Origin of the sequence: Telluria sp. B2 (assembly GCF_051789535.1) — a bacterium.
GTDB lineage: Bacteria > Pseudomonadota > Gammaproteobacteria > Burkholderiales > Burkholderiaceae_D > Telluria.
Genome location: NZ_CP196525.1, coordinates 3,967,450 through 4,081,799 on the forward strand (window position 1 = coordinate 3,967,450; position 114,350 = coordinate 4,081,799).

A 114,350-nucleotide genomic window follows, 5' to 3' on the forward strand; every position below is an offset into this window, starting at 1 on the left:
GCGCTGACGCCGCACTGGCGGCGTTCATGCGGCCTGGCCGCGTCGTCGGGTGGGGCTTTTGAGGCCGGGGGCCTCGAAAGCGAACGTGCCCACGCGTGAACCTTGCGCATTGTTGGCGTGCTTCTGGTGCGCTATCGCCATGCATGCGTTACTACGGTTTCAGGGTCAGTGTATGCCGCGGCGCCCCCGGCAGCAGCGGCGTCGGCGTCCCCTTCACCCACTGTTCGTGCCCGCGCAGGAAGAAGGGCGACAGCGGATGGCCGCTCTGCCCGCCCGGCATGTTGTACAGGCCCTCTTCCTCGCGCCCGGGCGATACCGTCAGGCGCTCGGACTGGCCGAACTTCGGCCCGGCCACGCGCGGCATGTGGGCGTCGCCCGGCAGGCGGTCGGCGGGTACGCCCAGCCAGGGGCCCAGCGCCGGCACGGCCAGCGCGATCGGGTGCGCGATCGCCGCCGTGTTGCGCTGGCCCCAGGTGGCTTTCGCCAGCGGCACGCCCTCGCGGTCCAGGTCAGCGATCACGCGGTCGATCGCCGCCAGCTGCAGGTCCCGGTAGTCCTTCACGCCCGCCGGCAGCCAGCCGGGAGGCTGGGCGTCGAGCAGGCGCGCCAGCACGGCCGGCCAGCGCGGATTGGCGCTGGCGATCGATGCCTTGGGATCGAGCCTGGCCAGTTCCTCCTCGGCGCCGGCGAACACCAGGTCGTGCAGCGCCCACATGAAGTTGCGCGCCAGGCGGTAGCCGACCGAATCGACGTCGGCGCGGCCGTTCCAGCTCGTTTCCAGCAGGCGCCTGAACTCGGCGCGGCGCGGCTGGCCGCCGGTTGCCGCCGGATCGAGCACCCCCAGCGCACGCTCGCGCCACAGCGCGATGAAGCGCGCACGGTCGTCGAGCGCCGCCTGGAACGCGGCCGGCACGTCGGTGCGCGGCCCGAGCCGGTGCAGGCGGTCGGCCAACTGGCGATTGCGCGCGCCGAGATCGAAGCCGCCGTCGCCCAGCAGGCTGGCGTCGGGCCCCAGCAGCTGGCGGCTGTTGGCGGTCGATAGCTGGCCATCCTGCGGATTGAGCACGCGCGGATACGCCTGCGGTGCCAGCAGTCCCTGCCAGGTCGGCACGCCGGCCTCGAGCGCCAACGGGAAGGTGGTCTCGACACCGGTTTGCGCGCGGCGCGGCAGCATGCCGGCGATGGTCCAGCCGATGTTGCCGGCGCGGTCGCCGCCGACGAAGTTCTGGGCCGGGATGCCGTCGGTGTTGGCGATGGCGAGGGCCTGCTCGAGCGTGTCCGCGTCTTCCAGCTTCAGGTGGTTCAGGTTGACCGCCTGCGCATCGTGGGCGACCCAGTGCACTGCGAATTGCCTGCCGCCCACCGCGCGCAGCGGGCCGAGCGAGGTCTCGCGCACCGTCAGGCGCTCAGCGGGAGCGCCCTTCACCGCGATCGGTTCCTGGTGTTCGGTCACGCGCTCCCAGCCGGCCGCAGTGCGCACTTCGCCCGGGCGCGCCGGGTCGAGGCCGACTTCCACCAGGTCGAGGTAGTCGCCGTAGCTGTTGGTGAAGCCCCAGGCCACGCGGCCGTTGCTGCCCGCGATGATGAGCGGGGGCGCGCCCGGCAGCGTGACGCCGACCAGGCGCCGCCGGCCGCCCTGCGGGTCTGGATAGGTCAGCGCCAGACGGTACCAGATGTTGGGCAGCTGCAGGCCCAGGTGCATGTCGTCGGCGACGATCGCCGCGCCGCTCGTGCTGCGGCTGCCGGCGATCGCATAGTTGTTGCTGCCGACCGAGTCGACGAAGTCGGCCGAGGCCAGTTTCACGGGCGCCTTCGGCGCGTTGCCCCACCATGCCGGCGCGGCGGCGGGAATCGGGGCCTCGGGCGGCGCGGCGTGGGCGCCGGCGTCGAGCGTCGCATCCCAGCGCGTCGCCTGCGGCAGCAGGAAGGCCAGCTGGGCCGCGTCGCTGTGCTCGCGCAGCCAGCCGCGCGCCAGTTCGCGCCCCTCCAGGTTGCCCTGCAAATCGAGGTACATCGACCACACGGCCAGCAGCGAGTCTTCGGCGCGCCAGGGCCGCGGCGCCGCGCCCGCCAGCAGGTACTCGAAAGGACGCGCCTTGAGGGCGTTCAGGCCATCGTTGACGCCGGCGACGTAACGGTCGACGAAGGCGCGCTCCGCAGGCGAGAAACCTGCCAGGGTGCGCTGGGCGCGGGCGCGGAAGCGGTGCAGGCGGCGCGCCCGGTCCATCGGCAAGGCGCGCGGCCCGAACAGTTCGGCCAGCTCGCCGGCGGCGGCGCGGCGCAGCAGGTCCATCTGGAAATAGCGCTCCTGGGCATGCACGAAGCCGGTCGCGTAGGCCAGGTCGAGCCGGTTCTCGCCGCGCAGCATCGGCACGCCCATCTCGTCGCGTTCGATCGCCACCGGCGCGCGCAGACCGGGCACGCTGCGCTCGCCGTCGAGCTGGGCCAGGCTGGCGCGCAGGAACAGCCAGATACCGAAGGCGGCCAGCAGCGCCAGCAAGAACACGCTCCCCGCGATACGTGAAGTCCAGCCCTTCCAGCTTCGCTTGCGCATGTCCTTCCCTTGCTCATTACTATTGAATCTCAGCATCTTGCCAGAAAAGCCATTCTTGAGAAAGCGCCGCCTGCTCCCATCTGTATTCCAGGCGGGCTCTGGGGGCGCGCGCGATTGGGACGGATCGAGCGACGAGCCGTCGATTGCGCTAAGCTGAAACCGGGTCCGGATTCAGGACAACCGCAAGAATGGAGTGAATCATGCGTACTCTTATCGTACTGTCGGCGGCGCTCTTGCTGGGCGCCTGCGCCACCCCGCAGGAGCGGGCCGCACGCAAGCAGGCCGAGATGCAGGAGCTGATGGTGGTCTACGGCCCCGCCTGCGACCGGCTCGGCTATGCGCAGCAGACCGACCAATGGCGCAACTGCATTCTCAGCCTGAGCACCCGTGATGAAGTCCAGCGCGCCGGCAACTACGGACCGTATTACGGCGGCGCCTGGGGTCCGGGCTGGCGCGGCGGGTGGTGGGGCCGCGGCTGGTAAATCCGCGCACAGGTCTCCTTCGTCACCGCCCGGCGCGTGAGCAGCAGCCGTTCGACGAGTTCCTGGGCGTGCTCCAGCAGGCGCGGATGGCGCACGTCCGGCGGATGCAGGCTCAGGCGCACCAGCGGCGAGCGCGCCTGCCAGCGCGCGACCAGGTCCGCAGCAACCGGCGACAAGGCGCGCCCGGTGCGGTTGCGCGCCGCGTACACCAGCGAGGGCGCGAACATGGCATGGCCGGCGCCCTGCTCCAGCAGATGGAAACGGGTGAAGGTCGTGGTGTAGGCGAAGGGGAAATCCTGCAATGCCGTCCAGGCGCCCTGCCCCAGCAGCCAGGCCGGGGCCACGAAGCCGGCCGCGGGCCAGCCGCGTTCGCGGAACCAGCCCAGCCCGAGTTCGATGCGGCGCCGCGCCTCGCCTGCGCCCAGGGCCGCGAACTCGCCTTCGCGCTGCGTGTACACCCCGCGCAGGAAGCGCTGGCGCAGGCCATGGCCGCGCGCCGCGGTATCGAGGTGGGTATAGCCATGCAGGACCAGTTCGTCGCCGCGCGCGAGGGCCGCATCCAGGCCCGCGCGCAGCGCCGTGTCGTCGTCGGCCCGCTCGTGGTAGCGCGGCACTACCAGCCAGCTCAGGGGCAGGTCGGCAACCTCGCGCAGCGCCGCCGCCAGCCGGGCGCAGTCGGCCCAGGTGCTGGGTGCGACGTCGTGGATCGAGACGCACAGCAGCGGCGGCGCGGGTGCGGCCTGCGGCGGGAGCGCCCGCGGGGCTGCCTGCACGGCCGGCTCAGTCGGTGACACAGATGCGCTCCGCTCCCGGCTCGTCGCGTTCGCGCGCGCCGAGCACCGCCTGGTAGCGCCGCATCACCTGCGGCAGGATCTCGTTCCAGTCGTAGTATTCGGCGGCCTTGCGGCGCGCGTTGGCGCCGAGCTCGGAAAAATTGCGTTCGTAGATTGCTTCGATCGCGCCGGCCAGGCTGTCGACGCTGTTCGGCGCCGCTAGGATCCCCGTCTTGTCGTCGACCAGTTCGGCCACGCCGCCGCCCGTGGTGGCCACCACCGGCAGCCCGCAGGCCATGGCTTCGAGCACGATCAGGCCGAAGGTTTCGCAGTCGCCCGGATGGACCAGCACGTCGCAGCTGGCCAGCAGGCGCGCCAGCTGGCGCTGGTTGCGCTTGAACGGGATGTAGGTGATCTGCGGATAGCGCGGCAACTCGGCGCCGCCACCGATCAGCACCAGGTGGTAGGGCCGGCCCAGCTTGCGTACGGCGTCGATCAGCAGGGGCAGCTTCTTCTCGGGCGTGAAGCGCCCGGCATAGACCAGCAGGCGCGCGTTCGCCGGCAGGCGCAGGTGGGCGCGCAGGGTCTCGACCCGGCGCCCGGGATGGAACACGCTGCTGTCGATGCCCAGCGGCTGGTGGCGCGCGTCGCTCACGCCGATGGCGTGCAACTGCTCGACCATCGCACGGCTGGGGGCGAGCACGAGGTCGAACTGGCGGTAGAGGTGGGCCAGGTACTTGCAGGTGGCCTGCTCGGCGGTCTGGCCGAAGCGCGGGCGCACCAGGCGCGGCAGGTCGGAGTGGTAGAAGGCGATCGCCGGCACGCCGAGCCGGCGCCGCAGGCGCAGCGCAGCCCAGGCGCTGTGGCCGGCGTCGCCGACCTCGATCAGGTCGGGGCGGGCCTGGTGCAGCAGGCGCATCGGCGCGCGCACCGAGGTTGGCATGCGAAAGCCGTTGATGCCGGGCAGCGCCACGGCGGGCACGCGCACCAGCGCCGGCGCCTCGCCGCCGCTGTCGACGTTCGGACTGAGGATGGTGTGCTTGACGCGGCTGTGCCGCGCCAGCCAGCGCGCCTTGGCGTTCAGGTAGGTGCTCACGCCGTTGCCTTCGGCGGCGTAGAACATCGTGATGTCGACGAGATGCATGCTCGGGGTCCGCTGAAAGTGTGCCCACGATAGCAGCGGACCGAAGGTCTCGGTTGCGCGCACTCAAACGTGCAAGCGCCGCTCCCGGGGCACAGGATTAGAGCCGCGGACAACACCTCCATGTTCCGAAGGTGTTCTCAGGCGCTCCTGGCCCCATTATGCGGTGCGGCGGTCCAGCATGGCGCGCGCTATCGTGCCGGCATCGACGTACTCGAGCTCGCCTCCGACCGGCACCCCGCGCGCCAGCCGGCTGACCTTCAGCCCGCGCGCCTTGAGCATCTCGCTGATGTAGTGTGCGGTGGCCTCGCCCTCGTTGGTGAAATTGGTGGCAAGCACCACTTCCTCGACCACGCCGTCGGCCGCGCGGCCGACCAGCTTTTCCAGGTGCAAATCCTTGGGGCCGATGCCGTCGAGCGGCGACAGGCGGCCCATCAGCACGAAATACAGGCCCTTGTAGGTCAGGGTCTGCTCGATCATCATCTGGTCGGCCGGCGTCTCGACCACGCACAGCAGCGCGCGGTCGCGCGCCTCGTCGGCGCACATCTCGCACACTTCCGTGTCGGCAAAGGTATTGCACATCGCGCAGTGGTGGACCGTGTCGACGGCCTGGTAGAGCGCGCGCGAGAGCATGGCCGCACCCTCGCGGTCATGCTGCAGCAGATGGAAGGCCATGCGCTGGGCCGATTTCGGCCCGACGCCGGGCAGGCGGCGCAGCGCCTCGGTCAAAAAGTCGAGCGACCTGGACATGGGGGCGCGGCGCTCCTGGCTCAGAACGGCATCTTGAAGCCGGGCGGCAGCGGCATGCCGGCGGTCAGGCCGCTCATCTTCTCGGCGGCGGTCGCCTCGGCCTTGCGCACGGCGTCGTTGAAGGCGGCGGCGACCAGGTCTTCCAGCATGTCCTTGTCGTCGGCCAGCAGCGACGGGTCGATCTGGACGCGCTTGACGTCGTTCTTGCAGGTCATCGTGACCTTTACCAGGCCGGCGCCGGACTGGCCTTCGACTTCGATGAGGGCCAGCTGCTCTTGCGCCTTCTTCATGTTGTCCTGCATGGCTTGCGCCTGTTTCATCAAGCCTGCGAGCTGGTTTTTCATCATGATGTGGTTCTCCAAAAAGTCGGATGGTGAGAAAGGATATTCAGGTCAGGCGACCGGCGGCTTGACCGAGCCGGGCACCACGAAGGCGTTGAAGGTGCGCTCCATGTCCTGCACGAAGGCATCGGCCGCGACGGTCGCCTCGGCCTGGCGCTGGCGCTCCTCGCGCGCCGCTTTCGCTTCGGCGCTGGCGGTGTACCAGGTCGGACCGAGTTCGGTCTCCAGATTGACGCGCACGGCGGGAAAACGTTCCTGCAGGGCGGCCTGCAGCTTTTCGCTGTTGCCGCTGGCGCGCAGCGTGTCGACCGGCACGCGCAGGCGGAAGTTCGCCGAGCCGGCGTCGGCGTGGCAGGACACCAGTTCGGTCTGCAGCGCCAGCTGCTGGGACACGCCGCGCAGCGGCAGCGAAGCGGCCAGGGCCGGCCAGTTGCCGTCCCAGCCGATCGCCGGCACCGGCGTGATGACGTAGGCGTGCGGCGGTGCGGCGGGTGCGCGCACTGCCGGGGCCGGCGCCACCACGGCGGGCGCCTCGGCGGCCACTGCCGTGTCGTCGGAAAATTCGGTGACCCAGGACGGCGGTTCGTCGCCCGGCGCATCCTCGTACTGGGCGCGCGCCTGCGGCTGCGCACGGACCTCAGCCTGGGCCTGGGGGCGGTCCCAAGGCGGCGGCGTGGCGCCCGGACGCGCCTGCGGCGCCATGCCGGCCGTCGGCGCCGATGGGGCGGACGGCGCGGCGGGCGGCGCCATGCGCGCAGCCGGACCTGGCGCCGGGTTTGCCGCGGGGTTTGCCGATCCGCCAGCGGACGGGCCGACGTTGATCGGGCGTGCCGGCGCGGCGGCAGGCGCCGCCGGAACCGGTGCCGGAGCGGCGCCCGGCGCATCGGCACCCGGACGCTTCGGCGCGGTGCGCTGGCCGGAAGCGGCGCGCGCCGCTTCGAGCGCCGCGTTGATCGCCGCGCGTGCCGAATTCATGGCCGGCGCCGGATTCGCGGCGGCGGGTGCGGGCGCTTGCGCCGCTGCGGACGCGGCCGGGCGTGGCGCTGCGGCCGGTGCCGGCGCTGCAGCGGCGGCTGCCGCACTTGCCCTGCCCGCCGGCGCCGCGGCGCGCGGTGCCGCGACGGCTGCCGGCGCGGCGATGCGCTCGGCACCGCCCTGCCCCGGACGGAAAGCCAGCATGCGCAGCAGCGTCATCGTGAAGCCGGCGTACTCGTCCGGCGCCAGGCCGATCTCGTTACGTCCGTGCACGGCGATCTGGTAGTAGAGCTGGACTTCCTGCGGGTCGAAGAGCTCGGCCAGGCGCAGGATGTCGCTTAGCTCCGGCAGGTCCTGGGGCACGGCGGCCGGGACCGACTGCGCCAATGCGATACGGTGCAGCAACGTGCCGAGGTCCTGCAGCGCGCCGTTGTAGGACAGGCTGCGGCTGGCCATCTCGTCGGCCACGGCCAGCAGGTCGGCGCCGTTCTCGGCGGCCAGGGCGTCGAGCAGGCGCACGAGATACGATTGGTCGAGCGCGCCGAGCATGCCCTGCACGGCGTCGAGCGTGACCGCGCCGGCCGCGTAGGCGATGGCCTGGTCGGTCAGCGACAGCGCATCGCGCATCGAGCCGTGGGCGCCCTGGGCCAGCAGGCGCAGCGCGGGCTGCTCGAAGCTGACGCCTTCCTGTCCCAGGATGTTCTCGAGGTGGCCGACGATGTGGCCGGGTGGCATCTGCTTCAGATTGAACTGCAGGCAGCGCGACAGCACCGTCACGGGAATCTTCTGCGGATCGGTGGTCGCGAGGATGAACTTCACGTGCTCGGGCGGTTCCTCGAGCGTTTTCAGCATCGCGTTGAAGGCGTGGTTGGTCAGCATGTGCACTTCGTCGATCATGTAGACCTTGAAGCGGGCATTGCTGGGCGCATACACGGCCTGCTCGAGCAGCTGGGCCATTTCGTCGACGCCGCGGTTCGAGGCGGCGTCCATCTCTATATAGTCGACGAAGCGGCCGGCGTCGATCGCGCGGCAGGCCTCACACTGGCCGCACGGCTCGGCCGTGATCCCGCCCTGCCCATCCGGGCCGGTGCAGTTGAGCGACTTGGCAAGAATACGCGACAGCGTGGTCTTGCCGACGCCGCGGGTGCCCGTGAACAGGTAGGCGTGGTGCAGGCGGCCCGTGTGCAGCGCATGGGACAGCGCGCGCACGACGTGCTCCTGGCCGACCAGCGTTTCGAAGTTCTTGGGACGGTATTTGCGGGCGAGGACTTGATAGGACATGCCGCGATTTTACCGCAGTTGGCGCTTGCCGCGAACATTAGCGGCTGAGGCACTTCCGGATGGGCTGAGCGACATGACAACAAATGTCTTAACCGCCGAACAATTGTTCAATGCAAAGAGCGAACCGGGGATAAACAGCGGAGAGAGACAACGAGGAAACAGCAGGAAGGAAAACGAAGGAGGCGAGCCTGATCTGCGGCACTTGCGGTGAACGGCTTTGGCTGCTTCGTTCCCGACCTGACCAGGTAAACCATGCCACAATGCGCAGGGGCCCGCCAGCCGCCATTATACCCGACCCCACCGTTTTTGGGGGGGCTGCTTGCACGCCCCTTCAGGCACGGTTTTTCAGCAAGGCAAGCAAGGCCTGCGCCCCCGGCTCGGACGAGGCCGGATTCTGTCCCGTCACCAGCAAGCCGTCGGTCACGACATAGGGCGCCCAGTCCCCGGCCTTGCTGTACTGCCCGCCGTTCTTGACCAGCATGTCCTCGACCAGGAAGGGCACCACGTCCGTCAGCCCGACCGCGGCCTCCTCGGTATTGGTGAAGCCTGTCACGCGCTTGCCCTGGACCAGCGGCGCGCCATCGGGACCTTTCACCTGCCCCAGCACGCCCGGCGCATGGCAGACCGCGGCGACCGGCTTGCCGCTGGCGATCATGGTCTCGATCAGGCGGATCGAGTCGGGGTTCTGCGCCAGATCCCAGAGCGGGCCGTGGCCGCCGGGGTAGAACACGGCGTCGAACGCCTGCGCGTTCACGCTCGAGAGCTTGACCGTGTTGGCCAGGGCCTGCCGGGCTGCCGGGTCGTCCTGGAAGCGGCGGGTGGCCTCGGTCTGGGCATCCGGCTCGTCGCTCTTCGGATCGAGCGGCGGCTGTCCACCCTGGGGCGAGGCCAGCGTGAGGGTCGCGCCGGCATCCTTGAACACATAGTAGGGAGCGGCAAACTCTTCCAGCCAGAAGCCGGTTTTCTTGCCGGTGTTGCCGAGTTGGTCGTGCGAAGTCAGCACCATCAGGATGTTCATCGAGCCTCCATCTGCGTCGTGTTCAAAACCCGAGTCTAGCCCGACCCGGGACGGCACGACGCACGGAAGCAGGCCTGATCAAATGCCCAGCTGCTGCCAGATCGCGTCGACCCGGGTCTTCACCTCCGGTGTCATCGCGATCGGGGTGCCCCATTCGCGGTTGGTCTCGCCCGGCCACTTGTTGGTGGCGTCGATCCCCATCTTGCTGCCGAGTCCGCTAATGGGAGAAGCGAAGTCGAGGTAGTCGATCGGCGTGTGATCGACCAGCACCGTGTCGCGCGTCGGGTCGACGCGGGTCGTGATCGCCCAGATCACCTCCTTCCAGTCGCGCACGTCGACATCCTCGTCGACCACCACGATGAACTTGGTATACATGAACTGGCGCAGGAAACTCCAGACCCCGAACATCACGCGCTTGGCGTGGCCGGCGTACTGCTTCTTCATCTGCACCACGGCCATGCGGTAGCTGCAGCCTTCGGGCGGCAGGTAGAAGTCGGTGATCTCGCTGAACTGCTTCTGCAGCAGCGGAATGAAGACCTCGTTCAGCGCCACGCCCAGCACGGCCGGCTCGTCCGGCGGTTTGCCGGTATAGGTCGAGTGGTAGATCGGATCGCGGCGCATGGTGATGCGGTCGATCGTGAACACCGGGAAGCTGTCCTGCTCATTGTAGTAACCGGTGTGGTCGCCGTAGGGACCTTCGACCGCATGTTCGAAGCCCGAGGGGTGGTTCGCGTCCGGATAGATATGCCCTTCCAGCACGATCTCGGCGGAGGCAGGCACGCGCAGCTCGCTGCCGATGGCTTTCGTCAGCGCCGTACGCTGGCCGCGCAAGAGGCCGGCGAACTGGTATTCCGAGAGGCTGTCCGGCACCGGCGTCACCGCCCCCAGGATGGTGGCCGGGTCGGCGCCCAGGGCGACCGCCACCGGATAGGGCTTGCCCGGATTGGCGATGGCGTGCTCGCGGAAGTCCAGCGCGCCGCCGCGGTGCGCCAGCCAGCGCATGATGACCTTGTTGCGGCCCAGGACCTGCTGGCGGTAGATGCCCAGGTTCTGCCGCTTCTTGTTCGGGCCCTTGGTGATCACCAGGCCCCAGGTGATCAGGGGCGCGACGTCGCCCGGCCAGCAATGCTGGATCGGCAGGCGGCCGAGGTCGACGTCGTCGCCTTCCCACACGATTTCCTGGCAGGGGGCGCCCTTCACTTCTTTCGGGGCCATGTCCCAGACGGCCTTCACGAGCGAACCCAGGCCCATGATGTCCTTGAAGCCGCGCGGCGGCTCCGGTTCCTTCAGGCGCGCCAGCACATGGCCGATGCGGCGCAGTTCACCCACGTCGTCGGCGCCCATGCCCAGCGCCACCCGCTGCGGCGTGCCAAACAGGTTGGCCAGCACCGGCATGCGATGCGCGGCGCCCTTGGCATCGGTCGGATTCTGGAACAGCAGGGCCGGCCCCGCAGCGCGCAGGGTGCGGTCGGCCACCTCGGTCATCTCGAGGTGCGTCGACACTGGCAGGGCAACCTGCTTTAATTCGCCAGTTTGTTGTAGTTGGGAAATAAAATCCCTGAGATCCGAATATTTCATCAAGTTTTGCTTGTTTTTTCGATTGCTTGAGGTTAATCAAATACCGCCGCCAAGTGATTGATTTGCCACGGTATTGCTGAGCTCGCTCGGCAAAATTAAGATTTAAAAGTTATAAAGGTGAGTCGTGCTAGTATTGACTTGGTATATGCGACCTCCTACAATCTGCCCTACTTGATGAGGCGGCCACGTTTTTTAGCTGATTGTAGCCGCTCTCATAACTTCACGGGGTCGGGGCCCCACATGACATTTTGAGGAGTGTTTTCACAAGGCGTCTGCCTTACCCCCCCCCGAGACAGTTGTTGAGCCACTGGTACGTCACCCGCCCTGGGTTCCTCGTCCAGCTGTAGCAAAGCAATGACGGCGTTTTGGCCAGCCCGCGCATGGGTGGCCTGACGATTTTTCTGATGCACGGCATTGGTAACCCCACGTAGCGCTTCAAGCGCCGCGACGGGATGGTTTTTGCCGCGACAAAGGGGACTTCGATGATCAATCGTTTGTTCGGTACGAGCGCAAGGCTCGTCCAAACCATGGCCAGCCAGCCAGTCACGTGGACTTCCGTGAGCAAATCGGCGCGTGGTCTGTTGACCACCATGCAGCACACCCTGACCGTTTTCGGTCTCTCGGCAGTGGCGGTACTGGCCCTGCTCTACACGAATCCTGACGCGGCAAAGAAAGTGTCGCAACTGCTGCACCCGGCAACCGCAGCGCCTGCACCTGTCGCCACCGTGGCCGCGGCGCCGGCACAACCCGCGGCCCAGGCCGTGGCCGTCAACCACGTCGAGGAAGTCCGGGACGCCAAGTTGCTGGGCACCACGAAGCAGCAGCAGAACGTGACCTCCTGGCTCGCCAAGCGCTACCGCGTGGCCGGCGACGCCGCCAACATGCTGGTCTCGACCGCCTACATGACGGCGCACGAGATCAAGCTCGATCCGCTCCTGATCCTGGCGGTGATGGCGATCGAATCGGGCCTGAATCCCTTCGCCGAAAGCCCGATGGGCGCCAAGGGCCTGATGCAGGTGATGGCCAAGGTCCACCACGACAAGTTCGAGGAAGTCGGCGGCGCCGAAGCCGCGCTGAACCCCGTCGCCAACATCCGCGTCGGCGCCCAGATCCTGAAGGACTACGTCAAGCGCACCGGCTCGGTCGAAGGCGGCCTGAAGACCTATGTCGGCGCAGCCGACTTCGAGTCCGATTCCGGCTACGGCGCCAAGGTGCTGGCCGAGTACAACCGCCTGAAGCAGGTGGCACGCGGCAAGAAGGTGCCGACCAACACACCTGCGGCCCCGGCCCAGATGGTCGTCAAGCAGGCAGCGCCCGCCACCCCGACCCCAAAGGCCGAGGAACCGGCCGTGGGCGATACCCACACCGAAGCGCTGGCGAACCTGTAAGCGCAACGCACTCCTCATGGGCCACCCTCGCGGTGGCTTTTTTTGTTGGGCAGGTGCGAAGCCATTTGCGGCCTGCGGCCTTCGCATTGGGTGCAGGGTGGGCTCTCGAGCCCACGCGGTCGTACCGTGGCACACCAGCGTTGCTACCGAAAAGCCCATCACGCGCAAACACACCGGATTCCTGGCGAAGCTCGCCACTTGCACACGCCGCACAGCGTGGACACAGGTGTCCACCCTACCAACCCAGGCAAAATGTCGACCAACAAAAAAGCCACCGCGCCGCGAGGCAACGGTGGCTTTCAAGCCAGCTCAACTAATATATATTAGCGGCGCGCGTCAGCCGCCACTTCTTCCGGGCGCAGCTTGCCGGCCAGCTTGTCGAGCACGCCGTTGACGTACTTGTGGCCGTCGATGCCGCCGAAGGACTTGGTCAGCTCGACCGCTTCGTTGATGACGACGCGGTAAGGGATCTCCGGGTGGTTCTTCAGCTCGTAGGCGCCCAGCAGCAGCACGCCGTGCTCGATCGGCGACAGCTCGCCGATGCCGCGGTCGATCAGCGGGGCGATCGTCTCGCGCAGCTCGAGCGAGGTGCTGATGGTGCCGTTGATCAGCGCCGAGAAGAACTCGCCGTCGGCCTTGTCGAAGCCGTGGGCGTTGCGGATGTTGTTGGCCACCGTGCTCGACGGCTCATTGTTCAGCAGCCATTGGTACAGGCCCTGGAGCGCGAACTCGCGCGCGCGGTGGCGCGGCGTGCGGTTCTTGCTCGGGTTGGCGTGGGTGGTCTTGTCAGTCATGTCAGTCTTTCTATTACTCTTCTTCTTCCGGATGCAGCTCTTCGAGCGCCATCAGGAGGTTGGCCATCTCGACCGCGACCTTCGCCGCGTCGCCGCCCTTCTCGGCCATGCGTGCTTCGGCCTGGGCGTCGTTCTCGGTGGTCAGGATGGCGTTGGCGATCGGGATGCCATAGTCCAGGCCAATGCGGGTGATGCCGGCGCCCGACTCGTTCGAGACCAGCTCGAAGTGGTAGGTCTCGCCGCGGATCACCGCGCCCAGCGCGATCAGCGCGTCGAACTGCTGGGTCTCGGCCATCTTCTGCAGGGCCAGCGGCACTTCCAGTGCGCCCGGCACGGTCACGTGCAGGATGTCCTCGTCGGCCACGCCCAGGCGCTTCAGTTCGGCCAGGCAGGACGACAGCAGGCCATGGCCGACGTCGGCATTGAAACGCGCCTGCACGATACCGATACGCAGGTCTTCGCCTGTCAAATTGCTTTCATAAGTTCCTACCGTCATGGCTGACCTCTTCTTGTTTGTCGTATTGAATAGATGGTGAAAGTGTACCGCTTTAGGCCACCGGGCTCGCGATGTATCCGGTGACCTCGAGGTCGAAGCCGGCCATCGACGGCATCTTGCGCGGATTGGCGAGCAGCTTCATCTTGCCCACGCCGAGTTCCTTCAGGATCTGGGCGCCGATACCGTAGGTGCGCAGGTCCATCGTCGCGGCGCGGCCGCTCGGGCGCGCGCCCGGCGCGTCCATGGAGGCGAACTGGGCAAAGAGCTGCTCGGCGGTCTCGCCGCAGTTGAGCAGCACCAGTACGCCGGCCTCGCTCTTCTTGATCGCTTCCATCGCCGAGACCATGGTCCAGGAGTGGGTAGTGGCCTTGTGCTCCAGGATATCGAGGATCGACACCGGCTGGTGCACGCGCACCAGGGTCTCGTTGTCGCGCGCGATGTCGCCATGGACCATCGCCAGGTGGGCGCAGCCGCTCGGCTTGTCGCGCCAGGCGATCAGCCTGAAGTCGCCGTGGGCGGTGGACAGCGTGCGCTCGGCCACGCGCTCGACCAGGCTTTCGTTCTGGCTGCGGTAGTGGATCAGGTCGGCGATGGTGCCGATCTTCAGGTTGTGTTCCTTCGCGAACTCGATCAGGTCCGGCAGGCGCGCCATGGTGCCGTCTTCCTTGATGATCTCGCAGATGACGGACGCCGGGGTCAGGCCGGCCATCTCGGTCAGGTCGCAGCCGGCTTCGGTGTGGCCGGCGCGCATCAGGACGCCGCCCTTCACCGCGCGCAGAGGGAAGATGTGGCCCGGCTGGACCAGGTCGTCCGGCCTGGCATTCTTCGCCACCGCCACCTGGATGGTGCGGGCGCGGTCGGCTGCCGAAATACCGGTGGTGACGCCTTCGGCCGCCTCGATCGAGACGGTGAAATTGGTGCCGAAAGAGGTGCCGTTACGGGTGGTCATCATCGGCAGCGCCAGGCGGTCGCAGATTTCCTCGGCCAGGGTGAGGCAGACCAGGCCGCGCGCGTGGCGGATCATGAAATTGATCGCTTCGGGCGTGACGAAGTCCGCCGCCAGCACCAGGTCGCCCTCGTTCTCGCGGTCTTCCTCGTCGACCAGAATGACCATGCGCCCTGCGCGCAGTTCGGCAACGATTTCCTGGGTGCTGGAGATAGACATCTTGTAATTCCTCGGTACGTGACGCGTCGTGCGTAATCCGCTATTTTAAAGGATTTACCAGCTTCCGGCCGCCTTCGCCGCTGCTCCCCGCTCGACAATTTGCTGAGCGCCGCATTTCGGCCTCCCCAGCACGTTGCATCACTGCAACAAATTTCCATTTGTTCAAATATAATTGTTAAAGATTATGTCTTACTCTGCAACTTTGTGATGTTTGCGACATCGACTGGATTATGATGGATAGCGATCTGGTCTAACGCGCCGGCGTGCTGCCGCCGGCGTTTTTTGGGAGCGCATTTTTGGAGCGCATTTTTGGAGCGCATTTTTGGAATAGTCATGCTGGTGCCGACAATCGACCGTCAGTGCACCGCCGCAGCCCGGGAGACTCACTGATGGCCACCATCCTCATCGTCGACGACCGTCCGAGCAACCGCGCCTACCTGTTGGCCCTGCTCGGCTTCACCGGGCACCGCCTGCTCGAAGCGGACGACGGCGCCAGGGCGCTCGAGCTGGTGCGCGAGCACCGGCCCGAGCTGATCATCACCGACATCCTGATGCCGAAGATGGATGGCTACGAGTTCGTGCAGCGCCTGCGCGCCGACCGCGCGCTGGCCGCGACCCGCGTGATCTTCTATTCCGCCGTGTATGCCGAGCGCGAGACGCTGGCCATGGCGCGCAGCTGCGGCGTCGAGCGCGTGCTGAGCAAGCCCTCCGACCCGCAGGCCATCATGGAGGCCGTCAGCGCCGAACTGGGCCTGTCGGCCTCTGCGCCGGCGCCGCAAGCCGCATCCGCGCCGCCGGCCGTACTGGCGGCGCCCTCCCCGGCGCCGGCGTCCGTGAACGCGCAGGCGGGCCGCCTGGCCGCGCTCGAGGACATGTGCCTGCACCTGGCCGGCGAACGCGAGGTCGAAGGCCTGGTCGCGGTCTTCCTGCAGGCCGCCGGCCGCATCCTCGGCGCCGACCAGCTGGCGCTTTGCCTCTACGAGCACGACGAGCGCAGCGTGCGCCACCTGAGCACCGAGGGCATCGACGCCGCGCTGGTGGCGCCCTTCGCCGCCGACGGCCTGCGCCTGCCCGGCACGCTGGCGCAGGCACGCGCGCCGCTGCGGCTCCTCGAACCCGATCCGCTGCTGGCCACCCTGCCGGGCGGGCATCCGCGCTGCGGCGCCTTCCTGGGCCTGGCGGTGCGCGACCTGCAGCACCTGCACGGCTGGATGTACTTCGTGCGCGCGGCAGGCAGGGAGCCCTTCGATGACGAAGACGAGCGCTGGGCCGCGGCCCTGGGCGCCCACCTCGCGGTCGCCTACGAGAACCTGAACCTGTACGGCGTCGTGCAGCGCCACGCCGCCCAGCTGCAACTGGAAGCGACCGCGCGCGCCCGCGCCGACGCCGCCCTGCGCGAGAGCGAACACCGGCTCGAACTGGCGCGCCAGGTCTTCGACTGCACGCAGGAGAGCATCGTGATGACCGATTCCTGCGCCAACATCGTCGCGGTCAACCCCGCCTTCGAGAAGATCACGGGCTACGGCGAAGCCGAGGTGATGGGCATGAATCCGCGCCTGCTGCGCTCGGGCCGCCACGACGCCGGCTTCTACCGCACGCTGTGGGCCAGCCTGGAGCAGCACGGCCAATGGCGCGGCGAGATCTGGAACCGGCGCAAGAACGGCGAGGTCTACCCCGAGCGCATCAGCATCAGCGCCGTGCGCGACGAACACGGCGCGCTGACCGCCTACGTCTCGGTCTCGACCGACATGTCGGCCCTGATCGCCGCCCACAACCAGCTCGACTTCCTGTCGAACCACGACGCGCTCACCGAGCTGCCGAACCGCTCGCTGTTCCACGACCGCCTGCAGCAGTCGATCGCCGCCGCGCGCCGCAACGGCGGCCAGCTGGCCCTGCTGCTGGTGAACGTCGACCGCCTCTCGCGCATCAACGACAGCCTGGGCCACGCCGCCGGCGACGCCCTGCTGCGCGAAGTGGCCAGGCGCGCCAGCGGCATCGCCGGTCCGCTCGACACCGTGGCGCGCCTGTCGGGCGACGAATTCGTGCTGCTGCTGACCGGCTGCGAGGACACCGAGGACATCATCTTCTCCGCGCGGCGCCTGATCGACGCCATCGCCCAGCCGCATTCGGTGGGCGGGCACGACGTGGTCGTCACCGGCAGCATCGGCATCAGCGTGTTCCCGCGCGACGGCGACGCCCCGGGCGACCTGCTGAAGGCCGCCGACGCCGCCCTCGCCCACCAGAAGGACGCCGGGCGCAACGGCTTCCGCTTCTTCAAGGGCGAAATGAACGCCCAGGCGCTGCGCTGGCTGGCCCTGGAGACGCGCCTGCGGCGCGCGATCGGGCGCGCCGAACTGGCGCTGCATTTCCAGCCCCAGGTGGCGGGCCGCGACGGCCGCGTGCTCGGCATGGAGGCGCTGCTGCGCTGGCACAGCCCGGAGCTGGGGCGCATCTCGCCGGCCGACTTCATCCCGCTGGCCGAGGACACCAGCCTGATCCTGCCGATCGGCGACTGGGTGATCCGCCAGGCCTGCCTGCAGAACAAGGCCTGGCAGGACGCGGGCCTGCCGCGCGTGCCGGTGGCGGTGAACGTCTCGGCGCACCAGTTCAAGGCCGGCACGGTGCCCGCCGTGGTGCGTGCGGCGCTGCTCGAGTCGGGCCTGGAGCCGCAATACCTGGAGATCGAGCTGACCGAAAGCGTGATGCTGGGCGACACCACCGCCGCCGAGGCCCAGCTGGCCGAGCTGCGCGCGATGGGGGTATCGCTCTCGCTGGACGACTTCGGCACCGGCTACTCCTCGCTTGGCTACCTGTCGCGCTTCTCGCTCGACAAGCTGAAGATCGACCAGGCTTTTGTCCGCAACATCACCACCGACCCGCGCAGCGCGGCCATCGCCCAGGCCACGCTGGCCCTGGCCGAGGGCCTCGCGCTGCGGGTGGTGGCCGAAGGCGTGGAGACGATCGCGCAGCGCGACTTCCTGGGACAGATCGGCTGCGAGGTACTGCAGGGCTACCTGTACAGTCCGCCGCTGCCGGCGCGCGAGATGCAGCGCCTGCTGGAGGCCGGACACGTCGGCGTGTGAGCCGGCGGCCGCAGGCAGCCTTTACAATGGTCCTTCGACGCATACTCAACGGAACCCCGATGCTCACCCAATTCGCCAGAAGCGCCTGCCTTGCCGCCGTCTTCCTGTTCCAGCCGATCCTCTCCAGTACCGCCGGCGCCGCCATCAAGCTCGACGCGCCGATCCCGGTCGGCCCCCAGGTCAAGGTCGGCAAGCTGCCCAATGGGCTGACCTGGTACATCCAGAAGAATGCGCGTCCCGAGCGCCGTCTCGAGCTGCGCCTGGTGGTGAAGGCCGGCTCCATCCTCGAGGACGATGACCAGCAGGGCCTGGCGCACTTCGTGGAGCACATGGCGTTCAACGGCACCGCCAACTTCAAGAAGCACGAACTGATCGACTACCTGCAATCGATCGGCGTCAAGTTCGGCGCCGACCTGAACGCCTACACCTCCTTCGACGAGACGGTCTACATCCTGCCGATCCCGACCGACCGCCCGGAAAACGTGCAGCGCGCCTTCCAGGTGCTGGAAGACTGGGCCCATGGCTTGAGCTTCGACGACGAGGAAATCGAGAAGGAGCGCGGCATCGTGCTCGAGGAACTGCGGCTGGGCAAGGGCGCGGGCGACCGCATCGGCAAGCAGGTCTGGCCGAAGATGTTCAACGGCTCGCGCTACGCCGAGCGCCTGCCGATCGGGAAGGAAGAGGTGCTGCGCAGCTTCACTCCCGACACCCTGCGCCGCTTCTACCGCGACTGGTACCGCCCCGACCTGATGGCCGTGGTGGTGGTCGGCGACATCGAACCGGCGCAAGCCGAGAAGCTGATCCGCGCCCACTTCGGCAAGCTGAAGAACCCGAAACCGTCGCGCCCGCGCACCTACGCCGAGATTCCGCGCCGCGAGGACACCGAGGCCCTGGTCGTGACCGACCGGGAAGCCGGCGGCAACAGCGTCCTGATCCGCTATCCGGTGCAGCCGGTGCGCGAGCCCGACACCGTGCGCGGCTACCGCGAACAGCTGGTCGAGAGCCTGTTCACCGGCATGCTGGGCGGACGCCTGCAGGAGCTCGCCCAGCAGGCCGAGCCGCCTTTCCTGCGCGGCGGCAGCGCGCTGGGCAAGCTCACGCCCTTCTACAAATCCTTCAATTCCAGCGCCTCGATCGGCCCGGGCGGCGCGCCGAAGGCGATTGACGCCCTGGTGCGCGAGAACGAGCGCGCGCGCCAGTTCGGCTTTTCCGCCGCCGAACTCGAACGGGCGAAGAAGGACATGATGCGCAGTTTCGAGCGCGCCTATAACGAGCGCGACAAGACCGATTCGAATGCCTACGTCGGCGAGTACATGCGCAACTTCCTGCAGCAGGAACCGATCCCCGGCATCGCCGCCGAATACGGCTACGCCACCGAACTGCTGCCCGGGATCACGCTCGACGAAATGAACGCCTATGCGCGCCGCACCATTCCCGCCAACTCGGGCAAGCTGGTGATCTACAGCGGCATCGAGCGCGCCGACATGCCGCCGCCCGAGGGCGCGGCCCTGCTCGCGGCGGTCGCCGCCGCCGAGAAGGCCGAGCTCAAGCCGCGCGAGGAAAAGGCGCTGGGCACGACGCTGATGGACCAGCCTCCGAAGCCCGGCGCCATCGTCGCCGAGTCCGAGGACAAGGCGCTCGGCCTGACCCACCTGACGCTGTCGAACGGCGTGAAGGTAATCCTGAAGCCCACGGACTTCCGCAACGACCAGGTCGTGATGAGCGCCGCGCGCTTCGGCGGCCAGAGTCTCTACGGCGACGCCGACATCCTCAACGCGCGCTACGCCAACGCCATCGTCGCCAGCATGGGCCTGAAGGACTATTCGCCGCTCGACCTGTCGCGCGTCCTGGCCGGCAAGGCGGCCGCGGTGACGATGGGCCTGTCGGGCTACAGCGAGATCGTCGGCGCCTCCTCGGGCGCCACCGACATCGAGACCATGCTGCAGATGCTGTGGCTGCGCTTCCAGGGCGTGCGCCGCGACGAGGACCTGTTCAAGTCCTTCATCGGCAAGCAGGTCGAGGCCGCGCGCAACCGCCTGGCCCAGCCCGGCGCGCGCTTCGGCGACACCCTGATCGCGACGCTGTACAACAACCATCCGCGCGCGCCGCGTCCGCTGCGTCCGGAAGAATTCGGGCAGATCAGCCTGGACCGAAGCATCGCGATCTACCGCGAGCGCTTCTCCAGCGCCAAGGACCTCACCTTCGTGCTGGTCGGCAGTTTTGATGCGAAGGCCATCAGGCCGCTGCTGGCAACCTACCTCGGCAGCCTGCCCACGCCCGACATCCCGACGGCCTACCGCGACGTCGGCCTGCGCCCGGTGAAAGGCGTGATCAAGCGCGAGGTCTACAGCGGCGCCGAACCGAAGAGCACGGTCTCGCTGACCTTCACCGGCGAGGCCCCGTTCTCGGAGCTGGAGCAGATGCGCCTGCAGGCCCTGGTCGAGGTGCTCAACATCCGCTTCATCGAGGTGCTGCGCGAGCAGCTGTCGCTGATCTACGGCGGCAGCGCCAGCGCCTCGCTCGGCCGCATCCCCTACCAGAACTACACGCTGTCGGTGACCCTGCCGACCGGGCCGGAAAACGTCGACAAGGTGCTGGCCGCCACCTTCCAGGAATTCGAGCGCCTCAAGCGCGAAGGCCCGGCGGCTGCCGACCTGGCCAAGGTCAAGCAGAACTGGATCCAGAACCACCGCAAGGCGCTGCGCGAGAACGGCTACTGGCTGGGCCGCCTGCAGTCCGCCCTGATCGACGGCACCGACCCGGCCGCGATCCTGACGCACGAGCAGCGCGTCGAGGCGCTCACCCCCGCCGAGGTGCAGGACGCGGCGCGGCGTTACCTGAACACGGGGAATTACGTGCAGGTGGTGCTGTATCCGGAGAAGGGAGCGGCGCAGCCGACGCAGGAAACAGCCGCGAAGTGACCCGTAGGGTGGGCACGGAGTGCCCACGCGCTACGCGTGTGTGATTACACCTGTGGCGGTGAAGAATCGCTCGACGGCGCCACCGAGAACCGAACCGGTGACGTTCCCGATGTGCGTAAGCGCCTCGTGGCGATGACGGCGCAGCCAACGGCAAGTGGATACGTGCGTAACGCGTGGGCACGGGGGTGCCCACCCTACAATGCGATCCGGCCGTTGGATCAGAACGTAGGGTGGGCGCCCCGTGCCCACCATCCACCGGCACGCCCCCACCTGGTCAGGGCTTCAGGTACTTCTCGAACCACTCCACCGTTCGCCTGCGCTGGTCCAGCTGGTGCGCCGGCTGGCGGATCGCATGCCCTTCCCCCTCGTAGATCACGAGCGTGGTCGGCACCTTCATGGCGCGCAGGCCGTGCCAGAACTCCATCGACTGCACCGCCGGGGTCTCGACGTCGCGCTCGCCCACGTAGAGCAGGGTCGGCGTCTTCGCGCTCCTGATCGATTCGATCGGCGAAGCCTTGCGGTAGACCGCCGGGTCGTCGTACATGGTGGCGCCGAAGAAGGGCACCATCCACTGGTCGATGCCGTTCTGGCCGTAGTAGCTGATCCAGTTGGCGATCCCCGCCCCCGCCACCGCGGCCCTGAAGCGGGTGCTGTGGGTGACGCCCCACATCGTCATGAAGCCGCCGTAGGAGTGGCCCATCAGGCCCAGGCGCGCGCCGTCGATGGGCGCCTGCGCGATGGCCGCGTCGACCCCGGCCAGTATGTCGCGCCAGTCGCCGCCGCCGAAGTCGCGCCGGTTGGCCGCCGTGAAGGCCAGGCCCTGGCCATAGCTGCCGCGCGGGTTAGGCTGGAACACGTAGTAACCGCGCTCGACCAGTTCGCGCAGCAGGGGATTGGCGGACTCGCCCTCGCCCACGTAGCGCGGCGTGGCCGCCGAGGCCGGGCCGCCGTGCACGATCACGACCATCGGGTGCCTGCGCCCGGCCTGCGCGTTGCGCGGCCCGACCAGCCAGCCCTGGCTGCGGAAACCTTCGTTGGTCCAGGCGATGCTGCGCGCCGCCACCTGCGGCGCGAAGCCCTCGTTCTCGCGGGTGATGCGCACCAGCTCGGACAGGCGGCCGGCGGCGATGTACGGCGCCTGCTCGTACGTTTCGAACACCGACACCGCCGCGCCGCCGTCGCGGCTGAACACGATGCGCCCGTCGCGCGAGCCGTTTGCGGTCACGGCGCGCGAAAACAGCGTCGTCACGCCCGAGCCGGATGGCGCGGCGGCCGGGTCGATCGCCACGATGGCCATCTCGGCGCCCTGCAAGGCGGACGCCACCAGGGCCGAACCCTTCCACGCCAGGCCGTTGAACGATCCGGCGTAGTCCGGCGTCACGTCGCTTGGTGCCCCGCCGGCGAGCGGCACGGTGAACACGTCGCCGCCGACCGACCCGAAGTCGCTCATCAGGCCGCCGACAAAGGCGACCGTGCGCCCGTCCGGCGAGACCTGCGGGAGGCTCATCTGCATCTTCGGGGCGGCGACGATGCGCAGCGCGCCGCTGGCGAGGTCGACGTGGCCCAGCGTCGCCACCCACCAGTTGTTGTCGCCATTGCCTTTGGCGCTGGTGGCGACGAAGCCACGGCCATCGGGCGTCCAGTCGTATTCGTAGACGAAGGTGTCGGGCGGCGACACCAGGCGGGCCTTCCCGCCCTGCGCGGAAACGACGGCAATGCGCTGGGCATCCTCGTTCACGCCGATCTCGCCAACCAGCCGCTCCCCGGCCTCGACCGCACCGGTCTGCTTCTTCGCGCCGATGGTGGCCAGCAGCGCGATACGCGCGCCGTCGGGCGACCAGCGCGCGGTATTGGCCACGCCGCGGATCGTCGCCGCGGCCTGCGGCCGGCCCGCGCGCACCACCCACAGCGTGGCGCTGCCGGCCGCGGGATCGGCGGCGATGAAGGCCAGGCTCCTGCGGTCGGACGACCAGCTCGGGAAATCGTAGGAACAGGCGGCGCAAGGGTCGTACTCGGCCAGCACTGCGCCCTGGACCGCGTCGCGCACCACGATGCGCGCATGCGGACGCTGGCCCGGCGCGGCGGCATCGGCTTCGATGGCGGCGATGCGCTCGCCGCCGGCGCTGATGGCCACCGAGCGGTAGTCGCGCAGCTGCGCGGCCGCGACGCTGCCGCTTCCCAGCACGGCGCAGGCGAGCGCGCAGCTCAGCGTGCAAGTCAGCGAAGCACCGAGGGCGTCGGATAATCGCATTGTTCTCCTCCTGGTCGGCCGCCTCGCCACAGGGTTTGTGTACGGGCTGGCTAATGTGTGATTGATATCGCTCAGTCTACGCGGATTCGACTGAGTTCGCCGCGCAACAAATTCCGACCGGCATGGGTGATTTTGCCTTGAAGCAAGGAAATATCATGATCGAACCCGGTGCCGCCGCTACACTTTTTGCAGTAAACAGAGCAGGAGGAAAGCGTGATCTACAAGGATATCGACAACAAGGAACCCTTCCTCGCGGTCCTGGAGAAGATGCTGGCCCTGGCCGGCCCCGACAAGAAAGCGCAGATCGAGCGTACGCTGCGCATCATGCGCGCGGGAATCAAGGGTGAGCGCGCATCGGGTCATTTCATCGACACTTGCCTGAAGGATTCGACGCGCACGGCCGTGGTCCACGACCTGCGCCTGGTGGCGGACGATGGCGAGGTGGCCCAGATCGATCACCTGCTGGTTCACCGCATGGGGCGCTTCACCGTCCTGAACACCAGGCTGTTCGCCGATGGCGTCAGGATCAGCGAAAGGGGCGAATTCCTGCGCTGGAACGAGACAGAAGACGATTTCAAGGGCATGCCCTCGCCCCTGGTCCAGAACGAGCGCCATGCACGGGTGCTGCGCCAGGTGCTGGAAACCATCGGCCAGGGCGAGGCGGCGATCGAATCGCTGGTCCTGGTCGCACCCGATGCGCGTGTCGAGCGCCCGCGCAGGTTCGACACGTCCATGGTCATGAAACCCGAACAGTTCATGGAAAAGCTGAACAGGGCGCTGGAGGGGGCGCCCATCGTCAGCGCACTGGGGGGACTATTGAAGAGCGGGACGTCGGACTCGATCGGCGACATCGCCAGGAAGCTCGTGCAGCTGCACCGGCCGTCGGCGACGGATTACCTGGCGCGCTTCGGGATCCTGCGCGGGCCGGCGCAGCCTTCCCCCCCGGCCAGCGCCGCCGGGCTGTACTTCACGGCGCCGCAATAATACAGCCTGCCAGCCCGTGGCAGGCCGGCAGCGGGAACGATACTCGGAGAGTATCGATGATCTTCAAGCCTTGGCGGCCGACAGCATGCGCTCGACGTAGCGCGCGATCAGGTCGATCTCGAGGTTGACCTTCGATCCGGCGCGCAGGTGCTTCAGGGTCGTGACCTCGATGGTGTGCGGGATCAGGTTGATCGAGAAGCGGCATACCTTGGCGCCGTCGACTTCCAGGTCTTCCACGCGGTTGACGGTCAGCGACACGCCGTTGACCACGACCGAACCCTTGTAGGCCAGGAACTTCGCCAGCTCCTGCGGCGCGTCGATCACGAGTTCGTGCGATTCGCCCACGGGCTGGAAGCTGTGCACCGTGCCCAGGCCGTCGACGTGGCCCGACACCAGGTGCCCGCCCAGGCGCTCGGCCAGGGTCAGCGCCTTTTCCAGGTTGACTTCGCCGACGGCATCCAGGCCGGCGGTCTTGTTCAGGCTTTCGCGCGAGACGTCCACGGCAAACGCGTTGCCGGTCTTTTCGACCACGGTCATGCAGGCGCCGTTGATGGCGATCGAGTCGCCCAGGGCGACGTCGGCCAGCGGCAGGCCGCCGGCATCGATTTCCAGGCGCACGCCCGCGTCCAGGCCACCCGCCAGCGGCGAGACCGAAGTGATGTTGCCGACAGCGGCGACGATTCCAGTAAACATAAAGCCTTATTCCTCAGGTGTAGTCGTGGTTTTGCTTAGTTATTGCTTAGTTTTATCAAAGCGCGCCAGGATGCGCAGGTCGGCGCCGACCTGGCTGCATGCGTGGAAACGCAGTTCGTGCTTGTCGGCCAGCCGCGCAGGTGCGTCCAGCGCGAACATGCCCTGCCCGGCGCCGATCAGGCTTGGGGCCAGGTAGACCAGCAATTCGTCGACGCAGCCTTCGCGCACGAGCGAGGCGTTCAGTTTCGCGCCCGCCTCGACGTGCACTTCGTTGATCTCGCGCCGGCCGAGTTCCCGCATCAGGGCCGGCAGGTCGACCTTGCCGCCCGCGTTCGGGAGCAGGATGATCTCATGGCCGGCCGCGCGCAGCCGCGCCGCCTTGTCCTCGGTTGCACTGCCATCGATCGCGGCGGCGACGATCCAGCACGGCTCGCCCTGCAGGATGCGTGCCTCGGGCGCAATCTCGAGCCGGCTGTCGACGATCACGCGACGCGGCTGGCGCGGCGTATCGATGCCGCGCACGGTCAGCTGCGGGTCATCGATCTTCACCGTGCCGATGCCGGTCAGGATGGCGCAGGCGCGGGCGCGCCAGGCGTGGCCGTCGGCACGTGCCTCCGGACCGGTGATCCACTGGCTCTCCCCGCTCGCCAGCGCCGTGAAGCCGTCCAGGCTGGCCGCCGTCTTCAGGCGCACCCAGGGCAGGCCGCGGCGCATGCGCGAGAAGAAACCGATGTTCAGTTCGTGAGCCTCGTCGGCCAGCACGCCCATCGCGACCGCGATGCCGGCCGCTTCGAGCTGGGCCATGCCACGCCCCGAGACCAGGGGATTCGGGTCGCCCATCGCGGCCACCACGCGGCCCAGGCCCGCCTGCACCAACGCGTTCGAGCACGGCGGCGTGCGGCCGTAGTGGCTGCAGGGCTCGAGCGTGACGTAGGCGGTGGCGCCGCGCACATCATTGCCGCGCGCGGCGGCGTCGCGCAGGGCCTGGATCTCGGCATGGGCCTGGCCGGCCGGCTGGGTGTGGCCGGCGCCGATCACCTCGCCGTCCTTCACGATCACGCAACCGATGCGCGGATTCGGCGCGGTGATGTACATGCCTTTCGCGGCCCACTCCAGGGCCAGCGCCATGCCTTCGGTATCGGTCTTGATCTGCACTGTCATCGATGATGGTTTCAATTCGGGGGCGGCGCCTGCGCTCCGTCGCAGTTGTCGTCATGCGCCGGGTCGCATACGCGGGCGCGGCCCAGCATGTTGATTTTAATACGCCGGATCGCACCACCGTGAAACAGCGACAGCGTGCCCCAGCGCGCGGCGCCGCTGCTCGTGTCGCTGCAACTGCGCCCGGCGCCATTGTAGGCGATGTAATACGGCGGCGCAGGACTCGTGAAGGCGAAGGTCGAGGCGACGCCGTCGGGCAAGGGGCCGTGCACGGCGACGATGTCGTCGCCCGGCCCGGGCGCGCCGTCGCCGTCGCGATCGAGAAAGACGGTCCAGCCCTGGTTCCAGCGCAGGCCCTCGGGGTCGCGCGGCGCCAGCTTGACCCGCTCGTTGCGCGCGATCGCCTGCGCGCGCGCCAGGTTGATGGCGCCGAACAGGTCGCCGGAAGCGGCGCGCAACTGCTGGGCGTGGATCATCGCCTGCAGGTTCGGGATGCCGATCGCCAGCAAGACCGCCGCGATCGCGGTCACCACTACCAGCTCGGCCAGCGTGACGCCGTGCTGGCGGCGCCTGCGCATCACGGCCAGCATCGGTCCGACGCGCCGCTCGCGCCCTGCTCGCCGGTGCTGCTCATCGTCAGCGTGCCGCATTCGCTGTCGCTGTAGCTGGCGTCGACGTTCACCGTGCCGGGCCGGGCATGGACCTCGACGCAATCGCGCAGCTCGGCGCCGGCGCAGGCCTGGGCCTCGAGTTCATAGGCGCTGTCAGCCGCCCGGCTGCCCGACCACCAGCGCAGGCCCTCGACCGGCTCGGCGGCCGAGAAGGCGACGTAGGTGTGATGCAGGGCGTGGTGGCGCTCCTGCTGCTGCAGCGCCTCGATCAGCGCCACCTGCCCTTCGATCCGGCGCATCTTCGCCACGTGCCCGGCGTAGCCGGGATAGGCCAGCGCCGCCAGCACCGACAGGATCGCCAGCACGACCATCAACTCGACCAGGGTAAAACCGCGGTGCATCATCGTTCTCCTCCTTGGGTGTGGGAAGCCGCTCAGTTGGCGGCCGCATGCAGTTCGGGCCAGTTGGCGATCTCGCGCCAGCCCAGGCGCCTGGCCGGCGCACCGGCATGCGCGCGCCGGTAATAGCTCTGCAGGACGACGCGCGTGGATGCGCTCGCGCCGAAGCCGATCGCGGTGATGCGGTAGGCCGGTGTGGCGCCCGGACCGGCGAGCAGCTCGACGATGTAGCGTGGCGCCCTGGCCGGCAGCAGCGCGGCGCCCAGCGGCATGGCGGCGCCGGTATAGCGCCCGTACTCGACGGCCGCCTCGCTGCCGAGGTCCACCGCCTGCCAGGCCGGCAGGCCCGGCGCCGGCGCCAGGCGGCACAGGCCGGCACGTTCCCCGCTGCCGGTGCAGCGGTCGGCGAAAGCGCCCGCGTCCGCGGCGGCGAAGATGGCGGTGCGCGGCGACGCCGGCCCCGCCGCGCCGGCGATATCGCGCTCGGCATCAAGCAGGGCGGCCTGGGCCGCCTGGTGGGCGATGTGGCGGTCGCGCTCATGGCGCGCCGACTGCACGGCCGCCAGCGAGGCGCGCGTGCCCGAGACCGACATCATCAGGACCGCGAGCGTGAGGAACAGCACGGTCACGAGCGCGGCGCCCTGCTCGCCCGTGTTCCGGCGACGGCGAAAACGGCTGGCCATCGGTCGCTTACGGCAAGGCTGCGCCGGCCGCATACACGGCCGTGAACAGGCGGCGCGAGCGCGGCCGCTCGCGGCCCGACAGCGCTGACTCGAGCAGGATGACGCCCGGGTCGGCGGCGCCATGGAGGAGGGCATACTCCTCGCCGAACAGCGCATGGCGCGCGAGCGGAACCGGCGCCGCGGCCGGCCGCTCGCCATGCAGGAGCAGCGCGACCTGCACGCTCACGACGCGCTTCCACCAGGTTTTCTCGTTGCGCTCGCTCGCCAGCGCGGCGGGTGTCGCTCCGCTCAGCACCAGGGCGGCGTCGAGCGCGGCCAGCGCACTGGCGTTCACATAGCGGTTGGCGACGCCGTCGCGCGGGCTGTCGGTGTCGATGCCGTAGAGGACCTGGAAGCCGTCGACGCCGGACACGACCGCGTCCGCGCTCCAGTTGCTGGCGCCGCGGTACTTGCAGCGCAGCTCGGCCACGCCGTCGGCGTTGCGCGCGACATAGAAGATGCTCCAGCCATCCTCGGCCGCATGCACGGGAAAGCCGGCGCAATTGAGTACGCTGCCGTCGCCATCGGGCGCAGCGCCGGCGCCGGCATAGCGCACGGCCAGCACGTCGCTGCCGTTGACCGCCCCCGGCAGCGGATTGTCGATGCCGAAAGTGTTTTTGCTGAGCGAGCGGTTGTCCAAGCCGGACAGCGCCGCCGGAGCGCCTGGCGCGGGCCCTGCGGCGCCGAGCTGCTCAAGGTCGGCGTAGGCGCCCTGGCGCACCGCACGCCCGATGGCTTCGAGCGCGTAGCGCCCGCCGTCGTCGATGCCGACCGCGTCCGCATGGCCGATATACGAAGCATTGGCGCCGGTGAGCAGGGTCGAGCCGGCCAGCAGCACGCCCAGGCCCAGGGACATCGCCACCAGCAGCTCGGCCATGCTCATGCCGTGCTGGCTGCCATGCGGGCGAGGACAGGCGCTCATCCCGGCACCACCAGGGTGACGAAGGCGGCCGCCTCGGGCGCGGGCCGGCCCGCCTCGGCGCGCAGGCGCCAGCCGAGCTTGATCACGATGGGCGCCGATGGGCTGCTGACGCACTCCCAGTCGGGCGCCTGCAAGGCCGCGTTCCATACGGTGGTATCCCGGCAGACGGCGATGCGCCCGCCGGGAAAGGCGGCGCGCAGGAGGCGCTGCGTCTCGTAGAGGTCAAAGCGGGCCATGCCCGCGCTGTCGCAGTCGGTCGCGCCGAAGCATTGCGCCGGCGGCGCGGCCGGATCGCCGGCGGCGGCATCGTAGTCGAGCTGGAGGTAGGGATTGGCGGCGTCGGGCAGCGCCATCTGGGCGGGATTGGCGTGCATGCGCGCGGCCAGCGAGGCGGCCAGCTGCACGGCTTCGGACTCGAGCGCGGCCTGTTCGCGCAGGCGCGCCACGAACGACTGGGTCGCCGCCGCGCCCACCGCCCCGACCGCCAGCACGAACATCGCGACCAGCACTTCGACGAGCGTAAAGCCACCGGAAAAACACCGCCGCACAGCCACCTCCACAGGGTCGGGGCGCGACCAATTTCGCGCGAGCTGTGAAGGTATCAGCACACCCTTGCGCTCCGATGAGTTGCCTCAAGCGTGCGCGGTTGCCAAAAACGGGAATAGAGCGTCTGACAAACCGCCAGGGCAAGGCGCGGCGTCGAAGACAGTACGAATGTACGGCGAGACGGTGCAACACCGCCATGGAGGTTTGCCAGGCGCTCTTATTTGCGGGGGTGACCGACTTCGGCCAGAGCCTGCTGGAATTCGGCCAGGTCCTTGAAGTCCTTGTAGACGGAGGCGAAGCGGATGTAGGCGATCTCATCCAACCGCTTGAGCTCCTGCATCACCAGTTCGCCGACATGGCCGGTATCGACTTCGCGCCGTCCGCTGGTGAGCAGCTTTTCCTCGATCGAGGCGACGGCGGCGTCGATGGCTTCGGCCGAGACCGGGCGCTTGCGCAGGGCCAGCATCAGGCTGCCGCGCAGCTTGGCTGGCGCGAATTCGGTGCGGCTGCCGTTCTTCTTGACGATGATGGGCATCGACAGTTCGATGCGTTCGTAGGTGGTGAAGCGCTTGTCGCACTGCACGCAGCGGCGCCGCCGGCGAATGGCGTCGCCTTCCTCGGATACGCGCGTATCGAGGACCTGGGTATCTTCATGCTGGCAGAACGGACATTTCATGGGGCGCCGGGATTACAAGGGACGACAACCCGGCTTCAGGCTGCCGTCCCCGATTTCACTTCTGGTACTGTACTACGCTTACTGTACTACTTACGCCGCGTAGACCGGGTACTTGTCGGTCAGGACCTTCACTTCCGCCTTCACGCGCTCGATGGTCGCGGCGTCGTGCGGGTTGTCCAGCACGTCGGCGATCAGGTTACCGACCTTCGTGGCGTCCTCTTCCTTGAAGCCGCGGGTGGTGAAGGCCGGGCTGCCGAGGCGGATGCCCGAGGTCACGAATGGCTTCTGCGGGTCGTTCGGGATGCCGTTCTTGTTGCAGGTCATGTGCGCCTGACCCAGGATGGCTTCGGCTTCCTTGCCGGTGAGACCCTTCGAACGCAGGTCGACCAGCATCACGTGCGACTGGGTGGTGCCCGAGACGATGCGCAGGCCGCGCGCGATCAGCGCGTCGGCCAGGGCCTTGGCGTTCTTCACGACCTGCTGCTGATATTGCTTGAACTCCGGCGACAGCGCTTCCTTGAAGGCGACAGCCTTGCCTGCAATCACGTGCATCAGCGGACCGCCCTGGATGCCCGGGAAGATCGCCGAGTTGATCGCTTTCTCGTGCTCGGCCTTCATCAGGATGATGCCGCCGCGCGGGCCGCGCAGCGATTTATGGGTGGTCGAGGTGACGAAGTCGGCGTAAGGCACCGGGTTCGGGTATTCGCCTGCGGCGATGAGGCCGGCGTAGTGGGCCATGTCGACCATGAAGTAGGCGCCGACTTCCTTGGCCACCCTGGCAAAGCGCTCGAAGTCGATGCGCAGCGAGAACGCCGAAGCGCCCGCGATGATCATCTTCGGCTTGTGCTCGCGCGCCAGGCGCTCCATTTGTTCGTAGTCGATGTCTTCCTGCTCGGTCAGGCCGTAGGAGATGACGTTGAACCATTTACCGGACATGTTCAGCGCCATGCCGTGGGTCAGGTGGCCGCCTTCGGCCAGCGACATGCCCATGATGGTGTCGCCAGGCTTGAGCATGGCGAAGAACACGCCCTGGTTGGCCTGCGAGCCCGAGTTCGGCTGCACGTTGGCGGCCTCTGCGCCGAACAGTTGCTTGACGCGGTCGATCGCCAGCTGCTCGGCGACGTCGACGTATTCGCAGCCGCCGTAATAGCGCTTGCCCGGATAGCCTTCAGCGTACTTGTTGGTCAGCTGGGAACCCTGGGCCTGCATCACGGCCGGCGAGGTGTAGTTTTCCGAAGCGATCAGCTCGATGTGATCCTGCTGACGGGTGTTTTCCTTCTGAATCGCGTCCCACAGTTCCGGGTCAACGTTGGCCAGCGTGTGATCTTTTGAAAACATGAACAAAACTCCAATCGATAAGAGAACCAGACAAGTGCGTGCGGAATCGGCAGGAAGCCAGACAGCAGCCCAAGCGCGCGGCAACGCGTACCCTTGTCGGCTGCCCAGGCGAACGGCGGATGAAATCTCACGTTCCCCGGTGGTTGACCACCTTGCCGCCGGCTCGGAGCGCGCGCGGGTTTCGCCAGTTACGTGAGATGCAAAGGACTCCAGATTGTATTTGATGTGTCCCTTTAGGGCAAGGAAACTGCCGTGGCCCCGGCAACTCCTGCCAAGGGGCGGGCAACATGATCAATTCGGCTACAATCACGGGGCTTGTCCAACACCGAGGAACCTCATCATGATCGTTTTCATCACCGGCGCATCGGCCGGATTCGGCGCCGAAATGGCGCGCACCTTCGTTCGCAACGGCCACCAGGTCGTGATGGCGGCGCGCCGCAAGGAGCGTCTCGAAGCCCTGGCAGCCGAGCTGGGCGAATCGGCGCTGCCGGTCGAAATGGACGTGACGAGCAAGGCCTCGATCGAGGAAGCGCTGGCGCTGCTGCCGCAATCCTGGCGCCAGATCGACGTGCTGATCAACAATGCCGGCCTGGCCCTCGGTACTGCGCCGGCCCAGGAAGCGCCCCTGGAAGACTGGGAAACCATGATCGCCACCAATTGCCAGGGCCTGGTGACCATGACCCGCACCGTCCTGCCGGCCATGGTCGAACGCGGCAGCGGCCTCATCATCAACCTGGGCTCGGTGGCCGGCCACTACCCCTACCCTGGCGGCAACGTCTACGGCGCGACCAAGGCCTTCGTCGAGCAGTTCACCCTGAACCTGCGCGCCGACCTGGTCGGCACCGGCGTGCGCGCCACCAACCTGGCGCCGGGCCTGTGCGGCGGCACCGAATTCTCGAACGTGCGCTTCAAGGGTGACGACGCGGCTGCCGCGAAAGTCTACGAAGGCACGACCCCGCTGACGGCCAAGGACATTGCCGAGACCGCGTACTGGATCGCAACCCTGCCGCCGCATGTGAACGTGAACCTGATCGAGCTGATGCCGACCTGCCAGGGGTTCTCGCCGTTCAATATCAAGCGCGGTTGAACGAACCGGGGTCTGATTTTGTAGGGTGGGCACCTGTGCCCACGCTGTATAGCACCTCAACGCGCCATCGCCCTGATTTGTATCGCTGCGCCAAGGGACCGTTGTCTGCTTGCTGCGCCTCTGTTCAACCGATGAGACCGCGTGGGCACAGGTGCCCACCCTACGAAAACCAGGCATATGCACACCGTGCGCCCCGCCTTCGATAATTGTGAGAAAGTGTTACAGTTGTTGTCTTGACAGCCTTGTCTCTCGTCTACTACGGCCGCACCCTTGGCAGACACAGCATGCGCCGCGGTCGCGCTTTCCCATCCGGCATGTTCGCTAGAGTACATATGCGGAGTTGAATAGCGTAAAATGTTTCCTATTATCATTTATGGCTTGTAGCATGCCCTCCGCTTTCACCTGGCCAGTCCGGGTCTATTACGAAGACACCGACGCCGGCGGCATCGTGTTCTACGCGAATTACCTGAAGTTCTTCGAACGTGCGCGCACCGAATGGCTGCGCGCCGCCGGCATCAACCAGCAGGAGCTGATCGCAAGCGATGGCGCCGCCTTCGTGGTGAAGAACGCGAGCATCGACTATCACGCCCCTGCCCGTCTGGACGACGAGCTGACCCTCACGCTCACCATCGAAAAGCTCGGCCGCGCCTCGGTGCAGTTTGCCCAGAAGGCGTACAAGGGCGACACCCTGCTGGTCGAAGCGAGCGTGAAAGTGGGCTGCGTGGACCTGGCCACGGTCCGTCCGCGCTCGCTCCCGGAGCATGTCGCTGATAAAATGCGTGCCGCTTGAATAAATCAACAATATTGCCCAACCGATGACCCCGACCCACGACCTTTCCTTCGTTGCCCTGATCAGTAACGCCCACATCCTGGTGCAGCTCATCATGCTGCTGTTGCTGCTCCTGTCGGTGTTCTCGTGGTCCTATATTTTCCGCAAGCTGTTCGCGATCCGCGCGGCGCGCCGCCAGACCGAACAGTTCGAACGCAGCTTCTGGGCCGGCGGCAACCTGCACACCCTGCACCAGAGCGCCAGCGCCCAGCGCGACCAGAGCGGCGCACTGGCCCGCATCTTCGAGGCCGGCATGGGCGAATTCATCAAGGGCAAACAGGCTTCGCGCGACGCCCTCGACATGAACTCGGTGCTCGACGGCGCCCGCCGCGCCATGCGCGCCGCCTTCCAGCGCGAACTCGACGCCCTCGACCTGCACCTGAACTTCCTGGCCTCGGTCGGCTCGGTCTCGCCTTACATCGGCCTGCTCGGCACCGTCTGGGGCATCATGAACGCCTTCCGGGGCCTGGCCAACGTGCAGCAGGCAACGCTGGCCGTCGTCGCGCCGGGCATCGCCGAAGCGCTGATCGCCACCGCCATCGGCCTGTTCGCCGCAATTCCTGCCGTGGTCGCGTACAACCGCTTCACCCACGACATCGACCGCCTGGCGATCCGCTTCGAAAGCTTCGTCGAGGAATTCTCGAACATCCTGCAGCGCCAGTCGCGCTGATCCCGGGAGGAACCGACATGGCCTTATCCAGCAGCCTGCGCAGCGGACGCCGCAGCAAACTGAAATCCGAAATCAACGTCGTGCCCTACATCGACGTGATGCTGGTGCTGCTCATCATCTTCATGGCGGTGCCGGCCAACGAAACGCCGAACGTGGTCAACCTGCCGCGCGCCGAGAAGTCGACGCTGCCGCCGGACACCTACATCCAGATCTCGATCAAGCCGAACGCCGAGCTCTCCATCGGCGTGCACGGCAAGGCCTCGACGCCTGCCGAAACCATGGATACCCGCGCCGCCCTGCTCACCCGCCTGCGCGAACTGCACCAGGAAAATCCGGACTACCCGGTCCTGATCGCGGGCGACCGCGAAAGCAAGTACGAGGAAGTGATCGAGATGATCTCGGAAGCGAAGAAGATCGGTATCGCCCGCGTCGGCCTTGCCACCCAGTAAAGAGTATCGCCTGCAATGAAGCCAGCTTCCCCCGGCGCCCCGTACACGGTGCCGCCCGAACCGAGCCGCATCCCAGCCATCGTGCTGGCGGTGGCCGTGCACGCCCTGCTGCTGGCCTTCCTCTACTTCGGCATCAGCTGGCAGAGCAAGACGCCGGTCACGGTCGAGGCCGAGGTATGGGACATGAAGGTCGAGACCGCCGCCGCGCCGCCCCTGCCTGCGCCGGAACCCGAACCGCAGCCCGCGCCGGAACCGGAGCCCGCCCCTGCCCCGACGCCGCCGCCTGCGCCGAAGGTCGTCGAACCCGAACCCGTGAAACCGGCCGCCCCGGACATCGCGCTCGAGCGCGAGAAGCAGCGCAAGCTCGAGCTGGCGAAGAAGGAACGCGAGCGCGAACTGGCCGAGCAGAAGGAGCGCGAAGAACTGAAGCGCAAGGAAATCGCCGAGCAGAAGCAGCGCGAGGAACAGAAGCGCAAGGAACTGGCTGAGCAGAAGCAGCGGGAAGAACAGAAGGCACGCGAAGAACAGAAGAAGAAGGAACTGGCCGAGAAGAAGAAAGAGGAAGAGAAGAAGCTCGCCGCTGAACAGGCTGCCGCCGAGAAGAAGAAGCTCGCCGACGCGAAAGCCAAGGCCGCCGCCGAAAAAGCCCAGCTCGACAAGCTGCGCGACCTCGAGCTCAAGCGCATCGCGGGCGCCGCCGGCACCGCCGGCAACGCCGAGAAGTCGAGCGCGCCCAAGGTCGACGCCGGCTATGTCGCGCGCCTCACGGCCCTCATCAAGAGCAACACGACGTACGCGGGCAGCACCGACCAGCCGGGCAACCCCAAGGCCAGCTTCCGGGTCGAGCTGCTGCCGACCGGCGAGATCCTGTCGGTGCGCCTGATCAAGAGCAGCGGCGTGCCGCAGTTCGACGATGCCGTGGAACGCGGCATTAACAAATCGTCACCGCTTCCGAAGAAGAAAGATGGTACGGTAGAGCGCAATCTCGTGGTCAATTTCTCAATGAAAGACCTCGACTAAACGACCACCCTTTTTGCCGAGACAACGCATGAAAAAACAACTTCATTACCTGCTGTTCAGCGCCACCCTCCTGATCGGGTCGGCAGCGAACGCCCAGCTGCAAGTGGAAATCGCCGGCGTGGGCAGCAACCAGATTCCGGTGGCGGTGGCCGCCTTCGCCGACGAAGGCGTGGCGCCGGCCCAGGTGTCGGCCGTGATCCGCGCCGACCTCGAGCGCAGCGGCGTGTTCAAGGTCATCGACGCCGGCCAGGTCATCAGCGACAGCGCCAACATCGACGTCAACGCCTGGAAGGCGCGCGGCGCCGACGCACTGGTGGTCGGCAGCGTGACGCGCCAGCCGGACGGCCGCTTCGCCGTGCGCTACAAACTGCTCGACACCGTCAAGGGCGGCCAGCTCTCGTCCCTCGGCGGCGAAGTGCAGCCGCGCTACACCCGCCTGCAGGCCCACCGCATCGCCGACGACGTGTACGAAAAGCTGACCGGCGTGCGCGGCATCTTCTCGACCCGCATCGCCTACGTGAAGGAAAACCGCGCCGGCCGCAACTACGCGCTGGCCGTGGCCGACGCCGACGGCGAGAACGAGATCGTCGCCGTGCAGGGCCGCGAGCCGATCATCTCGCCCTCGTGGTCGCCGGACGGCGGCAAGGTCGCCTACGTGTCCTTCGAAGACCGCAAGCCGGTCATCTACATGCAGGACCTGGTCACCGGCAAGCGCCGCGTGATCGCCAACGAAAAAGGCAGCAACTCGGCGCCCTCGTGGTCGCCGGACGGCAGCAAGCTGGCGATCGCCCTGTCGAAGTCGGGCAGCTACCAGGTCTACATCGTCAACGCCGACGGCTCGGGCCTGCGCCGCCTGACCAACAGCAACGGCATCGACACCGAACCGCAGTTCTCGGCCGACGGCCAGACCATTTATTTCACGAGCGACCGCAGCGGCGGTCCGCAGATCTACAAGATGAGCGTCAACGGCGGCAATGCCACCCGCGTCACGTTCAACGGCAGCTACAACATCAGCCCGCGCGTATCTCCAGACGGCAAGACCCTGGCCTGGATCTCGCAGCGCGACGGCGGTTTTTCTCTTTACGCGATGGACCTGGCAAGCGGCCAGGAACTGCGCCTGGCCGATGGGGCCACCGAACCGAGTTTTTCGCCTAACGGCAAGTACATCATGTATGCGAACAAAGGCGGCGGGCGTACCTCGCTGGCCGTGGTTTCGGTGGATGGACGGGTCAAGCAACGCCTGACCACCAAAGCGGGAAACATTCGGGAGCCCAGCTGGGGTCCCTTCATGAAGTAAATGAAGTAAATCACTAACCAAGACCAGGAGAAAAACCATGCGCAATGTAAAGAGCCTCGGCTTCATCATCGCAACCGCTGCCCTGCTCGCAGCTTGCAAAACCCCAGTTCCGGCAGAAGCCCCGGCCGTCGTCGAGAAGTCGCCGGCCCCGGCCCCGGCCGCCGCTGACCCGCGCGACATCCAGCCGGTGGAAACCGCTGTCGTCGATCCGCTGAACGACCCGAAAGGCGTGCTGGCCAACCGCAGCGTCTACTTCGACTTCGACAGCTACGTCGTCCGCGAAGACGGCAAGCCGGTCGTCCAGAACCACTCGGCTTACCTGAACCAGCACAAGGATCGCAAGGTCCTGATCCAGGGTAACACCGACGAACGCGGCGGCACCGAATACAACCTGGCCCTGGGCCAGAAGCGCGCCGAAGCCGTGCGCCGTTCGATGGCATCGCTGGGCGTTGCCGAGAACCAGATGGAAGCCGTCTCGCTGGGCGAAGAAAAGCCGAAGGCAACCGGTTCGGGCGAATCGGCCTGGGCTGAAAACCGTCGCGCCGACATCGTTTACCAGTAATCTGGCCTGATTAGTCCGGTTAAGACCTGATTAATTGACAGCGGGGCGGGTGCAGTGCAGACTGCAACCCGCCCCGTTTTCCTTTGTAACACCGGATACGTTTAGAAAGAACGACGACATGATAAAACTGGTTCCGTCCCGTCTTGCCTGCCTGCTGATCGCCGCCTGGCTGCCGCTGCAGGCCCATGCCGGCCTGCTCGACGACGACGAAGCACGCAAGGCCATCCTCGACCTGCGCGCCAAAGTCGACAACATCGCGCGCGACCTGAGCAGCCGCATCGACAACAAGGCGGACAAGAGCGCGACGCTCGACATGCTGAACCAGCACGAGCAGACGATGTCCGAGATCGCCAAGCTGCGCGGCCAGATCGAAGTGCTGGCCAACGAGATCAGCAAGGCGCAGAACGCCCAGCGCACCCTGTACGCCGACCTCGATGCCCGCATCAAGAAACTCGAGCCGCAGCAGACGACCATCGACGGCCAGACCGCCGACGTCCTGCCGTCCGAAAAACAGGCCTACGACACGGCCATGGAGACCTTCAAGTCCGGCGACTACAAGGCCGCAGCAAGCGCCTTGCAGGACTTCGTGAAGCGCTACCCGGACTCGGCCTACGCCGCCAACGCCCAGTACTGGCTGGGCAACGCCTACTACGCCCAGCGCGACTACAAGAAGGCCATCGCCGCCCAGGAAGTCGTGACGACCACCTACGGCAGCAGCCCGAAGGCCGCCGACGCCATGCTGAACATGGCCACCAGCTATGCCGAGCTGAAGGACCTGCCGAAGGCGAAGAAGACGCTGCAGCAACTGGTCTCGAAGTTCCCCGGCACCCAGGCCGCGCAGTCCGCCAAGGACCGTCTGGCGGTATTGAAATAAGATTTCACGGCAAGATTGTGGCGTGAACGTTTGACAGCACAGCGTCCTGCCCCTATAATCTTGCTTCTTTCGGGTCGTTAGCTCAGCTGGTAGAGCAGCGGACTTTTAATCCGTTGGTCGCAGGTTCGAATCCCGCACGGCCTACCACGAATACGCAGTAGCAATGAAGGCAGCATGAGAAATCATGCTGCCTTTTTTGTTTTGCGTCGCCGGCTTACAGCCTCGACACTACCGGGCTTGTCGCAAGAGAATTTGATACATACGCGAAGCAATATAAAACCCGGCCCTGTCCAACCATCGTGAGCATTGCTACCCGATCAACTCTCGCGTTGTACTTTCGATGAAGGAGACAGCCATGCGTGCCCTGCTTTGCCTTGCCTTCGTTTCATCCACCGCTTTCGCCGCCACGCCGATGGACCGCGGCGAGGCGCGCGACCTGATGGACGCCGCCGCCGGCCTGTACCGGCTCGACACCGGCCTGGACGTGCGGCTGCGGATGGTCGACGAGCAGTTGTACGTCGACCTCAACCGCCATTACCGCAAACGCGTTTTTCCGGTCTCGGAAAACCAGTTCAGCTCGCGCGACGGCAGCCTGACGGTCGAATACCTGCCGGACGGTCCGGCAGAACGCATCGTGATCCACCACACGGGGCTGTCCCCGAACCAGCGGCTGGGCGAACACAGCTGGCTCGGTAAATAGCTGCGACGACTTATCGGCTTTGCCGATGCGACGAGCTCATCTATAAGCCCGGCTTATCGTCGCCAGCATCGCGGTTGCCGCGCACCTCGAAGCGGCTCGTTGCGAGCACCCGGCCGGCGGCGTCGAGCAGGTCGAGGCGGTGCGCGCCGACGCGCGGGCGCCACGGCAGCGCGGCGTCGGCCGGGCCCAGCGTTTCCTCGTCCAGGCGCCAGCGCAGGCCGCGGCCAGCCTGGGCCTGGAACAGCACGCGCTCGCGCGACGCCGGGATGTCCGGGTCGACGGCGAGGATGCTGCCGTCGACCGGATACACGATCTTCGGCGCGCGCGCCTCCTGGGCGACGGCTTCGACCAGCGGCGTCTCGGTGCCGCGCAGGAACCACTCCTGGCGCGGCGCCTCGTGCACCGGGGCGTAGCGCACCTCGCGCCGCACCAGTTCCTTCGGTGCCGCTCCCTGGTGCGCCGGTGCGTCGCGGTGCAGGTAGTCCATGACGTCGCGCCAGACCGGGGCCGCGCCGGATACGCCGGACACGTCCCACATCGGCTGGCCGTCGAAGTTGCCGACCCATACCCCGACCGTGTAGCGGTGCGAGTAGCCGACGCACCAGTTGTCGCGCATGTCCTTGCTGGTGCCGGTCTTGACCGCGCTCCAGTAGGCGGTGGCCAGGTCGCTGCGCAGGCCGAAGGTGGGACTGCGGGCGCCGCGGTCGGACAGGATGTCGCCGACGATCCAGGCGGCGCCTGCCTCCAGCACGCGTCGCTTTTGCTCGGGCGCGCGCGGGCGCAGGGTCACGCTGCCCGCCAGGCCGCCGTTGGCCAGCGTGCGGTAGGCATTGGTCAGCTCCAGCAGCGAGACATCGGCCGAGCCGAGCGCCAGCGAGGGGCCGTAGAAACCGGCGTCCTCGGTCAGCGACGTGATGCCGAGTTCCTGCAGGCGGCCGTGGAAGCGCTCGGGGCCCAGCAGCAGCAGGGTGCGCACCGCCGGGATGTTGAGCGAGCTGGCGAGGCTGGTGCGGACGCTGGCATAGCCCTTGAATTGACGGTCGTAGTTCTGCGGGACGTAGAGGCCGGCCTCCCCGGCCACGTCGATCGGGCTGTCGTCCAGCAGCGATGCGGCCGTGAGCAGGCGCCGCTCGAGCGCGAGCTGGTAAAGGAAGGGCTTGAGGGTGGAGCCGGCCTGGCGCAGCGCCGCTACGCCGTCGACCTCGTTGTGGCCGGCGTTGCCGACATAGGCCAGCAGCTCGCCGCTGGCATTGTCGATGACGAGCACGGCGCCGTCGCCCACGTTGCGCTCGTTCAGTTCGCGCAGGTGGCGGCGCAGCGAATCGAGCGCGAAGCGCTGCACGCCGGCGTCGAGCGTGCTGCGCACATCCTGCCCGCCACTGCCGAGCAGCTTGCGCGCGACCTGGGGCGCACTCTCCCTGAGCGCGGCCGCGGCCGGCCGCCCGAGCGCAACCTCGGTCTGCCATTCGATGGACGCACAGCCGGTGCGCAACTTGAGCTCCTGGGCCAGTGCGCAGGCGCGGCGCGCCACCGCCCTGGGCGCTGCGCCGGGTCCGCGCAGGAGCGCCGCCAGGATGCTTGACTCGCTCGCATCCAGTCCGGATGGCGCCTTGCCGAACAGCGCACGCGAGGCGGCGGCCACGCCCTGCAGCTCGCCGCGAAAGTTGGCCAGGTTCAGGTAGGCTTCCAGGATCTGCGCCTTGCTCCAGCCGTCCTCGATCTCGCGCGCGGCGATCGCCTGGTTGAACTTCTGGCTCCAGCTGCGCCCGGACGCTCCGGCGCGCAGTTCGGCGTCGAGCAGGCCGGCAAGCTGCATCGTGATGGTCGAAGCGCCGCGCGGGCGCTCGCGGAACAAGTTGTCCCAGGCGGCCTGGCCGACCGCGCGCAGGTCGATGCCGCCGTGGGCCATGAAGCGCTGGTCCTCGGCCTGCAGCACGGCCGCGCCCAAGGCCGGCGAGATATCGGCCAATGGCGTCCAGGCCAGGCGCCGCGCGCGCATGTCGATGCGCACCGACTCGATCGGCACGCCGTGACGGTCGAGCAATCGGGCGCTCGAGGGCTTGTACGCCGCCTTTACCTGGGCCGGCGTCGGCACCGCGGCGCCTGACGAGGCCGCCGCAACGGCCAGCAGCAGCGCAAGCGCCAGGCGCCGCATCACTGCCCCACGACGACGGCCGCGTTGGGCAGCTCGCCGAACATCTCGGGGTTGTACATCGCTTCGACCCGCGTCGGCGGCAGGCTGAAGCTGCCCGCGTTGTTCAGGCGCACCGTGTACTCGATGCTCCACTGCCCTTTCGGCACGAAGGAGTAATAGGCGCGGAAGGCGCCCTGGGTGCGCTCCTCGAATTCGGGCCAGACCCAGCCGCGCTGGCGCTCGCCGCTTGTCGCGATGCTGGAATCGCGCCCGAGGCCCGTGCCGAGGATGCTGGCGCTGGCCGGGATCGGGTCGTCCACCACCACCCAGCTCATGTCGGCCTGGGCGTCGATGGTGAGCTTCACGCGGTAGACGTCGCCGCGCATCCACATGCCGCTCTTCGCCTGCTCGACCGGCGTCACGCTGCGCACGATGCGGTAGCCGGCGTTCAAGGGCGCCTTCAGGGGCACGGCGGCCAGGCTCTGCACCGTGGCCCAGGGCTTGCCCGCGCCTTCGTGGCGCAGGCTCAGGCTCCCGCTGCCGGACTGGGGCCAGCCCTGCAGGACCGTGGCAGGCACCGTGCCGCTCCAGCTGGCGCCGGCCAGGACGGCAACGCTCTTGCCGCTCACCGGCGTGGCCTCGAACTGGTTCGAGAACTTCTCCATCGCCAGCACGCCCCAGGCGTTGGCCAGCGTCGTGTCCCAGTGGCCGCGCTGCTGGCGGCCCAGCGCCCCGCGCGCCAGGCGGCCCATGTCCGTCTGCCAGGCCGGGTTGTCGAGCATGGCCAGCAGCAGGCGGTTGGCGTTGCCGTCGGGCGTGGCCATCAGCCACCACCAGTCGTCGCTGCGCTCGGTCGAGAAGCCCATGGTCGTGCCCTGCAGGTTCAGGCGGGAACGCAGGATGCGCTCGGCCTGGGCCAGCCGGGCCGCATGCTCGCCCAGCCCTGGCGTATGCCGCAGCACCAGGTACCAGTCGATGACGGCCGAGGTCGGCCAGAGGTCGGGCTCGATGCGGATCGACTGCAGCCATTCCTCGCGCACGCCGCGGGTGCGCGAGAGCGCTTCGAGCGCCGCCAGCTTGCGTACCGCGAGCTCGCCGCTGCGCAGCGAAGCCCCGCGCGTCACCCGCCCTTCGACAAAGGCGACCAGGCCGTCCTCCATGCGCCCGCGCGCTTCCTCGTCGATCTCGTAGCCGGCTTCGTCGGTAACCGACAGCACATAAGCGGTCAGGCTGTCGCTGCCGCGATCCATCGAGGCGAAGTACTTGAGCAGGCCATCGTCGTCCAGGTGGGCCGGCAGCGTGGTGGCCAGGCCCTGCCACATCTTCTCGTCGCGCAGCGCCACCGCGCGCGAGGTGAGCTGCTCGAAGCAGGTGTAGGGGTAGGCGCGCATGTAGTCGCGCACCCCGGCCATGCTGCCCGCCAGGCGGGCGCTGATGGTGGTGCGCACGCCGCCGTGACCGGGCAGCGCGTCGGGTGGGCGCGCGACCTGCATGGTTTTGGGCGCATCGAGCTGCAGCAGCGTGGCCTGCAGGGTGCGCACCGGGACCGCGGCGCCGACCTTCTGGGTCACGCGCACGCTGTCGCTCGCTCCTTCGCCGGCGCCTTCCGCGCGCGCCTCGACCTGCCAGCGCAGGCTTTGCGCCTGCGGCACCGCATAATCCCAGCCGACTTCGCGCGCCGCGCCCGGCTCCAACGTCACGGCCTGCGCCGGCAGGGTGCGCGCCGCGCCGCCGTCGGCGCCGACGCTGGCGTTCAGTTGCACCCGCAGGCTGCGCTTCGAGGCGTTCCTCAGCGTGAAGCCGGCGCGCAGGCGGTCGCCCTCGCGCACCAGTTGCGGCAGGCCGGACACCAGCATCAGGTCCTGGGTCGTGCGCACCTCCGTCGAGCCGGTGCCGAACAGGCCGGCCCCGGCGCTGGCGACCGCCACGATCCGGAAGCTGGTCAGCGAGTCGTTCAGCGGCACAGGCAGCGCCGCTTCGCCATTGGCGTCGAGCTTCACCCTTCCCTGCCACAGCAGCAGGGTCTCGAACAGCTCGCGGCTGGCGCCGCGTCCGCCCCCGCCCCCATGCGCCACGGCCTTGCGCCCGAAGTGGCGCTTGCCCACCACCTGCATCTGGGCGGTCGAGGTCTGCACCTGCAGGCTGCGCTGGCGCATCATGGCGTCCAGCAGCTTCCAGCTCTCGTTCGGCATCAGTTCCAGCAGGCCGGCGTCGACCGCCGCCAGCGCCACTTCCGCGCCGGCGGGCAGCGCCTTGCCCCCGGGTCCCGTCACCTTCACCCGTACCCGGGCCTGCTCGCGCACCCTGTAGACCTGTTTGTCGGCGGCGACCTGCACCTTCAGCTCGTGCGCCGCCCAGCCGACCGGGACCTGGGCGATGCCGAGCTTGTAGGCCGGCTTGCCGAGGTCGACCAGGGCGGTCGGCTGCACGCCGGCCACGCGGCCGCGCACGACCATCGCCGACACGTAGACGTTCGGCGCATAGTTCGCCTTCATCGGAATCGTGACGGTCGGCTCCCTGCTGGAAAAGCGCCGCACCCAGGTGTCGAGGATGCCCTCGCGCTCGACCGTCACCAGGATGGTCCCGGCGCGGAAAGGCGCGCGCACCTGGAAGGTCGCGTCCTCCCCCGGCTCGTAGCGCTTCCTGGCCGGCAGCAGGTCGATGCGGTCGTTGTCCGAGGCCTCGAACCAGCCGTCGTCCTCGCCGCCCACCCACATGCTGGTGTGCGTCACGGCGGTGCGCCCCTCGGGATCGGCACTGCGGGCGCGCAGGATCAGGTTGCCCCGGGCCGGCGCCATCAGGGAACAGGACAACAGCCCGTCGGCGCCGGTGCGGCCGCTGCAGGCCGCGCCGACGCGCCTGATCTCGCTGCTGTTTTCGTAAGCGTAGAAGCCACCGACCAGGCGCCGCCGGTGCGCATGGCTCACCCGCTCGAAGACGTCGACCTCGACCTGGCTGCCGGCGGCCGGCTTGCCGTGCACGTCCACGACCGCCACCTGGAACTTGAGGTCTTGGCCGGCGATCCAGCTTCCGGTCCTGATGCCGACGGCGAGACCGGAGGGCCAGAGCGGCACGCGGGTCGAGGCGGTCAGGGTCTCGCCGTTCGCGTCCTGGTAGCTCAGTTCGGCCAGCAGGCTGCGCGGGCGGTCCAGCTGCGGCAGGTCGGGCACGACGATGCGCGCGCCGCCGTTGCGGTCCAGCGTCAGGTTCTGGGTACGCGCCGCTTCGGCGCCCTGCCGCCCGCCTTCGTCCTCTTCCCCAGCATCCTCGCCGTCTTCCTCCCAATAGCCGCCGTCGCCGCCCGTCCCTTCGCGCTCGACGCCCTCCTTCACGTCGCCCGCCGCGAAGGCAAAGCCCTCGAAGTCCGCGAAGCTCGTGTAGGCGTCCCCGAGCACGGTGCGCAGCTTGACCGGCGCCAGGCCCGCCGGACCGCCCGACAGGTAATTCACCTGGGTGTCGATGGTCACGCTGCGCGGCGCCACCAGCGGCGCGTCCGGCCCCTTCAGGACCGCCTTCATGGTCGGCACGCGGAACTGCTCGACCCGGAAGGTCCCGGCGACCTGGCCGCCGATGACCACCTGGTACTGGCCCAGTTTCGCTTCCGCCGGAATCTTCCATTCGCCAAGCGAGGTGCCGGCGCGGTCCCACTGGAGGGCGAATGCAGTCTTCTCGCCGCTGCCCGTGTGCACCAGCCATCCCTTGGCCGGCAGCGGCGCCTTGTCCTCAGCCGCCTCCTCCACCGGCCAGCCAGGTACGCTGCGCGGCGGCCTGTCGCCGGCGCGCACCAGCGCGATGCCTTTCGTGGTGCGGCGGCGCAGGAAGTGCTTCATGTGGACGGTCTCGCCGGCGCGCAGCAGGGTGCGGTCGAACACGGTCGCCACTAGGCGGCTGTCCTCGTCCACGCTCGAGGTGGGCAGGTTGAAGCGCCAGGACTCGATGCCGCGCTGCCAGTCCGACAGGGTGAAGGTGAAGTCCTCGCCGCTGCGCGCGCTGACAAAGAAGCCGCCGCCGCCATGGCAGTGGCTGGCGACCAGTTCGGCGCCGATGCGGGCGATGCCGTTGGCGTCGGTCCTGCCGCTCCAGAGCAGCTTGCCCGCGCAGTTGCGCACGGCGACCTCCGCGCGCGCCACCGGACGCCCCTTGTCGAGCGAGGTCACCCACACCAGCGAGGACTGCGCGCCATGCTTGAAGTGGGCCGCCAGGTTGGTCACCAGGGCACCGGCGTGGACATAGGCGGTCGCGCCCTTGCGGTTGATCGCCGCGCCCAGTTGCGGACTGCTGACTTCGACGACGTAGAAGCCGGGTTTGCGCAGCGGGATGCCGATCACCTCGAAGGCGCGGCGGCCGTTCGGCCGGGGCAGCGCGAAGCGCTCGATGCCCCCGCCCGCGCTGCTGCCCAGTACCGGTTTCGTCAGGCTCTCGCCGTACTGGTCGCGCGGTTCCCAGTCGGCGCTGCGCGAACCATTGAGCCGGCGCATCCAGGCGATCACGTCCTCTTCGCGGCTTACGCGCAGGGACGCGCCGACCGAGCGCACGGCCGTGGCCAGCGCCGGCTCGACATTGCGCACCGTGACCGGCAACATGCGGTCGCCCTTCGCCTCGATAATGCCGAAGGGCGCCGCGAACTTGACCAGCGGCGGCTGGCGGTCGGTGCGCAGGACCAGTTTTGCTTTCGCGGGCAACACCAGGGTGCGGCCGGCATCGTCCTTCAGGCCGGGCGGCAGCAGCAGGCGCAGCGCGCTGCGCTCGGGGAAAGGCCCGGGGAAAGACAGGCCGTCGACGAAGCCCAAGGTCTTTTCCTCCTTGCCGAAGGCGGGCGGGAAGCGCTTGCCGCCCGGCCCCTCGAGCACGATGGCCTGGGCATCCTTCATCGCCACCGGCGCGCTGAAGTTCACCCGTACCGGCAGGAAGGGCACGCAGCCGGCGCGGGCGTTGACCCGGTCGCAGCGGGCAGAGACGGTGAAGTCGGGGCGGGTGCGAAAGTCGAGATGCTGGTCGGCGCTGGTGGCGACGCCGTTCGGCGCCGCGATGCCCTTGCCCCAGACGAGGGCCATCTTCTGCCCGGCCGGCAGGGTGCGCCGGCACTGCACGACCGCCAGCGGCAGCTCCGTGCCCAGCGGCTCGATCGGCGCGCCCGCGCGCCAGCTTCGTCCCTGGGCCCTGGACCAGGCGCCCAGGTGGCGGTCGACGAACTCGCGCCGCAGGGCGACGATCTGCCCGCGTTCCTCGCCTTCGAGCACGCGCAGCGGTATTTTCTCGTTGATGCCTTCGGCCCGGCACCAGGCCGCGCGCTCGATGCTGTCGCGGCGCGCGGGGGCGTCGAGCGCCAGCACGAAGACCTGGTTCTCGTCGATGCTGCCGTCGCCGTTGTGGGGGCGCGAGCGCAGCACCGCCGGCCCGCCGGTCGTGAACCCGAACTGGCGCTGCCCCGCCAGGGGCTGGCCGGCCAGGTCGCGGCTCTCCTCGCGCAGCGTGAAGCGGCAGGCCGCGGCGCCCGGCAGGTCGGCCGCGAAGTCGTAGCTCCAGGTGCTGGCGTCGACCCAGCGGCCCTTGCCTCCGATCTTGACCATGCTGGCGCAGTCGGCCGTGAACGGATCCGGCGCGCGCGGGTCGCCGAAGGCCACCATCGGCTGCGAGAAGCGCGCAGTGACCTGGCTTACCCGCTTGACCTCGCCCTCGGGGGAAAACGATGCGACCTGCGTCTGGGCGGCGGCCGCGCCGGCGTACAGGATCAGGCTCAGGGCGAACAACACTCGGTGCAAGGCGCGCATCGGCTCTCCGGCAGTATGAAAACTGCCAACCTAGAACGGCACGCAGGGCGCGGGCTTGGCTTAGGTCAACAGCCTGCCGAGTGTTGCAAAAAGGTGCGAAAGTGTCAACGTAGGGTGGGCACGGAGTGCCCACGCGTTACGCGCGTAACCGGTAGCTGGAGGCCGCGATCTGTCGTCCGCAAAGTTTGCGATGGCTGCAAACCGGGACGGGGTTGAAGTTGGCGGGCGAGATGTTTCCTCCAACGCAAAATGGATGCGTACGCAACGCGTGGGCACGGAGTGCCCACCCTACGACTGCCGAGTGTTGCAAGAAGGTACAGAAGTGTCAGAACTCTTCCCAGCCGTCGCCAGCGGTAGCCGGCGCCTTCGCCGGGCCGGCAGGCTTCGCAGCCCTGGCGGCCGGCTTGGCCGCCGCAGGACGCGCTGCCGGCCTGGCCAGTCGTGGCGCCGCCATCTTCGGCGCCGGAGCGGCCGCATGCAGCGGGGCCTCGGCGATGCGGAAGGCGCCCACGGTGCGCGCCAGCGTCGTCGCTTCCTGCTGCAGCGACTGGGCCGCCGCCGAGGCTTCTTCGACCAGGGCCGCGTTCTGCTGGGTGGTCTGGTCCATCTGGGCGATGGCCGCGTTGACCTGTTCGATGCCCGCGGTCTGCTCCTGGCTGGCGGCGCTGATCTCGGCCATGATGTCGGTCACGCGGCTGACGCTGTGCACGATCTCGGTCATGGTCGCGCCGGCCTGGTCGACCAGGGCCGCGCCGTGGTGCACCTTCTCGACCGAATCGTCGATCAGCAGCTTGATTTCCTTGGCGGCGGCGGCGCTGCGCTGGGCCAGGCTGCGCACCTCGCCGGCCACGACGGCAAAGCCGCGGCCCTGCTCGCCGGCGCGGGCCGCTTCCACGGCCGCGTTCAGCGCCAGGATATTGGTCTGGAAGGCGATGCCGTCGATCACCGAGATGATCTCGACGATCTTGCTGGCCGAGGCGTTGATCGCGCCCATGGTCTCGACCACCTGGGACACCACCACGCCGCCCTTGCCCGCCACTTCCGAGGCCGAGCCGGCCAGCACGTTGGCCTGGCGCGCATTGTCGGCGTTCTGCTTGACGGTCGAGGTCAGCTCTTCCATCGACGAAGCGGTTTCCTCGAGCGCGCCGGCCTGTTGCTCGGTGCGCGAAGACAGGTCGAGGTTGCCGTCGGCGATCTCGTTCGAGGCGGTGGCGATGTTGTCGGTGCCGGCGCGCACCCGCGTCACGATCTCGACCAGCGAATCGTTCATGTCCTTCAGCGCGGCCATCAGGCGGCCGGTCTCGTCGTTCGAACGCACTTCGATGGTCTGGGTCAGGTCGCCCTGGGCCACGCCGCCGGCGATCTGGACCGCCGCCTGCAGCGGACGAACGATGGCGCGCACCAGCAGCCAGCCGAGCACGGTCGCCACCACGACGCCGAACACCAGGCCGGCAACGCACACCGCCAGCACCAGCTGGTAGATACGCTGCGACTCGTCGAAGTCGGCCCGGGCGGCCTGCTGCTGCATGTCCACCAGCTCGGTGATGGTCTTGCTCATCGGTTCGAACAGGCGCTGCGCCTCGCCGTTGACGATCCCCGCGGCGCGCGCGATGTCCTGCGCCCGGATCGCGGCGACCGCGGGTTGCAGGCCCTGCTCCAGGAAGGCCTTGCGCTCGGTGGTGAAGCGCTCGGCCAGCGCCTTTTCCTGAGGCAGCATGTCGGTCGCCATGTATTCGGCCCAGCGCGCCGCGATGCGCCTGGCGTTGGCTTCCACCAGGTCCATCCGCGCGCCGGTGTCCTGGGCGTCCGGCAGGATCGCCTTGCTCAGGTTGAGCTGGTTCAGCGTGATCAGGCGGCCGACGTCGTCGAGCTCGGCCAGCGCCAGCAGGCGGTCGCTGTACATCAGCTCGAGCGCGCCGTTCGCCTTGTTCAGGTTGAGGATGCCGATGGCAAAACCGACGATCAGCTCGAAGACGAGGAAGGCGAGCACGACGATCAGGCGCGTCTTGATGGTGAGGTTCTTGAACATGAGGGGCCCGTGAAAGGCAAACAGGTTGGTGGGCGGCAGGCCGGAACCTGCCAAGGCTCCTCTGATTATAGGAACAAGTGAATCCGTACGGAAACTTTCTCGCTAATACCCTACTGCTTTCATGGGTTTCTCGTCGTCCTGGCACAACAAGCATTGACACTTCCTCACCGCCCTGTCTGGCGTCGCACACTGCGGCCAGGCTGGTTTGCCTATAAAATGCTGCGACGCAATTTCTGCATATATCAGTATTTCAGCTGGCCAGCCAGCTGCTCGAGAACAAGAGGCAAGCATGACCCTTCCCATCCTCCTGAACCTGGCCGTCGCCGTGGCGGTGTGCTTCCTGCTCTACCGCATGCAGGCGGGCCACCAGTCCTTCACGCGCCGCGTGTTCACCGGCCTCGGCCTGGGCGTGCTGCTCGGCGCCGCGCTGCAGGCGATCTACGGCGCCGGCTCGCCGGAAGTCGGCGCCACCAATGCCTGGCTGGATGTGCTCGGCAGCGGCTACGTCAAGCTGCTGCAAATGATCGTGATCCCGCTGATCATGGTCTCGATCGTCGGCGCCATCCTCAAGTTGCGCGACGCGGCTTCGCTCGGCAAGATCAGCGCGCTCACCATCGGCATCCTGATCGCCACGACCGCGGTGGCCGCCGTGATCGGCATCGCGATGGCCAAGCTGTTCGGCCTGTCGGCGGTCGGCCTGACCGCCTCGGCGGCGGAAGTGGCGCGCGGGGAGTACCTGCAGGGCTCGCTCTCGACGGCCAAGGAAATTTCCCTGCCCTCGATGATCCTGTCCTTCATCCCGGCCAATCCCTTCCTCGACATGACCGGCGCGCGCAAGACCTCGACCATCGCGGTGGTGCTGTTCTCGGTCTTCGTCGGCATCGCCGCGACCGGCATCGCGGCCAAGAAGCCGAACGAATTCGCCTCCTTCAGCCACTTCGTGCACGTCGCCCACACCATCGTCATGCGCATGGTGACCCTGGTGCTGCGCCTGACGCCCTTCGGCGTGTTCGCCCTGATGACGAAAGTGGTCGCCGGCTCCAGCCTGCAGGACATCCTGAACCTGCTGAACTTCGTGCTGGCCTCGTACAGCGCCCTGTTCCTGATGTTCGGCGTGCACCTGCTGCTGGTCGCCCTGGCCGGCTTCAACCCGGCGCGCTTCGTGAAGAAGATCCTGCCGGTGCTCGTGTTTGCTTTCACTTCCCGCACCAGCGCCGGCGCGATCCCGATGAACGTCGCCACGCAAACGCGCCGCCTCGGCACGCCCGAGGGCATCGCCAATTTCGCCGCCTCGTTCGGCGCCACCATCGGCCAGAACGGCTGCGCCGGCATCTACCCGGCCATGCTGGCGGTGATGATCGCGCCCACCGTCGGCATCGATCCGTGGAGCCTGTCCTTCCTGCTGCCGCTGGTGGCGATCGTGATGTTCGGCTCGATCGGCGTGGCCGGCGTCGGCGGCGGCGCCACCTTCGCCGCGCTGATCGTGCTGTCCGCGCTCGACCTGCCGGTGGCGCTGGCGGGCCTCCTGATCTCGATCGAGCCCCTGATCGACATGGGCCGCACCGCCCTGAACGTGAGCGGCTCCATCACCGCCGGCACGCTGACCTCGCGCGCCCTCGGCGCCAGCAACATGGCGGTCTTTAATAGCGACGAGGAAACCAATCTGGACGGGGAAGAACAGGCCGCCTGACCCGCATTTTCCGCCACTGGTTAGCGAAAAGTATCGTGCGCTGACCCGCTGCCGAATCCGTCTATGATGACGGCATGTCAATATCAACGACGGGCAGCTCATGGAACAGAAGTGGCCACAGGAAATCTGGCTGGTCAGGCACGGGCAAAGCGCAGGCAACGTCGCACGCGACGTGGCCGAAGCCGCGGCCGGGCACATGATCGACATCGCCGAGCGCGACGTCGACGTGCCCCTGTCCGAGCTCGGCATCCGCCAGTCCCAGGCCCTCGCCTCCTGGTTCGCCGCGCTGGCGCCGAACGAGCGTCCGACCGTGGTCCTGCACTCGCCCTACGTGCGCGCCGCCGAGACCGCGAACATCCTGCTGCGCCGCCTCGAGCGCGATTCCATGCTGGCGGTGGTGGCCGACGAGCGCCTGCGCGAAAAGGAGTTCGGCATCCTCGACCGTCTTACCACGCACGGCATTGCGCACAAGTACCCCGAGCTCTACGCCCAGCGCCAGCACGTCGGCAAGTTCTATTTCCGCCCGCCCGGTGGCGAGAGCTGGTGCGACGTCATCCTGCGCCTGCGCAGCGTGCTCGACACCATCACCCGCGAATACTGCGGGGAGCGCGTGCTGATCGTCGCCCACCAGGTCATCGTCAACTGCTTCCGCTATCTGATCGAGCGCCTCGACGAAGCCAGCATCCTGGCTTTCGACCGCGCCGGCGACGTGCCGAACTGCTCGGTCACCTCCTACGCCTTCGACCCCAGCGCCGGCAAGCGCGGCAAGCTGGTGGTGCGTCTCGTCAACTTCGTCGCGCCGCTCGAGGCCAGCGGCACGCCGGTCACGGTCGGCAAGGACGTGCCGACGGCCCCGAAGGCCTGACGCCGAACCTGACCGCCCATCCATGAACGCCATCCACAGCGCACCCGCCATGCACGACGTCACCACCGACCTGCTGCGCGCCTGGCCCCTGCCGATGCCCGGCGAGGACAGCGACAAGGAAGTACGCGGCCACGTGCTGGTGCTGGGCGGCTCGCGCGAGATGCCCGGCGCCGTCATCCTCGCCGCCACCGCCGCCCTGCGCGCCGGCGCCGGCAAGCTCACCATCGCCACCGGGGCCAGCGTCGCCCAGCTGGTGGCGCTGGCGATGCCCGAGGCGCGCGTGATCGGCCTGGCCGAGACCGAAGCCGGCGGTTTCCAGCGCGAGGCCATCGCCCGCCTCGACCCGCTGGCCGACCGCGTCAGCGCGGTGCTGATCGGCCCGGGCATGCAGGACGAGGCCGCCGCCGCCGAGCTGGTGCACGGCCTGCTCGAGCGCCTGCAGGGCAGCAATACCGCCGTGGTGCTCGACGCCTGCGCCATGGGCACGCTGCTGCACGCGCCGCCCGGCTGGGACCCGAACCAGGCCTACCGCTTCGAGCAGCCCGTCATCGTCACGCCGCACTGCGGCGAGATGGCGCACCTGACCGGCGTCGCCAAGCCCGAGATCGTGTCCGGACCGGACGCGCGGGCCCTGGCCGCAGCAAGCGAATGGAACGCCGTCGTCGCGCTCAAGGGCGCACGCACCGTCATCGCCTCGCCCAAGGGCGAGCTGTGGCAGCACGAAGGCGGCAACGTCGGCCTGGGCGTGTCCGGCTCGGGCGACACGCTGGCCGGCATCATCACCGGCCTGGCGGCGCGCGGCGCCACGCTGGAACAGGCGGCCTGCTGGGGCGTCGCGCTGCATGCGCGCGCCGGCGAACGCCTGGCCGAACGCATGGGCGTACTCGGTTACCTGGCGCGGGAGATCCCCAACGAGATCCCCGCCCTGCTCGAATCTGTCGCCGGCTCGCGGGCCGGCGGCGCAACGGCCATCCGGCAAACGCCGGGGGAAACGGTTGGACGGGAATCCGTTTGACCGGCATCAAACTCCGCTAGTGGTATCGCGGAATAAAGCAAGATGTGCACAATGCGACGAACTGGCGGTAAGGATGCCAGTCTAATTTTTACAGTCGGATTCGTGCACCGAACGGGGCCGCGTGTTGCGTCGGTTCCCTGAGCGTTTCGCCAATGGGCCCAACGAAGCTCCATGGTGGGACTGAACTGGCGCCGTTACCCCTCCAGCGCCTCACCTGGAGACGACGGCACAAGATAGACGTGAACGAGGAGTATAAACAATGAGCGCAATGACCAAAGCACCAAAAATCCTGCTGACCGCAGCCCTCCTGGCAACCATGCTGGGTGCATGCAAGAAGAACGACACCGCCGGCACCGGCGGCGCCGGCGACACCTCGGCAACCGCGCCGAGCTCGACGTCGGGCACCAGCGGCACCACCGGCACCACGGGTGATACCGGCACCGGCGCAACCGGCACTGGCACCACCGGCGACACCACCGGCACCGGCGCAACCGGCACCGGCACGGGCGCAACCGGCACCACCGGCGATACCACCGGCACCGGCGCAACCGGCACTGGCACGGGCGCAACCGGCACCACCGGCGACACCACCGGCACCGGCGCAACCGGCACTGGCGCTACCGGCACCGGCTCCAGCGGCACCTCGGGCACGACTGGCACCACCGGTTCGAGCGGCACCTCCGGCAGCACCGATTCGTCGGGCACTACTGGCCGCTAATCCGGCCTCGCTTCACCGATCAGCAGGGCCCGTTCCGCGGGCTCTGCCGTTTCGTTCGTGGCACTACGCCGCCGGCATCCAGGCCGGCGCGGCGTGTCTATTTACGTGCTTTCCTGTCGCGCGCGTGTCCAGCGTGCGTTTCTATGGCGTCCCTGTCACGGGCGCACCATTTCCTCACCCTTTCTTTGTTCGCGACATCGTCCCCGACTGCAGGTCGGTGCTTTACGCTGCCCGCATCTTGCTGCGCCGGCTGATGCTTGCCAGGCCCAGGCCGAGTCCGAGCATGGCCAGGGAGGCTGGCTCAGGAACTTCGGTCGCATTCAGCCGCGCCGTTTCGGCAGCCTGGAATTTAACGACCCGGCCATTGGCGTTCAGGCGTTGACCGGTGAACGTTGCCCGCACATTGAAATCGTCGAAGTCGATGCTGGGACCCGAGTAGTCGAAATTGATCTTGTAGACCAGTGGGCTACCGGCCACGAGTGTGTCGTTCAGTTCCTCAAAACAGATTTGACCGCCGCCATTGCTGCCGCCGCATGCCACGCCATCCTGCGTCGACGACCCCGTCATGCTGGCGCCGTCCAGCGTAAAGAAGCGGTTCGCCTGGCCAGAAGGCCGCATGCTGGAAAACACCAGGCTCCGCAGGCTGTCAATTCCCGTCAACGTCCCGATGGCCTCGTCGGTGAAGATCGACAGGGTGAGTACATCGCCCTGGAACTGCGACTTGTAGGTCACTTCTCTCACCGTCGTGGTGGTACCGTCGGTAAAGATCGGGGCCGCCTGGGTCGAAACGGAAGCACAGGCCATCAGTACAGCAGCCGCCAGGATGCGGGGATTGCGAAAGCATATGGACATCAGATAGACCCTCTCAGTTATTTATAAAATAGACAAAGGAATTGTAAATATACACTGGTTTTTCATTTTTACAACAAATAATTGATCTTTTGTTATAAAAATTGCAGCCCAAGCATCTGTGCCCCTCCTCTGCTGCGCTGCCTTTCCGACGACACATCAAGCCTGCCCTCCGCCCTTTTTCTCCGAACGTTGGACCGCGCACGGAACGGAGGACCCTGCCACTCCAGAATGGCAACAACCGCGGCACTGCTGCGACACCCCACTACACATCGATAAGGAATACCACCATGAACCGCACGACTTCGCTACCGAAAATCGTCCTGGCCACCGCCGTCCTCGCCGCCCTGCTCGGTGGCTGCCGCAAGGACGACGCCGAACAGGCTACCGGCACCACTCCCGTGATCGAGGGCGCGAGCACCAGCAGCAGCGCCGGCCTGAGCGGCGGCACCGGCAGCACCGCCAGCGGCACCGACGATGTCACGGCCACCCAGAACGGCGGCATGAGCTCGACCGGTGGCGACACCACGAACGCCGGCGCGCAAGAGACCACCACTGGCGCGGCCGGCAACACCACCGGCGCCGGCATGGCGGGCAGCACCGGCACGACCGCCGCCGGCAACACCGGCACGGGCGTTGCAACCGGTACGGGCACGGGCACGGGCGCCAATACGCAGGACACCGGCGCCGGCACCACGACCACCGGCCAGTAAGCAAAGCCAGGGCCGCCCGGCTCGCCGAAGCTCCGGCAGCGGCCCAGCCGGATCACCAGTCAAGGACAAGGAAACACCATGAAGAAGACACGCACTTTCCCTACCATCGTACTCTCCACCGTGCTGCTTGCCGCCGTGCTCGGCGGTTGCAAGAAGGAAGATTCGGGCCAGGGCGGCGCCGGTGACGGCGCCCAGATCACCAATCGCGTGGAAGGCCAGGGCCAGGGCGGCGCCGAAGGCGTTGCCGGCGCAACGAGCAACTCGGGCGCACCCGGCCTTCCTGGCGGGGAATACAACAACAACATCACCCCGCGCACCGTGGGCGAGCACGAACGCGGCGCGCGAGAGAACGTGCCGGGCGCCATCGGCGGCGCCAGCGGCTTCAGCGGCGCCGAAGCGGTCGGCCCCGGCGGTTCCACCACCGGCGGCGCCAACCCGGGCGGCGCCCCGATGGCGCCGGCGCCGCAGGAAGGCACCAAGGCCGCCGGCCACACCGGCGACAGTACCGGCACCGGTCCGACCGCTACCCGCAAGGGCGAAGGCGACGCCGAGCGTACCCGCTGATCGTCGGCCCGGCTCCGGCTTGCGCAGGCCGGCCGCGAGCGCAACACCGGGCCAAGGTTGAAGTTGGTGGGCGATCAATGCCGGCCAACGCAGAAAGGACGCGCACGTAACGCGTGGGCACGGAGTGCCCACCCTACGACTGCCCCGCACGCGCAAAAAAAAGAGCCCGCATCAAGCGGGCTCTTTTTTGTAGCGCTTTCTTATGGCTCTTCTTTGTAGCTCTTTTTTCCGGCCAACGCAGGCCGCGCCAGGCATCAGGCGCCTTCGGTGACCTTCGCCGGCGGCATCTTCGTCAGCGGCACGGCCTGGTCCGCGCCCGCACCCGGACCGCGGCCGCGGCCGGTGGCGAAACCGACCAGGCGCATGATCATGCGGAACACGAAGCGCACCAGCACGATCGTCAGGATCGCCTCGACGAAGGTGACGACGAAGGCCGGCAGCACATGCCAGCGTTCGGCGCGGCGGTGGAACTTGGCGGCCATGCGTTCGCGGGCGATCTCGATGCTGTCGTAGAAGGTCGGCACGACCAGCAGGGTCAGCAGCGTCGAGGTGATGGTGCCGCCGATGATCGCCACTGCCAGCGGCTGGTAGAACTTGCCGTCCGGGCCGAGTGCCAGGGCCACCGGCAGCATGCCGGCGATCAGGGCGAAGGTCGTCATCAGGATCGGGCGCAGACGCACGCGGCCGGCCTTCATCAGCGCTTCCTCGCGGTCATAGCCCTCGTGTTCCAGGGCGCGCGCCGCTTCCAGCAGCAGGATCGCGTTCTTCGCCACCAGGCCCATCAGCATGATGATGCCGATAAAGCTCATCAGGTTGAGGGTGCCGCGGGTCACCAGCAGGGCCACCACCACGCCGATCAGCGACAGCGGCAGCGACAGCATCACGCCCAGCGGCGCGGTGAAGGAGCCGAACTGCATCACCAGGATCAGGTACATCAGGCCGATGCCGCCGAACAGGGCGATCGTCATCTCGCGGAACAGCTCGGCCTGGTCCTTGCCGGCGCCGCCCAGCGCCAGGCCATAGCCCGGCGGGAAGTCGAAGCTGCGCGCCAGCTTCATCGCATCTTCCGTCACTTCGCCGTTCGAGCGCCCCTGGGCGTTGGCCGAGACCGTGATCACGCGCTTGCCGTCCTTGTGCACGATCTCCGAGGGCCCCTTGCCCATGCTGATGCGCGCGATCTGTTCCAGCGGCACCATGGTGTTGGTGCCGGCGATCGCGATCGGCAGGCGCTCGATGTTCTCGATGCTGACGCGGTCTTCCGGGTGCAGGCGCACCGCGACGTCGCGCGTCTCGCCGGTCGGGTCGACCCAGTCGCCGACCTCGATGCCGGCAAAGGCCACGCGCAGGGCGGTGGCGGCGTCGCCGACCGAAACGCCCATGGAATTGGCCAGGCCGCGGTCGAGTTCGATCTGCAGCTCGTCCTTCGGGTCCTGCTGCGACAGCGTGACGTCGACCGCGCCCGGCACCTGGCGCAGCTTCTCCATGTAGGCCGTGGTCAGCTCCATCAGCTTGCGCGAATCGCTGCCGGTGAATTCGATCTGCACCGGCTTGCCGCCGCCGGAGAGGTCGTCGAGCACGGTGTACTCGGCGCCCACCAGGCGGCCGACCTTTTCGCGCAGCTCGGCGCCGATCTCGGAAGCGCTGCGGCTGCGCGTGTTGCGCTTGCCGATCTCGATGTAGATCGAGCCGCCGCTCGGCTTGATCACGCTGTCGGTGGCGCGCGTTTCCGGCAGCGTGCGCGCCAGCTGGGCCGCCTGCTCCATCTTCAGGCGCGCGAACTCCAGGCTCGAGGAAGCCGGAGTGCGCACCTCGATCATGATCTTGTTGCCGTCACCCTTGGGCAGGAAGCTGGTGCCCCCGAAGCTGCTTTGCAGGGCGATCGCCGCGGCGAAACTGGCAAAGGCGATCACGCCCATCCAGCGGCGGTGGTGCAGCGCCCAGGCGATCACGTTGCCGTAGCGCCCGGCCAGGCGGTCGAACCAGGCGTTGAAGCGGCCCAGCACTTTCGACAGGCCCTTCTTCGGCTCCAGGTGGTGGCCCGGCGGGTCGCCCCAGTAGGCCGACAGCATCGGGTCGAGCGTGAACGAGATGAACAGCGACACCAGCACCGAGCAGGTCACGGTCAGCGCGAAGGGACGGAACCATTCGCCGGCGATGCCCGGCATGAAGGCCACCGGGATGAACACGGCCATGATCGAGAAGGTCGTGGCGGCCACCGCCATGCCGATCTCGGAAGTGCCGACCAGGGCCGCGGTGCGGCGGTCGGCGCCGTTTTCCATGTGGCGGACGATATTTTCCCGCACCACGATGGCGTCGTCGATCAGCACGCCGATCGCCAGCGACAGGCCGAGCAGGGTCATGAAGTTCAGGGTGAAGCCGCACAGCCAGACCGCGATGAAGGCCGCCAGCACCGAGGTCGGCAGCGACAGCGCCGTGATCAGGGTCGAGCGCCAGGAATTCAGGAAGGCGTAGACCACGAACACGGTCAGCACCGCGCCGAAGACGAGCGACTCGATCACGTTGTTCAGGCTGCTCTGGGCTTCTTCGCCGCCGTCGCGCGTGATGGAAAGCGTCGTGCCCTGCGGCAGTTCCTTGTTGACTTCAGCGACCAGCTCGCGCACGCGCTTGGCGATCGACACGGTCGAGGCGTCGCGGGTGCGCACGATCGAGATGCCGACGTTCGGATTGCCGCTGTGGATCGAAGCACTGTCGATGTCGGCGAAGCCGTCCTGGATCTCGGCCACCTGGTTCAGGCGCACGATGGTCTCGCCATTGCGTTTGACCACGATCTGGGAAAAGTCCTCAGGACGTTCGATACGGCCAATCAGGCGGATGCCCTTCTCGTCGAGCACGCCGCGCACCTTGCCCACCGGGGCATTGGTGTTCTGGTTGCGCAGGGCATTGGTCACTTCGGTGACCGAGACGTTGTACTCGCGCAGCTTGTCGGCGCGCAGCAGCACCGACAGCTCGCGCCGCAGCGAGCCGTTCACGTTGACGGTGGACACGCCGTCGATGGCGCGGAAGCGGTCGGCCAGCACGTCCTCGGCCAGGCGCGAGATCGTCGCGTGGCTCTGGCTGGTGGAAGACAGCGCCAGCTGCATGATCGGCTGGGCCGCCGGGTCGACGCGGCGCAGGATGGGCTCGCGCATCTCCGTCGGCAGCTTGTAGCGCACCGCCGAGATGGCGTTGCGCACGTCGTCCGAGGCTTCGATCAGGTTGCGCTTGAAGTCGAACTCGAGCACCAGGGTGGCGCTGCCTTCGTTGGCGTAGGAAGTGACCTCGGTCACGCCCTGCACGCTCTGCATCTGCTTTTCCAGGCGGTCGATGATCTCGCGCTCGGCCGTTTCCGGCGAGGCGCCCGGATACGGGACGTTGACCACGATCACCGGGATGTCGACGTCGGGATTCTGGTTGACGCGCAGCTTCGACAGGGCCAGCAAGCCGATGCACATCATGCCCAGGATCAGCACGATCGTCGCGATCGGCTTCTTGACACTGAAATTGGACAGGAACATGGCTTATTTCCCTTTAGGCTGCTGCGCAGTTGCCGTACCCGCGCTGGCCACGCGGGCCGTGGCCATTTCGACCTTCTGGCCATCCTTCAGGTTCGAGCTCGGGCTGCGCAGCACGGTGTCGCCGGCGGCGAGACCCGCCTTGATCTCGAAGTTGCCGGTGCGCTGGTCGCGCATGCCGACCTGCAGGTTCACCCTGGACAGCGTAGCGCCCTTGACGCGCCAGGTATAGGTTTCGTCGCCGTTGCGCACGATGGCGCTTTCCGGCAGCATCAGGGCGTCCGAGGTTTCGGCGTCGATGCGCCCCTCGGCGTACAGGCCGGCCACGCGCGGTTGTTCGCCAGTCAGGCCAACCAGCACCTCGACCTGGCGCGTGATGTCGTTGGCGGAAGGATCGATGCGCTTGACCGTGCCGGCGAACTGCTGGTTGCCGTAGCCGTTGATGTGGAACTTGACCGGCTGGCCGACCTTGACCAGGCTGATCTTGTCGGTCGACACGCGGCCCTCGAAGCGCATGCTGTTCGGATCGATGACCTTGACCAGTTCCTTGCCGATGGTCGCGGTGTCGCCGGCGGACACCTTGCGGTCGCTGACGATGCCGTCGAAAGGCGCGCGCACCTGGGTGCGGGCCAGTTGCTGACGCGCAGTGGCGGCGCGGCTCTTGGCGGCCGACAATTCGCTCTGGGCGCTGTTGCGGCGCACTTCGGCTTCGTCGAAGGCCGCGGCCGAGGTCATGCCCGAGGCGCGCAGGGTCTTGAGGCGTTCGAGCTGGCGGTTGGCCTGGTCGAGCGCCTGGGCGGCCGCGCGCACGGCCTCGTCGGCCGACAGCAGGGAATCGCGGATCGCGGTCTCATCGAGCTTGACCAGCAGGTCGCCGCGCTTGACCGGCTCGCCGTTCTCCTTCAGGACCTGGAGCACCACGGCCGAGACTTCCGCGCGCAGGTCGGCGCGGCGTTCCGGCTGGATCGAGCCGGTGATCACCGGGCCGGAGGACAGCGCATCACTGCGCACCGTCAGCAAGTCCTCGGGCGCGACCAGCAACTGGCTGGGCTTGCCGTCCTTCCTGGCCTGGGCGGCGGCTTCCGAGCCGGTCCTGGCCGGGTCCTTCGCCTCCTTGTTGCAGGCGGCGAGGGCCGATGCCATGGCAAGGACGAGTAGAGTGTTGCGCAGCATGTTGTGTCTCTCCAATGGACGCTTGAGCTTATGTATTTTTAGAAGGGGGATTTCACCAGCGCGCAGTATCCGGGAGCCAGACCCACCAGTCAATTGACGTTCCTGCGCACTGTGGTTTTCGATGGATGAACTGCGTCCTGGTGCGATGGGCTGCACAGGCGCCGGACGAAACGCGGCCTTCGCGGACAACCTGTGGACGTCCGCGGACGCGCGGCGGCTGCAGGCGCCAGGCCGCCACCCGGCCGGGCGGTGCGGCCATGCTGGCCTTACGCGACGAACAGGTGGTAGACCAGGAAACCCATGCCGATGCCGGTGACGATGCCGCCGCAGATTTCGACCAGGGTGTGGCCCATGCGTTCGCGCAGGATCTGATGCCCGGTGACATCCACCGCCAGGCGGTTGATGGCGGCGGCCTGGCGGCCGACGTGCTGGCGCAGGCTGTTGGCGTCGATCATCACGATGAAGGCCAGGGTGACGGCCACGCCGAAGGCCGGGTGCCCCATCCCCTCGCGCAACGCGATCAGGGTCGCCATGCTGGTGACGACCGAGCTGTGGTTGCTCGGGAAGCCGCCGTTGCCGACCAGGTTGAAGGCCCAGCGCCGCTGGCGCGCGCTGTTGATCAGGAACTTGATCGGACCGACGACGAGCCAGGTCAGGAATGGCGTGATGAGGTAAGTGAAGTCCATGAATATTCCAAAAAATTAATGCCGGGCAGAATTATGGCAGAAGCCAGGTGCCGGGGCGACCTGCGCTGCGCCGCCCTCCCCCTCCATCCGGGTAAGATGCCTGAAAACTGTGGCATTTCAACCAATTTTCAGAATAGAAAGAGGACACCATGCGTCATTTCCGACTGTCTTTTGCAGTCACCATCGTGCTCATGGCCCTGGCGGGCTGGTGGGGCTACGAGCATGGCGGGGTTTCGGGTCTGCTGTCCGCGCTGTGGATCACGGCGGTGCTGGGCGTGCTCGAGGTATCGCTGTCGTTCGATAACGCCGTCGTGAACGCGTCCGTGCTGCGGCACTGGAACGAATTCTGGCGCAAATTGTTCCTGACCGTCGGCATCCTGGTCGCGGTGTTCGGCATGCGCCTGCTGTTCCCGCTGGTAATCGTCTCGGTCGCCACCGGTCTCGGCCTGACGGACGTGTGGAACATGGCGATCGAGACCCCGAAGGAGTATTCGCGCCACCTGACCGAGCACCACGCCGAGGTCTCGGCCTTCGGCGGCGCCTTCCTGATGCTGGTCTTCCTGAACTTCCTGTTCGACGAGGAAAAGGAATTGCACTGGCTGGGCTGGATCGAGGAAAAAGTCGGCAAGTACGGGACCGAGGGCCTGGCGGTGCTGCTCACCCTGCTCGCCGTGTTCTTCGCCATGTCGCTGATGCCGCCGGCACGCAAGCTGGCCGTGCTCATCTCCGGCGTGGTCGGGGTGCTGATCTACATCGGCGTGAACTGGATCAGCGGCCTGCTCGAGGAAGAGGAATCCGATCCGACGGTCGGCAAGATGATTTCCCAGGGCAGCATCGGCGGCTTCCTCTACCTCGAAGTGCTGGATGCCTCGTTCAGCTTCGACGGCGTGATCGGCGCCTTCGCGATCACCAACGACGTGGTCATCATCATGCTGGGCCTCGCGATCGGCGCGATGTTCGTGCGCTCGATGACGGTGTTCCTGGTCTACAAGGGCACGCTGCAGGAATTCGTGTTCCTGGAGCACGGCGCCCACTACGCGATCGGCATCCTGGCCCTGATCATGTTCGCCAGCGTGCACTTCCATATTCCGGAGTGGTTCACCGGCCTGTCGGGGCTGGCCTTCATCCTGGTGTCGCTCTGGTCTTCCGTACGCTACCGCAAGCGCATGGAAGCCGAAGAGGAAAGGGACAGCGTGGGCGTGGCCTAAGGAAGGCTTAAGCCTGCCGTTTTGACAATCCGCGCGGCCATGGCAGAATGGGCGCCGCGCGGATACCGCGCGCCTTCGTTCACTCAACCCAGACCATCAAGCACACCATGCCGACTGCCCTGCCCCGCCGCGTTCTTCCCATCCTGCTGTCCGTGATCGCCGCCCTGGTCGTGGTGCTCGGTTTATATACCTGGTTCACCCTGACCTGGTCGTATTCCGAAGGCACCCGCGCCGGCTACCTGCAGAAGTTCTCGAAGAAGGGCTGGCTGTGCAAGACCTGGGAAGGCGAGATCCTGCTCTCGAGCATGCCCGGCGCAATTCCCGAGCGTTTCGCCTTCACCGTGCGCGACGACGGCCTGGTGCAGAAACTCCAGTCGACCATGGGCCAGCGCGTGGAGATCAGCTACGAACAGCACCGCGGCGTGCCGACCAGCTGCTTCGGCGAGACCGAGTATTTCGTGACGACCGTGAATACCGGCCCGGTCAATCCGGTGGCGCCGAGCGATGCGCCGGCCGTGGCGCAGTAATACCTTTCCGATATCAATGCGCCATAATTGAGAGGTGGCGCATATCAAGGTCGTGCAGTCGACCGTAGGGTGGGCACCTGTGTCCACGCGGTATGGTACGGGTGCGTGACGCCGGCATCGGCATCGCATCGATGCGCGCGCAAGCCGGCATTCCAGACGAGCCGCGTCTACGCGGATGGCGATACAGCGTGGACACAGGTGTTTACGCCGGCCGCGTCCACCCTACAAGGCAAACCCGTCCCTTACTCCCCGTTGCTGCGCCGCTGCGCCATGATCACCTCGGCCAGGCGCGCCGCGGCCTGCTGCGCCGAGGGCTGCTTCTTCAGCCGCCCCAGCACCTCGCGCGTGATGTTCTCGGACGCCGCGCGCTGATGGGCTTCGGCCTTGCGCTCGTTGATCGCGTCCTCGGTCGCCGACAGTTCGGCGGCCTGCTCTTCCAGCCGCTTCGTTTCCAGTTCCAGCAGTTCGCGGCGCGCGTCGGCCATCTGCTGGGTGGTCGCGGCGGTGCGGCGCTGCATCTCGGCGTGGGCCTGGGCGTGTTCCAGCAGCGCGCGCTGGGCCTCGCGTTTTTCGAGGGCCGACTGGGCCGCCGCACGTTCGGCCGCTTCCCGTTCGGCGGCAAGTCGGGCCGCCTCTTCCTCGGCCTCGGCGCGCAGGCGCGCGCTTTCCGCCGCAGCCTGCTCGGAAGCGAGGCGCGCCGCCGCTGCCGCGTTGGCGCGCGCTTCGGCGTCGGCCTGCTGGCGCTGGGCCGCCAGCTTCTGCTCCAGCAGCGCCAGCGATTCGCGCGCCGCCTCGGCCGCTTCCCGTTCGGCCTGGGCCGCCGCATCCGTCGCCGCCAGCCTTGCCTGTTCCGTTTCCGCACGCTCTGCCTGCATGCGCGCCAGCTCCGCCGCCGCTGCCGCCTCGGCACGGGCCGCCGCCGCGGCGGCGGCTTCGCTGGCAGCCTGTTCGAACGCCTTGTTCGCCGCTTCGCGCTGGGCTTCCAGGGTCGCGCGCTGCGCCTCGAGGGCGCGGTTCTCGAACGCGAGCTGGTCGCGCAGCAGCGCCGCCTGTGCCTGTTCGGCGTCGATGCGCGCCTGGGCCGTGGCGGCCAGTTCGCGTTCGGCGTCCAGCTTTTCCTGCAGGCTGGCCAGGGCCGCTTCCTCGGCCAGGGCCCGCTCGCGCTCGGCCGCCGCAAGGCGCTCGGCCTCCTCCAGGCGGCGCGCGGCCAGGCTGGCGGCTTCACGCTGCAGCGCCGCCTGCTCGGCCGCCAGGGCCGCTGCCGCTTCTTCCGCCGCGTTCTCGGCGGCACGCGCTTCAAACAGGGCCTGGGCCTGGGCCGCACGTTCTTCAAGCAGCGTGCGCGCGCGTTGCTCTTCGTCGGCCTGGCGCTGGGCCGCTTCCTGGGCCGCGCGATCGGCGGCGGCGCGCTCCTGCGCCTGCTGGGCCGCCTGCGCCTCGGCCTGCAGGCGCGCCTCGACCTGCAATCCGGCTTCTTCCTCGGCGCGGGCGCGCGCCAGGGCGGTTTCGCGCAGCTTGCGGTCGGCCTCGATGCGCGCCTCGGTGGCGGCGACGATCCGGGCTTCGGCTTCGCGCCGCGCCTCGGCGGTGGCGGCGGCCATCTGTTCCAGGCGCTCGCGGTGCACGGCGGCGTCGCGCAATTCCTTCTCGAGTTGCAGGCGGGTGCGCAGGGTATCGGCCGCGACCCGCTGCGAGTCGGCCTGGGCCTGGGCGATGCTTTCGCGTTCGTGCTCGACGTGCGCCAGGGCGCGCGCTTCCTCCAGCGCGCGCGCCTCGGCGGCGGCGCGCGAGAAGGCCGAGGCCAGCGCGATCTGGTCGGCGCGCTCGCGCTGCAGGGCCAGCTCGAGCGCCTCGGCTTCCGCCTGGGCCAGTTTCTCGGCGGTCTGGCGCGCGGCCTTCTCGGCCCGTTCGCGCTCGCGCGCCAGCACGGCGACGCGAGCGTCGGCGCTGGCGCTGTGCAGTACTTCCTCGCGGGCCGCGTGTACCGCGGCGACGCGCTCGGCGGCCTGGCGGCGCGCCTCCTCGGCCTGGGCCAGCAATTCCTCGGCCGCGCGTGCCGCTTCGAGCGCCATTGCCGCTTCGGCCTCGATCTGTTCGGCGGCGCGGCGGCGCGCCTCGTCGGCCGCGCGCGAGCGCGCCTCGGTCGCGAGCCGGCTTTCGGTATCGAGTTGCACGCGGGCGCGCAGCTCGGCCGTTTCCTGGCGCATCGCTTCCAGGCGCTCGGCTGTGGCCTGGGCGGCAGCGCGCAGGGTTTCCAGGCGGTCGCGGTTGGCCTCGATCGCCTCTTCCGAGGCCTGGACATTGGCCAGCGCGGCAGCCGCGGCGGCGGCATCCATGGCCGCGCGTTCCTCGGCCAGCGCACGTGCATGGGCCTCGGCTGCGGCGCGGCTTTCCGCCGCCACATTCGCCTTCGCCTCGGCCTCGACGCGCGCGATCGCTTCCTTGATCGCGGCCTGTTCCAGCTGGCCGCGGTCCGGCGCGACCGCGGGCGGCACGTGCTCGGCCGACGCCGGCGGCAGGTCGATCGTGAAATCGGTATCGTCGTGGGAAGCTGGGTCTCGTTCCATGCTGGTTCTCGGGTTCCGGGCGGATTGCCGCGCTTGACCATTATCCGCGATACGGCCGGATCGTGTCACGCCGAGCTGCGCGGCAAAAACGCCCCAATTCCGGGGTTCGAAAAGGCAGGAACAGCTGGGCTCAGGTCTGACATTTAGACACGGGCTCTACCGTGGCAGGCATGCCGGGCCCGTACACCATCCTGCAATCGAAGCGGCGCCCGACGTACAGTTGAGTTCGTGTCCGATTGTCAGACCTGACCCCAGCTTTTGCGATTGTCAGACCTGACCCCAGCTTTTGGCCCCAGCTTTGCAGCTTTGCTACACCGGCCACAACGGCGGCTCATCCATCAGGGCCACCTGCTCGCGCAGTTCCAGGATCCGATCCTGCCAGTAGCGCTGGGTATTAAACCAGGGGAAAGCCGCCGGGAAGGCCGGGTCGTCCCAGCGCATCGCCAGCCAGGCCGCGTAATGGATCAGGCGCAGGGTGCGCAGGGCCTCCACCAGGTAGAGCTGGCGCGGGTCGAATTCGCAGAAGTCCTCGTAGCCAGCCAGCACGTCGCTCATCTGGCGCACCATCTCATGGCGCTCGCCCGAGAGCAGCATCCACAAATCCTGCACCGCCGGGCCCATGCGGCTGTCGTCGAAGTCGACGAAGTGGGGGCCGTCGTCGGTCCAGAGCACGTTGCCGCCGTGGCAGTCGCCGTGCAGGCGCAGCAGCGGCAGGTCGCCGGCGCGTTCGTAGCAGCGCGCCACGCCGGCCAGGGCCTGCTCGGCCACGCTGGCCCAGGTGGCGCGCAGCTCCTGGGGGATGAAGTCGTGGCGCAGCAGGTAGTCGACAGGCTCGCGCCCGAAGGTCTGGCGGTCCAGCGCCGGGCGCACCCGGTAGGGAGCCAGTCCACCGACCGCATGGATGCGGCCGATGAAGCGTCCGATCCACTCGAGCGTGGCGGCGTCGCCCAGCTCGGGCGCGCGCCCGCCCCGGCGCGGGAAGACGGCGAATCGGAAACCGCCGAATTCGTGCAGGGTCCGGCCGTCGATGGTCATGGCGGGCACCACCGGCACCTCGCGCTCGGCCAGTTCGGCCACGAAGGCGTGCTCCTCGAGGATGGCTTCATTGCTCCAGCGCTGGGGACGGTAGAACTTGGCCACGACCGGCGGCCCATCCTCGCAGCCCACCTGGTAGACCCGGTTCTCGTAGCTGTTCAGGGCCAGCAGGCGGCCGTCGCCGTAGATGCCGACGCTCTGCAGGGCGTCGAGCACGCGGTCCGGGTCGAGGCCGGAGAAGGGATGCGCCCCCGAAGGCGCCGAAGAAGATGACAGATGATCCATGACGCCATTGTAAGGCGGCGCGCTTTTTTTCGTGCGCTCCCCGCCGCAGGCGTTACACTGGCGACTTCACCGCAACAAGAGCATCCCATGCAACTCGACCAGCCCCTCACCGAAAAAGAATTCAACGAACTCGACCAGTTCCTCCTCTCCGAGCGCAGCCCGGAAGATGCGATGACGATGGACACCCTGCACGGCTACCTGACGGCGATCGCCATCGGTCCGGAAACCATCATGCCGGCCGAGTGGCTGCCGCGCGTCTGGGGCGAGGACGGCAAGCAGGCGCCGAAGTGGAAGAACGCCAAGGAAGAGGAACGCATCGTCAACCTGATCATGCGCTTCATGAACGAAGTCCTGATCACCTTCGAGGTCGCGCCCAAGGAATTCGAGCCGCTCTACTGCGAGCACGAGCACAAGGGCCAGACCCTGATCGACGCCGAGGCCTGGTGCTGGGGCTTCTGGGAAGGCATGGAACTGCGCCCGGGCTCCTGGGACCCGATCTGGGATTCCGAAGTCGCCGACCTGATGCGCCCGCTCTACCTGCTGGGCGCCGACGAGATCGAGGAAGAAGAACTGCCGCTGGTCGAAGACCCGGTCAAGGCCCACCAGCTGGCGCTCGAGATCGAGGCCAACCTGCCGGCGATCCACCGCTACTGGCTGCCGCTGAGGAAGCCGGCCGTCGAGACCGTGCGCAACGATGCGCCGAAGGTCGGCCGCAACGACGACTGCCCTTGCGGCAGCGGCAAGAAATACAAGAAGTGCTGCGGGGCCGAACAGGCCTGAACATGGAACCGGGGCTTGCCCCGGTTTTTTATTGCGGCTCCCGTTTTCGCCGCTCCCGGGAATGCTGGGTAGTCTAGTCCTTCGCGGTCGACGCCTTGTGAGCGCGGATGAAATACTGCGCAATCGTCACCACCACTGTCGCCACGATCGACGCGATCACCCCCAGGCCAAAACCGATCCACCGCTCCCTCGTCACCGCCTTCGCAGCCCTTGCCTCCTGCTCCGCAAACAAGGCTTCCACGATCTTCCTGTCGGCAGTCAGCAAAGGCTCGATCTTTGTTTTTTCTTCGCGCAGTACCGTGAGCGACTCCTGCGTTTGCGCCAGTTGCGTGCGCTGAACCGCGACAAAGGCCAGCAGCGCCTGCAGATTCGCTTCCGTCTCGTCGAGTTGCCGGACCTGCCTGGTGAAATCGTGGTCGTCCGCAGGCGCGGCGGCCTTGTGGCCGGCGATCCGGGAGTAGACATGCGGACCCGCGGCAGCAAGCAGCGCCGCCGCCGACAAGGTCATCACGGCCGTCACTCTTGGCGACCTGATATAGGCATGAATCCATGCGGTGGCAGCCGGGCGTGCAACGGGATTCCCCACCGTCTCGATGATCCGGTCGGCCTTCTTCATGTTACATTTCGAGCACGCCACAAGCAGGTTGCCGGGAACCGTCGCCCTACCCAGGCTCCTGGGGTAGATGTGATCGACCACCGCCCTCGCCGCGCTCAACTGCGCTCCGCAGTAGTGGCACGTCCATGTCTCCTCATCGAATACCTGGCTGTTCAATGCGTACGGGATGCTCATCGGCGACGTCCTTTCACGTTTCACTCAGAGTTGGCCATCGATTGTAAATGAGCGTATCCGGGAAGCCCGGGACGCCGCCAGCCCGCCTGCTGTGCATCAAACGTGCGGATCGCTCAAGCCAGCGTCGGCGCGTCGCAGAAAGGCCGGCAGTCGACCGGGATGTCGATGACGAAGGTGGTGCCGCGCTCGCGCGAACTGTCGACCCCGACGCTGCCGCCGTGGCTTTCCGCCACCGCGCGCACATACGGCAGGCCGATGCCCCAGCCGCCCTTCACGCCCTGGCGCGCGGCCTCGGCGCGCCGGTACATCTGGAAAATGCTCTCCTGCTCTTCCTGGGGGATCGGCTCGCCGTCGTTGTGCACCGTCAGCAGCAGGCGCTCGTGCACCTCGGCTATCCTGATCGCGACCGGCGCGCCGGGGGCGCCGTACTTGCCGGCGTTCGAGACCATGTTCTCGAGCGCGCGCCGCAGCGCCTTGCGGTCCCACCAGCCGCGCACCGAACGCGGCGCCATCCGGATCTGCATGCCCTGGCTGCCGACCGCCTCGAGCTGCACTTCGCGCGCCAGTTCGCAGACGTCGAACTGGCTCAGTTCCAGCTGCACCTTCTGGCCGCCGTGGAAGGCCATCGAATCGAGCAGCTCGCCGACCATGCCGCCCATCCGCTCCACGTTCGCCAGCGCCCTGGCCGCCATGGCGCGGATGCGCGCCGGATCCTCGGTCATCAGGATCAGCTCGAGCGCCATCGAGGTGGCCTGCAGCGGGCCGCGCAGGTCGTGGGTCAGCGCCGCCGTGAAGCGCTCGCGCAGGCCGCGGTGCACCAGGGTGAAGGCGTTCACGGCTTCCTTGATGGCGGCGTCGATCGATCCGTCGATGACGAGCACCTCGGCATGGCTGAGCGAGACGCCGTCGCGGTGCAGGGCTTCGAGAATGCAGCGGCGGAAGATCTGGTATTCGTCGATCAGGGCGACGTGGTCGTAGGTCGTGACGCGGGCGCGCTCGCCGCCATGTTCCGCCGCCACCGTGCTGCCGTCGCCGCCGCCCTGGCGGCCGTAGCCGGGCGTGAGGCTCTCGGCGATGTTGTCATAGAAGACAGGCAGCGTATCGATCAGCACCGGATGGCGCAGCCCGGCCGCCTGGTCGACGTCGGCCCGCACCGCGCGCTCCCAGTCCGCGAACACCTGCTCGCGCAGCGCCAGCATGCGGCGCGAGGCGTGCGACAGGTTGGCGGCGTCGGGTTTCTGGTCACTGGCATAGGTCACGCGGGGCCTCTTCGTGTCTCGGGTCTATTCCCCCTGCATGTTACGCGGGTTGACCGGCCGGTGTCGCCCGCCAGTCAACCGTTCAATCGGGCTCAGGCGGTCGTCGCAAGCTGCTGCTCGCACAGCGCGGCCATCAGGTCGGAACGGCTGACGATGCCGACCACCGCGCCATCCCTGCCGGTGATGGCGACCTGGTGGTAGCCGCCGTCGCCCAGCAGGGGCACCAGCTGCGCCAGCGGCGCGTCGGCCGGCAGCGCCACGACGCGCTGGCGCATGGCGTCGGCCACGCGCGGCGCGGCGCCCGGCACCAGGCGGCGCAGGCTGGCGCCCCAGCCGCCATGGCGCAGCAGGTCTTCCTGGCTGAGAATGCCGAGCACGTAGCGGCGCTCGTCGAGCACCGGCACCGACTGCAGGCGGTGGCGCAGCAGCAGCTCGCGCGCATGGGCCAGCGTGTCGCGCGGACCGACCGACACCACGTGGCTCGACATCAGTTCGGCGCAGGTGCGTGCGCGGAAGTGGCGGTGCAGCGCCAGCTGGCGGGCGTCGTCGACGATGGCCAGCAGGTCGTCGTGGCTGACGTCGAGCACCTCGCCGTAGCGCACCAAGGCCGCCTCCAGGTCTTGCTCGGTGATCCCGAGGCGCGCTGCCGGCGCCGGGTCGCCGGTCGCATGCACGTTGCGGTCGGCCGCATGCGGAGCGTGCGGATAGCGGCGCCGGGTCAGGTTGTTGTAGATGAGGGCGGCGCCGACGATCAGCGCCGAATTCAGCGCGACCGGCTCGAATGCGAACAGGATGCCGGCCTCGTGCACCGCGGCGCCGCCCAGCACCGTGGTCAGGGCCACGGCGCCGCCGGGCGGATGCAGGCAGCGCAGCGCGAACATGGCGGCAATCGCCAGGCAGCCGGCCAGGGGCGCGGCCAGCAGCGGATCGGGCACCAGCCGGGCGCAGGCGATGCCGACCAGGGCCGACAGGGTATTGCCGCCGATGACAGACCAGGGCTGGGCCAGGGGGCTGGCCGGCACGCAGAACAGCAGCACGGCCGAGGCACCCATGGGCGCGATGAGGAAGGCGGACAGGCCGGGAGCGAACTGGTGGCTGAGCAGGGCGGTGACGAACAGGCCGACGCAGGCCCCGATGGCGGCGCGCACGCGTTCGGTGCGGCCGGCTGCTAGCGGCTGCGGCAGGAAGCCGTGCAGCCACTGGATGAGTTGACCTTGCATGAGAGAGGAACGCGAAAGATGCGGTTCAGGCAAAGACCGCTATTACACCATAACCCGGACCCGGCTGCAGCGATCGGGCCACCGCGCGCGCCGCCTGCGCTTGAGGTAGGATGCGCAGTGTGATTACAAGCGCAATCGCGCGCCCAACCACTGGAGAATCCATGACCGGCCCATTCAACAAGACCGTCCTGCGGACGCTGGCCGCCGCCTGCGCCGCCGCCTGCATCGCCGTCCCATCCTTCGCCGCCGCCCCGATGGCCGGGACCCCTGCTCCCGGCTACTACCGCGTGATGCTGGGCGAGTTCGAGATCACCCCGCTGTCCGACGGCACCGTCGACCTGCCGGTCGACAAACTGCTGAACGACAAGGCCGACAAGACCAATGCCGCCCTGGCCAAATCCTTCCTGAAAAGCCCGCTCGAGACCTCGGACAACGCCTTCCTGGTCAATACCGGCAAGAAGCTGATCCTGATCGACACCGGCGCCGGCGTGCTGTTCGGGCCGACCCTGGGCAAGCTGCTGGCGAACATGAAGGCCGCCGGCTACACGCCCGAGCAGGTCGACGAGGTCTACCTGACTCACATGCACAGCGACCACCTGGGCGGCCTGCTGGTCCAGGCCAAGCCGGCGTTCCCGAATGCGCTCGTGCGCGCGGCGAAGCGCGAGGCCGACCACTGGCTGAGCCAGGCGAACATGGACAAGGCGCCGGAAGACGCCAAGGGTTCGTTCAAGAACGCGATGGCCGCGCTCGATCCTTACGTCAAGGCCGGCCGCTTCAAGACCTTCGAGGGCGACGTCGAGGTCTCGCCGGGCATCCGCGCGCTGGGCGGCCACGGCCACACGCCGGGCCACACCACGTTCGTCATCGAGAGCGGCGGCCGGAAAATGATGGTGATCGGCGACCTGATCCACGTCGCGGCGGTGCAGTTCGAGAATCCTTCGGTCACGATCGGCTTCGACGGCGACCAGAAGGCCGCGGCTGCGGCGCGCAGGAAGCTGTTCGACCTGGCCGCCAGGGACGGCGCGCTGATCGGCGGCGCCCATCTGCAGTTCCCGGGCCTCGGCCACCTGCGCACCGAGGGCAAGGGCTACCGCTTCGTGCCGGTGAATTACACGCAGATGCGCTGAGCGGGTACGCTGGCGATCGGTGGGCACGGCGTGCCCACGAAACGATGATCAATGTTGGCAGTGGCCGCAGTTGTAGGGTGGACTCCTGAGTCCACGCGGTGCAGCGCATGCATGTCGAGCTACCACGCCTTGCCGCACGACGTGAACCTGGGTTTCGAGAAGCGTCCGGGTACAGACCCGCACGAAAGACCGAGTGGGCTCGGGAGCCCACCCTACAACACCACAGTCCCCCGCACTTCGGCCAGCAGCCCGGCCAGTTCCTCGAAATCGACCGGCTTGACCAGGTGGTGGCTGAACCCCGCCTCCATGGCGCGGCGCCGGTCTTCTTCCTGGCCGTAGCCCGAGACCGCGATCAGCACGCAGCCGGCGGTCTCGGGCTGGGCGCGCAGGCGCCGCGCCAGTTCGTTGCCGTCGATCTCGGGCAGGCCGATGTCGAGCAGGCAGGCGTCCGGCGGCGCCTGGCGCGCGCGCTCGATGGCGCGCCGCGAATCGTGCTCCACCGCCACCTCGTGCCCGGCCGCTTCCAGCAGCATGGCCAGGGTCTCGGCGGCGTCGACGTTGTCGTCCACCACCATCAGCTTCAGCCGCTCGCCGCGCGCCGCCATGCCGGCGTTCTCTTCCGTCTGCGGCTGCGGCGCGGCCAGGGGCAGGCGCACCGTGAACGTGCTGCCGCGTCCCGGGCCGGGACTGGCGCAGCCGACCGCGCCGCCATGCAGCTCGACCAGGTTGCGCACCAGCGCCAGCCCGAGGCCGAGCCCGCCCTGGGAGCGGTCGTTCGAGCGCTTGCCCTGGGCGAACAGGTCGAAGGCGCTCTCGGTCAGCTCCGGCTCCATGCCGATGCCGTCGTCGCTCACGTCCAGGCGCAGGAAGCCGTCGGCCTGCTGCACGTGCACGTCGATGGCGCCCTCTTCCGGCGTGTACTTGACGGCGTTGCCGAGCAGGTTGGAGAGCACCTGTACCAGGCGCGCGCGGTCGCCCTCGACGGCGACCGGGCAGCCCGGCAGGTGCAGGCCCAGGCGCTGGCGCCGCGCCAGCAGCTGCGGGCGCACCTGCTCGACCGCCTCGTCGACGATGGCGCGCACGTCCAGCACCGTCTTGTCGAGCACGATCAGGCCGCGCGTCACGCGCGACACGTCCAGCAGGTCGTCGACCAGGCGGGTCATGTGGCGTACCTGGCGGCCGATGATGGCGCTGCTCTGGCGCACCCGGGTTTCGTTGAGCGCGCCCATGTCGAGCAAAGTCGCGGCGGCCTTGATCGGCGCCAGCGGGTTGCGCAGCTCGTGGGCCAGCATGGCCAGGAATTCATCCTTGCGCCGGTCGGCTTCCCTCAGCTTTTCCTCGACCAGCTTGCGGTCGGTGATGTCGCGGAAGAAGATGGCGATGCCGCCGTCCTGCATCGGAAAGGCGCGGACCTCGTTCCAGCCGCCGCGTCCGCCGATGCGCGGCAGCTGGTATTCGGCCTGGCCGGCGCTGCGTTCGCGCATCACGCGGCGCAGCATGCGCCCGGCTTCGCTGTCCTCCGCTTCCGGGAACAGTTCCCAATGGTCGCGCCCGACCACCTGCCCGGCCGCCAGCTTGCAGATGCGCAGGCCCTCGGCGTTCATCTCGAGGATGCGCCAGTCGGCGTCGAGCAGGGCGAAGCCCTCGGCGATGGTGTCGAAGATGTAGCGGCTGCGATCGCGCTCGGCGCGCAGCTCGGCCTGGACGCGCGCGCCGTCGAGCGCGGTCCAGGTGCGCTCGGCGGTATCGCGCGTAAAGCGCAGGTCGTCGGGGCTCCAGCGGTGCGGCCCGGCGTGGTTGATGCTGAGGAAGGCGAAAAGGCGCCCGGCGCGCACCAGCGGCATCGTCACCAGCGCGCCGATGCCTTCCTCGCGGTAGCGCGCCGGCCAGGCCACGGTGCGCGGGTCGCGCGCGGTGTCCGCGATGACGACGGTCTCGCCGGCGCGCAGGGCGGCGCCGATGTCGGGCCCGAACTCGTCGATCCGGAAGCGTTCGCGCGACAGCGCGGCCGTTCCCGGACGCAGCCACTGGCGCATGGCCGCGAAGCTGCCATCGGCGGCATCGACCTCGCAGTACAGCACCCGGGCCAGGTGCAGCTCCTCGCCCAGCACCGCGCTGGCCGTGTCGAGCACCTGGTCCGGCGAATGCAGCGGACGCAGCGCGTCGGAGAGTTTCAGCTCGAGCGCGGCGCGGCGCTCGGCGCGCAGGCGTTCGGTGGTCTCCAGCGCCGTGCAGTACATGCCGGCCACGCGGCCGGCGCCGTCGTGCAGGGGCGCATACGAAAAGGTGAAATAGGCCTGCTCGGGCACTCCGCCGCGCACGACGCCGACCGGCAGGTCCTCGAAGTGCACCGGCTTGCCCGACAGCGCGCGGTCGATGAAGGGCACCACCTGCGACCAGGCGTCCATCCAGACGCGTTGCAAGGGTTCGCCCAGCGCCTGGGGGTGGCGCTCGCCGAGGATGGGCACATAGGCGTCGTTGTAGAGCATGCGCAGGTCCGGTCCCCAGCAGACGAACATCGGCAGCGCCGAGTCGAGCGCCATCGCGACCGCGGTCGCCAGTTGGGGCGGCCAGTCGTCCGGGTGTCCAAGGGGAGAGTCACGCCAGTCGCGCGCGCCGATCAGCGAACGCAGGCCGGCGGGGGCCGCGTCAAGGCCGCCGCGCAGGAATCCGTGCATCTTGCCATTTTCGCACAAGAGCAAGATACACGGAGCACGGATGCGGGAGAGGTAATTCCCCGAATTACAGCTTGATGAAATGCTCGCGGTAGTACTTGAGCTCTTCGATCGACTCGACGATATCGGCCAGCGCGGTGTGCTTCTGGTGCTTCTTGAAGCCGGATGCCAGCTCGGGCTTCCAGCGGCGGCACAGCTCCTTGAGCGTGGACACGTCGAGGTTACGGTAGTGGAAGAAAGCTTCCAGTTTCGGCATGCCGCGCGCCATGAAGCGGCGGTCCTGGCAGATCGAGTTGCCGCACATTGGCGACTTGTTGGCCGGAACGTATTTCTTCAGGAAGGCGATCAGCTCGGCTTCGGCCTGCTCTTCGCTGACGGTGGAGGCGCGCACGCGGTCGATCAGGCCCGAACGGCCGTGGGTGCCCTTGTTCCAGTTGTCCATCTTGTCCAGGGTGGCGTCGGACTGGTGGATGGCGAACACGGGACCTTCGGCGATCACGTTCAGTTCGGCATCGGTGACGACGACGGCGACCTCGATGATGCGGTCGTTGTCCGGGTCGAGTCCGGTCATTTCCATGTCAACCCAGACCAGGTTGAATTCATTCGGACGCTGGGCAACGGCCGCAGGGGTTGCCGCGGGGTTCGCCGTTACTGCGGATTCAGTAGCTTGTGACATAATTCTCTCTTTGCCTAAACAATCCCGCATTTTCTCACAGGCACAGAATGTCTTCACTCGCGTTTTCAGTCTTGTTCGTCGTTTTCTTCGTGCTGACGCTCGGCCTGCGCTTCTGGCTGGCGAATCGCCAGATCCGCCACGTACTGGGCAAGCGCCATGCCGTGCCAGGCGAATTCGCGCACAAGATCGCGCTCGAGACGCACCAGAAGGCGGCCGACTACACCGTCGCCAAGACCCGCTTCGGCATCGCGGCCCTGCTCTGGGGCGGCCTGACCCTGATCGGCTTCACGCTGCTGGGCGGCCTGCAGGCCATCTCCAGCGCCCTGCTGCCGCTCGCCGGTCCGGGCATGCTACATCAGATCCTGCTGGTGGTCGCGTTCGCCGTCGTCTCCGGTGTGCTCGATCTTCCTTTCGATTACTACCGCCAGTTCGTGCTCGAGGAACGCTTCGGCTTCAACAAGATGTCGCGCGGCCTGTGGCTGGCCGACATGCTCAAGGGCGCCCTGCTCGGCGCCGTCATCGGCCTGCCGCTGCTGTGGGTCGTCCTGAAACTGATGGAAACCACCGGCTCGCTCTGGTGGCTGTGGACCTGGTGCGTGTGGAGCGGTTTCCAGATCCTGATGATGGTGCTCTACCCGACCGTGATCGCGCCGCTGTTCAACAAGTTCACGCCGCTCGCCGACGAGGGCCTGAAAAGCCGCATCGAGGGCCTGATGGCGCGCGTCGGCTTCGCCTCGAAAGGCCTGTTCGTGATGGACGGCAGCCGCCGCAGCGCCCACGGCAACGCCTATTTTTCCGGCTTCGGCGCGGCCAAGCGCATCGTTTTCTTCGATACCCTGATCGAGCGCCTGGCGCCGCAGGAGATCGAGGCCGTGCTGGCCCACGAACTGGGCCACTTCAAGCTGCGCCACATCGTCAAGCGCATGGTGGTGATGTTCGCGCTGTCGCTCGCTTTCCTGGCCCTGCTCGGCTACCTGAAGGAGCAGAGCTGGTTCTACACCGGCCTGGGCGTGAGCCCGTTGCTCGACGGCCCGAACGACGCCATGGCCCTGCTGCTGTTCGCGCTGGTGCTGCCGATCTTTACTTTTGTCCTCGGCCCCCTGAACGCGATCACCTCGCGCAAGCACGAGTTCGAGGCCGACGCCTTCGCCGCCAAGCACAGCAATGCGAACGACCTGGTCTCGGCCCTGGTCAAGATGTACGAGGATAACGCCTCGACCCTGACACCGGATCCGCTGCACTCGGCCTTCTACGATTCGCATCCGCCGGCCTCGGTCCGCATCGCCCACCTGAATGCGGCGAATTCGCAGGTGCCCGCATGAAGCCGGTGGACCAGCATTGCGTGCATGGCGCGCCGGCGCTGGATGATGCCGCACTGGCGGCGGCGCTGGCCGGCCTGCCTGCGTGGCGGCGCATCGACAATCCCAGCGGCAACCGGATCGAGCGCGAGTATGCCTTCAAGGATTACCACGAGACCATCGCCTTCGTGAACGCCCTGGCGGCCATGATCCACAAAGAAGACCACCACCCCGAGCTGCGCATGCGCTACCGCCACTGCCTGGTCGCCTGGACCACCCACTCGGCCGGCAACCGCATATCGAACAACGACATCATCTGCGCTGCGAAAGCCGACGCAATCTACGAGGAAAGCCGCGCATGAGCATGCAAGGTACCATCATCGCGGCCCACGGCCGCCACTACCTGGCCGACGTCGAGGGCGTCAAATACCAGTGCGTCACGCGCGGCAAGAAGACCAATGTGGCGGTGGGCGACGTGGTGCACCTGAAACAGACCTCGAACGACCAGGCGGTGATCGAGGAGATCGCCGAACGCACCACCCTGCTCTACCGCTCGGACCAATACAAATCGAAGCTGCTGGCGGCGAACATCTCGCGCCTGTTCATCGTGGTCGCCACCGAGCCGGGCTTCGCCGACGACCTGGTCTCGCGCGCGCTCGTCGCTGCCGAGGCGGCCGGCATCGAGGCCCACCTGATCCTGAACAAGACCGACGTGACGGGCCTGCTGCCGCGCGCGCGCGAACGCGCCGCCGTCTACGGTTCGCTCGGCTATCCGGTGCACGAGGTCTCGGCCAAGGCCGATCCGGAACACGCCCTCGCCACGCTGCGGCCGCTGCTGGCCGGCCAACACTCGATCTTCATCGGCCAGTCGGGCATGGGCAAGTCCTCGCTCATCAACCTGCTGGTGCCGGACGCCGACATCGCCGTGCGCGAGATCTCGGCCGCGCTCGACACCGGCAAGCACACGACCACCTTCACCCGTCTGTACTGGCTGCCGGACGGCGCCGCCATCATCGATTCACCGGGCTTCCAGGAATTCGGCCTGTACCACCTGAGCGAAGGGATGCTGGAGCGGGCTTTCGTCGAGTTCAAGCCCTACCTGGGCGGCTGCAAGTACTACAACTGCCGCCACCTGGCCGAGCCGCAGTGCGCAGTGCTCGACGCGGTCAGGGACGGGAAGATCGCGAAGATGCGCCACGAGCTGTATGCGCAGCTGCTGCACGAGTCGGCCCAGACGCTGTATTGATACGCGAAATACTGCTGAGCAGGCATATTGACGCAGCAAATAATGCGCGCTTCGCCTGCTTTCCCTAACGTCAAGAAAAAGCCCTTATAATCGAAGGGATACCAGACAAGCGGACACGATATGCCAGTTTCACAACCTATCAAGCACTTCCTGCAGTTCTCCGACTTCTCGCTCGACGAATTCGAATACGTGATCGAGCGCGCGAAGGTCATCAAGCGCAAGTTCAAGGCCTACGAGGTCTACCACCCGCTGGTCGACCGCACGCTGGTGATGGTGTTCGAAAAGAGCTCGACCCGCACCCGCCTGAGCTTCGAAGCCGGCATGCACCAGCTGGGCGGCGCCGCGATCTACCTGAACACGCGCGACAGCCAGCTCGGGCGCGGCGAGCCGGTCGAGGACGCGGGCCAGGTGATGAGCCGCATGTGCGACATCATCATGGTGCGCACCTTCGGCCAGGACATCATCGAGCGCTTCGCCGCCCACTCGCGCGTCCCGGTGATCAACGGCCTGACCAACGAACACCATCCCTGCCAGGTGCTGGCCGATGTCTTCACCTTCTACGAGCACCGCGGCCCGATCGCCGGCAAGACCGTGGCCTGGATCGGCGACGCCAACAACATGCTCTACTCCTGGCTGCAGGCGGCCGAGGTGTTCGGCTTCCACCTGAACATCGCCACGCCGAAGGGCTACGAGCTGGACCCGAACCTGGTCTCGACGAAACGCTACACCCTGTTCGACAATCCATCGGATGCCTGCGAAGGCGCGCACCTGGTCAGCACCGACGTCTGGACCAGCATGGGTTTTGAAAAGGAAAACGCCGAGCGCCTGAAGGCCTTCGACGGCTTCATCGTCGACGCCGCCAAGATGGCGCGCGCCACGCCCGACGCCCTGTTCATGCACTGCCTGCCCGCCCACCGCGGCGAGGAAGTGGCCGCCGAAGTCATCGACGGTCCACAGTCGGTGGTGTGGGACGAGGCCGAGAACCGCCTGCACGTGCAGAAGGCGCTGATCGAGTACCTGCTGCTGGGCCGCATCGAAGACAAGTAAAAGCGGTAGAATGCCGTTTTGTGCAGTGCGGAAGTGCGCGCTGCACAAGACGGGCAGCGTTGTTTCGTACATCTGTTGCTTCGCACACCCCGTGTCACCAACCTTTTTACCAACCCATCCACAACCTTATGTCTGATCGTTGGTCCAACGCCCCGCTCGCACAGGGAAGCGCTCCCCCGGACCGGCTGACCATTTAGTCCCTCCTCACGTCACACCATCACTGGAACATCCATGAGCGACATTAAAAAAGTAGTCCTCGCCTACTCCGGCGGCCTCGATACCTCCGTCATCCTGAAGTGGCTGCAAGACCACTACGGCTGCGAGATCGTCACCTTCACCGCCGACCTCGGCCAGGGCGAAGAGCTCGAACCGGCGCGCGCCAAGGCGATCAAGTTCGGCATCAAGCCCGAGAACATCTACATCGACGACGTGCGCGAAGAATTCGTGCGCGACTTCGTCTACCCGATGTTCCGAGCCAACACCGTCTATGAAGGCGAATACCTGCTGGGCACCTCGATCGCGCGTCCGCTGATCGCGAAACGCCTGATCGAGATCGCCAACGAAACCGGTGCCGACGCCATCTCGCACGGCGCGACCGGCAAGGGCAACGACCAGGTGCGTTTCGAACTGGGCGCCTATGCGCTCAAGCCGGACGTCAAGATCATCGCTCCGTGGCGTGAATGGGACCTGCTGTCGCGCGAAAAGCTGCTGAAGTACGCGGAAGACGCCGGCATCGAGATCGACATGAAGCACAAGAACGGCGGCGCGCCCTACTCGATGGACGCCAACCTGCTGCACATCTCCTTCGAAGGCCGCCACCTGGAAAACCCGAGCGCGGAAGCCGAGGAATCGATGTGGCGCTGGACGGTGTCGCCGGAAGCCGCGCCGAACGAAGCCGAGTACCTCGACATCGAATTCGAGAAGGGCGACATCGTCGGCCTGAACGGCACGCGCATGACCCCGGCCGCAGTGCTGACAGAACTGAACCGCCTGGGCGGCAAGCACGGCATCGGCCGCCTCGACCTGGTGGAAAACCGCTACGTCGGCATGAAGTCGCGCGGCTGCTACGAAACCCCGGGCGGCACCATCATGCTGCGCGCCCACCGTGCGATCGAGTCGATCACCCTGGACCGCGAAGTGGCGCACCTGAAGGACGACCTGATGCCGCGCTACGCCTCGCTGATCTATAACGGCTACTGGTGGGCGCCGGAGCGCGTCGCGCTGCAGACCCTGATCGACCACACCCAGCAGACCGTCAACGGCTGGGTGCGCATCAAGCTCTACAAGGGCAACGTGATCGTGGTGTCGCGCGACTCGAAGACCGATTCGCTGTTCGACATGAACATCGCCACTTTCGATGAAGACGGCGGCGCCTACAACCAGGCCGACGCCGGCGGCTTCATCAAGCTCAACGCCCTGCGCATGCGCATCGCCGCCAAGGCGCGCGCCAAGCGCGGGCAGTAAGCCGGTCGCTGACGCGTAAGGAAGCCGCCTGCGGGCGGCTTTTTCTTTGGAGCGCCAGGCGCCGGCCGCTACAGGTAGGCCGCGATCGAGTCGACGATCTGGCGCGTGGTCGCCATCGCCGGCACCATCGACCAGCGGTCGCGCCCGTCGTGGCCGATGCGCACCATCCCGGTATGCTGCTTCAGGTCGGCGTCGGCCACGGCGTCGAAGTTGTAGAAGCCGAGCCGCCGCCGCAGCAGGTCCACTGCCGCCGGACGCCCGGTGAGGAAGGTCCACCCCTGCCCCACGCCGTACTTGCGCATGTAGCGCCGCAGGTCTTCCGGCCTGTCGATCGCTGGCTGCAGTGTCAGCGAGTACATGAAGACGTCGCGCCCGACGCGCTCGCCGAGCGCCTGCTGCACCTGCAGCAGGCTGGCCGTATTCGGCGGACAGATGTTCGTGCAGTTTGCATACATCATGTTTACGACCACCAGGCGGTTGCGCACCAGGTCATCGTAGAAACGCACCGCGAGCCCGTCGTGGGTCTCCAGCGGCACGTTCGGCAGCGCCCCTCCGTCATCCCCGAACGGCGCCGCGCCGTCCGGCACGATGACGCGCCGGGCCAGGGGATAGAGCAGCGGTGCGGCGACCGCGGCTCCCAACAATGTTCTTCGCGAGTTCATCCCGATCTCCCTTTATCGTGTTTGCAGTCGGACCGCCGCCCTCAGGGGACGACGTCGAAGCGCACCATCATGTGGTGGTCCTCGTGGATCGTGTTATGGCAATGCATCAGGTACTTGCCGACGAAGTCCTCGAAGCAGATCAGGATCCGCACCACTTCCCCGGGGCGCAGCTCGAACACGTCCTTGCGTCCGCGCTCGTGCAGCGGCGGCAGGCCGTTGCGGCTCAGGATGCGCGCCTCTTCCAGGTGGATATGGATAGGATGGCTCCAGCTGCCCTTGCCCTTCAGTTCCCAGATCTCCTCGACGCCGCGCTTGATGAGCGCGACGGGCTTGTTGACGTCGAACAGGCGGCTGTTCACCGTCCACAGGTCGTTCTCGCGGTCGAACTCGAACCTGCGCACGCGCGTGTTGGGCGGCACGACCGGGGCACGCAGGGGACGCAGCACCGGCGGCACCCGGCTGGGGTCCGGCTCGTCCGGCTCGCGCTCGACGTCGAAGCGCAGGATCTGGGTGCCGGGCGTGAGCAGGCGCCCGGTCGGGCCGCGGCCGTCGAGGTGCTCGAGGCGGTTGACGACATACACCTTGCTGCCAAGCGGGAAGGCGGAGAAATCGATGACGATGTCGCCGCGCTCGGCCGGCGCCAGGCGCAGCCGGTCGGTCGTCACCGGCGCCGGCAGCAGGTTGCCGTCGTTGGCGATGTGCTGGAAGGGGTAGTCGACTCCGTCGCAGTTCAGGTAGAACTGGTAGAAGCGCAGCGAGGAACCGTTGAGCGCGCGAAAGCGGTACTTGCGCCGCGCGACCTGGAAATAGGGCTGGATCTTGCCGTTGACGAGGAACTTCTCGCCGACGATGCCCTCGGGATCGAACTGGTTGAAGTACAGGTAGCCGCCCGAATCGAAGGACTTGTCCTGGAACAGCAGCGGGATGTCGTACTCGCCGATCCCGCTCGGCAGGCGCAGCGCGTCCGGACGCGTATCCTTTTCGTTGCCGGTATCGAGGCCGTCGAACACCAGGTAGAAGCCGGCCAGGCCCCGGTACACGTTCGGTCCGGTGAATTCCATCCGGTGGTCGTGGTACCACAGGGTGCCGAGCGCGCCTTCGGGGTCGCCGTCGGTGTCCGGGAAATCGTTGGTGTTGGTGAGCTTGTTCGGATAATGATGGTCCTTGTAGCGCCCGGCGCGCGTCAGGGTCGGGCCATGCCTGTCGCGGCTGTACCAGTCGCCCGGGAAGCCGTCGCTCTCGGAGGGCGTGTGGCCGTTGTGCAGGTGGGTCGAGATCTCGGGCGAACCGAAACCGCGGTGGTCGTCCGGCAGGTCGTTTTCGAAGCGCACCAGGATGGGCTCGCCGTACCAGGCGACGAAGGTCGGCCCCGGCAGCATGCCGTCATAGCCCCAGATCTTCTGCCGCGGCAGGTGCGGATGGAACTCGTGCTCGCTCTCGCGCACGCGCACCCGGTAGAACTTGCGCGGCGGGTAGCGGTCCCAGGCCTGGTGCGGCAGGCGCCCGGCCTCTTCCTCGCCGGCCTCGCGGCCCGGTTCCGGACTGAGGCCGCTTTCCGGCCGCTTGATTCCCGGGACCGGCAGCGGCATCATCCAGGGCGGCGTGGCCGGGGCTTTCACCACGACGCTCTTCATGAAGTCGGTGCGCACGTCCGGGCCGGCCGCCAGCGGCGCCCGGACGGCCGTGCCGGCGGCGCTTGGCAGTGCGCCGGCCGGTGCCGGTGCGGGCCCGGGGCCGCCCTGCGCGGGCGCGGGGGCCAGCAGCGCGCCAAGCGCGCGTTCGGCCTGGGCGGCCAGCGCCGCGAGGCAGGCGCCACCGGCCAGTGCGGCGCCCAGCTGGCGCCGCGCCGGCCGCGCGGGCCCATCGTTTTCGTCTTGCTCGTTACGGGTATGGTTCATCGGATGCTCCTGGTCTGGTCGAAAAACGCTTCGTTCATGCGCCGGCGCGCCGGCGCTTCACAGCTGGCGCCCGGCCTTGCGGATGGTCGACATTACCGGCTCCACGAGATACTGCAGCGGCGTCTGGGTCGAGCCCTCGATGTAGACTTCGGCCGACATGCCGGCCTGCAGCCGGATCCCGCCGGTGGCGCGCGGCGAGCTGTCGTCGGCCGCCACCAGCACGCTGAAATACGATTGCCCGGTGGCCTTGTCGATCAGCCGGTCGCCCGAGATGTAGGACACCCTGCCCTCGACCATCGGCGCACCGCGGTACTTGAAACCGGTGAACTTGATGCGCGCTCTCTGCTTCAGGTACACGTGGTTGATCTCCTCGGGACGGATGTGCGCTTCGAGCATCAGCCGCGCATCCGAAGGAACGATCTCGGCGATCGAATCGCCAGGACGCACCACCGCGCCGGGCGAACTGAACTTGAGATCGATGACCTCGCCCGTGGCCGGCGCCGCGACGATCTGGCGCGTGGCCGCGTCGTTCGTCTTGCGCAGTTCCTGGTCGATGTCGGCCATGCGCGCCACCGCCGCCTTCAGCTCGTCGCTGGCGCCCTGCACGTAGGCGTTCTCGAGCGACTTGATGCGCAGGTCGATGTCGGCGATGCGTCCGCCGGCGCGCGCCAGCTCGGAGCGCCGCTCGTCGACCTTCGAGGCGTAGTCGGCCACGCCGGCCTCGATCTGCGACAGCTTGGCCGCCGAGATGAAGTTGTCGCGGTGCAGGCTGCGGTTCAGCTCCAGGTCCTTGCGCTGCAATTCCAGCGAACGGCCGATGTTGGCGATCTGGGCGCGCAGCGCCTCGGCCTCGGTGCCGACCTGCGCGCGCTGGGCGCGCATCAGCGCCACCTCGCTGTCGAGCGACTGGCGGCGGCTCTGGAACAGGCTCGCTTCCTTGGCCAGCGCCTCGGCCACGCGCGGGTCGCCCGCGCCGGCCTCGCGCAGGTCCGCCGGAAACGCCAGCACCGCGCGGCGCAGCTGTTCGCTCTCGAGGCGCGCCAGCACCGCCCGCTCGGCCACCGCGCGGTAGGCCAGCCGGTTGCGGTCGGCGTCGACCCCGACGTCGCCCAGCACCAGCACCGGGTCGCCGGCGCGCACGAACTGGCCGTCGCGCACCAGCACGCGGCTGACGATGCCGCCCTCGAGATGCTGCACCGGACGCCGGTTCAGGTCGACCTTGACGTAGGCCGGCGCCACCACCGCCATCGACAGCGGCGCGAGGCAGAACCAGACCGCCAGCGGCGCCAGCGCGAGGCCGACGATGCGCATCCCGAGACGGCCCAGGCGCCGTCCCTGTTCGCGGCTGTCGCCGCGCACGCCGGCGGCATCGTTTGCCGCCTTCATTGCCATTGCATTGCTCATCGCATTCTCCTCTCAGGCGGCGCTGGCGGTGTCGGCCACCACCTGCGCCTGGCGTTGCATCTCCCGCATCACTTCGGCCGCGGCGCCGTAGCGCCTGGCGCGCCCGCCTTCCAGCACCAGGATCTTGGTGACGTGGGCGATCAGCGAGGGGCGGTGGGTGATGATGACGGTGGTGACGCCGTCCGCGCGCAGGCCGCTCACGGCATGGGCCAGGGCCAGCTCGCCGGCGCCGTCGAGGTTCGCGTTCGGCTCGTCGAGCACCACCAGGCGCGGATTGCCGTACAGGGCGCGCGCCAGGGCAATGCGCTGGCGCTGGCCCGGCGACAGGCGCATGCCGCCCTCGCCCACCACGGTGTCATAGCCATTGGCGAATTCGACGATCATCTCGTGCGCGCTGGCGCGCCTGGCCGCCGCGATCACGCGCTCGGAGTCGATGGCTTCCAGGCGCGCGATGTTGTCCGCCACGGTGCCGTCGAACAGCTCGACGTCCTGGGGCACGTAGCCTATCCACTGGCCGAGCTGGGCGCGGTTCCAGCAGGCGACGTCGGCGCCGTCGAGGCGCACGGTGCCGGTGGCGGGCGCCCACAGGCCGATCAGCAGGCGCGCCAGCGTCGACTTGCCGGCGGCGCTGGCGCCGATGATCGCCAGCGATTCGCCCGGCTCCAGGCTCAGCGCCAGGTTGTAGAGCACCGGCTTGCCGGAAGCGGGAACGCGGTAGGACAGGCTCTCGACCTGCAGCCGTCCGGCCGGGCACGGCAGCTCGACGCCGTCGCCGGCCGGGCCGAAGCTGCGCGCGAGCTCCTCCAGGCGCAGGTAGGCGGCGCGGCCGTCGGCCAGGGCGCGCCAGCTGCCGACCAGTTGCTCGACCGGCTGGATCGCCCGCCCCAGCAGCACGGTCGTCGCGATCATGATGCCGGCCGAGGCCTCCTGGCTGATCACCAGCCAGGAGCCCAGCGCCAGCAGGAGGATCTGGATCGCCTGGCGCACGAAGCGGGTCAGCGCGGTGAACACGACGCCCGCGCGCCCGGCGCTGGCCTGCACCGAGGCGACCTCGTCCTGCAATGCGCGCCAGCGCGCCAGCAGCCGTCCCGTCATGCCCATCGCCTGCAGCACCTCGGCGTTGTGCAGCGAGCTCTCGACGTAGCGCGCGCCGCGCCGACCGTCGCGCTGCAGGCCTTCGATCGCCGCGCGGCTGAAGCGGTGGTTCAGCCAGGCCAGCGCCAGCATCAGGCTCATCGACGCCAGCGCTCCCAGGCCGAGCAGCGGGTGGAACAGCCAGATCAGGGCCAGGAACAGCGGCGCCCAGGGCGCGTCGAACAGCGCCGACAAGGCGTTCGACGACAGTACGTTGCGCAGCGTGGCCAGGTCGCGCACGCCTTCGCCGGCGCCGGCATGGGGGCTGCGCGCCGCGCGCTCGACCACGGACTCGAGTACCGGGCGCGCCAGCCGCTCGTCGGCAACCGTCGCCAGTACGCCCTGCATGCTCTGGCGCACGTAGTCGAGCAGCAGGGTCAGGACCATCGCCAGCGCCGTGCCGGCCAGCAGGACCGCCAGGGTCTCGTGGCTGTTGGTCGTCAGCACCCGGTCGAACACCTGGAGCATGAACAGCGCGGGCGCCAGGTACAGCAGGTTCACGCAAAAGGAAAACAGGCCCATATACCCGAGCAGGGGCCGCAGCTCTCGCCATAAGATTTTCATGCTGGTCTCCTCGAAGCGGAGGTATCAGGATGGCTCTTCCGATGGACGGGGCGCTGCCCGTGCCGCAGGCGGCGCCCCGTCGTCGTCCGAGGCGCCTTCACGCCGCCGTCAGCAGCCCGCCGACGGGTCCCGCGCTGCCCACCGGCGCCGGCGCCCCAAGCAGCACGAAGTCGTCGATCGTGATGGCGGCCGGGTCGCCCACGCCCTGCAGCACGAAGGACCCCAGGGTGCCGATCGTGACGCGCAGGTCGGCGCCGAGGTCGGTGAAGCTGACGCTGGCGGCGAAGTTCTCCGCGGTGATGCCCAGGCCCGCGATGTCAAGCAGGTCCTGGCCGCCGGCCGGATCGGCGTCGAAGCCGCCGGCGATCGTGTCGGCGCCGAAGCCGGCGGCGCTGAAAACGAACACGTCGTTGCCGAGTCCCCCTTCGAGGCGGTCGTTGCCGGCGCCGCCGTCGAGCCGGTCGTCGCCGTCCAGCCCGCGCAGGCTGTCGTTGGCGCGGCCGCCGCGCAGTTCGTTGCCGAGCGCGTTGCCGGTCAGGGTCGCGGCCAGGGTGCCGGTGTTGAACAGGTTCTCGAGGTTGGCGCCAAGGGTGTACGCCGACCCCGTCGACAGCACGGTGTCGGTGCCGGCATCGCTGCCCTCCTCGACCACGTCGCCGCTGGTGTTGACGAGGTAGGTGTCGTTGCCCAGGCCGCCCACCAGGCGGTCGCTGCCGCTGCCGCCGTCCAGGCGGTCGTTGCCGTCGCCGCCGACGAGCAGGTTGGCGCCGGTATTGCCGACGCCCGCGAAATCGCCGCTGCCGACAAACACCAGTTGCTCGACGTTCGTGCCCAGCGTGTAGCTGTTGGCGCTCGAACGCACCTGGTCGGTGCCGCCCGTGCTCGAGACCTCGCTCACGACGTCCAGCACCGAGTCGACGAGGTAGGTATCGTTGCCGTTGCCGCCGACCAGACGGTCGACCCCGGCGCCGCCGTCGAGGCGGTCGGCCCCGGCCCCGCCAGTGATCACATTGGCCAGCGCATTGCCGTCGCCGGCGAAGTCGCCGCTGCCGGTGAAGGTGAGGTTCTCGACCTCGGCGCCGAGGGCGTAGCTGCCGAGGGTGGTGCGCACCGTATCGGTGCCCTGCCCGGCCAGCTCGACCACCGCATCGAGCGCCTCGTCGACGACGTAGGTGTCGTTGCCGCGTCCGCCGGTCATGATGTCGACGCCGGCGCCGCCGTCGAGCACGTCGTTGCCGATGTTCCCGGTGAGCTGGTTGCTCAGCGCGTTGCCGGTGCCGGTCGCCGAGCCGGTGCCGGTGAACACGAGGTTCTCGACGTCGGCCCCGAGGGTGTAGCTGGTGAGCGCGGAGCGCACCGTGTCGATGCCCTCGCCGCCCAGCTCGGTGACGACATCGGCGGCACTGCCGACGATGTAGGTGTCGTCGCCGCTGCCGCCGCGCATGGTATCGTTGCCCGTGCCCCCGTCGAGCTGGTCGTCGCCCAGGCCGCCGTCGAGCAGGTCGTCGCCGCTGCCGCCGCGCAGCACGTCGTTGCCGTCCAGGCCGCTCAAGGTGTCGTTGCCGGCCGAGCCGCCGTCCAGCACGTCATTGCCGGCGCCGCCCGTGATGGCATTGTTGCTGGCGTTGCCGGTGCCGGTGAAGTTGCCGGTTCCCGTGTAGACCAGGTCCTCGACATAAGTCGCCAGTGTGTGCGCGGCGATGCTGGCGCGCACCGTGTCGCGGCCCTGGGCCGAGGCCTCGACCACCGTGTCGCCGCTCTCGCCGACGATGTAGGTGTCGTCGCCGAGGCCGCCGACCAAGCGATCGGCGCCGCCCGCGCCGTCGAGGGTGTCGTTGCCGGTGCTGCCGGTGATGACGTTGGCCAGCGCATTGCCGGTGCCGGCGAAGTTGCCGGTGCCGGCGAAGGTCAGGTTTTCCAGGTTGTCGGCCAGGGTGCGCGCCGCCAGCGTGGTCTGGACCGTGTCGGTGCCGCCGTTTGCCAGTTCGATCACCACGTCGCCGACGTCGTCGACCACGTAGGTGTCGTTGCCGCTGCCGCCGTCGAGGACGTCGGCGCCGGCCAGCCCGTTCAGGATATCGTTGCCGCCCAGGCCGATCAGCTCGTCGTCGAAGATGGTGCCGGTCAGGGTGTTGGCGGAGGAATTGCCGATCACCTGGTCGCCCACGCCCTTGGTGGCGGCCGAGGCGATGGCGCGGCTGGTGCCGCCGGCGTCGACGAAACTGGCCACCACGCGCAGCTGCAGGCCGACCTGGGCCTGCAGCGGCACGAAGGTGTCGCCGGTCGCGCCGGCGATGTCGACGAAGATGCCGTTCACCAGGGCCTGCCACTGGTAGCGGATGGCGGACTCGGGCACGTTGCTGAACGCGGCCACCGTGCCGGGCGTGGCGACCAGCGCGTGGCGTTCGGTGGGCGACATGTCGCTGATGTGCGGCTCGCCCGTCAGGTTCAGTATCTCGTCCGAGAACTTCAGCTCTTCGATGTTGCGGACACGGTCGGTACCGTCGGCGCCGGTGCCGCGCACGTGGGCCACGGTATAGCTGCCGTCGGCATTGCGGCTGACGTCGTAGTTGGCGCGCAGGTCCGAGTAGATGGCCTGGTCGATCTCGGTCGCCGCCGTGCTCGATTGCAGGATCTCGCGCACGATGCGCAGCTGCCCTGGGTTGATGGCGCCGGACAGCATCTCGGTGGTGAGCTCGGCGATGCTGTCGACCGAGCGGATCTCGTGGTTCGGATCCTCTTTCGAGCGCACGCTCACGCGCACGTTGAGCCAGGCGTCGCCGTCGATCAGGTCGTTGCCGGCCTTGCCGGTGATGCGGTCGCTGCCGGCGCCGCCGATCAGGATGTCGCCCCCGGTGCTGGGGTCGAACACGACGGCCTCGGGGTCGTCCAGTGCCGGCTGGCCGAGCAGCGCCTGCAGGCCGTCGATCAGCGCCACGTTCTTCTGCAGCAGCATGCTGTCGGTCGTCGGTCCGCCGATGATGCCGCCGCCGGTCTCGCCGCCGGCCGCGCCGGTCGGCGCATTGGTGCCGACCAGGACGTCGTCGAACTTCCAGCCCGACAGGGCTTCGACCGAGTCGAAGCGGTCGCGCAGGATGAACTGCTGCTGCTGGCCGAAGATCGGGATGCCGAGGTCGGAATTGGCCGCGACCGGGTCGCCCTTGTGGATCGCCCAGTCGAAGCCCAGCATGCCGTTGTTGCGCTGGATGCCGGTGCCCTGGACCATGATGTCGTCGCCCGACTCGCCGTCGTAGTCGGTATCGTTGCCCTGCCCGTTGAGCACGTCGTGGCCGATGATGGTGCTGTTGAAGAAGAGCTGCGAATTCTCGCCCGACAGGCTGTCGAAGCCTTCGCCGCCTTCGAGCCAGTCGTCGCCCTCGTTGCCCAGCAGCGCATCGGGCCCGTTGCCGCCGATGATGAAGTCGTTGCCCTCGCCCGCGAACACCTCCGTGAAGTCGGGGCCGACGATGAGGAAGTCCTGGCCGGCGCCGCCGAACACGATGTCGTTGCCGGTGCCGTTGCTGATCACGTCGTTGCCGTTGTCGCCGCGCAGGAAGTCGGCCGCGCCGGCCGGGGTGCCGTGGTCGGTGATGATGTCGTCGCCGTCGCCGCCGTGCACCTCGTCGGCCTCGTCGCCGCCGTCGATGATGTCGTTGCCGCCGTCGCCCCAGAGGGTGTCCATGCCGCGGCCGCCCTTCAGGACGTCGTTGCCCGGGGTGCCGCCCAGCACCACGTGGTCGGGACCGTCGTAGGCATAGATCAGTTCGCCGCCATCGGCATGGCCGTCGCCGTCCACGTCGGCGCCGGGCGCCTTGCGCGTGACCAGCGAGGTGAAGGCGTTCAGGACCGGGTTCAGGCGCCCCGGGTCGCCGTTCATCTTGCCGCCGCTGCCGGCGATGCCGGTGACCTGATTGTCCCGGTTCATTTCCAGCGTGTAGCTCGGCGTGGCGAACAGGTGGCCCGGCAGGTGAGTGGTGCTGCCGGGGGCGCCGATGTCGGTGTTGCGCATCGCCATGGCCGAGAAGGTGTTCGCTTCCAGCTCGTTGAGCATGTTCAGGCCCTGGGTACGGCTCAGGTAGTAGAAGCGGTCGCCGTTCTGCAGCTTCTCGAGCTGCTGCTCGAAGACGAAATTGAAGGTCGGCGCCAGCATGCCGCCGAACTCGAGCTTGGCTTCGGCCAGGCCGCCGATCCAGAAGTCGACCTTGTCCAGGCCGCTGTTGGCGGCAGTCCAGGCGCCGCGCGCATTCAGGAAATCGAGCCGGTCGGCCGGCGCCGTCTCGAGCGGATGGCTGTCGTCGACCTGGGACGGGTCGCCGGTGATGACGCCGTCATCGTTCAGGTCCATGTCACCCATCACCAGCAAGGTCGCTGCGGCGCGCTTTTCGGCCAGCGTGTCGGCCGCCAGGATCGTCGGGTGCAGGCCGTAGGCCGCGATGAAATTGATGATCGACGCCGGATTCTTCATGTGCGGCGCGAAGTCGGCCCAGCTCGTGTAGGGCTTGAGCTGGCTGTCGCCGGTCATCTTGTAGAAGGCCGCGCGCGCCTCGTTGAAGCTGGGCGCGCCGGTATCGCGGGCGCGCGCGATATTGAGCGTGGCCAGGTCGAGCGGCAGGCCGACCAGGTTGTTGCGCAGCGCATCGGTGACGAACTCGTCGATCTCGTTGCCGACCTGGCGCGACATGCCGCGCACGATCTCGCCGATCGCCTTGTGCGGATCGATCGCGCCGTCCTTGTCGAATTCGACCGGGTTGAGGAAGGCCGCAATCAGGCCGATGTCGCTCGACTGCATGTCGGCGTCGATGCGGTCCACCGTCTCGTTGAGCATCGAGTGGCCGAAGCGGTACACCACGTTGGCGAACTCCTCCATGATGGCCGGATCGATGTCGGCCGAGTTGGAGAACACGAAGGGATCGATACTGGGCTGCACGGCGCGCGCGAACTCCTCGAACACCATGTGCTGGTACTGCATCTCGTTGGCGAAGCGGCCGGCCTGGAACAGGCGTTCGCCATCCCACTGCAGGGCCGCAATGGCGGCGGGATCGCTCGGGATGGCCTCGACGTCCTGCGCCAGCCACTCGTTGACGAAGGCCAGGTCGCCGCTGCCGAGGATGGTCTGCTTGTACTGTTCGACCAGACGGTTGTGCTCGTCGTGGAAGATGCCGTGGATCGCGGTCAGGCCGATGTTCTCGTTGCCGCGGCCGTCGCCGGTAATGAAGTGACGGTCGAGCAGCTCGTCGTCATACGTGCCGACGGGCTGCGCCGCGCCGCCGGCGACGTCGTCGCTGTCGGCCTCCAGCGGCACGGCGGGCGTGCCGCGGTTGCCGTCGTGGTCCCAGGTGCCCGGCACCGCCGTGTGCGCGATGTCGTCCAGGAAGGCGTGGCCGGTGCGCAGCGTGGTCGCCGGCAGCGCCACGCCCAGTCCGCCGTTGGCTGCGGGGTCGCCTTCCACCAGGCCGTTCGCGGTGACGATCTGCACGTAGCCGTTGGCGCCGCGGATGAATTCGCCGTAGCGGTCGGTGGCCAGCAGCGGCACGTTGCCGATGTCGCTGTCGGTCAACTGGATGCCGAGCAGGCTGGCCGCCTGCGCCTTCACCTCGGCCCAGTTGGCCATGCCGTGCTCGCCGTCGAGCAGGCGGCCGGTGGCCAGCGGCTTGCCGCCGACCAGCGCGTACTCGCGCAGGAAGACCTGGTGCGAGGGGTGCGAGGTATAGGTCTGGTTCTGGTCGATGAAGGGGGTGGTCGTGTTGGTATGGCCGCGCAGGTCGTCGTCGGCGTTGCCGAGGACGCCGTCAGGGCCCGGACCGCGCGTATTGCTGGCGCGCGAGAGCACCATGAAGTTGGTCTGGCTGCCTTCGACATACAGCGGATCGTCGGGCTGCAGCGGCACGAACACCGTGCCTCCGCCCTTGCTGATCAGGTCCAGGCCATGGTCGAAGAACTGGCCGAACAGGGCCATCATGCCGTTGAACGGCGGCGACAGGCCGATGTCGGGCGACTGGTTGGGGATCAGGAGCGTCCCGTCGGCCGATACCTGCACCTGGTCCAGTCCGGGGAAGGTCGCGTTCGCGGCGCGCTCTTCGGCGGCGGCCACGGCCGCCGGGTTGTTCGCGGTCTGGTCAACGATCAGGTTGGAAATGATGCGCGGCTGCGAATCGAACACCATGTTCCCGGGAGCGGTCTGCGCATAGCTGGTGCCGACCGCAGGAGAACCCGGCGGCAGGAAGGCCGCCGGGATGTCCTCGGCGCTGTGGTAGACGCCCGGGATCAGGCGCGGCATCACGTTGTCCGCCGCGCCCATCCTTTCCATCCCGGGCAGCAGGCTGTTCCAGGTGCCGTCCACGGTGCGTAGTCCGTAGGGCAGCAAGGGACTGCCGACCATGTCGCGCAGCGCCTGGCCGTCGACGCTGCCGTCGTCATTGGTGGTCTCTTCCGCGATCTTGATCTGTTTCAGGATGAACGCGAGATCATCAAGATTGACGTTGAAATTATATTGCGGATTCTGCGCCATGCTATTTCCCCTCTCTTTCATTATGCGGATATCGGCATACGGTTTCTCGAAGAACCTCTGTACGGGGTCGATTTGTACTCCGCCGGACCGCATTCGACATGTACGGAAAAAGCAATGCCTTTCTCGTCCGGTTATCCCGAAAACGATCGCGGGACAGGCGAAACAAGCAAAAGCGGCCTCGGGTGTATTTACAAACTAGCACACAAATTTACACGGATTGCATAAATTTTTGAGTGTGACAAAAAGGACACATTGACAACATTCGACCCGTATTGAATTTTTCTATCGAGGGGAACACGGATATAAAAATGTTTTTTTGGAAATCTTTACATATGTAACCAAGTAGGAAGCTTCCTACGAGTGAAAAGCCTCTACTACCGGCGGCGCCCCGTAAGCCTCGGGTCCGCAATTTTTATCCGATATGCAAGACTCTGCATATCATGAGGAATATAAATTTCCTTTCTCCAATTTTCACTGTATTGATTTTTTTTCGACATAGTGAGCAGAATGTTTGCCAATATGCCGTTTGCGCTGATGACGGATAAACCCTGTTTTTAATGCTTGAAAGAAAAAACCAATTAATTAACCACTTTCAACACATTTAAACAAATACAGTTAATACCAGAAGCCGTCAAAACAAAGGGAGAACGACATGCATATGCATGGATTGGATAATCCGGCAGGAACCCCTCATATTCTTTTGAATCCGGGATCCTGTTTATCGAATGCGGGAGCGGGGAATTACCGTGCATGGCGCACGGCCCTGTTTTCGATGGCATGTCTCGCACTGGGCGCCTGCGGCGGCGGAGGCGCAGGCGGAGGCAACGGCAACGCCCCGGTCAGCGCCGCCCAGCCGGCGCCGGCGCCGGCATCTGCGGCGCTGAGCAAGTACACCGGCGTCTGGTATGGCCCCTGCCAGGGCCGCATCCAGGATACGGCGACGCTGGCCACGGCCGCCAATGCGAATGCGCTCCAGCTGAACCTGGTGCGCAATTTCCACGAGGCGGCGGGCTGCACGGGCAATCCGATCGCGTCGGAGACGCTGAGCGCCGATTTCACCCTGGCCTATGGCAGCACGGGCAGCGCGCCGGCGGTCCTCGTGCCCGGCGGGGCCGCGAGCCAGGTCGCGCTCGACCTGGTGACGATCTCGATTCCCGCCTACACCCGCACCCGCAGCGGCGCCGCAGCGACGACGACGGAAGGCAGCGGTGGGCGCACATGGTGCGTGAATTATGCGGATGGCCCGGTGTGCACGGCCGATCCGGGTCCGCAGGCGGCGGCCAGCGCCGCCGGCGCGCTCTACCTCGACAACGGCGAACTGGTCCTGCTCTCGCCCGCGGGCTCGGGCTACCTGGCCGACAGCCGCTATACCAGGGAGCGTGCGGTCGGATCCCCGAACCAGGGCCCGGCGTTCGCTCGCATCGACACGGTGCAGGGGACGGGTACGCTCGCCACCTCCGGACGCACGCTGACGGTCAATTACACCGGCTGGCTCTACGATGCGAGCAAGGCCGACCTGAAGGGCGCCCAGTTCGACAGCTCTGCAGGCAAGGCGCCCTTCCGCTTCCGTCTCGGCGCCGGCCAGGTGATCCCGGGCTGGGACCAGGGCCTGCTGGGCATGCGTGCCGGCGGCAAGCGGACCCTGGTCATCCCGGCCGCGCTTGCCTACGGACGGGCCGGGAGCGGCAGCACGATTCCTCCCGATGCCGCGCTGGTGTTCGACGTCGAACTCATCGGCGTGGAATAGGAGACGCCCGGGCCACCGTGCTGCCGGCGCCGCCCGGGCAGGCGCCTCAGCCGTTGCGCAGGTCGTCCACCGGCCTGGCGCCGAATCCCGGCGCCAGCAGGTAATCGACCAGCTTGCGCGCGCAATCCTCGGGCGAGCTCAGGCCGCCCTGTTCCTTGAGCTGGACGAAGCGCTCGCGCATCGGGAAACGGTCTTCGGAACTGGCGCGGATCTCGGCCTGCATGCCGGTATCGATCACGCCCGGCGCCAGGCTGCACACGCGCACGGTGGCGTCGCCATCGAGCGCCACCGCTTCGGCATGGCGGTCGAGGGCGGCCTTGGTGGCGCAGTAGACGCTCCAGCCCGGATAGGCCGAACGCCCTGCCCCGCTCGACACATGCAGGATGCGCCGCTCGGCACCCGCCGTTGCACGCACGACGGCGCTCGCCAGCGCCAGCGGCGCGGCCACGTTCAGCGTGGCCGCGCGGATCGCCTGCGCCGGGTCCTGTTCGGCCAGCGGCCCGACCGGCCACACGACGCCGGCATTATTGACGAGCAAGGCGGTGCCGCAACCGGCCAGCCAGGCGGCCAGTTCACCCTTGCCGAGCCAGGCCGACAGCGCCGCGCCGTCCGACAGGTCGAGCGCGATTTCGCTGAGCAGGTCTGCATGGCGCTCGGCGGTGCCGGGCGCCCGGCCGCGCGCCAACCCCAGAACCGGGATGCCGCGCGCGAGCAATTCCTGGGCGATGGCGGCGCCTAGTCCCTTGGTGTGACCGGTAACGATGGCTTTCATGGCGTTCTCCCTTCATGTTCCCTTTTATCGATCATGCAAGGATAGTCGATCGGGCCGCGCTGTGCGCACTGTTGGGCCGAACCGACGCCCCTGGCCCAAATGCAACAAAATGTAAGTGCCGCACGGTAAAATGAAATTGTCTTGATCAACCCTTGGCTTCGATGACATCCGACCGCGTGTTTCACTCCCAGATCCCTTGCCGCGTGCTGCTGGTCGGCACGGCCTCGTCCGTCGTTGCCGCGCTGCGCGAGACGCTCACCGGCATCGACGACATCGAATTGCACCAGGTGGCGGAAGCCGAAGCGTCCGAGCGCGCCGCCGCGCTCGAGCCCGCCGTCGTGGTGCGCGCGCTCGGGCCACGCGAGGACGGCTGCGCCTTCCTGAAATCCTGCCGTGCCGGCGGGGCACTGAAAGATCTGCCGCTGCTGGTGCTCGCCCCGCAGGGCGATGACGCCGGGCGCGATGCGGCCTTTGCCGCCGGCGCCACCGACTACCTCGGCTACCAGCCGGCGCGCACCGAACTGCTGGCGCGCCTGCGCTACCACGCCGCCGCCAATCTTGCCCGTCAACAGTGCGATGTCGCCCTGCGCCTGCTGCGCGAGAGCGAGGAAGCGCTGGCCCGCGCGCATGCCGAACTCGACCAGCTGGCGGGCCTGGACGGGCTGACCGGCGTCCCCGGCCGGCGCCGCTTCGAACACGTGGCCCAGACCGAATGGCAGCGCGCGCGCCGCAGCGGCCAGCCGCTGTCGGTGCTGATCTGCGACCTCGACCAGTTCGATGAGTACAACCGGCGCTTCGGCCGCCCGGCCGGCGACCTGTGCCTGAAAAAGCTGGCCGGGGTGCTGACCGGCCAGCTGAAGCGCCCGTCCGACCTGGTCGCGCGCTACGGCGCCGAGCGCTTCGCCATCGTGCTGCCCGACACCGGCCTGGACGGCGCGGTGCGCGTGGCCGAGGCCTGCCGCCACTCGCTCGAGCACCTGGGCCTGTCGCATCCCTCGCCCGAACGGCGCGTGGTGACGATGTCGATCGGCGTGGCGGCGAACGTGCCGGGCGAGGACGATGCGTTCAAGACCCTGCTGGAGCGTGCGGACGAGGCGCTGCAGGCGGCCAAGGCGCGTGGGCGTAACCGGGTGATGGCGTTGAGGGCTTGAGCGGGCCGGATTGATCGTTCCGGCTGGCGTCGGGGTCGTGCGGACGTGTGTTGAACGCGTGGGCGGCGCACAGGGCGCGTGGAGGCGTCGTTGCGAGGTGTAGCCGTCCATCCTGCGAAAGCTGCGGCGTTATGCGGCGGAGACACGGTGGGCACAGGGCGCCCACCCTACGATGAGGGCCCTATGTCCGTCGCGCCAACCGTAGCGTGGGCGCCCCGTGCCCACCATCAGACGAACACCGGTTCCGGCTCCAGCCGCACCCCGAAACGTTCGAACACATCCTGCTGGATCGCGTGCGCCAGGGCGATGACTTCCGCCCCGCTGGCCCCGCCATTATTTACCAGCACCAGCGCCTGCTTCGGGTAGACCCCGGCCGCGCCCATGCTGCGGCCCTTCCAGCCGCACTGGTCGATCAGCCAGCCGGCCGCGAGTTTCTCGGTCCCGTCCGGCTGGGCGTGGTGCACCAGCGTCGGGAACTGCGCCAGCAGGCGTGCACAGTGCTTCCGGGTCACGACCGGATTCTTGAAGAAGCTGCCGGCGTTGCCGATCTCGGCCGGGTCGGGCAGCTTGCGGCGGCGGATCGCGATCACGGTCTCGCTCACCTGGCGCGGGGTCGGCGCTGCGATCCCGGCCTCGGCCAACGCGTTGGCCAGCTCGGCATAGCGCAGGTTGGGCTGCCAGGCGCGCGGCAGCGCGAAGGTGACGTCCAGCACCACCAGGTGCGCGCCCTCGGGATGCTTGAAGAGGCTGTCGCGGTAGCCGAAGCGGCACTCGGGCCCGGTGAGCGTGCGCCGTTCGCCCGTCGCCAGGTCGTGGACGGTGAGCGAATGGAACACATCCTTGATTTCCAGGCCATACGCCCCGATGTTCTGGATCGGCGCCGCGCCCACGGTGCCGGGGATCAGGGACAGGTTTTCCAGCCCGCCCAGGCCTTGTTCCAGGGTGTATTCGACGAAGCCATGCCAGTTCTCGCCGGCGCCCGCCCGCACCAGCACGGCGTCCTCCGTTTCGCCGACGACGGCGCGTCCGGGGATGGCCATGTGCAGCACCAGCGCCTCGACGTCGTGCGCCAGCAGCACGTTGCTGCCGCCGCCGAGCACGAAGCGCGGCACGCCGGCCAGCGGCGCATGCTCGCGCAACAGGTCGAGCTGGGCGGCGTCCGTGACCCGCAGGTAGTGGCGGGCGCGCGCCGGCAGGCCGAAGGTGTTGAAGGGCTGGAGCGGGAAATCGGAAGCGATGGACAGGTCTGGGTGCATGGAGCGGTCTGATGAGCGGCCGGAAACCGGACGATTATAGAGGCAAGACCTCGTCATCCGGGAAAAAGCACGGTCGTCCTGCGAGCTTGTCCGTTAAAATACTGCCACTCATAAATTCAGCAGCTATAAGGAAGAACACCATGCCATCGTTTGACGTGGTCTGCGAAGCAGACATGGTCGAAGTGAAGAACGCCGTCGAGCAATCGAATAAGGAAATCACCACCCGCTTCGACTTCAAGGGCAGCTCGGCCAAGGTCGAGCAGAAGGAACGCGAACTGACCCTGTTCGCCGATTCCGACTTCCAGCTCGGCCAGGTGCGTGACGTGCTCGTGGGCAAGATGACCAAGCGTAAGGTCGACGTGCGCTTCCTCGACGAAGGCAAGGTCGAGAAGATCGGTGGCGACAAGGTCAAGCAGGTCATCAAGGTGCGCAACGGCATCGAGACCGAAGACGCGAAGAAGATCACCAAGGTCATCAAGGAAAGCAAGATGAAGGTGCAGGCCAGCATCCAGGGCGAATCGGTGCGCGTCACCGGCGCCAAGCGCGATGACCTGCAGGCCGCGATGGCCCTGCTGCGCAAGGACGTGCAGGAACTGCCGCTCGCGTTCAACAACTTCCGCGACTGAAGTCCTCGGGCCGCGGCCTGCCGCGGCGCCCCGTACACACCTTCCCCGCCATCTGGCTTGGGGTAGAATGGAGGCCGTTTAAACTCGATTCGATTCCGGCGTCGCCAATTTGAACGAGAGCAAATCGGTAGTTTAAGGATAGCAATGAAACGTGTAGATGATTTCCGCCTGCGTCTGGGCAACAAGGAATACGTGCCCATCATGATCGGCGGAATGGGCGTGGACATTTCGACGTCCGAGCTCGCGCTGGAAGCGGCGCGCCTCGGTGGCATCGGCCACATCTCGGATGCGATGGTGCCGGATGTGTCGGACCGCAAGTTCGATACCACCTTCGTCAAGGACAAGACCAAGCTCTACAAGTTCAACATCAACAACATGGACAAGTCCGTGGTGCAGTTCGACCTCGAGCGACTGGCCGAGGCGACCCGCCTGCACGTGGGCGCCACCATGGCGGCGAAGCGGGGCGATGGCCTGATCTTCGTGAACTGCATGGAAAAGCTGACCATGAACGCGCCGAAGGAAACCCTGCGCACCCGCCTGTCGGCGGCGCTGGACGCGGGCATCGACGGCATCACCATGTCGGCCGGCCTGCACCTGGGTTCGTTCGAGCTGATCAAGGACCACCCGCGCTTCCGCGACGCCAAGCTGGGCATCATCGTGTCCTCGGTGCGCGCGCTGCAGCTGTTCCTGCGCAAGGTGTCGAAGCTGAACCGCCTGCCCGACTACATCATCGTCGAAGGCCCGCTGGCCGGCGGCCACCTGGGCTTCGGTTTCGACTGGAACGAGTACGACCTGCACACGATCATCGACGAGATCCTGGCCTACATGCGCGCCGAGCAGATCGACATCCCGCTGATCGCGGCAGGCGGCGTGTTCACCGGTTCGGACGCCGTCGCCTTCCTGGAAAAAGGCGTGGGCGGCGTGCAGGTGGCGACCCGCTTCACCGTCACCCACGAATGCGGCATGCCCGACAGCGTCAAGCAGGAATACTTCCGCGCCAGCGAGGAAGACATCATCGTCAACGGCATCTCGCCGACCGGCTACCCGATGCGCATGCTGAAAAGCACGCCGGCGATCGGCTCGGGCATCCGTCCGGGCTGCGAGTCCTATGGCTACCTGCTCGATGCCACCGGCAACTGCGCCTACATCAACTCGTACAACCGCGAAGTGCAGGCCAACCCGGACCTGAAGACGGTGTCGGTGATGGACAAGACCTGCCTGTGCACGCACATGCGCAACTACAACTGCTGGACCTGCGGCCACTACACCTACCGCCTGAAGGACACCACGCACAAGCTGGCGGACGGCAATTACCAGATCTTGTCGGCCGAGCACGTGTTCAAGGACTACCAGTTCAGCGTGAACGACGAGATCGCCCTGCCGCCGAAGCAGGAAAGCGCGGCGGCCTGAGCGGCGTCGGAGCGGGAAGCTGGCCACGGCTGTGCCGTGATGAACAAGAAGCCACGGCCTGTGCCGTGGCTTTTTTTATTTTCCGCCGCTACGGGGGAAGTTCGGGAACACGTGCCGGATTGACGAGTCCAACAGCAACGCTCCCAACGTGAAAGGCGCTCCATGACCACGCCCATGCAGCCCGTGTCCGTTCCAACCGCCAATGCCGCCTTCCTGGTCGATGAAGCCGGCATCATCATGACCTGGAACGACGCGTGCGAACGCCTGCTGGGCTTTCCCCCTTCCGGCGCCATTGGGCAGGCAATGTGCGTCCTGGTGCTGGGCACGGATCCCGAAGACAAGGAAGATCGCTGGCGCCACCTGGTCGCCAGCCACGGCCAGGCCAACAAGGCCGCGCTGCGCCATGCAGGCGGCGGCACGGTCAAGGCCCAGCTCGTACTGCAGCCCCAGGCCACCGCGGGCGGCGCCCTCCACGCCTGGGTCGCGGCAATCGACAACGTGCAGGACGAAACCACCCCGGAATCGGTCATCGTCGGGCGCACGCCGCTGTCGGCCATCGTCGACGTCCTGCCCGGCACCTTCTATGCCATCAACCGGGCGGGCCGCTTCGTGCTGTGGAACCGCAACCACGAGCGCCTCACCGGACTGACGACGGAAGAAACCGGCGCCACGCGGGCGGTCGAACTGTTCGACCTGAAAACCCGTCCCATGATTGCCGACAACATTCGCCGCGTGTTCGAAAACGGCGAGGAGGTAGAGCTCGAGGCCGATGTCCAGTCCCGCGACGGGCGCGAGACACCGATGCTGCTGTGCGGCGCGCGCCTGAGCTGCGACGGCGACGATTACCTGTTCGGCATGGGGCTGGACATCACGCGGCTGCGCAAGCAGGAACGCGAATTGCGCCTGCGCGAGCGCGCCCTGCATGCGGCCAGCAACGGCATCGTCATCACCCGCATCGACGGAACCGACAGCCCGATCGAATACGTCAACCCGGCTTTCGAGCACATCACCGGCTACCGTGCCGACGAAGTGATCGGGCGCGATTCGCGCTTCATGGCCGCGCCCGGCATGGACGCGGCCGAGCGCACCCGGGTGCGCCAGGCGCTGGCGGCGCGCCAGCCGGTGCACGTGGTGCTGCGCAACCTGCGCAAGAACGGCGAGCTGTTCTGGAACGACCTGAGCATCACGCCTGTCATCGACGAACATGGCATCGCGACCCACTTCATCGGCATCATCCTCGACGTCACCGCCACCCAGCAGCGCACCGCCCACCTCGAGCACGAGGTCAACCACGACGCCCTCACCGGCCTGGCCAACCGCAACCTGCTGTGGGACCGGCTCGAGCACGCCCTGCACCTGGCGCAGCGCCAGAAGTCGCTGGTGGCCACCGTGCTGGTCGACCTGAACAACTTCAAGACCATCAACGATACCCACGGCCACGAGGCCGGCGACGTGGTGCTGAAGGTGGTGGCCAAGCGCCTGCTGGCCTCGGTGCGCGACAGCGATACGGTGGCGCGCATGTCGGGCGACGAGTTCGTGATGGTGCTGGTCAACCAGCCTTCGCTGCGCTTCACGCTGCGCATGATCGAGCGCCTGCGCCAGAGCCTGACCCAGCCGGTCTCCTTCATGCACAAGGAAATCGCAGTCGGCGCCAGCCTCGGGGTGGCCGTGTATCCGCACGACGGCCATACCGCCGCCGACCTGGTGCGCGCCGCCGACGTGGCGATGTACCACGCCAAGGCGACCGGCCGCAACGAGATCTACTTCTTCTCGAGCGACATGAAGGCGACCACGGACGCCCGCCAGAAGCTCGACGCCGGCATGGCGCACGCGGTCGAACGCGGCGAACTGTTCATGCTGTACCAGCCCTGCATCGATGCGCGCACCGGCACCGTCAAGAGTTTCGAGGCGCTGCTGCGCTGGCGCCACCCCGAGCATGGCGTGCTGCTGCCCGCCGCCTTCCTGTCCGAGGCCGAGGAAAACGGACGCATCGTCCAGTTCGGCGCCTGGGTGCTCGACCAGGCCTGCCTGTTCCTGCGCGACCTGAAGGAACTCGGGGTGACCGGGGTGCCGGTCTCGGTCAACGTGTCGGTGCGCGAATACATGCAGCAGGATTTCGTCGCCAACATCGCCACCCGCCTGGCCAGGTATGGGCTGGCGCCGGACAGCCTGCAGATCGAGCTGCGCGAGGAAGCGCTGATGCGCAACCCCGGCCAGGTGCGCGACCTGGCCGAGCAGCTGCGCCAGCTCGGCCTCACGCTGTCGGTGGACGAGTTCGGCCACGGCATGACCGACCTCGGCTTCCTGCGCGAGCTGTCGGTCGGCCAGTTGAAGCTGTCGAAGGAGGCGGTGCACGCGATCGCCGACGACGCGGCGCGCGAAGGCTGCGTCATGGCGCGCACCCTGATCGATATCGGCCACAACCTGCAGATGCCGGTCATCGGCGACGCCATCGAGACGCGCTCGCAGATGGAGTTCCTGAAGGCCCACGGCTGCGAGGGCCTGCAGGGCGCATGGTTCAGCGAACCGATGCCGCCGGACGCGGCCCGCGAACTGGTGCGCAACCCGCTGCCGGCGTAGGGTGGTGGGCGGCGCAGGCAAATCGCCGGCAATGGTGGGCACTGGGCGCCCACCCTACGATCCATGGACACCGTAGGGTGGGCGCCCCGTGCCCACCAGACAGTGAGTACGCCTGCGCCGGGATTAGCCCTCGCTGGTGATGCGTTGCACCAGCGCCCCCAGCACGTCTTCCGCCATCTCATTCGACACCTGGCAGGTGCCGGCATTCTCGTGCCCGCCGCCGCCATATTCGAGCATCAGGGCGCCGATGTTCGTCTTCGAGGTCCGGTTCAGGATCGATTTGCCGGTGGCAAATACCGTGTTCTGGTTCTTCAGGCCCCACAGCACATGGATCGAGATGTTCGTTTCGGGAAACAGCGCATAGACGATGGAGCGGTTGCCGGCGAAAATCGTCTTTTCCTCGCGCAGGTCGAGCACCACCAGGTTGCGGTGGACCTGGGCGCAACGGCGAATCTGCTCCTTGCAGCGCTCGCTGTGCTCGAAATACAGCGCGGTGCGCTCCTTCACGTCCGGCATCGCCATGACCTGGTCGATCGACATGGTGCGGCAGGCCTCGATCAGGGCCATCATCAACTGGTAGTTCGAGATGCGAAAATCGTGGAAGCGGCCCAGGCCGGTACGCGCGTCCATCAGGAAGTTGAGCAGGTTCCAGCCGGCCGGCTCGAGTACTTCTTCGCGGCTGAAGCGGGCGGCGTCGGCCTTGTCGACGGCGGCCATCATCTCGCGCCAGGCCGGGGGAAAGACGGCCGTGCCGCCGTAGTAGTCCCAGACCACGCGCGCCGCCGAGGGCGCATCGGGCTGGATCACGTGGTTCGGACGCACGCCGCTGTTGCGCATGGTCTCGGACAAATGGTGGTCAAAGACCAGGTGGGCGCCGCCGACATAGGGCAGATTGGTAGTGATGTCGCGGCTGGAGATCGCGATCTTCCCATCCTGCATGTCCTTGGGGTGGACAAACAGGATGTCGTCGATCAGGTTCAGGTGCTTGAGCAGGACTGCGCAGACCAGTCCATCGAAATCGCTGCGAGTGACGAGGCGGTACTGTTTTGGAACGGCAGACATCGGCATACCCTTTCATTGAACGAAGATGGGCTGGCGCGGCCAGGACGTTATCCCATCATACCGCGCAACATTTCCGATTGACAGGTTTAAAATGTACCATTGGCAACTTACAACGGCGCGCCGGCGCCGCTCCTGCATCCCGGTTGCTCCTTTCTGCACTCTGTCGCAAACCCCGTGCCCTGTACGCCAGACCGGGAGTAAAGTTGCGACATTCCAACACTCGGCGGCCGACAACTATGTATTACTTAACATCAATATTTCGGCACCGGGGCGCGGCAACGCGGTACACTCGCACCCGCAATGACATTCAATAAATACCCGACCATGCAAGCCCGTAGCCCCGTCCATCATTATTTTTCCGGCATCCTGTCGTGGCTCTACCGCGCCTTCGATGCGGTGGCCACCTGGGTAACGCAGCTGTCGTGGTGGAAGTTTTTCCTGTTCGCCGCGCTGACCCTGATCGCCGGCGCCATCCTGCAGGAAGAGCTGTTCTCGGGCCCGGACGAAGACCTGCCGCGCGCCGAGCGCAGCGGGCGCAAGGAAACAACCAGCATCCTGATCGACGACAGCGGCATCCGTTTCAGCCCACGCAACAAGCCCAAGCCGGGCACGGGGGAGCCGCCGGCGCCGCCCGCGCCGCCTGCGCCTGCTTCTCCTGCATCTCCTGCCTCCCCTGCTGCGCCGGCCGCTCCGGCCTCGCCCGACCTGAGCCTGCCCAAGGGCGTGCACCCCAGCGGCGATTCGGTCCACATCGAACTGCCGCCGCAGATCGCCGAGGAACTGTCGGTGGCGATCGAAGGCGCGGTGGACGATGCCGCCGAAGCGAAAGTGTCGCGTTACCACAAGCAGGCTTCGACCTGGTTCACCAGCTTCGTCTGGCTGCTGGTGCTGGCCCTGTTCGGCACCAAGGCCCTGGTCGGCGGCAAGAAGCGCGCGGAACTGCAGACCCGGACCGCGAATGCCGCCGCCGAACGCGAGTCGATGCAGCGCCAGCTGTCGGAAGCGAAGATGCAGATGATGCAGGCCCAGGTCGAGCCGCACTTCCTCTTCAATACGCTCGCCTCGGTCGAGCACCTGATCGAGACCAATCCGCCGCGCGCCTCGGCCATGCAGCGCAGCCTGATCCAGTACCTGCGCGCCGTGCTGCCGCAAATGCGCGACAACACCCTGGTGACCAACCTCGGGCGCGAGGTCGACATGGTGACCGCCTACCTGAACCTGCTCAAGATGCGCATGGAAGAACGCCTGACGGTGGACATGCAGATCCCCGACGGCCTGCGCAACGCCGCCTTCCCGCCGATGATGCTGCAGTCGATGGTCGAGAACGCGATCAAGCACGGCCTCGAATGCAAGCCCGAGGGCGGCACCCTGAAGATCGTCGCCGACGTGGCCGACGGCAAGCTGCGCGTCACCGTCACCGACGATGGCGTGGGCTTTGGCGTGGTGCCCAGCAACGGCACGGGCCTGGGCCTGCCGACCATCCGCGAACGGCTGCGCCTGCTGCACGGCGATGCCGGCCAGCTCCATATCGCCGCCAACAGCCCGACCGGCGTCATCGCCATGGTCGAGGTGCCCTACCAGGTGTCGCGTTAAGCCTGCGGCGAGAGGCCGATCGGCAAGCCGGCGGCTTGCCCTGCACGCCGTTTTCTTGAATAATTGTCACTCTCTCTTCCCGACCGGATAACAACATGCCAACCGCGATTATTGCCGACGACGAAAGACTGATGCGCGACCAGCTGCGCATGCGCCTGGAACAAGTGTGGCCGGAACTGGAAATCGTGGGCGAAGCGAAGAACGGCGAGGAAGCCGTCGAGCTGGTCGGCCAGCATCGGCCCGACCTGACCTTCCTCGACATCCGCATGCCGGGCAAGACCGGCATGGAAGCGGCGCGCGAGATCGGCGAGCGCAGCCAGATCGTGTTCGTCACCGCCTACGACCAGTATGCGGTCGAGGCGTTCGAGCGCGGCGCGGTCGACTACGTGCTGAAACCCTCGGAACCGGAGCGGTTGAAGGTGACGGTCGAACGTCTCAAGGCCCGCCTCGAGGCGAGCAATGGCAAGCCGGGCGCGGCCGTGAACGACAGCGTCACCGCCATGCTTTCGCAACTGGCCGAAAAGATCGCGGCACCCAAGCCCAAGCACCTGCAATGGATCCAGGCCAGCATCGGCCAGGACCTGCGCATGATCCCGGTCGAGGAGATCCTGTTCTTCCGCTCGGACGAAAAATACACCTGCGTGCAGACCGAGAAGTTCGAGGCCCTGATCAGGAAGCCGGTGCGCGACCTGGCCGAGGAACTCGACCCTTCGCTGTTCTGGCAGATCCACCGCGCCACCCTGGTGAACGTGAATGCGATCGAAGGCGTCACGCGCGACATCCGCGGCCGTCACCTCGTCCTGATCAAGGGGCGTCCCGAAAAGCTGGAAGTGAGCCGCAGTTTCCTGCACCTGTTCAAGCAGATGTAAGGGCTGTTTTTCGCAGGGTGGGCTTTCGAGCCCATCCTGCAAAGTCCGCAAGCGCACGGCCACCGCCCGCGACCGCTTGTCCCTCCTCAAGCCCACCCCAGCCTTCGCGCCGTATCGTAACAGCTGGCCCGCGCCGCGGGCTCCATCGCAGAACGATCCATGACACATCAGCGCACGATGCGCCGGCGCGGGCGCAGCGCAGCGGTATTCGCGCTGGGCCTGCTCGGCGGGCACCTGATCTCCCGCCTGAACACCGACAGCCACGGCGACGCCCCGACCCGCCACAGCCGCCGCATCGTCGACAATGCCGGCGAGGCGATCATTTCCGCGGACGAGTTCAGCCGCGTGGTGCTGGCCAACCCGGCCGCGGCGGCCATGTTCGGCGTCAGCGTCGGACAAATGCTCGGCCAGCCAATGGCGAATTTCATCCGGGCGCCGGCCAACCAAGGCCGCAGTCCGCTCGACTACTTCCAGGGCGGCGGGCGCGCCGGGCGCCGCGCCACCGACTATGCCGGCGTCGGTCTGCGCGCTGGCGGCGACGTCTTCCCGATCGAGGGTTCGATCACCGACGCCTTCCAGGACGGCGTCACGCTCTACACCATCATCCTGCGCGACGTCTCCGAACGCCAGCGCGTGCAGCAGAAACTGGCGCGCTCGCACGACCAGTTGCGCCAGCTGTCGGCCGCGCTGCAGACCATCCGCGAAGAGGAACGCACCCATATTTCGCGCGAACTGCACGACGACCTCGGCCAGCTGCTGGCCTCGCTGCGCATGGACCTGACCCTGCTGCGCGACACCTGCGCCGGCTCCCCGGACTCGCTGCGCCTGATCGCCGGCATGGACGCCAACCTGCTCACCGCCATCACTTCGCTGCGCCGCATTGCCACCAACCTGCGCCCGCGCGCGCTCGACGAGGGCGGCCTGTACTTCGCGCTGCAGGGCCTGCGTGACGACTTCGTCGAGCGCCACGGCATCGCCTGCGAGCTGCTGGCCGACGAAGCCGAGCTGCGCCTGGACGACCAGGCCAGCACCGCGATCTTCCGCATCGTGCAGGAAGCGCTGACCAATGTCGCGCGCCATGCCCAGGCCACGCGCGTCACCCTGACACTCTACCGCAGCGACCACGAACTCCTGATCACCATTCGCGACGACGGCCGCGGCATCGACGAAACCGACATGGAAAAGGCCGAGTCGCTCGGCCTGGTCGGGATGCGCGAGCGGGTCTGGGGCCTGAAGGGCGAGATCACGATCGGCCCCGACGATGGGCCAGGCACGCGCATCGACATCGTACTGCCGGTGGCAAGCCATATCGTTTAGCCGGTTTCTGCAGCCGCCGCGCTGTCCGGCAGCGCCATGCCGCCTTGTCATCAAGTCGACATATTGTTCCGATAAGATTCGCTCGACCTTGAGTTTGCCCCACGCCAACTCAATCCTTCGTTGAACCTTATTGGAGATCTTCATGCAATACAAAGCCCTGGCCGCAGCGCTGATCACGACCCTCCCGCTGTTCGCGCATGCGCAGACCAACGTCACCATCTACGGCGTCATGGACGCGGCCATCGCCGTCGAAGACACCGATGCGCCGGGCGAGAAGCGCCGCACCGTCATCAATTCGGGCAACCAGTCGAGCAGCCGCATCGGCTTTCGCGGCACCGAAGATCTGGGCAATGGCCTGAAAGCCATCTTCAACATCGAAGCCGGCGTCGCGCTCGACACCGGCGCCGCCGACTCCTCGCTGTTCGGCCGCCGTTCGGTGATCGGCCTGCAAGGCAACTTCGGCCAGCTGACCGTGGGCCGCGAATACAGCCCGATCGCCTCGGTCGCCGCCGCCTCCGACGTGTTCGGCCAGGGCTTCTACGGCAGCAACCTGTCCGCCTTCACCAGCAACCGCCTGACCCGCCGCCTGAGCAACTCGGTCAACTACAAGAGCAACCCGATGTCGGGCTTCTCGGTCCTGGCCGCCTACTCGGCCGGCGAGCGCAGCGTCGACCCTTCCGGCGACCTGATGGGCGTGGCCCTGGAATACAAGAACGGCGGCCTGTACCTGGGCGCCGGCTACCACCAGCTCGAGCGCCTGGCGACCGGCGACGACAAGGAGTACGCCTTCGGCGCCGGCTACAGCTTCGGCGCCTTCGACCTGAAGGGCAACTACCTGGTGGCCGACCAGACCGGCAACAACAACAAGTTCGAACAGATCAACGTCGGCGGCGCCTACACCGCCGGCCCGAACAAGTTCTTCGTCAACCTGCAGCGCAACGAAATCGACAACGGCGCCAAGGGCAACCTCTGGGCCGTGGCCTACAGCTACTCGCTGTCCAAGCGCACCAACCTGTACACGACCTATGGCACCATGCGCAACAACGAGCGCGGCGTGTTCGGCATCAACTCGTCGTCGACCAACGTCACCCCGCCGGCCACCGCCCTGGGCGCGGATCCGAGCGCGTTCACGGTGGGTGTGCGTCACTCGTTCTAAGCGTGTGATGGAGCGCGCAGTTTCGGCGCCCTTTTCGGCCACGTACGTGCGCACGGGCGCAGGGTGGGTTCGTCATTGAAGCCACTGGCTTCAATGACCCCACGCGGTGCGGCGCTTGAAACAACGAGGCCGATGATCTCGCAGCGATGCGATGATCATCGGCCCTTGTCGTTGGCAGGCGTTTCGATATTCATCGGTGGTACCGCGTGGACTCGGGAGTCCACCCTACGCCTCCCTTTCGGCCACGTACTTTGGCAGAGGCGTAGGGTGGACACCTGTGTCCATGCGGTACGGCGCTCGAAACAACGAGGCCGATGATCTCGCAGCGATGCGATGATCGTCGGCCTTCTTCGTTCGCACGCGTTTCGATGTTCGAATGTGCTACCCCGTGGGTTCGAAAACCCACCCTACGGGCTACGAGTCGCTGCCTCTTGTGGTCATTTCAACCGGCAGGTCAGGATCCAGAAAAACTCGATCCGCTCGATCTTGATTTCCTTGCCGACCGTGCCGACCCGCTTGCGCAGGGCGCTGTCGGCCGGGTAGCTCTTGGGCAGCTCGAAGCGTTCGCCGTCATCCGTGGTCAGGATTTCCCAGGTATTGCCTTCGGCGTCGGTGCGCGCCGTGGTCTCGCTGAAGCCTTCGACGAAGGACTCGTCGAGGATCACCAGCAGCACGTCCTTGCGCAGGCGCTTCTTCAGGCCGGCCAGCAGCCTGTCCTGCTCGCTTTTCGTGAGGTGCGACCACAGGAAGCTCACCAGCACGGCCGAGAATTTACCAATGTCCTCAGGCAGGTCGAGGGCGTCGGCCACCCGGAACGTGACTTTTCCTTCCGGCATGCCGCGTTCGCGCGCGATGTCGACCAGGTTGGCGTTGATGTCCACAGCCAGCACCGAGGCGGCCGACTCGGCCACGACTTCGGTCCAGTAACCGGTGCCGCAGCCCAGTTCCAGCACGGTGTGGCCGGCCAGCACGTTGCCGAGGTGGATGCTCATGTCGTCGATGTCCTCGTCCATGTCCGGCTCGAGGTAGATGTCTTCGACGGCTTCGCCCAGCAGGGCATAGTATTTTGCTACTTGTTGATTGCTCATGATGTTCTCTTACAGCTCATAGTTGTCGCCGCCGCGCATCGCCGCCTCGACCATCTTGCGGTTCAGGCTCGGCGCCAGCAGCTCGATGAAGGTGTAGATGTAGCTGCGCAGGTAGGCGCCCTGCTTGACCGCCACGCGCGAGACGTTCATGCCGAACAGGTGGCCGACGGGAATGGCGCGCAGGTTGCGGTCGCGCTCCGGGTCGAAGGCCATGCCGGCGATGATGCCCACGCCCATTCCCAGTTCGACATAGGTCTTGATGACGTCGGCGTCGATGGCTTCGAGCAGCACGTCCGGCTTCAGTTCGCGCAGGGAAAAAGCGTGGTCGATCTTGCTGCGGCCCGCGAAGGCGGCGTCGTAGGTAATCAGCGGATAGGTGGAGATTTCTTCCAGCGACACCGCTTTCGAGCGCAGCAGCTCGTGTTCCGGCGGCACCACCACCACGTGCTCCCACTGGTAGCACGGCAGCGTGATCAAGCCGTCGACGGCGGCGATGGACTCCGTGGCGATCGCCAGGTCCGCCTGGCCGTTCTTGACCATGTCGGCGATCTGCTTCGGATTGCCTTGCAATAAGGACAACCTCACCTTCGGGAACTTGCCCATGAAAGCCTGCACCACTTTCGGCAGCATGTAGCGCGCCTGGGTGTGGGTGGTGGCAATGGTGAAGCTGCCGCTGTCGTGGGCAGCGTATTCCTTGCCGATGCGTTTCAGGCTATCAATTTCCTGCATGATCAGTTCGACCGAGGCGAGCACCAGCCGGCCCGGCTCGGTCAGGCCGCGGATGCGCTTGCCATGGCGCGTGAAGATGTCGACCCCGAGCTCTTCTTCCAGTTCGATGATGGCCTTCGACACCCCGGGCTGGGAGGTGAACAGGGCCTTCGCCGCGTCGGTGAGGTTGTAGTTCTGGCGCACGGCTTCGCGTACGAAGCGCAATTGATGAAGGTTCATTCCTGTTGTTATGTAGTGAGAGCCTGTTCCAGCAGGTCCGAGTCGCTGCTGGCGCGCCTGACAAGCGCGGGCTGCGTTGCTCGTCGTTGGCATGGAACCACCATGCCGCCTCCTCCCGCCTTGCCCGCGCTTGCCATGCTAACGCCATCCGCTTCCCCGTCCCTACTGGAACAGACTCTTGGTGAAAACGCCAGCCGTTATTTTATGCGAATGCTTATGCCCCTACCGCATATAAGCAAATAAATTGTCAGTAGTTTGGAATAAGCTTCTCCGCCCTTACCATTCAAGCTAGCTAAACGGGTCTCCATGACCTTCACTCGGGATTTCAAATGTACCGTTACGACCAATACGACCATCTCATCGTCCGCGAACGCATTGCGCAGTACCGCGACCAGGTGCAACGTCGCCTGAACGACGAGCTGACCGAAGAAGAGTTCCTGCCGCTGCGCCTGCAGAACGGCCTGTACATGCAGCGTCATGCCTACATGCTGCGCGTCGCCGTGCCCTATGGCCTGCTGTCGACCGCGCAGATGCGCATGTTCGCCCATATCGCGCGCAAGTACGACCGCGGCTACGGCCACTTCACGACGCGCCAGAACATCCAGTACAACTGGATCGAGCTGGAGCAGACGCCGGACATCCTGACCGACCTGGCCTCGGTCGAGATGCACGCAATCCAGACCTCGGGCAATTGCATCCGTAACATTACCACTGACGAGTTCGCCGGCGTTGCCGCCGACGAGATCATGGACCCGCGCCCCTTTGCCGAGATCCTGCGCCAGTGGAGCACCTTCCATCCCGAGTTCATCGCCCTGCCGCGCAAGTTCAAGGTTGCCATCAACGGCGCCGTGGAAGACCGCGCCGCGATCGCGATCCACGACATCGGCCTGACCCTGGTGAAGAACGAAGCGGGCGAAGTCGGCTTCAAGTTCATGGCCGGCGGCGGCATGGGCCGCACCCCGATCATCGGCAGCGTGATCCGCGAATTCCTGCCCTGGCAGCACCTGCTGACCTATACCGAAGCCGTGATGCGCGTGTACAACTCGTACGGCCGCCGCGACAACAAGTACAAGGCCCGTATCAAGATCCTGCTGAAGTCCCTGGGCGTCGAGGAATTCGCGCGCATGGTCGAGGAAGAATGGCAGGACCTGAAGGATGGTCCGGAAACCCTGACCCGCGAGGAATACGACCGCGTGGCCGCCTACTTCCAGCCGCCGGCCTACGAGACCCTGCATGACACCGATCCGACCGCCGCGCATCCGGACAACAAGGCCTTCGCTAACTGGCTCAATCGCAACGTCAAGCCGCACAAGGTGCCGGGCTATGCCGCCGTCGTGCTGTCGCTGAAGAAAACCGGCGTGCCGCCGGGCGACGCCACCGCCGAGCAGATGGATTTCGTTGCCGACCTGGCCGACAAGTACAGCTTCGGCGAGCTGCGCGTGACCCACGAGCAGAACCTGGTGCTGGCCGACGTCAAGCAGTCAAGCCTGTTCGAAGTCTGGCAACTGGCCAAGTCGAAAGGCCTGGCGACGCCGAACATCGGCCTCCTGACCGACATCATTTCCTGCCCGGGCGGCGACTTCTGCTCGCTGGCGAATGCCAAGTCGATCCCGATCGCCGCTGCGATTGCCGAGCGTTTCGACGACCTCGACTTCCAGCACGACATCGGCGACATCGAGCTGAACATCTCGGGCTGCATCAACGCCTGCGGCCACCACCACGTGGGCTCCATCGGCGTGCTCGGCGTCGACAAGGACGGCAGCGAGTGGTACCAGGTCTCGATCGGCGGCGCGCAGGGCAACAACGCGGCCATCGGCAAGATCATCGGCCCGTCGTTCTCGGCCGGCCAGATGCCGGAAGTGATCGGGCGCCTGCTGAACGTGTATGTCGAAAACCGCTTCGAAGGCGAACGTTTTGCGGAAACCGCGCAGCGCCTGGGCATTACGCCATTCAAGGAACACGTGTATGCCACGCCGATCCCGGCGGGCGAACTGGTTGGGGAAGACCATGCTTGAAGTAGTCCACGAACAAATCATCCGCGGCCGTGAAGTGGTGGCCGACGACTGGCGCGTGCTGCGTCTCGAAGAAGGCGAAGCCGCTGAAACCGTCGTGATCCCGGAAGGCAAGGTCATCGTTCCGCTGAGCGTCTGGCTGGCGCAGAAAGAAACGCTGGGTCAGCGCGCCGAAATCGGCGTGTGGATCGCCGCCGACGAGCGCTTCGAAAGCCTCAAGGGCGAATCGGACCGCTTCCAGGTGATCGCGGTCGACTTCCCGAAATTCAGCGACGGCCGCGGCTACTCGATCGCCTACAACGTGCGCAAGCGCCTGGGCTATACCGGTGAGCTGCGCGCGATCGGCGACGTGCTGCGCGACCAGCTGTTCTCGATGTCGCGCGTGGGCTTCAACGCCTATGCCACCCGCCAGGACCGGTCCATCCATGACGCGCTGAAGGGCCTGACCGTGTTCTCGGAAACCTACCAGGCATCCGTCGACCAACCGCTGCCGCTGTTCCGCCGCGCCGAGCGCGACGTGAAACCCGAGCACAGCGACATCGGCGCCGGCATCTGAGGAAAAACCAATGAGCGATCTCGCGCAACGCGTGCAGGACACCCGCGCCATCCTCGAGCGCATCGTGGCCGAATTCACTCCGGCCGTGTTCGCCTCCAGCCTGGCCGCCGAGGACATGGTGCTGACCGACCTGATCCTGAAGAACAAGCTGCCGATCGGCATCTTCTCGCTGGAAACGGGTCGCCTGCACAAGGAAACCCTGGCGGTGCTGGAGCAGGTGAAGGCCCACTATGGCTACGACATCGCCCTGTTCCGCCCGCAGACCGAAGCCGTGGATGCCTATGTCGCCGCGAATGGCCTGAATGCCTTCTACGACAGCATCGAGATGCGCCGAGAATGCTGCCGCGTGCGCAAGGTCGAGCCGCTGGGCCGCGCCCTGCTCGGCAACAAGGCCTGGATCACGGGCCAGCGCCGCGCCCAGTCCGCGACCCGTTCCGACCTGCGCGTGGAGGAGGACGATCCGGCCCACTTCATGACCAAGTTCAATCCGCTGGCCGACTGGAGCGAGGACGAGGTCTGGGAATACATCCGCGCCAACGACGTGCCCTACAACGCCCTGCACGACCGTGGCTATCCCTCGATCGGCTGCGAACCCTGCACCCGCGCGATCCAGCCGGGCGAGGATGTGCGCGCCGGCCGCTGGTGGTGGGAAAACCCGGAGTCGAAGGAATGCGGCCTGCACGTGGTCGACGGCAAACTCATTCGCATTAAATCCGTGGCAGCCTGATTTATTACGCCACTTCAAGAATACAAGGCTCAGTTCATGACGAATCTTTCTGACACGACGGGCGTCCTCGCCGACGTCAACGCGCGCCACCTCGACGCCCTCGAATCCGAGGCGATCCACATCCTGCGCGAAGTGGCGGCCGAATGCACGAATCCGGCCCTGCTGTTCTCGGGCGGCAAGGACTCGGTCGTGCTGTTGCGCCTGGCCGAGAAGGCCTTCCGCCCAGGTAAATTCCCCTTCCCGCTGGTGCACATCGATACCGGCCACAACTTCGACGAGGTGATCGCCTTCCGCGACGCCCGCGTGGCCGAACTGGGCGAGCGCCTGATCGTCGGCTCGGTCGAGGACTCGATCAAGAAGGGCACGGTGCGCCTGCGTAACCCGCAGACCGACTCGCGCAACGCGGCCCAGGCCGTGACCCTGCTGGAAACCATCGCCGAACACGGCTTCGACGCCTGCATCGGCGGCGCCCGCCGCGACGAGGAAAAGGCCCGCGCCAAGGAGCGCATCTTCTCCTTCCGCGACGAATTCGGCCAGTGGGACCCGAAGGCCCAGCGTCCGGAACTGTGGGACCTGTATAACACCCGCGTCCACCCGGGCGAGAACATGCGCGTGTTCCCGATCTCGAACTGGACCGAGCTCGACGTCTGGCAATACATCGCCCGCGAAAAGCTGGCCCTGCCCTCGATCTATTTTGCCCACCAGCGCCAGGTGATTCCGCGTAACGGCCTGCTGGTGCCGCTGACCCCGCTGACCCCGGCAAAGGAAGGTGAGACCGTGGAAACCCAGACCGTGCGCTTCCGCACCGTCGGCGACATTTCCTGCACCTGCCCGGTCTCGTCCGACGCGAGCACGGTCGAGGCCATCATCGCCGAGACCGCCGTCACGCAGGTGACCGAGCGCGGCGCGACCCGGATGGATGACCAGACCTCCGAAGCCTCGATGGAAAAACGCAAGAAGCAAGGATATTTCTGATGAACGCACTGACTGACGCATCTATCAACACGTTGACCCAGCACAGCCTGCTGCGCTTCATCACCGCCGGTTCCGTCGACGACGGCAAGAGCACCCTGATCGGCCGCCTGCTGTACGACAGCAAGGGCATTTTCGCCGACCAGCTGGCCGCCGTCTCGCGCTCGAAGCACAAGCGCACCGTGGGCGACACGATCGACCTGTCGCTGCTGACCGACGGCCTGGAGGCCGAGCGCGAGCAAGGCATCACGATCGACGTGGCCTACCGCTACTTCGCCACCCCGAAGCGCAAGTTCATCATCGCCGATACCCCGGGCCACGAACAGTACACCCGCAACATGGTGACCGGCGCCTCGACCGCCGACGCCGTGATCATCCTGGTCGACGTCTCGAAGGTGAAACTCCGTGAAGACGGTGGGGTCAACCTGCTCATTCAAACCAAGCGCCACTCGACCATCGCCAAGCTGCTGCAGATCGAGCACGTGATCGTTGCCGTCAACAAGATGGACCTGGTGAACTACGACCAGGGCGTCTACGACCGTATCGTCGCCGCCTACCGCGAGTTCGCCGATTCGCTGGGGCTGAAGGACGTGACCGCGATTCCGCTGTCGGCCCTGGCCGGCGACAACGTGGTCGAGGCGAGCGAGAACATGGCCTGGTACCAGGGCCCGACCCTGATCGAGCTGCTGGAGTCGCTCACGGTTTACGACGAAGCACACGGCGCGCCCTTCCGCTTCCCGGTGCAGCTGGTGGCCCGCCACAACGGCCACGAAGCCAAGGACTTCCGCGGCTACATGGGCCGCATCGAATCGGGCAAGGTCTCGGTCGGCGACAAGCTGGTCGTGCAGCCTTCGGGCCAGACGGCAACCGTCAAGGACATCGTCACCT

89 protein-coding genes, 1 tRNA gene, 1 other RNA gene, 1 pseudogene and 1 riboswitch (2 of these 93 only partly in view) are annotated in these 114,350 nt (G+C 67.2%); of the genes and pseudogenes, 45 read left to right on the forward strand and 47 right to left on the reverse strand.

Annotated elements, in window-relative coordinates; translation table 11 throughout:
- Nucleotides 1-7: the end of an EAL domain-containing response regulator gene (locus ACSUZJ_RS17670; protein ID WP_499410311.1), read on the forward strand. Its footprint begins 2,225 nt before the window's first position; only the last 7 of its 2,232 coding nucleotides appear in the window; its start codon lies beyond the left edge, outside the window; the stop codon is at nucleotides 5-7.
- Between the two features lie 144 nt (nucleotides 8-151).
- Here ACSUZJ_RS17670 and ACSUZJ_RS17675 read toward each other — a convergent pair whose 3' ends face one another.
- A complete protein-coding gene (locus tag ACSUZJ_RS17675) occupies nucleotides 152-2,554 on the reverse strand; it encodes a penicillin acylase family protein (protein ID WP_499410312.1) in 2,403 nt (800 codons plus the stop codon).
- A 200-nt stretch (nucleotides 2,555-2,754) separates the two neighbouring features.
- Between ACSUZJ_RS17675 and ACSUZJ_RS17680 the strand changes: the two genes are divergently transcribed.
- Nucleotides 2,755-3,036, forward strand: a complete 282-nt coding sequence (locus ACSUZJ_RS17680) for a hypothetical protein (RefSeq protein ID WP_499410313.1) — start codon at nucleotides 2,755-2,757, stop codon at nucleotides 3,034-3,036.
- On the opposite strand, the gene ACSUZJ_RS17685 is transcribed toward ACSUZJ_RS17680, so the two are convergent.
- The 8 genes from ACSUZJ_RS17685 to ubiD form a co-directional block, all read right to left on the reverse strand.
- A complete protein-coding gene (locus ACSUZJ_RS17685; RefSeq protein WP_499410315.1) occupies nucleotides 2,979-3,830 on the reverse strand; it encodes a DUF2334 domain-containing protein in 852 nt (283 codons plus the stop codon). The genes ACSUZJ_RS17680 and ACSUZJ_RS17685 overlap by 58 nt on opposite strands.
- Complete coding sequence (locus tag ACSUZJ_RS17690; protein WP_499410317.1) at nucleotides 3,817-4,953, reverse strand: glycosyltransferase family 4 protein; 1,137 nt, start codon at nucleotides 4,951-4,953, stop codon at nucleotides 3,817-3,819. Before ACSUZJ_RS17690 ends, ACSUZJ_RS17685 begins: the two co-directional genes overlap by 14 nt.
- A 156-nt stretch (nucleotides 4,954-5,109) precedes the next feature.
- Entirely contained in the window at nucleotides 5,110-5,700 is a 591-nt protein-coding gene (gene recR / locus ACSUZJ_RS17695; RefSeq protein ID WP_499410319.1) for a recombination mediator RecR, read from the reverse strand.
- A gap of 20 nt (nucleotides 5,701-5,720) precedes the next feature.
- Nucleotides 5,721-6,047, reverse strand: a complete 327-nt coding sequence (locus ACSUZJ_RS17700) for a YbaB/EbfC family nucleoid-associated protein (protein ID WP_312553758.1) — start codon at nucleotides 6,045-6,047, stop codon at nucleotides 5,721-5,723.
- A gap of 45 nt (nucleotides 6,048-6,092) precedes the next feature.
- The gene (locus ACSUZJ_RS17705; RefSeq protein ID WP_499410321.1) at nucleotides 6,093-8,297 is read right to left on the reverse strand and encodes a DNA polymerase III subunit gamma/tau; all 2,205 of its coding nucleotides are present in this window, start codon (nucleotides 8,295-8,297) and stop codon (nucleotides 6,093-6,095) included.
- Between the two features lie 178 nt (nucleotides 8,298-8,475).
- Nucleotides 8,476-8,574, reverse strand: an RNA gene (gene ffs, locus ACSUZJ_RS17710) — signal recognition particle sRNA small type.
- A 54-nt stretch (nucleotides 8,575-8,628) separates the two neighbouring features.
- Complete coding sequence (locus tag ACSUZJ_RS17715; protein WP_499410322.1) at nucleotides 8,629-9,315, reverse strand: type 1 glutamine amidotransferase domain-containing protein; 687 nt, start codon at nucleotides 9,313-9,315, stop codon at nucleotides 8,629-8,631.
- Nucleotides 9,316-9,393: 78 nt separating this feature from the next.
- Nucleotides 9,394-10,893, reverse strand: a complete 1,500-nt coding sequence (ubiD, locus tag ACSUZJ_RS17720; protein WP_499410323.1) for a 4-hydroxy-3-polyprenylbenzoate decarboxylase — start codon at nucleotides 10,891-10,893, stop codon at nucleotides 9,394-9,396.
- 527 nt (nucleotides 10,894-11,420) lie between these two features.
- Between ubiD and ACSUZJ_RS17725 the strand changes: the two genes are divergently transcribed.
- Nucleotides 11,421-12,281 (forward strand): transglycosylase SLT domain-containing protein, encoded by an 861-nt coding sequence (locus ACSUZJ_RS17725; RefSeq protein WP_499416585.1) that lies wholly within the window; start codon nucleotides 11,421-11,423, stop codon nucleotides 12,279-12,281.
- A 323-nt stretch (nucleotides 12,282-12,604) separates the two neighbouring features.
- On the opposite strand, the gene nusB is transcribed toward ACSUZJ_RS17725, so the two are convergent.
- The 3 genes from nusB to ribBA are packed head-to-tail and all read right to left on the reverse strand — an operon-like array spanning nucleotide 12,605 to nucleotide 14,736.
- Complete coding sequence (gene nusB / locus ACSUZJ_RS17730) at nucleotides 12,605-13,075, reverse strand: transcription antitermination factor NusB (RefSeq protein ID WP_499410324.1); 471 nt, start codon at nucleotides 13,073-13,075, stop codon at nucleotides 12,605-12,607.
- A gap of 13 nt (nucleotides 13,076-13,088) precedes the next feature.
- Nucleotides 13,089-13,571 (reverse strand): 6,7-dimethyl-8-ribityllumazine synthase, encoded by a 483-nt coding sequence (ribH, locus tag ACSUZJ_RS17735; RefSeq protein ID WP_499410326.1) that lies wholly within the window; start codon nucleotides 13,569-13,571, stop codon nucleotides 13,089-13,091.
- A gap of 52 nt (nucleotides 13,572-13,623) precedes the next feature.
- Nucleotides 13,624-14,736, reverse strand: coding sequence for a bifunctional 3,4-dihydroxy-2-butanone-4-phosphate synthase/GTP cyclohydrolase II (ribBA, locus tag ACSUZJ_RS17740; RefSeq protein WP_499410327.1), 1,113 nt, complete (start codon nucleotides 14,734-14,736; stop codon nucleotides 13,624-13,626).
- 389 nt (nucleotides 14,737-15,125) lie between these two features.
- On the opposite strand from ribBA, the gene ACSUZJ_RS17745 reads away from it, so the two are divergent.
- The gene (locus ACSUZJ_RS17745; RefSeq protein ID WP_499410328.1) at nucleotides 15,126-17,819 is read left to right on the forward strand and encodes a two-component system response regulator; all 2,694 of its coding nucleotides are present in this window, start codon (nucleotides 15,126-15,128) and stop codon (nucleotides 17,817-17,819) included.
- Between the two features lie 59 nt (nucleotides 17,820-17,878).
- Nucleotides 17,879-20,740 carry a M16 family metallopeptidase gene (locus ACSUZJ_RS17750; RefSeq protein ID WP_499410329.1) on the forward strand — a complete coding sequence of 954 codons (2,862 nt, stop codon included), beginning with the start codon at nucleotides 17,879-17,881 and terminating at the stop codon, nucleotides 20,738-20,740.
- Between the two features lie 274 nt (nucleotides 20,741-21,014).
- Here the strand turns inward: ACSUZJ_RS17750 and ACSUZJ_RS17755 are convergent, their stop codons facing one another.
- Nucleotides 21,015-22,991: a S9 family peptidase gene (locus ACSUZJ_RS17755; RefSeq protein ID WP_499410331.1), complete on the reverse strand. Its 1,977-nt coding sequence runs from the start codon at nucleotides 22,989-22,991 to the stop codon at nucleotides 21,015-21,017.
- Nucleotides 22,992-23,204: 213 nt separating this feature from the next.
- On the opposite strand from ACSUZJ_RS17755, the gene ACSUZJ_RS17760 reads away from it, so the two are divergent.
- Entirely contained in the window at nucleotides 23,205-23,975 is a 771-nt protein-coding gene (locus tag ACSUZJ_RS17760) for a nuclease-related domain-containing protein (protein WP_499410332.1), read from the forward strand.
- A 63-nt stretch (nucleotides 23,976-24,038) separates the two neighbouring features.
- Here the strand turns inward: ACSUZJ_RS17760 and ACSUZJ_RS17765 are convergent, their stop codons facing one another.
- The 9 genes from ACSUZJ_RS17765 to glyA all read right to left on the reverse strand — a co-directional run bounded on the left by ACSUZJ_RS17765 (nucleotide 24,039) and on the right by glyA (nucleotide 31,039).
- On the reverse strand, nucleotides 24,039-24,668 hold the full coding sequence (locus tag ACSUZJ_RS17765; RefSeq protein WP_499410334.1) for a riboflavin synthase: 630 nt from the start codon (nucleotides 24,666-24,668) through the stop codon (nucleotides 24,039-24,041).
- 39 nt (nucleotides 24,669-24,707) lie between these two features.
- A complete protein-coding gene (ribD, locus tag ACSUZJ_RS17770; protein WP_499410336.1) occupies nucleotides 24,708-25,829 on the reverse strand; it encodes a bifunctional diaminohydroxyphosphoribosylaminopyrimidine deaminase/5-amino-6-(5-phosphoribosylamino)uracil reductase RibD in 1,122 nt (373 codons plus the stop codon).
- 11 nt (nucleotides 25,830-25,840) lie between these two features.
- Complete coding sequence (locus tag ACSUZJ_RS17775) at nucleotides 25,841-26,404, reverse strand: GspH/FimT family pseudopilin (protein ID WP_499416587.1); 564 nt, start codon at nucleotides 26,402-26,404, stop codon at nucleotides 25,841-25,843.
- On the reverse strand, nucleotides 26,404-26,841 hold the full coding sequence (locus ACSUZJ_RS17780) for a type IV pilin protein (RefSeq protein ID WP_499410337.1): 438 nt from the start codon (nucleotides 26,839-26,841) through the stop codon (nucleotides 26,404-26,406). Before ACSUZJ_RS17780 ends, ACSUZJ_RS17775 begins: the two co-directional genes overlap by 1 nt.
- Nucleotides 26,842-26,870: 29 nt before the next feature.
- A complete protein-coding gene (locus tag ACSUZJ_RS17785; protein WP_499410338.1) occupies nucleotides 26,871-27,518 on the reverse strand; it encodes a pilus assembly PilX family protein in 648 nt (215 codons plus the stop codon).
- A 7-nt stretch (nucleotides 27,519-27,525) separates the two neighbouring features.
- Nucleotides 27,526-28,479 (reverse strand): PilW family protein, encoded by a 954-nt coding sequence (locus ACSUZJ_RS17790; RefSeq protein ID WP_499410340.1) that lies wholly within the window; start codon nucleotides 28,477-28,479, stop codon nucleotides 27,526-27,528.
- Nucleotides 28,476-29,027 (reverse strand): type IV pilus modification protein PilV, encoded by a 552-nt coding sequence (pilV, locus tag ACSUZJ_RS17795; RefSeq protein ID WP_499410341.1) that lies wholly within the window; start codon nucleotides 29,025-29,027, stop codon nucleotides 28,476-28,478. Before pilV ends, ACSUZJ_RS17790 begins: the two co-directional genes overlap by 4 nt.
- A 215-nt stretch (nucleotides 29,028-29,242) precedes the next feature.
- The gene (nrdR, locus tag ACSUZJ_RS17800) at nucleotides 29,243-29,701 is read right to left on the reverse strand and encodes a transcriptional regulator NrdR (RefSeq protein ID WP_499410343.1); all 459 of its coding nucleotides are present in this window, start codon (nucleotides 29,699-29,701) and stop codon (nucleotides 29,243-29,245) included.
- Between the two features lie 90 nt (nucleotides 29,702-29,791).
- Entirely contained in the window at nucleotides 29,792-31,039 is a 1,248-nt protein-coding gene (gene glyA, locus ACSUZJ_RS17805; protein WP_499410345.1) for a serine hydroxymethyltransferase, read from the reverse strand.
- Between the two features lie 95 nt (nucleotides 31,040-31,134).
- Nucleotides 31,135-31,241, reverse strand: a riboswitch (ZMP/ZTP riboswitch).
- A gap of 138 nt (nucleotides 31,242-31,379) precedes the next feature.
- On the opposite strand from glyA, the gene ACSUZJ_RS17810 reads away from it, so the two are divergent.
- From ACSUZJ_RS17810 to ACSUZJ_RS17855, 10 genes are all read left to right on the forward strand, one after another.
- The gene (locus ACSUZJ_RS17810; RefSeq protein ID WP_499410347.1) at nucleotides 31,380-32,126 is read left to right on the forward strand and encodes an SDR family oxidoreductase; all 747 of its coding nucleotides are present in this window, start codon (nucleotides 31,380-31,382) and stop codon (nucleotides 32,124-32,126) included.
- 385 nt (nucleotides 32,127-32,511) lie between these two features.
- Nucleotides 32,512-32,916 carry a tol-pal system-associated acyl-CoA thioesterase gene (gene ybgC, locus ACSUZJ_RS17815; RefSeq protein WP_499410349.1) on the forward strand — a complete coding sequence of 135 codons (405 nt, stop codon included), beginning with the start codon at nucleotides 32,512-32,514 and terminating at the stop codon, nucleotides 32,914-32,916.
- Between the two features lie 25 nt (nucleotides 32,917-32,941).
- Nucleotides 32,942-33,625: a protein TolQ gene (gene tolQ, locus ACSUZJ_RS17820; RefSeq protein WP_312551630.1), complete on the forward strand. Its 684-nt coding sequence runs from the start codon at nucleotides 32,942-32,944 to the stop codon at nucleotides 33,623-33,625.
- A gap of 17 nt (nucleotides 33,626-33,642) precedes the next feature.
- Entirely contained in the window at nucleotides 33,643-34,074 is a 432-nt protein-coding gene (locus tag ACSUZJ_RS17825) for a biopolymer transporter ExbD (protein WP_499410351.1), read from the forward strand.
- A 15-nt stretch (nucleotides 34,075-34,089) separates the two neighbouring features.
- A complete protein-coding gene (gene tolA / locus ACSUZJ_RS17830) occupies nucleotides 34,090-35,094 on the forward strand; it encodes a cell envelope integrity protein TolA (RefSeq protein ID WP_499410353.1) in 1,005 nt (334 codons plus the stop codon).
- Between the two features lie 28 nt (nucleotides 35,095-35,122).
- Complete coding sequence (tolB, locus tag ACSUZJ_RS17835; protein ID WP_499410355.1) at nucleotides 35,123-36,391, forward strand: Tol-Pal system beta propeller repeat protein TolB; 1,269 nt, start codon at nucleotides 35,123-35,125, stop codon at nucleotides 36,389-36,391.
- 37 nt (nucleotides 36,392-36,428) lie between these two features.
- The gene (pal, locus tag ACSUZJ_RS17840) at nucleotides 36,429-36,953 is read left to right on the forward strand and encodes a peptidoglycan-associated lipoprotein Pal (RefSeq protein ID WP_499410357.1); all 525 of its coding nucleotides are present in this window, start codon (nucleotides 36,429-36,431) and stop codon (nucleotides 36,951-36,953) included.
- A 118-nt stretch (nucleotides 36,954-37,071) separates the two neighbouring features.
- Complete coding sequence (gene ybgF / locus ACSUZJ_RS17845) at nucleotides 37,072-37,827, forward strand: tol-pal system protein YbgF (protein ID WP_499410359.1); 756 nt, start codon at nucleotides 37,072-37,074, stop codon at nucleotides 37,825-37,827.
- Between the two features lie 71 nt (nucleotides 37,828-37,898).
- A tRNA-Lys gene (locus ACSUZJ_RS17850) sits at nucleotides 37,899-37,974 on the forward strand.
- A gap of 208 nt (nucleotides 37,975-38,182) precedes the next feature.
- Nucleotides 38,183-38,527: a hypothetical protein gene (locus ACSUZJ_RS17855; protein ID WP_499410361.1), complete on the forward strand. Its 345-nt coding sequence runs from the start codon at nucleotides 38,183-38,185 to the stop codon at nucleotides 38,525-38,527.
- 40 nt (nucleotides 38,528-38,567) lie between these two features.
- On the opposite strand, the gene pbpC is transcribed toward ACSUZJ_RS17855, so the two are convergent.
- The 3 genes from pbpC to ACSUZJ_RS17870 form a co-directional block, all read right to left on the reverse strand.
- Nucleotides 38,568-40,682 carry a penicillin-binding protein 1C gene (pbpC, locus tag ACSUZJ_RS17860; protein WP_499410363.1) on the reverse strand — a complete coding sequence of 705 codons (2,115 nt, stop codon included), beginning with the start codon at nucleotides 40,680-40,682 and terminating at the stop codon, nucleotides 38,568-38,570.
- Nucleotides 40,682-46,432, reverse strand: a complete 5,751-nt coding sequence (locus ACSUZJ_RS17865) for an alpha-2-macroglobulin family protein (protein ID WP_499410365.1) — start codon at nucleotides 46,430-46,432, stop codon at nucleotides 40,682-40,684. The genes pbpC and ACSUZJ_RS17865 overlap by 1 nt, the downstream gene beginning before the upstream one ends.
- A gap of 325 nt (nucleotides 46,433-46,757) precedes the next feature.
- Nucleotides 46,758-48,461, reverse strand: coding sequence for a methyl-accepting chemotaxis protein (locus ACSUZJ_RS17870; RefSeq protein ID WP_499410367.1), 1,704 nt, complete (start codon nucleotides 48,459-48,461; stop codon nucleotides 46,758-46,760).
- 289 nt (nucleotides 48,462-48,750) lie between these two features.
- On the opposite strand from ACSUZJ_RS17870, the gene ACSUZJ_RS17875 reads away from it, so the two are divergent.
- The 4 genes from ACSUZJ_RS17875 (at nucleotide 48,751) to ACSUZJ_RS17890 (ending at nucleotide 52,749) form a co-directional block, all read left to right on the forward strand.
- Nucleotides 48,751-50,151, forward strand: a complete 1,401-nt coding sequence (locus ACSUZJ_RS17875; protein ID WP_499410369.1) for an L-cystine transporter — start codon at nucleotides 48,751-48,753, stop codon at nucleotides 50,149-50,151.
- 100 nt (nucleotides 50,152-50,251) lie between these two features.
- Entirely contained in the window at nucleotides 50,252-51,016 is a 765-nt protein-coding gene (locus ACSUZJ_RS17880) for a histidine phosphatase family protein (protein ID WP_499410371.1), read from the forward strand.
- A gap of 22 nt (nucleotides 51,017-51,038) precedes the next feature.
- On the forward strand, nucleotides 51,039-52,031 hold the full coding sequence (locus ACSUZJ_RS17885) for an NAD(P)H-hydrate dehydratase (RefSeq protein WP_499410373.1): 993 nt from the start codon (nucleotides 51,039-51,041) through the stop codon (nucleotides 52,029-52,031).
- Between the two features lie 259 nt (nucleotides 52,032-52,290).
- Nucleotides 52,291-52,749: a hypothetical protein gene (locus ACSUZJ_RS17890; protein WP_499410375.1), complete on the forward strand. Its 459-nt coding sequence runs from the start codon at nucleotides 52,291-52,293 to the stop codon at nucleotides 52,747-52,749.
- A 222-nt stretch (nucleotides 52,750-52,971) separates the two neighbouring features.
- Here ACSUZJ_RS17890 and ACSUZJ_RS17895 read toward each other — a convergent pair whose 3' ends face one another.
- Entirely contained in the window at nucleotides 52,972-53,601 is a 630-nt protein-coding gene (locus tag ACSUZJ_RS17895; protein WP_499410377.1) for a PEP-CTERM sorting domain-containing protein, read from the reverse strand.
- Between the two features lie 287 nt (nucleotides 53,602-53,888).
- Here ACSUZJ_RS17895 and ACSUZJ_RS17900 point away from each other — a divergent pair, with 287 nt between their 5' ends.
- Both ACSUZJ_RS17900 and ACSUZJ_RS17905 read left to right on the forward strand, forming a co-directional pair.
- Complete coding sequence (locus tag ACSUZJ_RS17900; protein ID WP_499410379.1) at nucleotides 53,889-54,311, forward strand: hypothetical protein; 423 nt, start codon at nucleotides 53,889-53,891, stop codon at nucleotides 54,309-54,311.
- Between the two features lie 78 nt (nucleotides 54,312-54,389).
- On the forward strand, nucleotides 54,390-54,875 hold the full coding sequence (locus ACSUZJ_RS17905) for a hypothetical protein (protein WP_499410381.1): 486 nt from the start codon (nucleotides 54,390-54,392) through the stop codon (nucleotides 54,873-54,875).
- Nucleotides 54,876-55,129: 254 nt separating this feature from the next.
- Here the strand turns inward: ACSUZJ_RS17905 and ACSUZJ_RS17910 are convergent, their stop codons facing one another.
- From ACSUZJ_RS17910 to ACSUZJ_RS17920, 3 genes are all read right to left on the reverse strand, one after another.
- A complete protein-coding gene (locus tag ACSUZJ_RS17910; protein WP_499410383.1) occupies nucleotides 55,130-58,390 on the reverse strand; it encodes an efflux RND transporter permease subunit in 3,261 nt (1,086 codons plus the stop codon).
- Between the two features lie 3 nt (nucleotides 58,391-58,393).
- Complete coding sequence (locus tag ACSUZJ_RS17915; RefSeq protein WP_499410385.1) at nucleotides 58,394-59,560, reverse strand: efflux RND transporter periplasmic adaptor subunit; 1,167 nt, start codon at nucleotides 59,558-59,560, stop codon at nucleotides 58,394-58,396.
- A gap of 266 nt (nucleotides 59,561-59,826) precedes the next feature.
- Nucleotides 59,827-60,246 carry a divergent PAP2 family protein gene (locus ACSUZJ_RS17920; RefSeq protein ID WP_499410387.1) on the reverse strand — a complete coding sequence of 140 codons (420 nt, stop codon included), beginning with the start codon at nucleotides 60,244-60,246 and terminating at the stop codon, nucleotides 59,827-59,829.
- Nucleotides 60,247-60,395: 149 nt separating this feature from the next.
- Here ACSUZJ_RS17920 and ACSUZJ_RS17925 point away from each other — a divergent pair, with 149 nt between their 5' ends.
- Together ACSUZJ_RS17925 and ACSUZJ_RS17930 are read left to right on the forward strand one after the other, a co-directional pair.
- A complete protein-coding gene (locus ACSUZJ_RS17925; RefSeq protein WP_499410389.1) occupies nucleotides 60,396-61,454 on the forward strand; it encodes a DUF475 domain-containing protein in 1,059 nt (352 codons plus the stop codon).
- Nucleotides 61,455-61,561: 107 nt separating this feature from the next.
- Complete coding sequence (locus ACSUZJ_RS17930) at nucleotides 61,562-61,981, forward strand: DUF8785 domain-containing protein (RefSeq protein WP_499410391.1); 420 nt, start codon at nucleotides 61,562-61,564, stop codon at nucleotides 61,979-61,981.
- Between the two features lie 242 nt (nucleotides 61,982-62,223).
- On the opposite strand, the gene ACSUZJ_RS17935 is transcribed toward ACSUZJ_RS17930, so the two are convergent.
- A complete protein-coding gene (locus tag ACSUZJ_RS17935) occupies nucleotides 62,224-64,548 on the reverse strand; it encodes a coiled-coil domain-containing protein (protein WP_499410393.1) in 2,325 nt (774 codons plus the stop codon).
- 309 nt (nucleotides 64,549-64,857) lie between these two features.
- Complete coding sequence (locus tag ACSUZJ_RS17940; RefSeq protein WP_499410395.1) at nucleotides 64,858-65,868, reverse strand: serine/threonine protein kinase; 1,011 nt, start codon at nucleotides 65,866-65,868, stop codon at nucleotides 64,858-64,860.
- Nucleotides 65,869-65,955: 87 nt separating this feature from the next.
- On the opposite strand from ACSUZJ_RS17940, the gene ACSUZJ_RS17945 reads away from it, so the two are divergent.
- A complete protein-coding gene (locus ACSUZJ_RS17945; protein ID WP_499410397.1) occupies nucleotides 65,956-66,648 on the forward strand; it encodes a UPF0149 family protein in 693 nt (230 codons plus the stop codon).
- Nucleotides 66,649-66,721: 73 nt separating this feature from the next.
- Here the strand turns inward: ACSUZJ_RS17945 and ACSUZJ_RS17950 are convergent, their stop codons facing one another.
- From ACSUZJ_RS17950 to ACSUZJ_RS17965, 4 genes and pseudogenes are all read right to left on the reverse strand, one after another.
- Nucleotides 66,722-67,264, reverse strand: coding sequence for a hypothetical protein (locus ACSUZJ_RS17950; RefSeq protein ID WP_499416680.1), 543 nt, complete (start codon nucleotides 67,262-67,264; stop codon nucleotides 66,722-66,724).
- A 30-nt stretch (nucleotides 67,265-67,294) separates the two neighbouring features.
- A pseudogene (locus ACSUZJ_RS17955) lies at nucleotides 67,295-67,438 on the reverse strand (HNH endonuclease); the annotation flags it as partial.
- A gap of 113 nt (nucleotides 67,439-67,551) precedes the next feature.
- Nucleotides 67,552-68,697, reverse strand: coding sequence for a sensor histidine kinase (locus tag ACSUZJ_RS17960; RefSeq protein WP_499410399.1), 1,146 nt, complete (start codon nucleotides 68,695-68,697; stop codon nucleotides 67,552-67,554).
- 92 nt (nucleotides 68,698-68,789) lie between these two features.
- The gene (locus ACSUZJ_RS17965; RefSeq protein WP_499410401.1) at nucleotides 68,790-69,917 is read right to left on the reverse strand and encodes an HPP family protein; all 1,128 of its coding nucleotides are present in this window, start codon (nucleotides 69,915-69,917) and stop codon (nucleotides 68,790-68,792) included.
- A 161-nt stretch (nucleotides 69,918-70,078) separates the two neighbouring features.
- On the opposite strand from ACSUZJ_RS17965, the gene ACSUZJ_RS17970 reads away from it, so the two are divergent.
- Complete coding sequence (locus tag ACSUZJ_RS17970; RefSeq protein WP_499410403.1) at nucleotides 70,079-71,044, forward strand: MBL fold metallo-hydrolase; 966 nt, start codon at nucleotides 70,079-70,081, stop codon at nucleotides 71,042-71,044.
- Between the two features lie 212 nt (nucleotides 71,045-71,256).
- On the opposite strand, the gene ACSUZJ_RS17975 is transcribed toward ACSUZJ_RS17970, so the two are convergent.
- Together ACSUZJ_RS17975 and orn are read right to left on the reverse strand one after the other, a co-directional pair.
- Nucleotides 71,257-73,722: a hybrid sensor histidine kinase/response regulator gene (locus ACSUZJ_RS17975; RefSeq protein ID WP_499410405.1), complete on the reverse strand. Its 2,466-nt coding sequence runs from the start codon at nucleotides 73,720-73,722 to the stop codon at nucleotides 71,257-71,259.
- A 64-nt stretch (nucleotides 73,723-73,786) separates the two neighbouring features.
- On the reverse strand, nucleotides 73,787-74,395 hold the full coding sequence (orn, locus tag ACSUZJ_RS17980) for an oligoribonuclease (protein ID WP_499410407.1): 609 nt from the start codon (nucleotides 74,393-74,395) through the stop codon (nucleotides 73,787-73,789).
- Between the two features lie 47 nt (nucleotides 74,396-74,442).
- On the opposite strand from orn, the gene ACSUZJ_RS17985 reads away from it, so the two are divergent.
- The 5 genes from ACSUZJ_RS17985 (at nucleotide 74,443) to ACSUZJ_RS18005 (ending at nucleotide 79,450) form a co-directional block, all read left to right on the forward strand.
- On the forward strand, nucleotides 74,443-75,717 hold the full coding sequence (locus ACSUZJ_RS17985) for a M48 family metallopeptidase (RefSeq protein ID WP_499410409.1): 1,275 nt from the start codon (nucleotides 74,443-74,445) through the stop codon (nucleotides 75,715-75,717).
- A complete protein-coding gene (locus ACSUZJ_RS17990; RefSeq protein ID WP_499410411.1) occupies nucleotides 75,714-76,055 on the forward strand; it encodes a 4a-hydroxytetrahydrobiopterin dehydratase in 342 nt (113 codons plus the stop codon). Before ACSUZJ_RS17985 ends, ACSUZJ_RS17990 begins: the two co-directional genes overlap by 4 nt.
- Nucleotides 76,052-76,939, forward strand: coding sequence for a ribosome small subunit-dependent GTPase A (rsgA, locus tag ACSUZJ_RS17995; RefSeq protein WP_499410413.1), 888 nt, complete (start codon nucleotides 76,052-76,054; stop codon nucleotides 76,937-76,939). Before ACSUZJ_RS17990 ends, rsgA begins: the two co-directional genes overlap by 4 nt.
- Before the next feature lie 120 nt (nucleotides 76,940-77,059).
- Nucleotides 77,060-77,986: an ornithine carbamoyltransferase gene (gene argF / locus ACSUZJ_RS18000; protein ID WP_499410415.1), complete on the forward strand. Its 927-nt coding sequence runs from the start codon at nucleotides 77,060-77,062 to the stop codon at nucleotides 77,984-77,986.
- A gap of 231 nt (nucleotides 77,987-78,217) precedes the next feature.
- Nucleotides 78,218-79,450 carry an argininosuccinate synthase gene (locus tag ACSUZJ_RS18005; protein WP_499410417.1) on the forward strand — a complete coding sequence of 411 codons (1,233 nt, stop codon included), beginning with the start codon at nucleotides 78,218-78,220 and terminating at the stop codon, nucleotides 79,448-79,450.
- A 68-nt stretch (nucleotides 79,451-79,518) separates the two neighbouring features.
- Here the strand turns inward: ACSUZJ_RS18005 and ACSUZJ_RS18010 are convergent, their stop codons facing one another.
- The 5 genes from ACSUZJ_RS18010 to ACSUZJ_RS18030 all read right to left on the reverse strand — a co-directional run bounded on the left by ACSUZJ_RS18010 (nucleotide 79,519) and on the right by ACSUZJ_RS18030 (nucleotide 91,620).
- On the reverse strand, nucleotides 79,519-80,112 hold the full coding sequence (locus ACSUZJ_RS18010; RefSeq protein WP_499410419.1) for an SCO family protein: 594 nt from the start codon (nucleotides 80,110-80,112) through the stop codon (nucleotides 79,519-79,521).
- Nucleotides 80,113-80,153: 41 nt separating this feature from the next.
- Nucleotides 80,154-82,010, reverse strand: coding sequence for a multicopper oxidase family protein (locus ACSUZJ_RS18015; protein ID WP_499410421.1), 1,857 nt, complete (start codon nucleotides 82,008-82,010; stop codon nucleotides 80,154-80,156).
- A gap of 57 nt (nucleotides 82,011-82,067) precedes the next feature.
- Nucleotides 82,068-83,414 carry an HlyD family type I secretion periplasmic adaptor subunit gene (locus ACSUZJ_RS18020; protein WP_499410423.1) on the reverse strand — a complete coding sequence of 449 codons (1,347 nt, stop codon included), beginning with the start codon at nucleotides 83,412-83,414 and terminating at the stop codon, nucleotides 82,068-82,070.
- A 12-nt stretch (nucleotides 83,415-83,426) separates the two neighbouring features.
- Nucleotides 83,427-85,112, reverse strand: coding sequence for a type I secretion system permease/ATPase (locus tag ACSUZJ_RS18025; RefSeq protein WP_499410425.1), 1,686 nt, complete (start codon nucleotides 85,110-85,112; stop codon nucleotides 83,427-83,429).
- Between the two features lie 97 nt (nucleotides 85,113-85,209).
- Complete coding sequence (locus ACSUZJ_RS18030) at nucleotides 85,210-91,620, reverse strand: peroxidase family protein (RefSeq protein WP_499410427.1); 6,411 nt, start codon at nucleotides 91,618-91,620, stop codon at nucleotides 85,210-85,212.
- Between the two features lie 772 nt (nucleotides 91,621-92,392).
- Here ACSUZJ_RS18030 and ACSUZJ_RS18035 point away from each other — a divergent pair.
- The gene (locus ACSUZJ_RS18035) at nucleotides 92,393-93,367 is read left to right on the forward strand and encodes an FKBP-type peptidyl-prolyl cis-trans isomerase (protein WP_499410429.1); all 975 of its coding nucleotides are present in this window, start codon (nucleotides 92,393-92,395) and stop codon (nucleotides 93,365-93,367) included.
- A gap of 46 nt (nucleotides 93,368-93,413) precedes the next feature.
- Here the strand turns inward: ACSUZJ_RS18035 and ACSUZJ_RS18040 are convergent, their stop codons facing one another.
- A complete protein-coding gene (locus ACSUZJ_RS18040; RefSeq protein ID WP_499410431.1) occupies nucleotides 93,414-94,139 on the reverse strand; it encodes an SDR family oxidoreductase in 726 nt (241 codons plus the stop codon).
- A 161-nt stretch (nucleotides 94,140-94,300) separates the two neighbouring features.
- Here ACSUZJ_RS18040 and ACSUZJ_RS18045 point away from each other — a divergent pair, with 161 nt between their 5' ends.
- Entirely contained in the window at nucleotides 94,301-95,290 is a 990-nt protein-coding gene (locus tag ACSUZJ_RS18045; RefSeq protein WP_499416589.1) for a GGDEF domain-containing protein, read from the forward strand.
- A gap of 227 nt (nucleotides 95,291-95,517) precedes the next feature.
- On the opposite strand, the gene murB is transcribed toward ACSUZJ_RS18045, so the two are convergent.
- On the reverse strand, nucleotides 95,518-96,546 hold the full coding sequence (gene murB / locus ACSUZJ_RS18050) for a UDP-N-acetylmuramate dehydrogenase (RefSeq protein WP_499410433.1): 1,029 nt from the start codon (nucleotides 96,544-96,546) through the stop codon (nucleotides 95,518-95,520).
- A 140-nt stretch (nucleotides 96,547-96,686) separates the two neighbouring features.
- On the opposite strand from murB, the gene ACSUZJ_RS18055 reads away from it, so the two are divergent.
- From ACSUZJ_RS18055 to ACSUZJ_RS18065, 3 genes are all read left to right on the forward strand, one after another.
- Complete coding sequence (locus ACSUZJ_RS18055; RefSeq protein WP_499410435.1) at nucleotides 96,687-97,172, forward strand: YajQ family cyclic di-GMP-binding protein; 486 nt, start codon at nucleotides 96,687-96,689, stop codon at nucleotides 97,170-97,172.
- Nucleotides 97,173-97,316: 144 nt separating this feature from the next.
- Nucleotides 97,317-98,582, forward strand: a complete 1,266-nt coding sequence (locus ACSUZJ_RS18060; RefSeq protein WP_499410437.1) for a nitronate monooxygenase — start codon at nucleotides 97,317-97,319, stop codon at nucleotides 98,580-98,582.
- Between the two features lie 162 nt (nucleotides 98,583-98,744).
- Nucleotides 98,745-101,162 (forward strand): EAL domain-containing protein, encoded by a 2,418-nt coding sequence (locus ACSUZJ_RS18065; protein WP_499410439.1) that lies wholly within the window; start codon nucleotides 98,745-98,747, stop codon nucleotides 101,160-101,162.
- Nucleotides 101,163-101,285: 123 nt separating this feature from the next.
- Here ACSUZJ_RS18065 and ACSUZJ_RS18070 read toward each other — a convergent pair whose 3' ends face one another.
- Nucleotides 101,286-102,224, reverse strand: a complete 939-nt coding sequence (locus ACSUZJ_RS18070; protein WP_499410441.1) for an exopolyphosphatase — start codon at nucleotides 102,222-102,224, stop codon at nucleotides 101,286-101,288.
- Between the two features lie 324 nt (nucleotides 102,225-102,548).
- On the opposite strand from ACSUZJ_RS18070, the gene ACSUZJ_RS18075 reads away from it, so the two are divergent.
- The 4 genes from ACSUZJ_RS18075 to ACSUZJ_RS18090 all read left to right on the forward strand — a co-directional run bounded on the left by ACSUZJ_RS18075 (nucleotide 102,549) and on the right by ACSUZJ_RS18090 (nucleotide 107,159).
- Entirely contained in the window at nucleotides 102,549-103,817 is a 1,269-nt protein-coding gene (locus ACSUZJ_RS18075) for a sensor histidine kinase (protein ID WP_499416591.1), read from the forward strand.
- A gap of 95 nt (nucleotides 103,818-103,912) precedes the next feature.
- Complete coding sequence (locus ACSUZJ_RS18080; protein ID WP_499410443.1) at nucleotides 103,913-104,686, forward strand: LytR/AlgR family response regulator transcription factor; 774 nt, start codon at nucleotides 103,913-103,915, stop codon at nucleotides 104,684-104,686.
- Between the two features lie 159 nt (nucleotides 104,687-104,845).
- Nucleotides 104,846-106,003, forward strand: a complete 1,158-nt coding sequence (locus ACSUZJ_RS18085) for a PAS domain-containing sensor histidine kinase (RefSeq protein ID WP_499410445.1) — start codon at nucleotides 104,846-104,848, stop codon at nucleotides 106,001-106,003.
- 142 nt (nucleotides 106,004-106,145) lie between these two features.
- The gene (locus tag ACSUZJ_RS18090) at nucleotides 106,146-107,159 is read left to right on the forward strand and encodes a porin (RefSeq protein WP_499410447.1); all 1,014 of its coding nucleotides are present in this window, start codon (nucleotides 106,146-106,148) and stop codon (nucleotides 107,157-107,159) included.
- 437 nt (nucleotides 107,160-107,596) lie between these two features.
- Here ACSUZJ_RS18090 and ACSUZJ_RS18095 read toward each other — a convergent pair whose 3' ends face one another.
- Together ACSUZJ_RS18095 and ACSUZJ_RS18100 are read right to left on the reverse strand one after the other, a co-directional pair.
- Complete coding sequence (locus ACSUZJ_RS18095; protein WP_499410449.1) at nucleotides 107,597-108,247, reverse strand: class I SAM-dependent methyltransferase; 651 nt, start codon at nucleotides 108,245-108,247, stop codon at nucleotides 107,597-107,599.
- Nucleotides 108,248-108,256: 9 nt separating this feature from the next.
- Nucleotides 108,257-109,195 (reverse strand): CysB family HTH-type transcriptional regulator, encoded by a 939-nt coding sequence (locus ACSUZJ_RS18100; RefSeq protein WP_499410451.1) that lies wholly within the window; start codon nucleotides 109,193-109,195, stop codon nucleotides 108,257-108,259.
- A 329-nt stretch (nucleotides 109,196-109,524) separates the two neighbouring features.
- Here ACSUZJ_RS18100 and ACSUZJ_RS18105 point away from each other — a divergent pair, with 329 nt between their 5' ends.
- The 5 genes in view from ACSUZJ_RS18105 to ACSUZJ_RS18125 are tightly spaced (at most 36 nt apart) and all read left to right on the forward strand, a layout consistent with a single transcriptional unit that may run on beyond the window.
- The gene (locus ACSUZJ_RS18105) at nucleotides 109,525-111,210 is read left to right on the forward strand and encodes a nitrite/sulfite reductase (protein ID WP_499410453.1); all 1,686 of its coding nucleotides are present in this window, start codon (nucleotides 109,525-109,527) and stop codon (nucleotides 111,208-111,210) included.
- A complete protein-coding gene (locus tag ACSUZJ_RS18110) occupies nucleotides 111,203-111,763 on the forward strand; it encodes a DUF934 domain-containing protein (RefSeq protein ID WP_499410455.1) in 561 nt (186 codons plus the stop codon). The genes ACSUZJ_RS18105 and ACSUZJ_RS18110 overlap by 8 nt, the downstream gene beginning before the upstream one ends.
- Before the next feature lie 10 nt (nucleotides 111,764-111,773).
- Entirely contained in the window at nucleotides 111,774-112,490 is a 717-nt protein-coding gene (locus ACSUZJ_RS18115; protein ID WP_499410457.1) for a phosphoadenylyl-sulfate reductase, read from the forward strand.
- A 36-nt stretch (nucleotides 112,491-112,526) separates the two neighbouring features.
- On the forward strand, nucleotides 112,527-113,465 hold the full coding sequence (cysD, locus tag ACSUZJ_RS18120) for a sulfate adenylyltransferase subunit CysD (RefSeq protein WP_499410459.1): 939 nt from the start codon (nucleotides 112,527-112,529) through the stop codon (nucleotides 113,463-113,465).
- Nucleotides 113,465-114,350 carry the 5' portion of a sulfate adenylyltransferase subunit 1 gene (locus ACSUZJ_RS18125; RefSeq protein WP_499410461.1) on the forward strand. The gene runs 446 nt beyond the window's last position, so only the first 886 of its 1,332 coding nucleotides appear in the window; it begins with the start codon at nucleotides 113,465-113,467; its stop codon lies off the right edge, out of view. The genes cysD and ACSUZJ_RS18125 overlap by 1 nt, the downstream gene beginning before the upstream one ends.

Bases quoted from the DNA above. Each gene is read 5' to 3' on its own strand.
- ACSUZJ_RS17675 (WP_499410312.1), bottom strand. From the start codon at position 2,554: ATGCGCAAGCGAAGCTGGAAGGGCTGGACTTCACGTATCGCGGGGAGC.
- ACSUZJ_RS17680 (WP_499410313.1), top strand. From the start codon at position 2,755: ATGCGTACTCTTATCGTACTGTCGGCGGCGCTCTTGCTGGGCGCCTGC.
- ACSUZJ_RS17690 (WP_499410317.1), bottom strand. From the start codon at position 4,953: ATGCATCTCGTCGACATCACGATGTTCTACGCCGCCGAAGGCAACGGC.
- recR (WP_499410319.1), bottom strand. From the start codon at position 5,700: ATGTCCAGGTCGCTCGACTTTTTGACCGAGGCGCTGCGCCGCCTGCCC.
- ACSUZJ_RS17700 (WP_312553758.1), bottom strand. From the start codon at position 6,047: ATGATGAAAAACCAGCTCGCAGGCTTGATGAAACAGGCGCAAGCCATG.
- ACSUZJ_RS17705 (WP_499410321.1), bottom strand. From the start codon at position 8,297: ATGTCCTATCAAGTCCTCGCCCGCAAATACCGTCCCAAGAACTTCGAA.
- ACSUZJ_RS17715 (WP_499410322.1), bottom strand. From the start codon at position 9,315: ATGAACATCCTGATGGTGCTGACTTCGCACGACCAACTCGGCAACACC.
- ubiD (WP_499410323.1), bottom strand. From the start codon at position 10,893: ATGAAATATTCGGATCTCAGGGATTTTATTTCCCAACTACAACAAACT.
- ACSUZJ_RS17725 (WP_499416585.1), top strand. From the start codon at position 11,421: ATGGCCAGCCAGCCAGTCACGTGGACTTCCGTGAGCAAATCGGCGCGT.
- nusB (WP_499410324.1), bottom strand. From the start codon at position 13,075: ATGACTGACAAGACCACCCACGCCAACCCGAGCAAGAACCGCACGCCG.
- ribH (WP_499410326.1), bottom strand. From the start codon at position 13,571: ATGACGGTAGGAACTTATGAAAGCAATTTGACAGGCGAAGACCTGCGT.
- ribBA (WP_499410327.1), bottom strand. From the start codon at position 14,736: ATGTCTATCTCCAGCACCCAGGAAATCGTTGCCGAACTGCGCGCAGGG.
- ACSUZJ_RS17745 (WP_499410328.1), top strand. From the start codon at position 15,126: ATGGCCACCATCCTCATCGTCGACGACCGTCCGAGCAACCGCGCCTAC.
- ACSUZJ_RS17750 (WP_499410329.1), top strand. From the start codon at position 17,879: ATGCTCACCCAATTCGCCAGAAGCGCCTGCCTTGCCGCCGTCTTCCTG.
- ACSUZJ_RS17755 (WP_499410331.1), bottom strand. From the start codon at position 22,991: ATGCGATTATCCGACGCCCTCGGTGCTTCGCTGACTTGCACGCTGAGC.
- ACSUZJ_RS17765 (WP_499410334.1), bottom strand. From the start codon at position 24,668: ATGTTTACTGGAATCGTCGCCGCTGTCGGCAACATCACTTCGGTCTCG.
- ribD (WP_499410336.1), bottom strand. From the start codon at position 25,829: ATGACAGTGCAGATCAAGACCGATACCGAAGGCATGGCGCTGGCCCTG.
- ACSUZJ_RS17775 (WP_499416587.1), bottom strand. From the start codon at position 26,404: ATGCGCAGGCGCCGCCAGCACGGCGTCACGCTGGCCGAGCTGGTAGTG.
- ACSUZJ_RS17780 (WP_499410337.1), bottom strand. From the start codon at position 26,841: ATGATGCACCGCGGTTTTACCCTGGTCGAGTTGATGGTCGTGCTGGCG.
- ACSUZJ_RS17785 (WP_499410338.1), bottom strand. From the start codon at position 27,518: ATGGCCAGCCGTTTTCGCCGTCGCCGGAACACGGGCGAGCAGGGCGCC.
- ACSUZJ_RS17790 (WP_499410340.1), bottom strand. From the start codon at position 28,479: ATGAGCGCCTGTCCTCGCCCGCATGGCAGCCAGCACGGCATGAGCATG.
- nrdR (WP_499410343.1), bottom strand. From the start codon at position 29,701: ATGAAATGTCCGTTCTGCCAGCATGAAGATACCCAGGTCCTCGATACG.
- glyA (WP_499410345.1), bottom strand. From the start codon at position 31,039: ATGTTTTCAAAAGATCACACGCTGGCCAACGTTGACCCGGAACTGTGG.
- ACSUZJ_RS17810 (WP_499410347.1), top strand. From the start codon at position 31,380: ATGATCGTTTTCATCACCGGCGCATCGGCCGGATTCGGCGCCGAAATG.
- ybgC (WP_499410349.1), top strand. From the start codon at position 32,512: ATGCCCTCCGCTTTCACCTGGCCAGTCCGGGTCTATTACGAAGACACC.
- tolQ (WP_312551630.1), top strand. From the start codon at position 32,942: ATGACCCCGACCCACGACCTTTCCTTCGTTGCCCTGATCAGTAACGCC.
- ACSUZJ_RS17825 (WP_499410351.1), top strand. From the start codon at position 33,643: ATGGCCTTATCCAGCAGCCTGCGCAGCGGACGCCGCAGCAAACTGAAA.
- tolA (WP_499410353.1), top strand. From the start codon at position 34,090: ATGAAGCCAGCTTCCCCCGGCGCCCCGTACACGGTGCCGCCCGAACCG.
- tolB (WP_499410355.1), top strand. From the start codon at position 35,123: ATGAAAAAACAACTTCATTACCTGCTGTTCAGCGCCACCCTCCTGATC.
- pal (WP_499410357.1), top strand. From the start codon at position 36,429: ATGCGCAATGTAAAGAGCCTCGGCTTCATCATCGCAACCGCTGCCCTG.
- ybgF (WP_499410359.1), top strand. From the start codon at position 37,072: ATGATAAAACTGGTTCCGTCCCGTCTTGCCTGCCTGCTGATCGCCGCC.
- ACSUZJ_RS17855 (WP_499410361.1), top strand. From the start codon at position 38,183: ATGCGTGCCCTGCTTTGCCTTGCCTTCGTTTCATCCACCGCTTTCGCC.
- pbpC (WP_499410363.1), bottom strand. From the start codon at position 40,682: ATGCGGCGCCTGGCGCTTGCGCTGCTGCTGGCCGTTGCGGCGGCCTCG.
- ACSUZJ_RS17865 (WP_499410365.1), bottom strand. From the start codon at position 46,432: ATGCGCGCCTTGCACCGAGTGTTGTTCGCCCTGAGCCTGATCCTGTAC.
- ACSUZJ_RS17870 (WP_499410367.1), bottom strand. From the start codon at position 48,461: ATGTTCAAGAACCTCACCATCAAGACGCGCCTGATCGTCGTGCTCGCC.
- ACSUZJ_RS17875 (WP_499410369.1), top strand. From the start codon at position 48,751: ATGACCCTTCCCATCCTCCTGAACCTGGCCGTCGCCGTGGCGGTGTGC.
- ACSUZJ_RS17880 (WP_499410371.1), top strand. From the start codon at position 50,252: ATGGAACAGAAGTGGCCACAGGAAATCTGGCTGGTCAGGCACGGGCAA.
- ACSUZJ_RS17885 (WP_499410373.1), top strand. From the start codon at position 51,039: ATGAACGCCATCCACAGCGCACCCGCCATGCACGACGTCACCACCGAC.
- ACSUZJ_RS17890 (WP_499410375.1), top strand. From the start codon at position 52,291: ATGAGCGCAATGACCAAAGCACCAAAAATCCTGCTGACCGCAGCCCTC.
- ACSUZJ_RS17895 (WP_499410377.1), bottom strand. From the start codon at position 53,601: ATGTCCATATGCTTTCGCAATCCCCGCATCCTGGCGGCTGCTGTACTG.
- ACSUZJ_RS17900 (WP_499410379.1), top strand. From the start codon at position 53,889: ATGAACCGCACGACTTCGCTACCGAAAATCGTCCTGGCCACCGCCGTC.
- ACSUZJ_RS17905 (WP_499410381.1), top strand. From the start codon at position 54,390: ATGAAGAAGACACGCACTTTCCCTACCATCGTACTCTCCACCGTGCTG.
- ACSUZJ_RS17910 (WP_499410383.1), bottom strand. From the start codon at position 58,390: ATGTTCCTGTCCAATTTCAGTGTCAAGAAGCCGATCGCGACGATCGTG.
- ACSUZJ_RS17915 (WP_499410385.1), bottom strand. From the start codon at position 59,560: ATGCTGCGCAACACTCTACTCGTCCTTGCCATGGCATCGGCCCTCGCC.
- ACSUZJ_RS17920 (WP_499410387.1), bottom strand. From the start codon at position 60,246: ATGGACTTCACTTACCTCATCACGCCATTCCTGACCTGGCTCGTCGTC.
- ACSUZJ_RS17925 (WP_499410389.1), top strand. From the start codon at position 60,396: ATGCGTCATTTCCGACTGTCTTTTGCAGTCACCATCGTGCTCATGGCC.
- ACSUZJ_RS17930 (WP_499410391.1), top strand. From the start codon at position 61,562: ATGCCGACTGCCCTGCCCCGCCGCGTTCTTCCCATCCTGCTGTCCGTG.
- ACSUZJ_RS17935 (WP_499410393.1), bottom strand. From the start codon at position 64,548: ATGGAACGAGACCCAGCTTCCCACGACGATACCGATTTCACGATCGAC.
- ACSUZJ_RS17940 (WP_499410395.1), bottom strand. From the start codon at position 65,868: ATGGATCATCTGTCATCTTCTTCGGCGCCTTCGGGGGCGCATCCCTTC.
- ACSUZJ_RS17945 (WP_499410397.1), top strand. From the start codon at position 65,956: ATGCAACTCGACCAGCCCCTCACCGAAAAAGAATTCAACGAACTCGAC.
- ACSUZJ_RS17950 (WP_499416680.1), bottom strand. From the start codon at position 67,264: ATGAAGAAGGCCGACCGGATCATCGAGACGGTGGGGAATCCCGTTGCA.
- ACSUZJ_RS17965 (WP_499410401.1), bottom strand. From the start codon at position 69,917: ATGCAAGGTCAACTCATCCAGTGGCTGCACGGCTTCCTGCCGCAGCCG.
- ACSUZJ_RS17970 (WP_499410403.1), top strand. From the start codon at position 70,079: ATGACCGGCCCATTCAACAAGACCGTCCTGCGGACGCTGGCCGCCGCC.
- ACSUZJ_RS17975 (WP_499410405.1), bottom strand. From the start codon at position 73,722: ATGCACGGATTCCTGCGCGGCGGCCTTGACGCGGCCCCCGCCGGCCTG.
- orn (WP_499410407.1), bottom strand. From the start codon at position 74,395: ATGTCACAAGCTACTGAATCCGCAGTAACGGCGAACCCCGCGGCAACC.
- ACSUZJ_RS17985 (WP_499410409.1), top strand. From the start codon at position 74,443: ATGTCTTCACTCGCGTTTTCAGTCTTGTTCGTCGTTTTCTTCGTGCTG.
- ACSUZJ_RS17990 (WP_499410411.1), top strand. From the start codon at position 75,714: ATGAAGCCGGTGGACCAGCATTGCGTGCATGGCGCGCCGGCGCTGGAT.
- rsgA (WP_499410413.1), top strand. From the start codon at position 76,052: ATGAGCATGCAAGGTACCATCATCGCGGCCCACGGCCGCCACTACCTG.
- argF (WP_499410415.1), top strand. From the start codon at position 77,060: ATGCCAGTTTCACAACCTATCAAGCACTTCCTGCAGTTCTCCGACTTC.
- ACSUZJ_RS18005 (WP_499410417.1), top strand. From the start codon at position 78,218: ATGAGCGACATTAAAAAAGTAGTCCTCGCCTACTCCGGCGGCCTCGAT.
- ACSUZJ_RS18010 (WP_499410419.1), bottom strand. From the start codon at position 80,112: ATGAACTCGCGAAGAACATTGTTGGGAGCCGCGGTCGCCGCACCGCTG.
- ACSUZJ_RS18015 (WP_499410421.1), bottom strand. From the start codon at position 82,010: ATGAACCATACCCGTAACGAGCAAGACGAAAACGATGGGCCCGCGCGG.
- ACSUZJ_RS18020 (WP_499410423.1), bottom strand. From the start codon at position 83,414: ATGAGCAATGCAATGGCAATGAAGGCGGCAAACGATGCCGCCGGCGTG.
- ACSUZJ_RS18025 (WP_499410425.1), bottom strand. From the start codon at position 85,112: ATGAAAATCTTATGGCGAGAGCTGCGGCCCCTGCTCGGGTATATGGGC.
- ACSUZJ_RS18030 (WP_499410427.1), bottom strand. From the start codon at position 91,620: ATGGCGCAGAATCCGCAATATAATTTCAACGTCAATCTTGATGATCTC.
- ACSUZJ_RS18035 (WP_499410429.1), top strand. From the start codon at position 92,393: ATGGCATGTCTCGCACTGGGCGCCTGCGGCGGCGGAGGCGCAGGCGGA.
- ACSUZJ_RS18040 (WP_499410431.1), bottom strand. From the start codon at position 94,139: ATGAAAGCCATCGTTACCGGTCACACCAAGGGACTAGGCGCCGCCATC.
- ACSUZJ_RS18045 (WP_499416589.1), top strand. From the start codon at position 94,301: ATGACATCCGACCGCGTGTTTCACTCCCAGATCCCTTGCCGCGTGCTG.
- murB (WP_499410433.1), bottom strand. From the start codon at position 96,546: ATGCACCCAGACCTGTCCATCGCTTCCGATTTCCCGCTCCAGCCCTTC.
- ACSUZJ_RS18055 (WP_499410435.1), top strand. From the start codon at position 96,687: ATGCCATCGTTTGACGTGGTCTGCGAAGCAGACATGGTCGAAGTGAAG.
- ACSUZJ_RS18060 (WP_499410437.1), top strand. From the start codon at position 97,317: ATGAAACGTGTAGATGATTTCCGCCTGCGTCTGGGCAACAAGGAATAC.
- ACSUZJ_RS18065 (WP_499410439.1), top strand. From the start codon at position 98,745: ATGACCACGCCCATGCAGCCCGTGTCCGTTCCAACCGCCAATGCCGCC.
- ACSUZJ_RS18070 (WP_499410441.1), bottom strand. From the start codon at position 102,224: ATGTCTGCCGTTCCAAAACAGTACCGCCTCGTCACTCGCAGCGATTTC.
- ACSUZJ_RS18075 (WP_499416591.1), top strand. From the start codon at position 102,549: ATGCAAGCCCGTAGCCCCGTCCATCATTATTTTTCCGGCATCCTGTCG.
- ACSUZJ_RS18080 (WP_499410443.1), top strand. From the start codon at position 103,913: ATGCCAACCGCGATTATTGCCGACGACGAAAGACTGATGCGCGACCAG.
- ACSUZJ_RS18085 (WP_499410445.1), top strand. From the start codon at position 104,846: ATGACACATCAGCGCACGATGCGCCGGCGCGGGCGCAGCGCAGCGGTA.
- ACSUZJ_RS18090 (WP_499410447.1), top strand. From the start codon at position 106,146: ATGCAATACAAAGCCCTGGCCGCAGCGCTGATCACGACCCTCCCGCTG.
- ACSUZJ_RS18095 (WP_499410449.1), bottom strand. From the start codon at position 108,247: ATGAGCAATCAACAAGTAGCAAAATACTATGCCCTGCTGGGCGAAGCC.
- ACSUZJ_RS18100 (WP_499410451.1), bottom strand. From the start codon at position 109,195: ATGAACCTTCATCAATTGCGCTTCGTACGCGAAGCCGTGCGCCAGAAC.
- ACSUZJ_RS18105 (WP_499410453.1), top strand. From the start codon at position 109,525: ATGTACCGTTACGACCAATACGACCATCTCATCGTCCGCGAACGCATT.
- ACSUZJ_RS18110 (WP_499410455.1), top strand. From the start codon at position 111,203: ATGCTTGAAGTAGTCCACGAACAAATCATCCGCGGCCGTGAAGTGGTG.
- ACSUZJ_RS18115 (WP_499410457.1), top strand. From the start codon at position 111,774: ATGAGCGATCTCGCGCAACGCGTGCAGGACACCCGCGCCATCCTCGAG.
- cysD (WP_499410459.1), top strand. From the start codon at position 112,527: ATGACGAATCTTTCTGACACGACGGGCGTCCTCGCCGACGTCAACGCG.